Annotated in this window: 109 protein-coding genes and 2 tRNA genes (2 of these 111 only partly in view); 59 read left to right on the forward strand and 52 right to left on the reverse strand. The window is 32.7% G+C overall.

Annotated elements, in window-relative coordinates; all coding sequences use genetic code 11:
* The 4 genes in view from ACVCZW_RS14860 to ACVCZW_RS14875 are tightly spaced (at most 26 nt apart) and all read right to left on the reverse strand, a layout consistent with a single transcriptional unit that may run on beyond the window.
* Positions 1–243, reverse strand: the beginning of a protein-coding gene (locus ACVCZW_RS14860) for an MFS transporter (protein WP_452232774.1). It extends 1,026 nt beyond the left edge of the window; 243 of the gene's 1,269 nt are visible here — the first part of the coding sequence; the start codon lies at positions 241–243; the stop codon falls past the left edge of the window.
* A 3-nt stretch (positions 244–246) separates the two neighbouring features.
* Complete coding sequence (gene recJ / locus ACVCZW_RS14865) at positions 247–1,956, reverse strand: single-stranded-DNA-specific exonuclease RecJ (protein WP_452232775.1); 1,710 nt, start codon at positions 1,954–1,956, stop codon at positions 247–249.
* A gap of 26 nt (positions 1,957–1,982) precedes the next feature.
* Positions 1,983–2,594 (reverse strand): GNAT family N-acetyltransferase, encoded by a 612-nt coding sequence (locus ACVCZW_RS14870; protein WP_452232776.1) that lies wholly within the window; start codon positions 2,592–2,594, stop codon positions 1,983–1,985.
* A complete protein-coding gene (locus ACVCZW_RS14875) occupies positions 2,595–3,017 on the reverse strand; it encodes an OsmC family protein (protein ID WP_452230478.1) in 423 nt (140 codons plus the stop codon). It abuts the gene before it with no gap.
* 142 nt (positions 3,018–3,159) lie between these two features.
* Between ACVCZW_RS14875 and ACVCZW_RS14880 the strand changes: the two genes are divergently transcribed.
* Positions 3,160–3,750: a carboxymuconolactone decarboxylase family protein gene (locus ACVCZW_RS14880; protein WP_452230479.1), complete on the forward strand. Its 591-nt coding sequence runs from the start codon at positions 3,160–3,162 to the stop codon at positions 3,748–3,750.
* Positions 3,751–3,845: 95 nt separating this feature from the next.
* Here ACVCZW_RS14880 and ACVCZW_RS14885 read toward each other — a convergent pair whose 3' ends face one another.
* Genes ACVCZW_RS14885 through ACVCZW_RS14900 form a run of 4 tightly spaced genes read right to left on the reverse strand, consistent with a single transcriptional unit; the run spans position 3,846 to position 6,228 of the window.
* Positions 3,846–4,415, reverse strand: a complete 570-nt coding sequence (locus tag ACVCZW_RS14885; RefSeq protein WP_452230480.1) for a uracil-DNA glycosylase family protein — start codon at positions 4,413–4,415, stop codon at positions 3,846–3,848.
* 19 nt (positions 4,416–4,434) lie between these two features.
* Positions 4,435–4,779: a HopJ type III effector protein gene (locus ACVCZW_RS14890; RefSeq protein WP_452230481.1), complete on the reverse strand. Its 345-nt coding sequence runs from the start codon at positions 4,777–4,779 to the stop codon at positions 4,435–4,437.
* A gap of 43 nt (positions 4,780–4,822) precedes the next feature.
* Positions 4,823–5,500, reverse strand: coding sequence for a 16S rRNA (cytidine(1402)-2'-O)-methyltransferase (gene rsmI, locus ACVCZW_RS14895; protein WP_452230482.1), 678 nt, complete (start codon positions 5,498–5,500; stop codon positions 4,823–4,825).
* Entirely contained in the window at positions 5,500–6,228 is a 729-nt protein-coding gene (locus tag ACVCZW_RS14900; protein WP_452232777.1) for a hypothetical protein, read from the reverse strand. The genes rsmI and ACVCZW_RS14900 overlap by 1 nt, the downstream gene beginning before the upstream one ends.
* Before the next feature lie 117 nt (positions 6,229–6,345).
* On the opposite strand from ACVCZW_RS14900, the gene ACVCZW_RS14905 reads away from it, so the two are divergent.
* The 8 genes from ACVCZW_RS14905 to ACVCZW_RS14940 all read left to right on the forward strand — a co-directional run bounded on the left by ACVCZW_RS14905 (position 6,346) and on the right by ACVCZW_RS14940 (position 16,671).
* Positions 6,346–6,993 (forward strand): thymidine kinase, encoded by a 648-nt coding sequence (locus ACVCZW_RS14905; protein WP_452230484.1) that lies wholly within the window; start codon positions 6,346–6,348, stop codon positions 6,991–6,993.
* Positions 6,986–8,092 (forward strand): alanine racemase, encoded by a 1,107-nt coding sequence (gene alr, locus ACVCZW_RS14910; protein WP_452232778.1) that lies wholly within the window; start codon positions 6,986–6,988, stop codon positions 8,090–8,092. The genes ACVCZW_RS14905 and alr overlap by 8 nt, the downstream gene beginning before the upstream one ends.
* 86 nt (positions 8,093–8,178) lie before the next feature.
* Positions 8,179–8,583 carry a large conductance mechanosensitive channel protein MscL gene (mscL, locus tag ACVCZW_RS14915; protein ID WP_452230486.1) on the forward strand — a complete coding sequence of 135 codons (405 nt, stop codon included), beginning with the start codon at positions 8,179–8,181 and terminating at the stop codon, positions 8,581–8,583.
* Between the two features lie 171 nt (positions 8,584–8,754).
* Positions 8,755–9,744, forward strand: a complete 990-nt coding sequence (locus ACVCZW_RS14920; protein WP_452230487.1) for an aspartate-semialdehyde dehydrogenase — start codon at positions 8,755–8,757, stop codon at positions 9,742–9,744.
* A 98-nt stretch (positions 9,745–9,842) separates the two neighbouring features.
* On the forward strand, positions 9,843–10,934 hold the full coding sequence (locus ACVCZW_RS14925; RefSeq protein ID WP_452232779.1) for a hypothetical protein: 1,092 nt from the start codon (positions 9,843–9,845) through the stop codon (positions 10,932–10,934).
* An 11-nt stretch (positions 10,935–10,945) separates the two neighbouring features.
* The gene (locus tag ACVCZW_RS14930; protein ID WP_452230489.1) at positions 10,946–13,405 is read left to right on the forward strand and encodes an FG-GAP-like repeat-containing protein; all 2,460 of its coding nucleotides are present in this window, start codon (positions 10,946–10,948) and stop codon (positions 13,403–13,405) included.
* Positions 13,406–13,492: 87 nt separating this feature from the next.
* The gene (locus tag ACVCZW_RS14935) at positions 13,493–15,661 is read left to right on the forward strand and encodes a prolyl oligopeptidase family serine peptidase (protein ID WP_452230490.1); all 2,169 of its coding nucleotides are present in this window, start codon (positions 13,493–13,495) and stop codon (positions 15,659–15,661) included.
* Between the two features lie 92 nt (positions 15,662–15,753).
* On the forward strand, positions 15,754–16,671 hold the full coding sequence (locus ACVCZW_RS14940) for an ABC transporter ATP-binding protein (protein WP_452232780.1): 918 nt from the start codon (positions 15,754–15,756) through the stop codon (positions 16,669–16,671).
* On the opposite strand, the gene ACVCZW_RS14945 is transcribed toward ACVCZW_RS14940, so the two are convergent.
* The 13 genes from ACVCZW_RS14945 to ACVCZW_RS15005 all read right to left on the reverse strand — a co-directional run bounded on the left by ACVCZW_RS14945 (position 16,608) and on the right by ACVCZW_RS15005 (position 29,346).
* On the reverse strand, positions 16,608–17,240 hold the full coding sequence (locus ACVCZW_RS14945) for a 4'-phosphopantetheinyl transferase family protein (RefSeq protein WP_452230492.1): 633 nt from the start codon (positions 17,238–17,240) through the stop codon (positions 16,608–16,610). The two genes, ACVCZW_RS14940 and ACVCZW_RS14945, sit on opposite strands and share 64 nt — an antisense overlap.
* Positions 17,237–17,491, reverse strand: a complete 255-nt coding sequence (locus ACVCZW_RS14950) for an acyl carrier protein (protein WP_452231161.1) — start codon at positions 17,489–17,491, stop codon at positions 17,237–17,239. Before ACVCZW_RS14950 ends, ACVCZW_RS14945 begins: the two co-directional genes overlap by 4 nt.
* 156 nt (positions 17,492–17,647) lie before the next feature.
* Positions 17,648–17,953, reverse strand: coding sequence for a GIY-YIG nuclease family protein (locus tag ACVCZW_RS14955; protein WP_452232781.1), 306 nt, complete (start codon positions 17,951–17,953; stop codon positions 17,648–17,650).
* 130 nt (positions 17,954–18,083) lie between these two features.
* Positions 18,084–19,358, reverse strand: a complete 1,275-nt coding sequence (locus ACVCZW_RS14960) for a beta-ketoacyl-[acyl-carrier-protein] synthase family protein (RefSeq protein WP_452230494.1) — start codon at positions 19,356–19,358, stop codon at positions 18,084–18,086.
* A gap of 116 nt (positions 19,359–19,474) precedes the next feature.
* Entirely contained in the window at positions 19,475–19,915 is a 441-nt protein-coding gene (locus tag ACVCZW_RS14965) for a 3-hydroxyacyl-ACP dehydratase FabZ family protein (protein ID WP_452232782.1), read from the reverse strand.
* A gap of 51 nt (positions 19,916–19,966) precedes the next feature.
* On the reverse strand, positions 19,967–20,764 hold the full coding sequence (locus tag ACVCZW_RS14970; protein WP_452232783.1) for an SDR family NAD(P)-dependent oxidoreductase: 798 nt from the start codon (positions 20,762–20,764) through the stop codon (positions 19,967–19,969).
* A 124-nt stretch (positions 20,765–20,888) separates the two neighbouring features.
* Positions 20,889–21,941, reverse strand: coding sequence for a type III polyketide synthase (locus ACVCZW_RS14975; protein ID WP_452232784.1), 1,053 nt, complete (start codon positions 21,939–21,941; stop codon positions 20,889–20,891).
* A complete protein-coding gene (locus tag ACVCZW_RS14980) occupies positions 21,938–22,678 on the reverse strand; it encodes a methyltransferase domain-containing protein (RefSeq protein ID WP_452230498.1) in 741 nt (246 codons plus the stop codon). The genes ACVCZW_RS14975 and ACVCZW_RS14980 overlap by 4 nt, the downstream gene beginning before the upstream one ends.
* Positions 22,675–23,811, reverse strand: coding sequence for an NAD(P)/FAD-dependent oxidoreductase (locus ACVCZW_RS14985; RefSeq protein ID WP_452232785.1), 1,137 nt, complete (start codon positions 23,809–23,811; stop codon positions 22,675–22,677). Before ACVCZW_RS14985 ends, ACVCZW_RS14980 begins: the two co-directional genes overlap by 4 nt.
* Positions 23,812–23,867: 56 nt before the next feature.
* Positions 23,868–24,317 carry a 3-oxoacyl-ACP synthase gene (locus ACVCZW_RS14990; protein WP_452230500.1) on the reverse strand — a complete coding sequence of 150 codons (450 nt, stop codon included), beginning with the start codon at positions 24,315–24,317 and terminating at the stop codon, positions 23,868–23,870.
* A gap of 6 nt (positions 24,318–24,323) precedes the next feature.
* Positions 24,324–25,016 carry a monofunctional biosynthetic peptidoglycan transglycosylase gene (mtgA, locus tag ACVCZW_RS14995; protein WP_452230501.1) on the reverse strand — a complete coding sequence of 231 codons (693 nt, stop codon included), beginning with the start codon at positions 25,014–25,016 and terminating at the stop codon, positions 24,324–24,326.
* A 62-nt stretch (positions 25,017–25,078) separates the two neighbouring features.
* A complete protein-coding gene (locus ACVCZW_RS15000) occupies positions 25,079–26,197 on the reverse strand; it encodes an NAD(P)/FAD-dependent oxidoreductase (protein WP_452232786.1) in 1,119 nt (372 codons plus the stop codon).
* Positions 26,198–26,379: 182 nt separating this feature from the next.
* Positions 26,380–29,346 carry a reprolysin-like metallopeptidase gene (locus tag ACVCZW_RS15005; RefSeq protein WP_452232787.1) on the reverse strand — a complete coding sequence of 989 codons (2,967 nt, stop codon included), beginning with the start codon at positions 29,344–29,346 and terminating at the stop codon, positions 26,380–26,382.
* A 195-nt stretch (positions 29,347–29,541) separates the two neighbouring features.
* Here ACVCZW_RS15005 and ACVCZW_RS15010 point away from each other — a divergent pair, with 195 nt between their 5' ends.
* A complete protein-coding gene (locus ACVCZW_RS15010; RefSeq protein ID WP_452232788.1) occupies positions 29,542–29,976 on the forward strand; it encodes a hypothetical protein in 435 nt (144 codons plus the stop codon).
* Between the two features lie 110 nt (positions 29,977–30,086).
* Here ACVCZW_RS15010 and accC read toward each other — a convergent pair whose 3' ends face one another.
* From accC to pdxA, 6 genes are all read right to left on the reverse strand, one after another.
* Complete coding sequence (accC, locus tag ACVCZW_RS15015) at positions 30,087–31,442, reverse strand: acetyl-CoA carboxylase biotin carboxylase subunit (RefSeq protein WP_452230505.1); 1,356 nt, start codon at positions 31,440–31,442, stop codon at positions 30,087–30,089.
* A gap of 92 nt (positions 31,443–31,534) precedes the next feature.
* The gene (gene accB / locus ACVCZW_RS15020; protein ID WP_452232789.1) at positions 31,535–32,017 is read right to left on the reverse strand and encodes an acetyl-CoA carboxylase biotin carboxyl carrier protein; all 483 of its coding nucleotides are present in this window, start codon (positions 32,015–32,017) and stop codon (positions 31,535–31,537) included.
* Between the two features lie 34 nt (positions 32,018–32,051).
* Entirely contained in the window at positions 32,052–33,047 is a 996-nt protein-coding gene (locus ACVCZW_RS15025) for a beta-ketoacyl-ACP synthase III (protein ID WP_452230507.1), read from the reverse strand.
* A 178-nt stretch (positions 33,048–33,225) separates the two neighbouring features.
* On the reverse strand, positions 33,226–33,429 hold the full coding sequence (gene rpmF / locus ACVCZW_RS15030) for a 50S ribosomal protein L32 (RefSeq protein WP_452230508.1): 204 nt from the start codon (positions 33,427–33,429) through the stop codon (positions 33,226–33,228).
* A gap of 8 nt (positions 33,430–33,437) precedes the next feature.
* A complete protein-coding gene (locus ACVCZW_RS15035) occupies positions 33,438–33,977 on the reverse strand; it encodes a YceD family protein (RefSeq protein ID WP_452230509.1) in 540 nt (179 codons plus the stop codon).
* A gap of 73 nt (positions 33,978–34,050) precedes the next feature.
* Positions 34,051–35,097, reverse strand: coding sequence for a 4-hydroxythreonine-4-phosphate dehydrogenase PdxA (gene pdxA / locus ACVCZW_RS15040; protein ID WP_452232790.1), 1,047 nt, complete (start codon positions 35,095–35,097; stop codon positions 34,051–34,053).
* A gap of 62 nt (positions 35,098–35,159) precedes the next feature.
* On the opposite strand from pdxA, the gene ACVCZW_RS15045 reads away from it, so the two are divergent.
* Positions 35,160–35,753: a riboflavin synthase gene (locus ACVCZW_RS15045; RefSeq protein WP_452230511.1), complete on the forward strand. Its 594-nt coding sequence runs from the start codon at positions 35,160–35,162 to the stop codon at positions 35,751–35,753.
* Here the strand turns inward: ACVCZW_RS15045 and ACVCZW_RS15050 are convergent.
* The 3 genes from ACVCZW_RS15050 to mce all read right to left on the reverse strand — a co-directional run bounded on the left by ACVCZW_RS15050 (position 35,750) and on the right by mce (position 36,611).
* Positions 35,750–35,947: a PID-CTERM protein-sorting domain-containing protein gene (locus ACVCZW_RS15050; RefSeq protein WP_452230512.1), complete on the reverse strand. Its 198-nt coding sequence runs from the start codon at positions 35,945–35,947 to the stop codon at positions 35,750–35,752. The two genes, ACVCZW_RS15045 and ACVCZW_RS15050, sit on opposite strands and share 4 nt — an antisense overlap.
* 136 nt (positions 35,948–36,083) lie before the next feature.
* Positions 36,084–36,157 (reverse strand) — tRNA-Ile (locus ACVCZW_RS15055).
* Between the two features lie 52 nt (positions 36,158–36,209).
* Positions 36,210–36,611 carry a methylmalonyl-CoA epimerase gene (gene mce / locus ACVCZW_RS15060; RefSeq protein WP_452230513.1) on the reverse strand — a complete coding sequence of 134 codons (402 nt, stop codon included), beginning with the start codon at positions 36,609–36,611 and terminating at the stop codon, positions 36,210–36,212.
* Between the two features lie 188 nt (positions 36,612–36,799).
* Between mce and rbfA the strand changes: the two genes are divergently transcribed.
* Both rbfA and ACVCZW_RS15070 read left to right on the forward strand, forming a co-directional pair.
* A complete protein-coding gene (rbfA, locus tag ACVCZW_RS15065) occupies positions 36,800–37,195 on the forward strand; it encodes a 30S ribosome-binding factor RbfA (RefSeq protein ID WP_452230514.1) in 396 nt (131 codons plus the stop codon).
* 66 nt (positions 37,196–37,261) lie between these two features.
* A complete protein-coding gene (locus ACVCZW_RS15070) occupies positions 37,262–38,467 on the forward strand; it encodes an ABC transporter permease (RefSeq protein ID WP_452230515.1) in 1,206 nt (401 codons plus the stop codon).
* Between the two features lie 523 nt (positions 38,468–38,990).
* On the opposite strand, the gene ACVCZW_RS15075 is transcribed toward ACVCZW_RS15070, so the two are convergent.
* Together ACVCZW_RS15075 and dusB are read right to left on the reverse strand one after the other, a co-directional pair.
* On the reverse strand, positions 38,991–39,380 hold the full coding sequence (locus ACVCZW_RS15075) for a hypothetical protein (protein ID WP_452232791.1): 390 nt from the start codon (positions 39,378–39,380) through the stop codon (positions 38,991–38,993).
* Between the two features lie 127 nt (positions 39,381–39,507).
* Positions 39,508–40,503 carry a tRNA dihydrouridine synthase DusB gene (gene dusB / locus ACVCZW_RS15080; RefSeq protein WP_452230517.1) on the reverse strand — a complete coding sequence of 332 codons (996 nt, stop codon included), beginning with the start codon at positions 40,501–40,503 and terminating at the stop codon, positions 39,508–39,510.
* 102 nt (positions 40,504–40,605) lie between these two features.
* On the opposite strand from dusB, the gene ACVCZW_RS15085 reads away from it, so the two are divergent.
* From ACVCZW_RS15085 to ACVCZW_RS15105, 5 genes are all read left to right on the forward strand, one after another.
* Positions 40,606–41,139 (forward strand): hypothetical protein, encoded by a 534-nt coding sequence (locus tag ACVCZW_RS15085; RefSeq protein ID WP_452230518.1) that lies wholly within the window; start codon positions 40,606–40,608, stop codon positions 41,137–41,139.
* Between the two features lie 23 nt (positions 41,140–41,162).
* A complete protein-coding gene (locus tag ACVCZW_RS15090; protein WP_452230519.1) occupies positions 41,163–41,912 on the forward strand; it encodes a prolipoprotein diacylglyceryl transferase in 750 nt (249 codons plus the stop codon).
* 117 nt (positions 41,913–42,029) lie between these two features.
* Positions 42,030–43,421, forward strand: coding sequence for a radical SAM protein (locus ACVCZW_RS15095; protein ID WP_452230520.1), 1,392 nt, complete (start codon positions 42,030–42,032; stop codon positions 43,419–43,421).
* A 1-nt stretch (position 43,422) separates the two neighbouring features.
* A complete protein-coding gene (locus ACVCZW_RS15100) occupies positions 43,423–43,599 on the forward strand; it encodes a hypothetical protein (RefSeq protein WP_452230521.1) in 177 nt (58 codons plus the stop codon).
* Positions 43,600–43,691: 92 nt separating this feature from the next.
* On the forward strand, positions 43,692–43,895 hold the full coding sequence (locus ACVCZW_RS15105) for a hypothetical protein (protein ID WP_452230522.1): 204 nt from the start codon (positions 43,692–43,694) through the stop codon (positions 43,893–43,895).
* Here the strand turns inward: ACVCZW_RS15105 and ACVCZW_RS15110 are convergent.
* The gene (locus ACVCZW_RS15110; RefSeq protein ID WP_452230523.1) at positions 43,866–44,264 is read right to left on the reverse strand and encodes a DUF4345 domain-containing protein; all 399 of its coding nucleotides are present in this window, start codon (positions 44,262–44,264) and stop codon (positions 43,866–43,868) included. The genes ACVCZW_RS15105 and ACVCZW_RS15110 overlap by 30 nt on opposite strands.
* 24 nt (positions 44,265–44,288) lie before the next feature.
* Positions 44,289–45,515, reverse strand: a complete 1,227-nt coding sequence (locus tag ACVCZW_RS15115) for a M28 family peptidase (RefSeq protein WP_452232792.1) — start codon at positions 45,513–45,515, stop codon at positions 44,289–44,291.
* Positions 45,516–45,553: 38 nt separating this feature from the next.
* Here ACVCZW_RS15115 and ACVCZW_RS15120 point away from each other — a divergent pair, with 38 nt between their 5' ends.
* The gene (locus tag ACVCZW_RS15120; RefSeq protein ID WP_452230525.1) at positions 45,554–46,678 is read left to right on the forward strand and encodes a TolB family protein; all 1,125 of its coding nucleotides are present in this window, start codon (positions 45,554–45,556) and stop codon (positions 46,676–46,678) included.
* A gap of 219 nt (positions 46,679–46,897) precedes the next feature.
* Here ACVCZW_RS15120 and ACVCZW_RS15125 read toward each other — a convergent pair whose 3' ends face one another.
* Entirely contained in the window at positions 46,898–49,300 is a 2,403-nt protein-coding gene (locus tag ACVCZW_RS15125) for a TonB-dependent receptor domain-containing protein (protein ID WP_452232793.1), read from the reverse strand.
* 158 nt (positions 49,301–49,458) lie between these two features.
* Here ACVCZW_RS15125 and lepA point away from each other — a divergent pair, with 158 nt between their 5' ends.
* Positions 49,459–51,255: a translation elongation factor 4 gene (lepA, locus tag ACVCZW_RS15130; protein ID WP_452231162.1), complete on the forward strand. Its 1,797-nt coding sequence runs from the start codon at positions 49,459–49,461 to the stop codon at positions 51,253–51,255.
* A 132-nt stretch (positions 51,256–51,387) separates the two neighbouring features.
* Here lepA and ACVCZW_RS15135 read toward each other — a convergent pair whose 3' ends face one another.
* The gene (locus ACVCZW_RS15135; protein WP_452230527.1) at positions 51,388–53,253 is read right to left on the reverse strand and encodes a cation:proton antiporter; all 1,866 of its coding nucleotides are present in this window, start codon (positions 53,251–53,253) and stop codon (positions 51,388–51,390) included.
* Positions 53,254–53,315: 62 nt separating this feature from the next.
* On the opposite strand from ACVCZW_RS15135, the gene ACVCZW_RS15140 reads away from it, so the two are divergent.
* The 9 genes from ACVCZW_RS15140 to ACVCZW_RS15180 all read left to right on the forward strand — a co-directional run bounded on the left by ACVCZW_RS15140 (position 53,316) and on the right by ACVCZW_RS15180 (position 64,848).
* Complete coding sequence (locus ACVCZW_RS15140; RefSeq protein WP_452230528.1) at positions 53,316–54,224, forward strand: universal stress protein; 909 nt, start codon at positions 53,316–53,318, stop codon at positions 54,222–54,224.
* Positions 54,221–56,416, forward strand: coding sequence for a SulP family inorganic anion transporter (locus ACVCZW_RS15145; RefSeq protein WP_452230529.1), 2,196 nt, complete (start codon positions 54,221–54,223; stop codon positions 56,414–56,416). The genes ACVCZW_RS15140 and ACVCZW_RS15145 overlap by 4 nt, the downstream gene beginning before the upstream one ends.
* Positions 56,417–56,559: 143 nt before the next feature.
* Positions 56,560–57,417 (forward strand): MBL fold metallo-hydrolase, encoded by an 858-nt coding sequence (locus ACVCZW_RS15150; RefSeq protein ID WP_452230530.1) that lies wholly within the window; start codon positions 56,560–56,562, stop codon positions 57,415–57,417.
* Positions 57,418–57,433: 16 nt separating this feature from the next.
* Complete coding sequence (locus ACVCZW_RS15155) at positions 57,434–59,044, forward strand: S8 family peptidase (protein ID WP_452232794.1); 1,611 nt, start codon at positions 57,434–57,436, stop codon at positions 59,042–59,044.
* 62 nt (positions 59,045–59,106) lie between these two features.
* The gene (locus tag ACVCZW_RS15160) at positions 59,107–60,912 is read left to right on the forward strand and encodes a M1 family metallopeptidase (RefSeq protein ID WP_452232795.1); all 1,806 of its coding nucleotides are present in this window, start codon (positions 59,107–59,109) and stop codon (positions 60,910–60,912) included.
* Positions 60,913–61,060: 148 nt separating this feature from the next.
* The gene (locus ACVCZW_RS15165) at positions 61,061–61,441 is read left to right on the forward strand and encodes a ribonuclease P protein component (RefSeq protein ID WP_452230533.1); all 381 of its coding nucleotides are present in this window, start codon (positions 61,061–61,063) and stop codon (positions 61,439–61,441) included.
* Between the two features lie 8 nt (positions 61,442–61,449).
* Positions 61,450–62,268 carry a DUF4349 domain-containing protein gene (locus tag ACVCZW_RS15170; RefSeq protein WP_452230534.1) on the forward strand — a complete coding sequence of 273 codons (819 nt, stop codon included), beginning with the start codon at positions 61,450–61,452 and terminating at the stop codon, positions 62,266–62,268.
* 5 nt (positions 62,269–62,273) lie between these two features.
* The gene (locus ACVCZW_RS15175) at positions 62,274–63,908 is read left to right on the forward strand and encodes a S41 family peptidase (protein WP_452232796.1); all 1,635 of its coding nucleotides are present in this window, start codon (positions 62,274–62,276) and stop codon (positions 63,906–63,908) included.
* A 64-nt stretch (positions 63,909–63,972) separates the two neighbouring features.
* Entirely contained in the window at positions 63,973–64,848 is an 876-nt protein-coding gene (locus ACVCZW_RS15180) for an OmpA family protein (protein ID WP_452231163.1), read from the forward strand.
* On the opposite strand, the gene ACVCZW_RS15185 is transcribed toward ACVCZW_RS15180, so the two are convergent.
* The 5 genes from ACVCZW_RS15185 to ACVCZW_RS15205 all read right to left on the reverse strand — a co-directional run bounded on the left by ACVCZW_RS15185 (position 64,845) and on the right by ACVCZW_RS15205 (position 69,613).
* Positions 64,845–65,288 carry a GNAT family N-acetyltransferase gene (locus ACVCZW_RS15185; protein WP_452230536.1) on the reverse strand — a complete coding sequence of 148 codons (444 nt, stop codon included), beginning with the start codon at positions 65,286–65,288 and terminating at the stop codon, positions 64,845–64,847. The two genes, ACVCZW_RS15180 and ACVCZW_RS15185, sit on opposite strands and share 4 nt — an antisense overlap.
* 74 nt (positions 65,289–65,362) lie before the next feature.
* The gene (locus tag ACVCZW_RS15190) at positions 65,363–66,280 is read right to left on the reverse strand and encodes a cation diffusion facilitator family transporter (RefSeq protein WP_452230537.1); all 918 of its coding nucleotides are present in this window, start codon (positions 66,278–66,280) and stop codon (positions 65,363–65,365) included.
* Between the two features lies 1 nt (position 66,281).
* Positions 66,282–66,716: a ribose 5-phosphate isomerase B gene (rpiB, locus tag ACVCZW_RS15195; RefSeq protein WP_452232797.1), complete on the reverse strand. Its 435-nt coding sequence runs from the start codon at positions 66,714–66,716 to the stop codon at positions 66,282–66,284.
* A 110-nt stretch (positions 66,717–66,826) separates the two neighbouring features.
* Entirely contained in the window at positions 66,827–68,128 is a 1,302-nt protein-coding gene (locus ACVCZW_RS15200; RefSeq protein WP_452232798.1) for a T9SS type A sorting domain-containing protein, read from the reverse strand.
* A gap of 165 nt (positions 68,129–68,293) precedes the next feature.
* Positions 68,294–69,613: a T9SS type A sorting domain-containing protein gene (locus ACVCZW_RS15205; protein WP_452232799.1), complete on the reverse strand. Its 1,320-nt coding sequence runs from the start codon at positions 69,611–69,613 to the stop codon at positions 68,294–68,296.
* 801 nt (positions 69,614–70,414) lie between these two features.
* Between ACVCZW_RS15205 and rnr the strand changes: the two genes are divergently transcribed.
* The 4 genes from rnr (at position 70,415) to ACVCZW_RS15225 (ending at position 74,553) form a co-directional block, all read left to right on the forward strand.
* Positions 70,415–72,613: a ribonuclease R gene (gene rnr, locus ACVCZW_RS15210; RefSeq protein WP_452232800.1), complete on the forward strand. Its 2,199-nt coding sequence runs from the start codon at positions 70,415–70,417 to the stop codon at positions 72,611–72,613.
* A gap of 184 nt (positions 72,614–72,797) precedes the next feature.
* A complete protein-coding gene (locus ACVCZW_RS15215; protein WP_452232801.1) occupies positions 72,798–73,097 on the forward strand; it encodes a YbjQ family protein in 300 nt (99 codons plus the stop codon).
* A 61-nt stretch (positions 73,098–73,158) separates the two neighbouring features.
* On the forward strand, positions 73,159–73,836 hold the full coding sequence (locus tag ACVCZW_RS15220; RefSeq protein ID WP_452230543.1) for a head GIN domain-containing protein: 678 nt from the start codon (positions 73,159–73,161) through the stop codon (positions 73,834–73,836).
* Between the two features lie 39 nt (positions 73,837–73,875).
* On the forward strand, positions 73,876–74,553 hold the full coding sequence (locus ACVCZW_RS15225) for a LysE family translocator (RefSeq protein ID WP_452232802.1): 678 nt from the start codon (positions 73,876–73,878) through the stop codon (positions 74,551–74,553).
* Positions 74,554–74,601: 48 nt separating this feature from the next.
* Here the strand turns inward: ACVCZW_RS15225 and ACVCZW_RS15230 are convergent, their stop codons facing one another.
* The 3 genes from ACVCZW_RS15230 to ACVCZW_RS15240 form a co-directional block, all read right to left on the reverse strand.
* On the reverse strand, positions 74,602–74,850 hold the full coding sequence (locus tag ACVCZW_RS15230) for a hypothetical protein (protein WP_452232803.1): 249 nt from the start codon (positions 74,848–74,850) through the stop codon (positions 74,602–74,604).
* Positions 74,851–75,418: 568 nt separating this feature from the next.
* Positions 75,419–76,075: a hypothetical protein gene (locus ACVCZW_RS15235; protein WP_452232804.1), complete on the reverse strand. Its 657-nt coding sequence runs from the start codon at positions 76,073–76,075 to the stop codon at positions 75,419–75,421.
* 252 nt (positions 76,076–76,327) lie between these two features.
* The gene (locus tag ACVCZW_RS15240) at positions 76,328–76,549 is read right to left on the reverse strand and encodes a PLDc N-terminal domain-containing protein (RefSeq protein WP_452230547.1); all 222 of its coding nucleotides are present in this window, start codon (positions 76,547–76,549) and stop codon (positions 76,328–76,330) included.
* Positions 76,550–77,256: 707 nt separating this feature from the next.
* On the opposite strand from ACVCZW_RS15240, the gene ACVCZW_RS15245 reads away from it, so the two are divergent.
* On the forward strand, positions 77,257–78,258 hold the full coding sequence (locus tag ACVCZW_RS15245; protein WP_452232805.1) for a fibronectin type III domain-containing protein: 1,002 nt from the start codon (positions 77,257–77,259) through the stop codon (positions 78,256–78,258).
* A gap of 50 nt (positions 78,259–78,308) precedes the next feature.
* On the opposite strand, the gene ACVCZW_RS15250 is transcribed toward ACVCZW_RS15245, so the two are convergent.
* The 4 genes from ACVCZW_RS15250 to ACVCZW_RS15265 all read right to left on the reverse strand — a co-directional run bounded on the left by ACVCZW_RS15250 (position 78,309) and on the right by ACVCZW_RS15265 (position 79,851).
* A complete protein-coding gene (locus ACVCZW_RS15250; protein WP_452232806.1) occupies positions 78,309–78,542 on the reverse strand; it encodes a hypothetical protein in 234 nt (77 codons plus the stop codon).
* 458 nt (positions 78,543–79,000) lie between these two features.
* Positions 79,001–79,071 (reverse strand) — tRNA-Cys (locus tag ACVCZW_RS15255).
* Between the two features lie 84 nt (positions 79,072–79,155).
* Positions 79,156–79,518: a dihydroneopterin aldolase gene (gene folB / locus ACVCZW_RS15260; RefSeq protein WP_452230550.1), complete on the reverse strand. Its 363-nt coding sequence runs from the start codon at positions 79,516–79,518 to the stop codon at positions 79,156–79,158.
* A 123-nt stretch (positions 79,519–79,641) separates the two neighbouring features.
* Positions 79,642–79,851: a zinc ribbon domain-containing protein gene (locus tag ACVCZW_RS15265; protein ID WP_452230551.1), complete on the reverse strand. Its 210-nt coding sequence runs from the start codon at positions 79,849–79,851 to the stop codon at positions 79,642–79,644.
* 127 nt (positions 79,852–79,978) lie between these two features.
* On the opposite strand from ACVCZW_RS15265, the gene ACVCZW_RS15270 reads away from it, so the two are divergent.
* The 5 genes from ACVCZW_RS15270 (at position 79,979) to ACVCZW_RS15290 (ending at position 87,943) form a co-directional block, all read left to right on the forward strand.
* Positions 79,979–81,988, forward strand: a complete 2,010-nt coding sequence (locus ACVCZW_RS15270) for a glutamine--tRNA ligase/YqeY domain fusion protein (RefSeq protein WP_452232807.1) — start codon at positions 79,979–79,981, stop codon at positions 81,986–81,988.
* Between the two features lie 183 nt (positions 81,989–82,171).
* Entirely contained in the window at positions 82,172–85,798 is a 3,627-nt protein-coding gene (locus ACVCZW_RS15275; protein WP_452232808.1) for a S8 family serine peptidase, read from the forward strand.
* Between the two features lie 147 nt (positions 85,799–85,945).
* Positions 85,946–86,431 (forward strand): DUF1761 domain-containing protein, encoded by a 486-nt coding sequence (locus tag ACVCZW_RS15280; protein ID WP_452230554.1) that lies wholly within the window; start codon positions 85,946–85,948, stop codon positions 86,429–86,431.
* A 70-nt stretch (positions 86,432–86,501) separates the two neighbouring features.
* Complete coding sequence (locus ACVCZW_RS15285) at positions 86,502–87,659, forward strand: GNAT family N-acetyltransferase (RefSeq protein WP_452232809.1); 1,158 nt, start codon at positions 86,502–86,504, stop codon at positions 87,657–87,659.
* An 80-nt stretch (positions 87,660–87,739) separates the two neighbouring features.
* Positions 87,740–87,943: a hypothetical protein gene (locus ACVCZW_RS15290; RefSeq protein WP_452230556.1), complete on the forward strand. Its 204-nt coding sequence runs from the start codon at positions 87,740–87,742 to the stop codon at positions 87,941–87,943.
* Between the two features lie 50 nt (positions 87,944–87,993).
* Here ACVCZW_RS15290 and ACVCZW_RS15295 read toward each other — a convergent pair whose 3' ends face one another.
* The gene (locus tag ACVCZW_RS15295) at positions 87,994–88,920 is read right to left on the reverse strand and encodes an SPFH domain-containing protein (protein WP_452230557.1); all 927 of its coding nucleotides are present in this window, start codon (positions 88,918–88,920) and stop codon (positions 87,994–87,996) included.
* 74 nt (positions 88,921–88,994) lie between these two features.
* Between ACVCZW_RS15295 and ACVCZW_RS15300 the strand changes: the two genes are divergently transcribed.
* Positions 88,995–89,681, forward strand: coding sequence for a hypothetical protein (locus ACVCZW_RS15300; protein WP_452232810.1), 687 nt, complete (start codon positions 88,995–88,997; stop codon positions 89,679–89,681).
* Between the two features lie 116 nt (positions 89,682–89,797).
* Here the strand turns inward: ACVCZW_RS15300 and gltX are convergent, their stop codons facing one another.
* Positions 89,798–91,306, reverse strand: a complete 1,509-nt coding sequence (gene gltX / locus ACVCZW_RS15305; RefSeq protein WP_452232811.1) for a glutamate--tRNA ligase — start codon at positions 91,304–91,306, stop codon at positions 89,798–89,800.
* A 200-nt stretch (positions 91,307–91,506) separates the two neighbouring features.
* On the opposite strand from gltX, the gene ACVCZW_RS15310 reads away from it, so the two are divergent.
* The 6 genes from ACVCZW_RS15310 (at position 91,507) to ACVCZW_RS15335 (ending at position 99,555) form a co-directional block, all read left to right on the forward strand.
* The gene (locus ACVCZW_RS15310) at positions 91,507–94,914 is read left to right on the forward strand and encodes a hypothetical protein (protein ID WP_452232812.1); all 3,408 of its coding nucleotides are present in this window, start codon (positions 91,507–91,509) and stop codon (positions 94,912–94,914) included.
* Positions 94,907–95,323 carry an rRNA maturation RNase YbeY gene (gene ybeY / locus ACVCZW_RS15315; RefSeq protein ID WP_452232813.1) on the forward strand — a complete coding sequence of 139 codons (417 nt, stop codon included), beginning with the start codon at positions 94,907–94,909 and terminating at the stop codon, positions 95,321–95,323. The genes ACVCZW_RS15310 and ybeY overlap by 8 nt, the downstream gene beginning before the upstream one ends.
* A 101-nt stretch (positions 95,324–95,424) precedes the next feature.
* Positions 95,425–97,296, forward strand: coding sequence for a tRNA uridine-5-carboxymethylaminomethyl(34) synthesis enzyme MnmG (mnmG, locus tag ACVCZW_RS15320; RefSeq protein WP_452232814.1), 1,872 nt, complete (start codon positions 95,425–95,427; stop codon positions 97,294–97,296).
* 96 nt (positions 97,297–97,392) lie between these two features.
* Positions 97,393–97,881, forward strand: a complete 489-nt coding sequence (locus tag ACVCZW_RS15325) for a hypothetical protein (protein ID WP_452230563.1) — start codon at positions 97,393–97,395, stop codon at positions 97,879–97,881.
* Positions 97,882–97,958: 77 nt separating this feature from the next.
* Complete coding sequence (locus tag ACVCZW_RS15330) at positions 97,959–98,834, forward strand: class I SAM-dependent methyltransferase (RefSeq protein WP_452232815.1); 876 nt, start codon at positions 97,959–97,961, stop codon at positions 98,832–98,834.
* Positions 98,835–99,045: 211 nt separating this feature from the next.
* Positions 99,046–99,555: an OmpH family outer membrane protein gene (locus tag ACVCZW_RS15335; protein WP_452230565.1), complete on the forward strand. Its 510-nt coding sequence runs from the start codon at positions 99,046–99,048 to the stop codon at positions 99,553–99,555.
* Between the two features lie 32 nt (positions 99,556–99,587).
* Here ACVCZW_RS15335 and ACVCZW_RS15340 read toward each other — a convergent pair whose 3' ends face one another.
* Entirely contained in the window at positions 99,588–100,745 is a 1,158-nt protein-coding gene (locus ACVCZW_RS15340) for a DNA polymerase III subunit (RefSeq protein WP_452233020.1), read from the reverse strand.
* Between the two features lie 181 nt (positions 100,746–100,926).
* Between ACVCZW_RS15340 and ACVCZW_RS15345 the strand changes: the two genes are divergently transcribed.
* The 4 genes from ACVCZW_RS15345 (at position 100,927) to ACVCZW_RS15360 (ending at position 106,112) form a co-directional block, all read left to right on the forward strand.
* Positions 100,927–102,144, forward strand: coding sequence for a hypothetical protein (locus ACVCZW_RS15345; protein ID WP_452232816.1), 1,218 nt, complete (start codon positions 100,927–100,929; stop codon positions 102,142–102,144).
* A gap of 102 nt (positions 102,145–102,246) precedes the next feature.
* The gene (locus ACVCZW_RS15350; RefSeq protein ID WP_452230567.1) at positions 102,247–103,434 is read left to right on the forward strand and encodes a phosphoglycerate kinase; all 1,188 of its coding nucleotides are present in this window, start codon (positions 102,247–102,249) and stop codon (positions 103,432–103,434) included.
* Positions 103,435–103,518: 84 nt separating this feature from the next.
* A complete protein-coding gene (locus ACVCZW_RS15355; protein WP_452232817.1) occupies positions 103,519–105,108 on the forward strand; it encodes a LysM peptidoglycan-binding domain-containing protein in 1,590 nt (529 codons plus the stop codon).
* A 23-nt stretch (positions 105,109–105,131) separates the two neighbouring features.
* Positions 105,132–106,112: a DUF4837 family protein gene (locus ACVCZW_RS15360; RefSeq protein WP_452232818.1), complete on the forward strand. Its 981-nt coding sequence runs from the start codon at positions 105,132–105,134 to the stop codon at positions 106,110–106,112.
* A 78-nt stretch (positions 106,113–106,190) separates the two neighbouring features.
* On the opposite strand, the gene tatA is transcribed toward ACVCZW_RS15360, so the two are convergent.
* The gene (gene tatA / locus ACVCZW_RS15365) at positions 106,191–106,370 is read right to left on the reverse strand and encodes a twin-arginine translocase TatA/TatE family subunit (RefSeq protein WP_452230570.1); all 180 of its coding nucleotides are present in this window, start codon (positions 106,368–106,370) and stop codon (positions 106,191–106,193) included.
* Between the two features lie 115 nt (positions 106,371–106,485).
* On the opposite strand from tatA, the gene ACVCZW_RS15370 reads away from it, so the two are divergent.
* The 9 genes in view from ACVCZW_RS15370 to rfbD are tightly spaced (at most 28 nt apart) and all read left to right on the forward strand, a layout consistent with a single transcriptional unit that may run on beyond the window.
* Positions 106,486–107,355: a M23 family metallopeptidase gene (locus tag ACVCZW_RS15370; protein WP_452232819.1), complete on the forward strand. Its 870-nt coding sequence runs from the start codon at positions 106,486–106,488 to the stop codon at positions 107,353–107,355.
* The gene (locus ACVCZW_RS15375) at positions 107,352–108,245 is read left to right on the forward strand and encodes an alpha/beta hydrolase family protein (RefSeq protein ID WP_452232820.1); all 894 of its coding nucleotides are present in this window, start codon (positions 107,352–107,354) and stop codon (positions 108,243–108,245) included. Before ACVCZW_RS15370 ends, ACVCZW_RS15375 begins: the two co-directional genes overlap by 4 nt.
* Positions 108,245–109,747 (forward strand): GH3 auxin-responsive promoter family protein, encoded by a 1,503-nt coding sequence (locus tag ACVCZW_RS15380; RefSeq protein ID WP_452232821.1) that lies wholly within the window; start codon positions 108,245–108,247, stop codon positions 109,745–109,747. The genes ACVCZW_RS15375 and ACVCZW_RS15380 overlap by 1 nt, the downstream gene beginning before the upstream one ends.
* Before the next feature lie 28 nt (positions 109,748–109,775).
* A complete protein-coding gene (locus tag ACVCZW_RS15385; RefSeq protein WP_452230574.1) occupies positions 109,776–111,464 on the forward strand; it encodes a DUF6909 family protein in 1,689 nt (562 codons plus the stop codon).
* A gap of 9 nt (positions 111,465–111,473) precedes the next feature.
* Positions 111,474–112,583, forward strand: coding sequence for a hypothetical protein (locus ACVCZW_RS15390; protein WP_452232822.1), 1,110 nt, complete (start codon positions 111,474–111,476; stop codon positions 112,581–112,583).
* Between the two features lie 10 nt (positions 112,584–112,593).
* On the forward strand, positions 112,594–113,640 hold the full coding sequence (rfbB, locus tag ACVCZW_RS15395) for a dTDP-glucose 4,6-dehydratase (RefSeq protein ID WP_452230576.1): 1,047 nt from the start codon (positions 112,594–112,596) through the stop codon (positions 113,638–113,640).
* Positions 113,641–113,655: 15 nt separating this feature from the next.
* Positions 113,656–114,519 carry a glucose-1-phosphate thymidylyltransferase RfbA gene (gene rfbA, locus ACVCZW_RS15400; protein ID WP_452230577.1) on the forward strand — a complete coding sequence of 288 codons (864 nt, stop codon included), beginning with the start codon at positions 113,656–113,658 and terminating at the stop codon, positions 114,517–114,519.
* A gap of 1 nt (position 114,520) precedes the next feature.
* Entirely contained in the window at positions 114,521–115,066 is a 546-nt protein-coding gene (gene rfbC / locus ACVCZW_RS15405; protein WP_452230578.1) for a dTDP-4-dehydrorhamnose 3,5-epimerase, read from the forward strand.
* Positions 115,063–115,343, forward strand: partial view of a dTDP-4-dehydrorhamnose reductase gene (rfbD, locus tag ACVCZW_RS15410; RefSeq protein ID WP_452232823.1) — the beginning only. It continues 577 nt past the right edge of the window; 281 of the gene's 858 nt are visible here — the first part of the coding sequence; its start codon is at positions 115,063–115,065; its stop codon lies beyond the right edge, outside the window. The genes rfbC and rfbD overlap by 4 nt, the downstream gene beginning before the upstream one ends.

The following is a 115,343-nucleotide window of genomic DNA, read 5'->3' on the forward strand; positions in this document are numbered from 1 at the left end:
AAGCAGATTTCGTTTTTCTTTTTGGTCTACAATATGACCTGCAAATAGTGCCATGGCTAATGCTGGAATAATTTCCATTAAACCAATAATTCCAAGAGATAAAGGGTCTTTTGTTAACTCATACACTTGCCATTCTATTACTATAAATTGCATAGACCATGCAAAGATTAATGCAAAACGAACTAGTAAAAAAATATTAAACTCTTTAATTCGTAATGCTGCATACGGATCTTTTTTTGCCATAAGTTATGCTTTGATATCTCTTAATTTTAATTGTAGTGAGACATTTCCTTTCCACTCATTTTCATCCACAGAATACACTGCTTTAAATGGTTTTCTGTCTTTAATCAAGGGCAGCTTATCTCCTAAACCAAAACCAATACAAACTAACTTGTTTTGCTGCGCTCTCGACTGCGCTCGAGATGACATCACAGTAATCCGTAAATGTTTATCGTCTTCACCAACGCATTTTCCGTAACCGGTATCTTTTAAATCTTCGGTAACAAAAATAGGTGTCATATTTCCTGGTCCGAAAGGTCCAAACTGACGCATAATACGCATTAATTTATCATTCACTTGATGTAAATCGATCTGTCTGTCGATTTTAATTTCTGGTGTTAATAACGATTTGTCTATGGTTTTAGAAACAACATCTTCAAAAGCTTGCTTAAAAGCTTCGTAGTTTTCTTCTTTCAGTGTTAAACCTGCAGCATATTTATGACCCCCAAATTGTTCGATGTGTTCCGCGCAAGCTTCCAAGGCATTGTACACATCAAAACCAGAAACGGATCGTGCCGAAGCTGCCAATTTATCGCCACTTTTAGTAAAAACTAATGTTGGTCTATAATAGGTTTCAATTAATCGAGAAGCCACAATACCAATAACGCCTTTGTGCCAAGTTTCATGGTAAACAACAGTAGTAAAACCTTCCTGTTCTTTTTGTTCTTCAATTTGCTCCAGAGCTTCTTCTGTAATTCGTCGATCTGCATCTTTTCTGTCGGTATTAAATTCTTCTATTTCGGCGGCATATTTTTCCGCTAAAGGAAAATCCATTTCGGTTAATAAAGTAACCGCATAATTACCATGCTTCATTCTTCCCGCTGCATTTATTCTTGGCGCAACGGTAAAAACTACATCTGTAATGGTGAGGTTTGTTTTTTTAACTTGGTTGATAATGGCTTGAATTCCTGGTCTCGGATTGGCATTAATAACTTGCATTCCAAAATACGCAAGCACTCTGTTTTCTCCTGTAATAGGAACAATATCTGCTCCAATTGCGGTAGCTACCAAATCTAGATATTCGGTGAGATCTTCTACGGTTTTATTTTCTTTGGAAGCTAAAGCCTGAATGAGTTTAAATCCAACACCACAACCACAAAGTTCTTTATACGGATACTTGCAATCTTCTCTTTTAGGATCTAAAATAGCAACCGCATCGGGTAATTTATCTCCTGGTCTGTGGTGATCGCAAATAATAAAATCAACACCTTTTTCTTTTGCGTATGCCACTTTATCGATGGCTTTTACACCACAATCTAAAGCGATAATTAAGGAGAAATCATTGTCATTTGCAAAATCAATTCCGAGGTAAGAAACACCATAACCTTCTTCATAACGATCTGGAATATAAGTTGCAACACTATCGATTCTTGTTTTTAAATAGGAAGACATTAATGCTACAGAAGACGTACCATCTACATCATAATCGCCAAATACCAATATATTTTCACCTGTAGCAAAAGCGGCTTCAATTCTTGCCACCGCTATATCCATATCTTTCATTAAGAATGGATCATGCAAATCATTTAAGCTTGGTCTAAAAAAGGTTTTCGCCTCTTCATAGGTTTCTATTCCTCTTTGTAAAAGTAAAGCAGCAACCACCTCATCTACTTGCAGTGCTTTTTGTAGAGCTTCTAGTTTTTTTGCTTCCGGTTTTGGTTTTAATGTCCAACGCATATACTAATATAGAAAATTTTCGCTATTTATTTTATAGAATGCATCAACTTTAATTGGAGTGCTTCTTTTTTAGAACGTTTCCATTCTTCTTTTAAAATGCTAAATAAAACAGCATCGCTTCTATCTTTACTATTTTCTGCAGGAAACAGACTTCTAAATCTACCTTCTTCCACGCAACCAACACTTTTCATCGCAGCAATACTTCTTACATTATCTGCATAAGCACCTAAACCAATACGTTCAAATCCTATCTTTTCAAAAGCAAATTGAAACAATACATACTTGCAATGTTTATTTAATCCTGTTCCTTGGAATTTTTCACCATACCAAGTAAAACCTAATCTAGTTGCCTTAAAGTCGCTATTTATATCGCAAAATCTTGTACAACCTGCAACTTCATTGGTTCTTTTATCGATAACAATAAAAGGATATTCTTTTTGGTTGTTTCTAGCTTCAATGGTTGAAGTAATATATTTTTTGAGATTTAATTTCCCATTACCTTTGACAAAAGAATATTCCCAAATATTAGGCTCTTCAGAAATGGCAAGTAAAAGATTTACGTCCGAAATTTTTAAAGGACGAAGCAGTACCACTTCATCTTCTAAAATATATTCTTCAGAAAAATTAAATGCAATCATTTACTTATTATGATAATGAATAGATGTTTTTACTGTTGCAAACTGACGAAACATTTCCATAACACCACAGTATTTATCTACAGATAAATCGACTGCTTTTTTAATTTTAGATTCGTTTAAATCTTTACCCGTAAAATGATATTCTACAGTTACAGTATGATAATATTTTGGATGTTCGTCTGTTAGTTCTCCTTCAACGGTCATATAAAAACCTTCCACAGAAGCTTTCATTTTATCTAAAACAGAAACCACATCTAAACCAGAGCATCCTGCTAAAGAAGATAACATCATTGCTTTTGGACGTAAGCCTGAACTATTCCCTCCATTTTCTTTACTAATATCCATTAGCACAGTGTGTCCACTTGGATTATCAGATTCGAAAAGCATGTTTCCATTCCAAATGGTTGTAATTTTATCAGACATATTATAAGATTTTTTTGTTTCTTGTGTAAGATTATTTTAATAAAGTAAGACACAATCTACATCTATCTATTTATTCTAACAAAGTTAGATTCTATGAGAAGATGTTTATTGTACCTTCAAAAATACTACTAAATAAAATATTATGCCATTAGTTACGCCATTATCTGCAGACCACGATTTAGAAACCAAAAAGCTAGCAGAATTCTTTAATGAAACACTTGGGTTTTGCCCGAACTCTGTATTAACCATGCAACGTCGCCCTGCGATTAGCAAGGCTTTTATAAATTTAAATAAAGCCGTTATGGCTAATGAAGGAAGAGTAACCTCCGCCTTAAAACGTATGATTGCTTGGGTTTCCAGTAATGCTACTGGATGTAGATATTGCCAAGCACATGCTATTCGCGCCGCAGAACGTTATGGTGCAGAACAAGAACAACTAGATAATATTTGGGAATACAGAACACATCCTGCTTTTAACGAAGCAGAACGTGCGGCTTTAGATTTTAGTTTAGCCGCTAGTCAAGTTCCAAATGCTGTAGATGCAACGATACAAAAACGTTTACATGAACACTGGGACGAAGGTGAAATTGTAGAAATGCTTGGTGTTGTTTCCTTATTTGGTTATTTAAACCGATGGAATGATTCTATGGGAACCACTTTGGAAGGTGACGCTATTGAAAGCGGAAATCAATTTTTAGGAAAACATGGATTTGAAGTTGGGAAACACGTGTAGTTCCTGCGAAGGCAGGAATCTGCTTAAATAAATATTTAACATTTCATTTTAGAAAAAAAAAGGAAAACCTTGCTAGAGATAGTGAGGTTTTTGTTTTATAAAATCTTCTGAATTACCTTCTGCAACTCAGGAACAACATCTACCTCAAACCAAGGATTCTTACTCTTCCAGAATCGATTATTTGGTGAAGGATGCGGCATAGGAAAATACTTTGGCAAATATCCTTTGTAATTAACAACCGTTTCGGTTAGTGTTCTTTTAGCGTCTTCTTGTAAATAATACTTCTGCGCATACAGACCAATTAATATCACCAACTCTAAATTTGGCATTTCCTTTAAAAGTGCCTCATGCCATTGAGGAGCACATTCTTTTCTTGGTGGTAAATCTCCTGTTTTCCCTTTTCCCGGATAACAAAAACCCATGGGCATTATGGCAAATTTGGTTTCATCATAAAAATCTTCATCGGTAACGCCCAACCATTTTCGTAATTGTCTTCCGCTAGGATCATTCCATGCAATTCCTGTTTTATGCACGCTCGTTCCTGGCGCTTGTCCGATAATTATTATTTTGGCTTTCGGATTTGCTGTTACTATTGGTCTTGGACCAAGTGGTAAATGTGCTTCGCAGATATCACATTGTCTTATTTTATGTAGTAAATCTTCCATGTAATAAAAAATAACCTTTTTACTTTTTCACCAAAGGAGCACCGTCAAAATGCAAACCTTCAAATCCAGTTTTTAGGAAGTTTCTAATATTTTGATGTCCGTCACCATTTGGATTTTTTAATACATCCTCAAAATAAAATTGGCCAAAACAAGCTAAAGTTTCTTCTTTAGATAAACCTTCGGATTTTGCAAAAGCAAACAATTTACAAGATCCAGAATTTTGTCCTTCTTCGTTTTCCAAATCTCCATTTTTAAAGGCTTTTGGTGTAAATATATACTGCGCTTCAATAAGTTCCATCGTTTCCGAAAACGCAATAGATTCTGGTGTTGTTTTTAATTTATTTTTGAATGTATGGATGTCCATATTTAGCTATTCCAATGCTTTTCATAAAAACAAAAAGAGAAATTTATTTTTTTGAATTTCCGGCAACCACAACTACAATTTCGCCTTTTGGTGGTTTATTAGTATAATGCTCTAAAACTTCTTTTGCGGTTCCACGAATCGTTTCTTCATATAGTTTAGTTAATTCTCTAGAAACGGAAACTTGTCTTTCTTCCCCAAAATATTCGCAAAAATGAGCAAGTGTTTTTATTAGCTTGTGCGGACTTTCATAAAAAATCATGGTTCTAGTTTCTTCAGCAAGAATCAAAAAGCGAGTTTGACGTCCTTTTTTAACTGGTAGAAAGCCTTCAAAAACAAACTTATCATTTGGCAAACCACTATTTACTAATGCTGGTACAAATGCTGTTGCTCCTGGTAAACAATCTACCTCAATACCATTTTCGACACACGCTCTGGTTAGTAAAAATCCAGGATCTGAAATCGCCGGAGTTCCTGCATCACTAATTAAAGCAATAGTAATTCCCGATTTTAATTTTTGAATTAATGCTTCGACCGTTTTATGCTCGTTATGCATGTGGTGGCTTTGCATATGCGTGCCAATTTCAAAGTGCTTTAAGAGTTTACCTGAAGTTCTAGTGTCTTCCGCTAAAATAAGATCTACTTCTTTTAAAATTTCGACAGCTCTAAAGGTGATATCTTTAAGGTTACCTATTGGCGTTGGTACAATATATAATTTACTCATTATTCAAACTTGCTTTCAATAAGTTCTAAAAGACGCGCTTCTACATCTTCTTTACCAATCCAATTGTTATAATCTGGTTTTACCATGTTTTGAATAAAATTTTGTGCATCTGCAAAAGATTCAGAGGTATTTATTTGTGAAATTACGCGTTCGTAATCTTCATTTTTACCATCAAAAAGATGCTTTATAAAAGCTATTTTATCGTTTAATCCAATTTGCAAAGCACCCACTTTAAGTTTTTCGTTTAGCGATTTTTTTTCGTTGGTTTTATTTGCTTTTTCAAAAACAGGCATTTCGGTGAAGTCGGCAGTAATTTCTTCAAAATCGTTTTTATGAAATTGTGTTTTTGGAATTACAGTTTCTAAAAAATCATCTATTTGATGTGTCTCGCTAGGCATTTGCGCAACGATATCTTTTATTTTTTCAGTAGCATGCTCCATGATAGGCTCATTTTCATTCTCATCCATGTTAATATAGGTTCTATCTTCGATCTCTATATTATCACTCACTTTATTATTAAAAGCGGTATCTAACATTCCGAAAAAAGAAGAATCGTTTCCAATGGTTGGTAAACTATCTTCAAAGTTTTCTTGTGCAAACTTTAAAACAGTCAGTTTTTCATAAAGCGAAGCAACTTCTTCATGCATTCTATTCACATCTTCTTTTCCTTTTAGTTTTAAAATTCTATGAGCAATACTCATTAATTCAGATTCTAACTTCTTCTTCATGACATATTAATTTTTATTTTTCGAATATAATGCAATTTAGCCTTTTGATTTTTAATAAATTTGCGCCACCTTTATGCAAACGAAAAACAAGTTTCGTTGCAGTGATAAAATTACAAAATGTTTCTTGAAAATACAGTAAATCAAAAAGAACAATTTGGTTGGATTGAAGTAATCTGCGGATCCATGTTCTCTGGTAAAACCGAAGAACTAATTCGAAGACTTAAACGCGCACAATTTGCAAAGCAAAAAGTCGAGATTTTCAAACCAACTATAGATGTGCGTTATGACGAAGAAATGGTAGTATCTCACGATGCTAACGAAATTCGCTCTACTCCAGTTCCAGCAGCTGCTAATATTCCTATTTTAGCAGACGGTTGTGATGTGGTTGGTATTGACGAAGCACAGTTTTTTGATGATGAAATTGTACGTGTTTGTAACGATTTAGCAAACAAAGGTATTCGTGTTATTGTAGCCGGTTTAGATATGGATTTTAAAGGAAATCCTTTTGGACCAATGCCAAACCTTATGGCAACAGCAGAATATGTTACCAAAGTACATGCTGTTTGTACAAGAACCGGTAATTTGGCACAATACAGTTTTAGAAAATCACTGAATGACAAGTTGGTTTTACTTGGTGAAACAGAAGAATATGAACCTTTAAGTCGTGCTGCATACTACAAAGCTACTATGCGTGAAAAAATAAAATCTATGAAAGTGGAAGATGCCGAAGAGGTTTCTACTAAAGAAAACAAACCCAATGTCTAAAGTTCAAGAAACAACCCTTGAAATAGATTTAAAAGCGCTTTCCCATAACCACAAACATCTTAAATCTAAGCTTCAACCTAAAACCAAATTTTTAGCTGTTGTTAAAGCCTTTGCTTATGGTAGCGATGCGGAAGAAGTAGCAAAACATCTTCAAGATCTAGATGTCGATTATTTTGCAGTAGCTTATATTAACGAAGGTGTTGCGCTTCGGGATGCAGGAATTACTAAACCAATTCTGGTATTACATCCACTGTCTGTAAATTTTCAAACCCTTTTGGATCGTTGTTTAGAACCCAGTATTTATAGCCTTAAAATTTTAAAAGAATTTATAGCGGTTGCTGCCGAAGAAAAACAACAAAATTATCCTATTCATATAAAATTCAATACCGGATTAAATAGATTAGGTTTTAATGCCGAAGAAATAGATGAAATCATTCCGCTATTAAAAAGTAATGCTTCGGTAAAAGTAACCTCTATCTTTTCGCATTTAGCTGCTAGCGAAGATTTAAATGAAAAGGAGTTTACTTTAAATCAAATAGAGAAATTTAAAAATATTGCTGCAATTTTCAGTAAAAAAATAGAATATCAGCCTTTACTTCATATGTGCAATACTTCCGGAATATTAAATTATCCAGAAGCACATTTTGATATGGTTAGAAGTGGAATTGGTTTATATGGTTTTGGTAATTCGGAAAAAGAGAACCAAAATTTTAAACCTATTTCTGCCCTTAAATCTGTCATTTCACAAATTCACACTATAAATAAAGGAGAATCTTTGGGTTATAACAGAGCATATACAGCAACTAAAACTACAAAAACGGCAACCATACCAATTGGTCATGCAGATGGTATTGGTAGACAATATGGAAATGGCGTTGGCTTTGTTACTATAAACGACCAAAAAGCGCCTATTGTAGGTAATGTTTGTATGGACATGATCATGGTAGATGTAACCAATTTAAACTGTAATGAAGGAGATGAAGTTATTGTTTTTGGAAAGCACCCAACTGCCGAAATTTTAGCAAATAAAACCAATTCTATTTCTTACGAGTTACTAACTTCTATATCTCAACGTGTAAAAAGAGTATTTCATCGTTAAAAACTGCTTGTAGCGAATTAAATTCTTATATTTTGTTAAAATTTTAACTAATTTTACATTAAATAATTAACTATAAAACACATATCATGTTAAAAGAATTTAAGAATTTCATTATGACAGGAAACGTTATTGATTTCGCAGTTGCGGTAATCATGGCTGGAGCTTTAGGCGCAGTTATTAACGGATTTGTATCTAAAATTGCAATGCCTCTTATTGGTTTAGTAACTGGAGGAAAAAGTTTCTCTGACAACTTTTGGACTCCTGGGGATGAAGTATACAAAACTGTTGCTGCTGCTAAAGAAGCAGGTGTTGCTGCTGTAGAATACGGCGCATGGATTGACACTATTATTAGCTTACTAGTAGTTGGTTTTGTAATGTTCTTACTTGTAAAAGCATACAATAAAACTAAAAAACCAGTAGAAGCTGCTGCTCCTGCAGGACCATCTCAAGAAGATTTACTTGCAGAAATTAGAGATTTATTAAAAAAGTAATCTATTTTAATAAAAACACCATAATTATATAATATTCATATAATTACTAAAAAAGCCTCCTTTTATTTAAAATGGGGCTTTTTTTACTCCCTATTTTTAACAAAAAAAACCTTGTATATTAAGTGTTTGCATTAATAAATGCTATAATTTTGCATACTAAATTGTATTAAAATGAAAGTAGCTGTAGTTGGTGCCACAGGAATGGTTGGCGAAGTGATGAGACAAGTACTAGTAGAACGTAATTTTCCAGTAACAGAATTTATTCCTGTTGCATCGGAAAGATCTGTTGGTAAAGAAATTGAATTCCACGGAAAAAACTATACCATTGTTGGTTTACAAACAGCTGTAGACATGAAACCAGACATTGCAATATTTTCTGCAGGAGGAAGCACCTCTTTAGATTGGGCTCCAAAATTTGCAGAAGTAGGAACGGTAGTTATAGATAATTCTTCTGCTTGGAGAATGGATCCAACAAAAAAATTAGTAGTTCCAGAAATTAATGCAAAAGAACTTACTAAAGAAGATAAAATTATAGCAAACCCTAATTGCTCTACTATTCAATTAGTATTAGCATTAGCGCCATTACACGCTAAATACAAAATGAAACGCGTTGTTATCTCTACCTATCAATCGGTTTCTGGTACAGGAGTTAAAGCGGTACAGCAATTAGAAAATGAAATAAACGGAATTGAAGGAGAAATGGCTTATCCATATCCTATTGGCAGAAATGCATTACCACATTGTGATGTATTTGAAGAAAACGGATACACAAAAGAGGAAATGAAACTCGCTAGAGAACCTCAAAAAATATTTAATGACAGAACTTTTTCTGTAACCGCAACCGCTGTTAGAATACCAACTGCTGGTGGACATTCAGAATCGGTGAATGTAGAGTTTGAAAAAGATTTCGATTTAAAAGACGTTAGACAACTACTAAGTGAATCTTCAGGTATTGTTGTTCAAGATAATCCAGCTACAAACACCTATCCAATGCCAATTTTTGCACACGGAAAAGATGACGTTTTTGTTGGTAGAATTAGAAGAGATGAAACACAACCCAATACATTAAACATGTGGATTGTTGCAGATAATTTACGAAAAGGTGCTGCAACTAATGCGGTTCAGATTGCTGAGTATTTAGTTGAAAATCATTTGGTTTAAGTCGGCAAAGCAACTTTTACAGATAAATTACTGTAATTCAACTTGTTTAATCTTTAGTTTCTAGAAAAAGCACTATCTTAATAGCCATTTTTAAACCTATGGCTAAAAATTTACTTTCTGTTTTTTATTGTTTTTTTCTCTGCACACTTTTTTATTCTTGTGGGGCAGATGATAATTATATTCCAAACGAAGAACCAGAAATTTCACCTGTAGTTTTTGATATTACGCAAGTACCATATGCCACACTTTCTGAGTATCATTTTTTTGAAGGAGATATAAAAAACCTAAATCCAGTATATGGTGTATTACCCTACGATTTAAGTTCCGCTCTTTTTTCAGATTATGCACAAAAAAAACGCTTTATCTGGATGCCTGAAAATGTGAAAGCAGCATACAATGGTGACGATAACATTCTTAAATTTCCTATTGGCACCATCTTAATTAAAAACTTCTATTACAATAACGTGCTACCTAGTAATGAAACAAAGCTAATAGAAACTAGATTACTGATCAATAAAGCAGATGGTTGGAGCTTTTTAAATTACATTTGGAACGACACGCAAACGGAAGCTATTTTCGACTTATCTGGAGGTGTAGTACCCACAGACTGGAATGAAGGGGCAGAAACAAAGCACGTAGAATACAGAATACCAAGCGCATCGCAATGTCATACTTGCCACAAAACAGGAGACACTTCTATACCCATTGGCCCAAAACCCAGAAATTTAAATATCGCTTATAATTATGGAAATGGAGCGATTAATCAATTACAAAAATGGGCAGCATTTGGCTACTTAGCAGAAAACTATCCTTCTAATATAACAACACTTCCTAATTGGGAAGACGAAACACTTTCATCATCTTTGAGAGCAAGAGCCTATCTAGATATTAATTGCGCGCATTGCCATTCAGAAGAATCACATTGTGCTTATAGACCTATTCGATTCAATTTCGATGCTACTTCAAACCCTACAAATTTTGGGGTTTGCGTTGTGCCAGATGACAATATTGATGGTGGATTAACACATATCGTAGAACCACGAGACATAAGAAAATCTGTATTGTTCTATAGATTAAACGAAACAGAAGAATCTATTAGAATGCCACTATTAGGCAGAACACTTAGACATATTGAAGGGCTTCAATTAGTTGAAGCGTGGATAAACTCATTAACTATACAATGTAACTAAAACCAAAAAAAATGAAAAAAATTACACTTGTACTTATACTAATTCTATGTAGCTTTTTTGCTACAGGTCAAGTATTAAACCAAAATGCAAACTGGCCAAACACGAATTGGGATTTAGATGGCACTTATAATCCAGCACCTCTAATATTTACTGGAAACCCAACGGTAGCTGGAGGAGCTTCAAGCTTTTCTTTTGACGACGACGAAGGAGGTGGAAGTTCAGATAATAATATAGGAGTACAATCTCCTACCATTAATTTAACGAACGCATTTAATGCTGGAGAAACAACCTTAATTGTATCCGCTACTTATGTTCTTAACGTTTATGATAATGAATCGTTACAGATGCAATACTGGAATGCAGATGCGAATGCTTGGGTAAATTGGGGAGCAACATATACCAATGACACAGCAAATGCGCCAATTGTAGATTATTGTGCTGGTGTGTCTCAAGCTTTTAACAGCGGTGAATTAGACTTTTCAAGTTTTACGAGTAATCAGCTTCAAAACTTTAGATATAGAATTTATTATGATGACAACGATTCTTTTGGTTATGGAATTTGTTTCGATTCTCCAAATATTTCCTCGGTACCACCTCCTAATTGCCCAAACATTGCGGACTTAAGAGCTTGTAATTTAACAGAAAATACCGCAGATATATATTGGACTCCAGGAAGTGATGAGGTTTCTTATCAAATTGCAATACAAACATTAGGCTCTGGAATACCAACTTCTGGAACAACAACAGCTACTAACAACCCATATGTGGTTACTGCTTTATCCACTAATTCTAATTACGAGGCTTATGTTAGAGGGCAATGTCTTGACGGAAGTGGTTTTAGTTCTTGGGTCAGCATCCCGTTTTCAACAGAAAACACACCGCCAACACCTGGAACTTTTATATTTACACAAGATAATAGTATTTCGATGTCTGGAACAAGTTATGCGGTAGTAGACATGAATAGTGATGGCCTAGATGATTTAATTGCGGCATCATCCTCTACACTAAATATAACCTACCAAAACGATGGTAGTTGTTTTGATGAAGTTGTTTATTCTGCACCTGCTAATTATGGTCCAGGATGGAGCATCGCGGCTGGTGATTTAGACGGTAATGGCTACAACGATTTATTATATGCTGCTGGAAACGGCGTATCCTTTATAACAGCCAATGCCGATGGTACTGCATATTCGCAAACGTTTAATACCTCCGATTATGTTTTCTCGCAACGGTCTAATTTTGTCGATATTAATAATGATGGAAATTTAGATGCATTTGTTTGTCATGATGTCGAGCCAAACGTATACTTTATTAATGATGGAGCTGGCGGACTAGATTATTATCAAGGAGCTTCTGCTGGTGTTTTACCAAATGGATTAGGAGTACATCCCAATGGCGGAAACTATGGAACGGTGTGGGTAGATTATGATAATGATGGGGATTCCGATATGTTTATTGCCAAATGCAGAGGAGGAAACGTTACTCATAAAATTAATGAACTTTGGAGAAATGATGGTAATGGTGTATTTAACAATGTTGCTGGAGATCCTGGAGTAAACCTTGCAGATCCTGTACAAACCTGGTCTTCTGCTTGGGCAGATTATGATAATGATGGCGATATGGATGCCTATATTGGTGCAAGTTCTGGTTCTGATGGAGGACACAAATACATGATAAATAATGGAGATGGTACTTTTTCAGATGCTACTGCTGCTGCAAATGTAGGCGACGCTCCTTACGGAATTGAAAATGCTCCGGCAGATTTTAACAATGATGGTTATGTCGATATTTTATCGAACGGAAGAATTTTACTAAATAATGGAGATAATTCTTTCTCTGTTATGAATAGTGGTATGCCTCCAAGTGGCGCTATTGGAGATCTTAATAATGATGGATTTCTAGATGTATTTAGAGGAAGTTTGTATTTAAATAATCCGAATGATAATAATTGGATTAAAATAAGAACGCAAGGAAATATAAGTAATGCGAATGGTATTGGCGCAAGAATTAAAATACAAACCCCTTCCGGAAATCAAATTAGAGATGTAAGAAGTGGTGAAGGTTTTCAATATATGAGTACTTTAAATGCGCATTTTGGACTTGGAACAGACACAGAAATTACAAACCTAACTATTACTTGGCCTTCTGGAACAGTAGATGTAATTTTCAATCCAAATATTAATGAAACTATCACAGTTATTGAGGGTGAAAACCCGCTTAGTGTAAATAATAATGTGCTAGAAGCCGACCTTAATATCTATCCAAATCCTGCAAAAGATTTGGTTACGATTAATTCTTCCATAGAATTAAACAATGCTGTGTATACGATATATGATATAACAGGAAAACAAATTTTAAACGGAAACTTAAAAGAGAATACTATTCATGTGTCCAAATTAAATTCTGGAATATATATCTTAAAAATTACCGTAGACGGAAAGCACAAAACACAAAAATTAATCAAGGAGTAAAACGATAAATCTTTCTTAAAAGCTCTACTATTCATTTATTAGAGCTTTTTTTATGCTATTTTTATACCGATTTAAATTTTACATATAATGCAAAAAATAACCCTTTGTTTAATTACACTAATTACCATAATGGCTTGTAAAGAAGAAAAGAAACAAGTAGAAAGAAACATTTCTGTTAACTACCCAGAAACAAAAAAAGCAGATACTATTACAAACTATTTTGGTGTAGATGTAAAAGATCCTTACCGCTGGCTTGAAGACGATAAAAGCACAGAAACAGAAAACTGGGTTAAGTCGCAAAACCAAGCAACATTCGGGTATTTAGACCATATTCCATATCGAAACGAACTAAAAGAACGTCTTGAAAAACTTTGGAATTATGAAAAAGTAGGCGCTCCATTTACCGAAGGAGATTACACTTATTTTTACAAAAACAATGGTTTGCAAAACCAATATGTCATTTACAGACATAAAAAAGGAAGTAATCCAGATACTGCTGAAGTATTTCTAGACCCTAATAATTTTTCGGAAGATGGTACCGTTTCCTTAGGAGGTACAAGCTTTTCTAAAGATGGAAAAACGTTGGCATATTCTATTTCTGAAGGAGGAAGCGATTGGAGAAAAGTTTTAATCCTGAATACCGAAACCAAAGAAATTACGGAAGACACTTTAGTCGATATTAAATTTAGCGGTATGTCTTGGTATAAAAACGAAGGGTTCTATTACTCCAGTTATGATAAACCGAAAGGAAGCGAACTTTCTGCAAAAACAGATCAGCATAAAGTATACTATCACAAACTTGGCACTCCTCAAAAAGAAGATGCACTTATTTTTGGTGGTACTCCTTCCGAAAAACACAGATATATTTATGGAAGCGTTACCGAAGATGATAAATACTTATTAATCTCACCAAGAGTTTCTACCTCTGGAAACAAACTTTATATCAAAGACTTATCCAATCCAAAAAATCCATTAGTAACCATTATAGATCATACAGATAGTGACACCTATGTTATAGATAATATTGGAAGCAAGTTATACTTAGTTACCAATTTAAATGCACCCAATCAAAAAATAGTAACTGTGGACGCAACTAATCCAACACCAGATAATTGGGTAGATTTAATTCCAGAAACGGGGTATGTTTTAAGTCCTTCAAAAGGAGGTGGATATTTCTTTACGGAATACATGGTAGATGCTATTTCAAAAATAAAGCAATACGATTACGAAGGAAAATTCATTAGAGACATCCAACTTCCAGGAGTAGGAAATGCTGGTGGTTTTGGTGGAAAAAAGGAAGAGAAAGTAGATTACTATTCCTTTACAAATTACAATACACCTGCTAGTATTTATAAATTCAATATAGATACTGGTGTATCCGAATTATACTGGAAACCAAACATCGATTTCAATCCAGAAAACTATACCAGTGAACAGGTGTTTTACAGTTCTAAAGATGGAACCAAAGTACCTATGATAATCACCTACAAGAAAGGTGTAGAACGCAACGGAAAAAACCCAACCATTCTTTATGGTTATGGCGGATTCAACATTAGCTTAAATCCAGCTTTTAGTATTGCTAATGCCGTTTGGATGGAACAGGGCGGAATTTACGCGGTTCCAAACCTTCGTGGTGGTGGAGAATATGGAAAAGAATGGCACAAAGCAGGAACAAAATTGCAAAAACAAAATGTATTTGATGACTTTATTGCTGCTGCCGAATACCTAATAGAAAATAAATATACTTCTTCCAACTATTTAGCAATACGAGGAGGTTCTAATGGTGGTTTATTAGTTGGAGCAACCATGACGCAACGTCCTGATCTAATGAAAGTGGCGCTACCTGCAGTTGGTGTATTAGACATGTTGCGTTACCATACCTTTACAGCAGGAGCTGGATGGGCTTATGATTACGGAACAGCAGAAGATAACAAAGAAATGTTTGAATATCTTAAAAACTATTCACCTGTACACAACGTAAAAGAAGGCGTACAATATCCAGCAACGATGATAACCACAGGTGATCATGATGATAGAGTGGTGCCAGCACACAGTTTTAAATTTGCTGCCGAATTACAAGACAAGCAAACAGGAAGCAACCCAACTTTAATACGAATCGAAACAGATGCAGGACATGGCGCAGGAACACCTGTTAGTAAAACCATAGAACAATATGCAGATACATTTGGTTTCATACTCTATAATATGGGATTTGATGTATTGCCTAGTAAATCCAACGAAAAAATAAAAGGATAGTTTTATTCTTTTGATAAATTAGACCTGTCCCGTTTTAATAACGGCACAGGTCTTGTAATTAAACAAAACACCCACTTTTGTAAAAAAAAAATATGCTTACCGTAAATAAACTAACTTTTTCCTATAACAGAACGCCCGTTTTAAAGGATATTTCCTTTTCGGTAAAACCAGGAGAACACCTTTCTATTATTGGTGAAAGCGGTTCTGGAAAAAGCACTTTACTAAAAGTTATATACGGCGAATATGATGTTTTAAAAGGAAGCATTTTCTGGAAAGACAAGGAAATTCTTGGCCCTGAATACAACCTAGTTATTGGCTATGATTTCATGAAATACGTAGCGCAAGAATTTGACTTGATGCCTTTTATTTCGGTGGAAGAAAACATTGGTAAGTTTCTTTCTCGTTTTTATCCGGAAGAAAAACAAAAACGTGTTTCCGAATTATTAGAAGTAGTAGCGCTAACCAATGTCGCTAAAACTAAAGTGAAACTACTTAGTGGTGGACAAAAACAACGCGTGGCACTTGCTAGAGCGTTAGCCAAAGAACCGGAAGTCATTTTATTGGATGAACCTTTTAGTCATATCGATAATTTTGCAAAACAATCGCTTCGTAGAAACGTTTTTAAATATTTAAAAGAAAAGAATATTGCGTGTATTGTTGCCACTCATGATAAAGAAGATGTGTTGGGTCATGCTGATAAAATGATCGTTTTAAACAACCATAAAATAGCGGTTAATGATACTCCTGAAAATTTATATAAAAACCCTAAAACCTCTTTAATAGCTTCTTTTTTTGGAGAGTTTAATGTGATAAATGATCAAATTATTTATGCACATCAATTACAAGTAGTTGATAAATCGGATTTAATAGTAACAGTTATTAAAAGCTACTTTAAAGGAAATTATTATTTGGTGGAAGCGGATTTGGATGGGAGCAACGTGTTTTTTCAACACAAAAGTCCATTAGAAACAAACTCCGAATTGTTTTTGAGAATTGAAAATGCGGTATAATTTCCACAATGCGACAACGAAAATGCAATCGGTAATTTTTCAGATTTATTATATACTTTAGGAACACCAACTTCCGTTTTTTGGATGTTTAATGTTTGCATATCCAGTCTTTTCGTTTTAGAAAGGCACTTTAAAAAAAACTGCTTTACCGTTTGACTTTGCGTCTTATAATCTGAGTTTTCAATTTGGAACCACTTACTATCAAAATTAGATGCAGCATCTAAAGTCGCAACGGAGTGAATAAAAGCGTCTGTAATAATAGATTTGGTAAAATATAAATTACCAGCAATAGTAACTTGTCCTTTGTTATCAGTGAGCAACTCACACTCCAAGCGTTTCGGATTAAAAAATCGTTTTCCAAACTGCTGTACATGTACTTTATACGCGGCCTCTTTCATACTCCAAAGCAACCAAAGCATTTGGGGTTTGTCTTCCGTATAAAAAATGAGTTCTTGTTCCTTTTCTGTAAAAATTTTGTCTAAAAAACGTTGGTATCTTTTGCCATCCCGATAACTATCGGGACTATCTTTAGCAGCTTTTTTTAAATCGACAATATCATTGCCTATCATTTTGCTGCTAATTTTTCGTTTACAATAGCCATTGCAGCTTTTACAGAGACCATTTTTTCCATATCGTCATTTTCGATTCTAATATCAAATGCGTCTTCAACATCTAAAATCACGTCTACTAAATTTGCCGAATTAATTTTTAAGTCGTTTATAAAATCGGTGTCTTCAGAAAGGTTATTAAAGGCTTCTTCATTTTGAATATAAGGTTCTACAATGGCTTTTAGTTTCGCGATTAATTCTTCTTTATTCATCATTATTTTTTCATTTAACGTTTTAGTAAATTTAATAAAACACTTCGACAAGCTTAGTGTGACATCTTTTTTTTATTTGGAACATTAACTTGATTTAGTTATAAAGACAAATTGGGAACTAAATGTCAGTCTGAGCTTGTCGAAGACCATAATCAATTAAATACGGTTATTGTTTTGAGTGTAATTTTTAGAGAACTCAATGAGGTCTTGCCAATTCTCTTCAATCAATGCTTTTTTCTTTCTTTGAGACCATCCTTTTATTTGCTTTTGGATTTTAATAGCTTCTTTTGGATTTTCACATTGTAAATACCAAAGTAGCTTAACAGGTAATCTAGATGCTGTATAAGATTCTTTTTTGTGACCAGATTTATGTTGAGATAATCTTCTTTCTAAGTCATTAGTCATTCCTGTATAGTATGTTTTATCGTTACAAAAAAGGATATAAACATAATAGAATTTCATATGGCGTGTTTCTTTTAGTATCGTGAGCACTTCGACAAGCTCAGTCTGACATTCTCGATTCTATTTGGCAATATCTTAAAATGCTAGACTTTCTAAAGTAATCATAATCTTATATTTAGTATAGACTAACTTATTCAGAATACTTTTTAAAGATAACACAACCATTAACATCACCAAAACCAAAACTGGCTTTTACCGCAATTTCTAGTTCTGTTTCTAGTAGTTGTTTCACAATTTTCTCTTCTGAAATTAATGCAGCAATCTCCCGATGTACATCTTCACAATTAATATTAGGGAATACAAACTGCTCTTTTAGCTGAAGCACAGTCGCAACACTTTCTATGCTTCCTGCAGCAGCCAAGCAATGGCCAACCATAGATTTTAAAGAGTTGATATATGGGAAATTTTTTCCGCTTCTATGTAAGGCTTTCGTCCAATTTTCAATTTCCAAACTATCTTTTGAAGTGGCTGTTAAATGACCATTAATCACATCAATTTCTTCGGCAGCAATATTTGCATTTACCAGTGCATCTGTAATACAGCGTTGCACAGCTTCTGGGTTCGGAGCAGTCATTGTTCCGCCATTTCGTTGTCCTCCAGAGTTGACGTTTCCGCCTAAAACCTCGGCGTAAATAGTTGCATTTCGTGCCAAAGCACTTTCTAAAGACTCTAAAACCAAAGCGCCAGCTCCAGCACCAGGAACAAATCCAGAAGCACTAGCGCTCATAGGTCGTGAACCTTCTTCTGGAAACTCGTTATGCTTGTAAGTCATTACTCGCATAGCATCAAATCCTCCCCAAATATAAGGGCCATCATCACTACAACTGCCTACCAACATCCGTTTTGCTTGTCCGTTTTTTATACGCTCGTAGCCCATTAAAATCGCTTCCGTTCCTGTAGTACATGCAGATGAGTTGGTGGTTACTTGATTTCCTAAACCTAAAATCCCTCCTAAAAAAGCGCTTATCCCGCTTGCCATAGTTTGCACAACCACTGTGCTTCCTAATCGTTTTACTTCGCCAGCATCTAATTTATAAATGGCTTCTCTAAATTTTTCAACTCCGGAGGTTCCTGTTCCAAAAATAGTTCCACTATCCAAGTCTAAATCGCTATTCTCATCTATTGTAAATCCTGCATCTTTCCAAGCATCCAATCCTGCAATACAACCATATAAAATGCCAGAACTATTAAAACCTCTAAGTTGTAAAGGCGTGAGGTATTCTAGTTTTTTTTCTTCGGAAATAGATGGAATTCCACCAATGCAACACGAAAAATTCAAGTCGGCCAATTGCGGATGAAACGTGATTCCAGATTCGCCTTTTTTTATTGCTTTTGTAAATGCGTCGAGTCCAACACCATTTGGTGCTACAACGCCTAAACCGGTTATAACTACTCTATTTTTCATGTTCTATTCTTTCGTAGGCAGGAATCTTATTAATTATAAGTTTCATTTTATTTTTATAGAAAATATTAAAGTTTTCTAATTAAACCCACAAGGTTTTAAAAACCTTGCAGGACAACTCAATTCGACGTTATCATTCCTGCAATTTGACCACGACAAACCAATTCTCCTTTCTCATTTAAAAGCTTCACTTTACATTTCAATTTATGAAATCGAAAGACTTCTTTTTCTGAAATTACAGTCACTTTTTCTCCTGGAAATACTGGTAAAAAAAAATCGATCTGACAAGAGGTTAAAGCGATTTGCGGTTTTTTTTCTTCTGAAATAGCATCTTTCCATAAATAAATACCTAAACACACCAGTCCAATTTGTGCCATACATTCGGTTAAAATAACACCTGGTGTAATTGGGTTATTTTTAAAATGTCCTTTATAAAAATATTCCTCTTTTTTGAACGTGTAGTTTCCTGTTATTCCTTCGGAAGAAATAGCAGTTAATTCATCCACAAATAAAAATGGTTTTTGGTATGGTAAAAGGTTTATGATGTCTTTACTATTCATGTTTTAGTTTCAGACCTGTCAGGTTTTGAAAACCTGACAGGTCTCTTTTAATTAAGAAATATGCTCACCTCCATCTACAGGAATTACGCAGCCATTTATCCAACTGGCTTCCTCTTTACTTAGCAAATAGACTGCATTGGCTACATCTTCTGGTTGTGTTAATCGCTTAAATGGATTACGTTGTAAACTGTGTTCTTTAATTTTTTCGCTTCCAGGAATCATGCGTAAAGAGGCAGTGTCTGTAACTCCTGCTTGAATGCAATTGGCTCTAATACCAAAAGGTGCAAATTCTAAAGCTATGTTTCTGCTGATGGCTTCTAGAGTTACTTTAGCAGCAGAAACTGCGGCGTAGTTTTTCCAAGCTTTGGTATTACCTTCACTGGTAAAACTTATAATTCTAGCATCTTCAGCAAATAGTTTAGCATCAAAAATTCCTTTTGTCCAATCGTATAAACTAATAGCCATTGCGTTTATAGTGAGATTAAAATCATCGTTTTTTAAGGTTGGTTTTTCGTCATCTAACATAGGTTTTAAGTTTCCTTTTGCTACGCTGTGCACCAAAGTTCTTATTTTACCTTCTGTTCCTAAAATGGCGACTAATTCAGAAATAATAATATTTCTTTTTTCTTCTTTAAAAGCATCTACATTAAAGGATTTAAATTGAACACCTTCCGCTTTAATCTTGTCGAATTCTATATTAATTGCATCTTCCTGTGCTCTAGCATTTCTATGAAGGATACAAATATGCATGCCGTGTTTTGCTAGCTTTTTTGCTGTAGCTAAACCTAATCCGCTAGAGCCCCCAATTAGGAGCGCCCAATAATTTTTATGTTGAAATTCTTTAATCATTAATTTAAATTTATCTTTTGAAGCCGCTTCGACAGCACTCCGTGTAAATTGATCTTCATCTATTCATTATTAAAATGCTTCGACAAGCTCAGCAGGACATATTCACTACATTTTGTATGTAGTACTACCATTCTAATAATATCCGTTGTGCCGAAAAACCTGGCCCAAAACTAAGCATTAAACCTTTGTCACCTTTTGGTAATTGTTTATCCATAAAGCGTTCTAAAACATACAAAACGGTTGCACTACTCATGTTTCCGTATCGTCTTAAAACCTCCTTTGTGTCGTCAATATTCTTTCCTAAAGCGCCAAATAAATCTTCCACTGTTTGTACTATTTTTTTTCCTCCTGGATGAAAAATAAGGTGGTCAATATCTTCAATAGCCATATTATTGTGCTCTAAAAAAGGATGGACGATTTTAGGAAAATGTTCTGAGATTGTTTCTGGCACTGCCTTGTCTAAAATCATTTGTAAACCTGTATTCACCAATTTAAACCCCATCATGGTTTCGGAATCATAAAAATGATACATGGCTTCGTCAACTATTTTTGGGCCTTCTTCCTTTTCGTAAGACGATAAAATAACTGCTGCTGCGCCATCACCAAAAATAGCAGCACTTACAATATTGACCATAGAAAAATCATCCAACTGAAAAGTGGCGGTCGGCGACTCTACAGCTATTACTACTGCGCGTTTGTTAGGATTAGCTTTTAAAAAATTCTTGGCATAAATAATCCCTGAAACTCCTGCGGCACACCCCATTTCGGTAACAGGTAATCGCACAATATCTTGTTTCATTTTTAGATTATTGATAAGATACGCATCCATGGAAGGAATCATAATTCCTGTACAACTTACGGTTATAATAAAATCAATATCTGTTGGTTTTAGCGCTGCTTTATCTAATGCTTTGCTTAAAGATTGCTCTGCAAGTTGTACCACTTCACGCGAGTAAATATCATTTTTCGCTTCAAAAGAGGTGTCATTAAATACTTCTTCCGCGTCCATAATAGAATAGCGCTTGTCTACTCCTGCGTTTTCAAAAAGCTTGATGACTTTACGCTGAAAACGTTCGTCTTGACCATTCATCCAAAGATTTAAGTAAGGAATAATATCCTTGGTTTCTCTGGCATACTTAGGCAATTGTTTTGCTACTGCTGTTATTTTTACACTCATAGTATTTCCTGCTGCTGTACGGTTTTTTTATTTTTCAAAATCCATTGAAAACGAAAAGCCCATTTCCATTGTATTTGATAATTTACATTTATTTTTTCTGAAATATCTATCAGTTCTTTTCTTTTAAACCCTCTTAAAACAGAGGTTAAGCCGTCTTGTGATATTGTTTCATTATTAATCGTTATACTTAACAATTTGAATAAATAATAGGCTAATCTATTTCTGTGCAAATCATTAACTATTACTCCTAATTTCGCTTTTTCTAATACTGGTTTTAAAAACGAAACTAATTGGTCTTCTTCAAAATGATGCAGAAATAATGTAGTTAACACCAAATCGTATTCTAGCGTTTGAAATTCTTCAGAAAAAACATTCATCGCTTTAAACTCTATATTTTCATATTCTTCCGATAATGCTCTCGCATAATGGATTGTATGCCGATTAGCGTCGACACCTAATAATTTAAAATTGTAATGGTTCTTCTTTCCAAATTTGGCTACTTCTCTTAAAATATCTCCACCACCACAACCTAAATCGATAATGGTTATTGTTGTCTCTTTTGGTTGATTCTTAAGTGCTTTTCTTAATCCGTTTATGTTAACTATATATCCACCTAACCACTGATTAATTTTAGCTAACTTGTCTAATGAATCCTGTAATATTGGACCCTTATAATCCAAATCATCCATAATTTCTTTTTCATTACTTCTGTTTTTTGTACGGACTAATAAGCTCATTCTAATGTCATTATTTTACCATGGGTTCGTTTAATTACAAGTGGTAAAATACTTGGAACCCATTTTACGATTCTAATTAAAACCTCAGCCAATTTATTTTTATTCAATAGGCTTGCAACTAGGTGACCTGTTGCTAAACGCGATTTAAACGCGGTATTCCATTCTCTAAGATACTGCTTTTCTAATGCCTGTCTATCTTTTATTTCGCCATTAAAGAACTTAAGAATAAGTAGCGATGCCATTTGCCCACTGCGAATTGCCATGCTCATACCATTACCGCATAATGGATGAATCATTCCTGCTGTATCCCCACACATAAGTATGTGTTTTTCGATGGGGTTTTTGGTTTCAAAAGAAATTTGACTAATCGTTATTGGTGCATCAAAAACGGATTTAGAGTTTTTAAAAATGCTTTTTAAAGCGGTATTTTTAAAGACTACTTTTTCCTGAAACTCGTTAATATCGCTATATTTTTTAAAGGCTTCGAAATTAGTAATGTAACACAAATTTATACTATTGTCCTCTACTTTGGAAACGCCACAATAACCACCTTTAAAATTATGAAGCGCTACTACATCATCTGGAAAATTTCCTTTTACATGTGTTTTAACTGCTAAAAAAGGAGATTTGTTTTTTATAAAACTACGATTAAGTTTTACATCTAAATTAGCACGTTTACCATAAGCACCAATGACTATTTTTGCCCGATAGTTTGTTAATTTTGTTTCGATGGAAAAAGAATCGTCATGAAACGCTACGTTTTCTACCGTATCTTGAATAATGGTTGTATTATTTTGAATCGCTTTTTTTGCGAGTTCCTGGTCTAAACAAAATCGACTAATCCCAAAGCCACCAAGCGGTAATTCCGCTTTAACCAACTTGTTTTTTACCGTTGATAATTCAAATCGATTAATTTTTTTTGCGCCTAACTTAAAAACATCGATTCCTAAAAAATTAAGGTATGATAGGACTTCATTTGAAATATATTCACCGCAAACCTTATGCTTTGGATAGCTGTTTTTTTCGATAACCAAAACACGAAGATTATTTTTTGATAAATGAATAGCGCTACTTAAACCCGCTAAACCACCACCTATAATAAGGACATCAAAATCTGAAGGAATTGTGTTCAATTTCTTTTTTTAAATCAATTGGACTAAAGATAAGCCGAAAATTGCTTATTAGGAAATTAGTTCACATTTGTTACCGTAAATTGTTGTTCTCTAAAATTAATTAGATCTTCCTTTTTTTTGCCTAGTAATAATTGCGCAATAGGTGTATTTGCAGAAATAGCATAAAAAGAGGTGTCGTCTATTTTTAACTCTCCAGCACTAATAGCAATAAAATAATTATTTTGAGTAGTGTAAACAACAGAGCCCAAGCTTATAATTTTAGATTCTTTTAAAGCATCTACTTTAGAAAGTATTTCTTTTAGTTTTTGCGTTTCGGCCAATTGCTGCCCTATTTTTTCTCGTTCTAGTTGCAACATCGCACGACCCGTTTCATGCTTATCTCCTGCACTACTTTTGGTTTCTGTAGTTAGAGATTCTTGAATTTCTAAAATCGTGTTTCTTATAGTTTGTAGTTTGCTTTCTACAAATTCCTGACATTGCTTATATAGTTGTTGTTTTACTTTCAATCTATTCTATTCTTTTAAATTATAATGTAATATACCAAAATAACGCATTTGATTTACGGTCCAGTTTTTACGGGATTGAATATAATTGGAAGCTGGATTCGCTTTATATCTTCTTGGGTTTGGTAAAATAGAAGCTATCGCTGCTGCTTCTTGCTGTGATAATTTTGCTGCCGTTTTTTTAAACCAATATTGCGAAGCTGCTTCAATACCATAAATACCATTACCCATTTCAATGCTATTTAAATACACTTCCATAATACGCTCTTTAGACCATATTTTCTCGATTAAAAAAGTAAAATAGGTTTCTAAGCCTTTACGTAACCAACTGCGTGCTGGCCAAAGAAAAACATTTTTTGCAGTTTGTTGGCTAATCGTGCTTCCTCCTTTAATGCGTTTTCCTTTTTTGTTATGTTGGAATGCTTTTTCAATCGCTTTAAAATCAAAACCTGCATGGTTTAAAAAGTTTTGATCTTCATTACAAATTACTGCAAGTTGCATGTTTTTAGAGATATTATCTAAAGCAACCCAATCGTGTTTCCACACTATATCTTTACCTTCTTGATATTGCTCTACACTTCTAATAACCATTAATGGCGTAGCAGGAACTGGAACTTTTTTATATAAAAAAACCATAGAAACAGAAGCTACAACCATCCAAAAAATGGTTTTTAAAATAAATCTAAAAAAGCGTTGTATCATATTTATTTCTCGTGAAAACGGGAGTCTTAATAATTAAATATTTCTTTAAATGAGATTCCTTCCTACGTAGAAATTTGATCTGCTAATTCTTTACCAACCAAACTACCAATGGCAACACCCATACCGCCAAGTCTTACGCCGCAAAACACGTTATTACTTATTTGTTTTACAATCGCTTTTTTTTGAGCACCAACGCCCATTATGCCGCTCCATCTATGATCTACCTCAAAAGGTGTGTTTGGTAAAATAGTGGTTTTTAAAAGTGCTTCTAGTTTACTTTGAATGATTTCTGTTTGGTTTAATTCTGTGGTTTCTTCGGTTTTAAAATCTAGATTTCTTCCGCCTCCAAATAAAACTCTGTTATCTATATTTCGAAAATAATAATAGCCTTTATCTAAATGAAAGGTTCCTTTTATGTGTAAGTCTTTAATTGGTTTCGTAATTAAAACTTGTGCTCTTGCCGGTTTTACTTCTGGAATATCTAATTGTGACGCAAAGCCATTAGTCGCTATTAAAAGTTTAGAAGAGGAAAATGTAAAGGAATTGGTTTGTATTTTAACCAAATTTATGTCTTCTGAAAATGCTTCTACCGACACATTATTTAAAATTTTAATGCCTTTGGAAAGTGCTTTTTGAAGCAAAGCATCCATCATTTTACCGGTATCTATTTGTCCTTCAAACTGGTTGAAAATGTAATTTTCTTGTATATTTTTAAAACCGAAAACATTGTCTTTTAAACTAAAAACATCGGCGTTAAAAACAGGTTTTAGAAGTTTGTTTACGACTTCTTTTTTAGAAAGACATTCTTGAAATAAAGGAGCATCTGTTTTGGTAAACAATTCGTAACCTCCTAATTGCTGGTAGTTAATCGTTTTATCTCCTAAAGTGTTTCTTAAAAGCTGTAAGCCATGTACACGTTTTTTTACAAGCTCTATAACTTCTTCTTGGGTATGCGTGTTTAAATCGTCTAGAATTTCGCTCAGACTACCAAAGCATGCAAATCCTGCATTTTTAGTACTTGCTCCTTGCGGTAAAGTTCCTTTTTCTAAGATTAAAATTTTTGCTTTCGGGAATTTTGTTTTTAGCTGTAATGCGCAATTAAGTCCAACGATTCCGCTACCAACGATGGTGTAGTCTATGTTGGCGAGCCATGTTTTTATTTCCCAATACGATAAGTTCATGATGCTAAGTTAGGGTTTTAATTGGAAGTTCTAAACTGTGTTAAGGATAGCAGCGGCATCCTTTTTGTTTTTTTACAAAAAGATATAGTGAATAGCCTGACTTTTGTTTTTTGGAGCAAAAGTAACACCAAAAAAAAAGCTCCGAAAATTACTTTCAGAGCTTTTATAAAAGGGAAAATAAATTATTTAATGATTATTTTCTTAGTGGTTTTGCTTCCGTTACTTTCTATATTTAACAAATATATTCCAGAAGATAAAGCATTAACATCTAGTGTTCTTATTGCTGTTTTACTGTTGTTAACCTGGTTATAAACACGTCTTCCTCTAATGTCGTATATTGAAATATTAAGATCGTCTGTATGGTTTGATTTAATATGAAGTGTTCCTTCTGTTGGGTTAGGATAGACAAGGAATGTGTTTGTTTTAAAATCATCTACGCTTAATTCTGTTAAAACATTTACCGTGTAATCTTCTATTTGTCCCCAAAAACCAGTTTCGCAAGGTCCAAAATCGTTACTAACGCCATCTGTATTTTTCATACCTACTCGCATTCTAGTAGCTCCTAATACTGCATCTACAGGTACGGTTATGGATAATCCAGATTCTGAAGTAGGCTGATCTACAACATTACTTGCTGTTCCTAAATCATATTCCTCTCCTGCGTCACCAAAACTACAATTCTGATTCCAATCGATCCACACTTTATTCACATAGAAAAAATCCCCATTAGAATTCACATTTACGGTAATCTCGTGGCTCGAATTTCTTTGGATATCTGTAGAAATAGAAGTAAAATCTTGATACGGATCATCTGCACTTGCTGCTATAGTAATATTATTAATCGTATTAAAGAATACGCCAGTAATTCTATCCGCGTCCGTACTAGTGGCAGCAGACGCACAAACGCCATCGGACACCGTCAACATTACTGTTACTGTTTTAACAATAGATGGAGCGGTTGCTGCAACCGTTATGGTATAATTTCCAGGTGTTTCGCCAACAAGACCAGTTACATCCATTGTAAATGTAGCATCTGCATTTAAAGATGTAGGTGTAAAAGCGAAACTGGCTCCTGGTAATACTGGTGTTACAGAAGCTGAAAACGTGGTGTTTTCTGAAAAACCATTAGAAGTAACATAGTTAAAACCATAACTTACAGCATCTATATTACATGCAGATTGTCCGCCAGTGGTGCTACTTATACTAAAATCGGAATCATTAGAAAGAGAGAAAACATCTGTAATTGCATAAAAAACATTGTCTGCAGCTTCTATTAAAATTCTCGAATTATTATTCGCTGTAATATTTGGAACGGTAATAGATGCGGCTCCAGTATTTGCTACGCCGGATGCTAATGTGGTATTAAAGTTTGCGCCTCCATCTGAGGAGAATAATATATTTACGGTTTGGCAATTAATGGTTGCATTGTCGGATTGACCTACGACCCAATTTACTGTTTGTGTACTACCTGGTGCCCATGTTGGTGGTGTAGCGACTGTAAATGGTGTTACATTTTCTACAGTTACTGTCATTTCATCTGATTTTGTATTTCCTGCAACTGCGGCATTATCTCTAACGGTAAACAAGAAACCCATCGTTCTAGCAACAGATGGCACGACTTCCCAAGTGGAAGCTAAAGAACCAGATATTACGGTACTAAAATCTGGAAAATATCTAACAGGAACTGTTTTAGGATCTAGTGATCTAAACGTTGGTCCGCCAGTATTAGTTGCTTCTGGTGGCATTGGTGCTGGTGCCGTATCATTTTGTTCCCATGAATAGGTTAGTGTATCACCGTCTCCATCTGTTCCAACTCCAGTAAGTTTGAAAGCGGTAGAAGGAGGAATAGCATAATCTATTCCAGCAGCTGCTGTTGGTGCCGTATTTCCTGTTGAAGTTACAGTACCACAAGTACTACCAGATCCAGCAGAAATGTTTATCCACATTTCTTTAATATTTTCACCGTGAAAATAATCATCACTATTGCTTTGAACATTTGGCGCACAAATACCGGCATATCCCATTATCGAGGAAGCACTTCCTGGTTCTACAGAAACAGAGCTTCTATTACAACTATTATTTTGCGTATGGTTACCACCAAACTGGTGTCCCATTTCGTGTGCTACATAATCAATATCAAAAGCATCTCCTACCGGTGCTCCAGAACCCGTTACACCTCCTGCTTTACTTCCGGTACAAGGAGAGTTTAAATAAGCAACTCCACCGCCTCCAGTACTAAAAACATGTCCGATATCGTAATTGGTAGTTCCTATATTAGCGTCTACAATAGTTTGGTTTTCGCCTAACATAGCACTTCCACTATTGTTTGTATATCCATCTGTAACAGCATCAAAAAAGATAATAGATGTATTATCTACCATAGTCATAGTTAAACCAAGATCTCTAACGTACACGCCATTAACACGGTTCATAGTCGTTGTCATTGCTGCCATAACACTTCCTAATGTTCCTCCATGATATTGCGCATATTCGGCAGTACAAGCTAATGCTAATCTATAGGTTCTTAATTGGCCATCATCTGCATTTCGAAGTGCTATATATTCTTGGTTAGAAATACCACTTTTTTCTAATACAGATTCTGTTTCACAAAGAAATGTATCCGAATTTACATCTCCTTCTGAATTAACAAAGGTGATGTATGTTTTTAAATCGTTAGAATATGGTTCTATAAATATCGTTTTCTTTTCAGATAAAATCATACCACTTAATCCTTTTTGAGGCGTGATTGTTAAACGAAGTTGTGCTGCAGGATTTTCTACACCAACACCAACATACGTCTTAATTTCAGGGAATTTAGCAGCTAAGCTTGGTTCCATAATGGATACTTCACTAATTCTGAAAGATTCAAAACTACCATCGGCATTTGGAAATGGAATAATGATAGTAGACGTTTTATCGTAGGATTCTTTCTTTGAAGCCTTTAGTAGAATACTAGATAACCCGCTTACATCTACATTAAATAAGGTCGATTTTTGCGGAATTTGTTTATAAAATTGAACCTCGTTGACATCCATTTTTGCCGCACTTGTTGGAGACCAGATGGAAGATTTTTTTTGTGCAAATGCACTTATTGAAATCATTGCAACTGCAAAAAGTAAGCAAACATTTCTCAAGTATTTTTTTTTCATAATAAAAAGTCTTATTTTAATCTTTTAAAGTTAGTCTGATTTTTCTAAAACACAAGAAAATTAGAGTTAATTCATAAAATATCTTATCCGTAAATGAAAAAAGTGTATTTATTTAACATATTATTCTTTGTTCTGTTCCTTACAACATCTTGTAAAACTAGTAAAGAAAGCAACTTACAAACTAATTTAAAAACAATGGATTATACTTGTCCAGATGATGGTATTTGTTCTTTGGAAGTGATTAAAAACAAATCTTTAGAGATAAAACAAGATGCTATTGGTGCATTATACCCCGTTTTGCATGCAGGAGAATCTAATGTTTTAAAATTTGAGTATAAAAGGAATGAAATTGCAAATACACAAGATGGCCAGTATAGCGAGTTGATATATGCTGAATTACCTCAAAATATAAAAAACATCGAACGTAACGATGCGGATTTAAGTATGGTAAAATTATTATTTGGAAGACTATGTTTCTGCAGAGGGCAAACAGGTTATTATAAAGTATCTAACGGAAAATTAGAAATTCAGAAAAAGGAAGATGGCACTTTTAATTTTAATCTTCATTTTAAAATAGATGAAGTACCACAAATCATTACCTTAATAGATACGACCTTTTCCCTAAACTAAGGTATAAAAAAACTCCGAAATCGCTTTCGGAGTTTTTTGTTTCCCATTTTTATGGGCATGATAATATATTTTGAAACTTCTAGTCGAATGTCTAGAAACAGACTTTTTAATTAGTCTTCTTCTTCTTTTGGTTTCATTACAAAATCTTCCATAAATTTAGTCGTGTAATTTCCTGCTAAATAATCTGGATGATCCATTAACTGTCTGTGAAAAGGAATGGTTGTTTTTATTCCTTCGATAACAAACTCGTCTAAAGCACGTTTCATTTTATTAATAGCTTCTTCTCTAGTTTGCGCTGTTGTAATTAACTTTGCAATCATAGAATCGTAGTTTGGCGGAATGCTATAACCTGCATACACGTGCGTATCTAAACGTACTCCGTGTCCTCCAGGCGCGTGTAATGTTGTTATTTTTCCTGGCGAAGGTCTAAAGTTATTATATGGATCTTCGGCGTTAATACGACATTCTATAGAGTGTAATTGTGGTAAATAATTTTTACCTGAAATTGGCACTCCTGCAGCGACCATAATTTGTTCGCGTATCAGGTCAAAATCTATTACTTGTTCTGTAATTGGGTGTTCTACTTGGATACGTGTATTCATTTCCATGAAGTAGAAATTTCTATTTTTATCTACTAGAAATTCTACAGTTCCTGCGCCTTCGTATTTAATGTATTCTGCTGCTTTTACTGCTGCATCACCCATTTTTTTACGTAAAGCGTTAGTCATAAAAGGAGAAGGCACCTCTTCTGTTAGTTTTTGATGACGACGTTGAATAGAACAATCTCTTTCCGATAAGTGACATGCACGACCTGTAGAATCTCCTACAATTTGAATTTCGATATGGCGAGGCTCTTCAATAAGCTTTTCCATATACATATCATCATTTCCAAAAGCTGCTTTAGATTCTTGTCTTGCAGAATCCCAAGCTTCTTTAAGGTCTTCGGCTTTCCAAACGGCACGCATTCCTTTTCCACCACCACCAGCAGATGCTTTAAGCATCACTGGATAGCCAGTTTCTTTGGCTACTTTTTCGCAATCTGCAAAATCTTCAATGACTCCTTCGCTTCCTGGTACACATGGTACTCCAGCTTCTATCATGGTTGCTTTAGCGTTTGCCTTGTCTCCCATTCGGTTAATCATTTCTTCGGATGCACCAATGAATTTTATTTGGTGTTCTTCACAAATTTTAGAAAATTTAGCGTTTTCAGATAAGAAACCATATCCTGGGTGTATTGCATCCGCATTCGTAATTTCTGCTGCCGCAATTATATTGGACATTTTTAAGTACGATTCGCTACTTGCAGCTGGACCAATACATACTGCTTCGTCTGCAAATTTAACGTGAAGGCTATCTGCATCTGCTGTAGAATATACAGCAACTGTTTTAATGCCCATTTCTTTACAGGTTCTAATTACACGCAGTGCAATTTCACCTCTATTGGCAATTAGTATTTTTTTGAACATAATTCTATTGAGTTTAGAAGTTTATACGTTTATTCGTTTATCGTTCTAGTGGAAAAACTTGGAACTTTAAATTTTAAACTTTAAACTTTAGATTATGATGGATCTACTAAAAATAATGGTTGATCGAACTCTACTGGCGATGAATCATCTACTAAAACTTTCACGATTTTACCGGATACTTCGGATTCGATTTCGTTAAAAAGTTTCATTGCTTCAATGATACATAAAACATCTCCTTCATTAATAGTTTGTCCTACTTCTACAAAAACAGGTTTGTCTGGAGAAGGTTTTCTATATAAGGTTCCAATGATTGGCGACTTAATGGTAATATATTTTGAATTGTCATCTTCTGCAGCTGCAGCTTTTGCAGGAGCAGCGTCTACTACTACTGGTGCAGCAACTGGAGCTTGTGCCATAGCTCCCATTGGTATTTGTTGTACAAATGTTTGCGTTTCTGCTTTGTCGTCTCCACCAGTTTTTATGGTGATTTTGATATCGTCAGTTTCTAATTTAACCTCACTTGCACCAGATTTGGCTACAAATTTAATTAGGTTTTGAATGTCTTTTATATCCATAATATTCAAGTTTTAATTATGATTGTTAGTTAGTTTAAGAGTTATAGGCCCATTTTAAATAAATAGCGCCCCAAGTAAATCCGCCTCCAAAAGCAACAAGTATTACTTTGTCTCCTTTTTTAAGTTTAGATTCATAATCGTTTAGTAGTAAAGGTATGGTTGCAGAGGTAGTGTTTCCATATTTTTCAATATTCATCATTACCTTATTAGGATCTAAATCCATTCGGCTTGCAGTAGCATCAATAATTCTTTTATTGGCTTGATGTGCTCCTAACCAATCGATATCATCATTGGTAAGGTTGTTTCTTTTTAAGACTTTTACACAGGCATCTGCCATATTAGATACGGCCCATTTAAACACGGTCTTTCCATCTTGAAAAACGAAATGTTTTTTAGCTTGTACTGTTTCTAAGGTTGCTGGTTCTATAGAGCCTCCGGCAGGTACTTGAAGAAATTCTCTTCCGGTGCCATCGCTTCTTAAATATTCATCTTGAATACCTAATCCTTCTGTATTAGGCTCGAAAAGCACAGCTCCAGCGCCATCTCCAAAAATGATACATGTTGCTCTATCGGTATAGTCTATCATAGAAGAGTTCATATCTGCTCCTATAACTAGCACTTTTTTATACTTTCCAGATTCTATAAAACTAGAAGCTGTAGAAGCTGCATATAAGAACCCAGAACATGCTGCATCCAAATCATAAGCAAAAGCATTTGTTGCTCCTATTTGTGAAGCTACAAATACTGCTGTTGCAGATGCTTGCATATCTCTTGTAGCTGTTGCTACAATAACTAAATCTATTTCTTTTGGATCTAGATTTGATTTTTTCATCAAATCTTTGGCTGCTTCCGTTGCTAAAAAAGAGGTGCCTTTGCCTTTTTCTTTTAATATTCTACGTTCCTTGATTCCTGTTCTAGAAGTTATCCATTCATCATTTGTATCTACCAAAGTTTCTAATATTTGGTTAGTCAATACATATTCTGGAACATATTTACCTACAGCTGTTATCGCTGCTGAGATTTTGCTCATAATTTTGGTGTTAATTTGACCTAAAATCGTTGAAAAATAGCAAAAACGAATACAAATTTTATAAATCTGATGTGTTTTGCTTATTCTGATGCAAATTAAGTTGTTTTTAACGTAAAGAAAAATATATAACAAAAAAAACGCTCACAGTGGAGCGTTTTATTGTATGCACGCATAGTACCTATGCTAAATTTTCTTCTACTTTCGAGTTGTCTATTAAAACTTGTCCTCTATGGTATAATTTTCCTTCAAACCAATGTGCTCTATGGTATAGGTGAGCTTCACCAGTTGTTGGGCATGTAGCAACTTGTGGCGCAACTGCTTTATAATGTGTTCTTCTTTTATCTCTTCTTGTTTTCGAGATTTTTCTTTTAGGATGTGCCATTTTTTATATTATTTATCCGTTAATAGTTTCTTAAGTGTATTCCAACGAGGATCTATATCCTCTTTGTTTTCTTTTTCTTCTGCCGTTTTAGGGCTAAGTTCTTCTAATTTATTAAGTATTTCAGAATCTAATGTTCCATCCTCAACTCCTGGATGGATTAATTTATTAGGAACTGCTAAAACAATAAGCTCATAGATATACTGTTGTATATTAATTTCATATTCACCATGCGAAATAATCAATATGTCTATATTGTCGTCATTGTACTCTTCTCCAAACTGAACAACCAAATCAAAATCTGTACTAATATCTTGATCGAAAGGCTCATTAGTTAAATCACAATTAACGTTTAAAGTTCCATAAATTTTAAAATTCAATTCTAGTAAAGTTGCTTTTTTATTTAAAACAAGATCTACTTTAATGTTTGAATCATTAAAATCTTCATACTCAAAATGTTCAAAGAACGATTGTTTAATATCATACTCAAAAAGGTGTTCTCCAACTTTTAAACCTACAAACGGTATTGTAAATGCTTTCAAAGACTTCATTTTTCACATCTATTTTGAGCCTGCAAATATACAATTTTTTATTAACTAAGCACAGTTATAAACATTTTTTTGTTTATATCTTTTTTTGATTGAATTTTAAAGGGTTTTCATTGATTTCCTCATATTCCAATCTATTCTTAAATATTTCAATCGCTTTAAATACAGCTTCCTTAAAAGAACTGTTGTCTGCTAGGTTCTTTCCAGCTATTTCAAAAGCGGTACCATGATCTGGCGATGTTCTAATTTTATTTAAACCTGCAGTATAATTTACACCTTGACCAAAAGAAAGTGTTTTAAAAGGAATTAATCCTTGATCGTGATACGAAGCAATAATAGCATCAAAATTGGTATAATTATTAGAACCAAAAAAGCTGTCTGCAGCATAAGGACCATAAACTAACTTCCCTGTTTTTTTGATTTCTTCTAATGTTGGTCTTAATACGGTATCATCTTCTGTACCAATAACACCATTATCTCCATTATGCGGATTAATACCTAATACCGCTATTTTTGGTTTTCTAATTTTAAAATCTTTTTGAAGCGAATTATAAATAGTTTCAATTTTCTCTTTAATACGCTTGGGTGTAATTTGTGTCGCTATATCCTTAACGGGTACATGGTCTGTTAATAAACCAACACGTAATTTATTTGAAACCATTAACATTAAACTGTTCCCTTCTAACTCCTGCTCTAAATAATTAGTGTGTCCAGGAAACTTAAAGCTGTCCGACTGTATATTGTGTTTGTTTATTGGTGCGGTAACTAATACATCAATAGTTCCTTCTTTTAATGCTTTGGTTGCTACCTCTAAAGATTTTATGGCGTACTCGCCTATTTTAAAGTCCTCTTTCCCAAATTCTATTTTCACATGATCGTTCCAAACATTAAGCACATTGATTTTTTGCGGAATGATTTGATTCATACTATTTATTCCGTTCAAGTTCATATCCATTTTGAAATGATTTTTTAAAAAATTCATTGTTTTCACGGATGCAAAAATCACTGGAGTACAAAATTCTAGGGTTCTAGGATCTTCAAAAGTTTTAAGTACTATCTCTGCTCCTATACCATTTAAGTCCCCTATAGAGATACCTACTATTATATTTTCTTCTTTCTTCATTAGTAATGCTAACTTTTGTTTGTAATTTTACTGCTACAAATTTAACTAAATAATCGACAATAATGTTTACTGGAATCATTGAGGAATTAGGAGTGGTTAAACAACTAGATCAAGAGCTTGATAATTTGCATATTACAGTGGAAAGTAATTTCACACAAGAACTACAAATAGATCAAAGTGTTGCCCATAATGGTGTGTGTTTAACCGTTGTTGCTATTACGAATAATACGTATAAAGTAACAGCGATTAAAGAAACGCTAGAAAAAACAAATTTGAATACTATTAAGGTTAATGATTTAGTAAATCTAGAAAGAGCGATGAAGCTTGGCGAAAGACTAGATGGACATATTGTGCAAGGTCATGTAGATCAAACTGCAATCTGCACCCATATTGAAAATACTTCTGGAAGTTGGGCTTTTACTTTTAAATATGATAGCGCCTTAAATAACATAACCATTGAAAAAGGATCTATCACCATTAATGGTGTAAGTCTAACGGTTGTAAATTCTAAAAAAGACGAATTTAGTGTGGCTATAATTCCGTTTACTTTTGAGCACACAAATTTTAATCACTTTAAAATTGGGACTGAAGTAAATTTAGAATTTGATGTAATTGGTAAATACGTAGCTAGACTAGTAAGCATGAATAAACTTTAAGCTTTAGCGCGAATCGTTTTTACTATTCCATAAATTAAGCCAATAGCTAATAGGATATATATCCCAGCGTCTATAGGAAGACCTGGTGGTGGTGGTGGCGCAGGTGGTGGTGGACCACTCGCTGTTTGCGCTACATTAACAAAACTTATTAATAAAAATAAGATTGAGGCAATTTTTGTTTTGTTTTGTATCATTCAGTTGTAAATGTATAAAAAAAAGCGACTTAACAAAAAATATCTTAATCTTTTTAGTTAAAAAAACTCCTTAAATTGCAAAAAACATCGATGAACTGCTAATTCTTACACTTTTTCTATGCTTGTATAAAAAAAGTGGTCCCACTTGGGCTCGAACCAAGGACCACCTGATTATGAGTCAGGTGCTCTAACCAACTGAGCTATGGGACCAATTAAGCTGCAAATCTAATATTATTTTTAAGACTCTACAAGCAATTTTTTTCTAAATAATTTCTTGACATAATTCTATTAACACTCCGTTGGTACTTTTTGGATGTAAAAAAGCCACTAACTTGTTGTCTGCTCCTTGTTTAGGTATTTCGTTAATTATTTTAAATCCTTCCGATTTTAATCTTAAAATTTCTTTTTCAATATCATCCACATCAAAAGCAATGTGATGAATTCCTTCTCCTTTCTTCTCAATAAACTTCGCAATAGCGCTATTATTGTTCGTAGCTTCCAATAATTCAATTTTATTTTCGCCTACTTTAAAAAAAGAGGTGTTTACGCCTTCACTTGCTACTTCTTCTACTTTATAATGCGGTTTTCCGAAAAGTTGTGCGTATAATTTATTCGCTTTATCTAAGTCTTTTACCGCAATACCTATGTGTTCTATTTTATTCATGCTTACTTTCCGCGAAAGCGGAAATCTCTTTTAGGTTAACTAACTAATTCTTACTTAAAAAAAAATTTAATACCTTCAAAAATACAATAATCTTTAAATATCAACTATTTTTGCATCGTAGAAGATAAAGTGTATCTTTTATGTAAAAATAAGATTTCAGATTAATCTGGATCTAAAATAAAATTAAAGTGGAAGAAACACAAAGACAAAAAAAGATAGGTTCCGTATTACAACGTGATATAGTAGATGTATTACAAAAAGCAGCATCGCAAGGTGGTATGAAAGGAATACTTATATCGGTTAGTAAAGTAAAAGTAACTGTTGATCTTTCTGTTGCTAAAGTGTATTTAAGTATTTTCCCTAATAATAAAGGGAAAGAATTATTAGACGGTATTAAATCGAACACACCATTAATAAGACATGAATTAGCACAACGTACGAGACACCAACTAAGACGTATGCCTAATTTAGAATTTTTTATAGATGATTCTTTAGAGTATATTGATAAGATTGAGCAATCTTTAAAAGGAAAAGAAGACCCTATTAACGATCCTGAACTTTTAGGAAAACGTAAAAAACAGTAATTGTTTTTATAAAACCTTTACATTATTTCTACTACTTAAAACTCATTTTGTTATTGTAAAATAAACATGCATTTCCCTTTATACATAGCGAAACGTTATTTGCATTCTAAAAGCAGTAACAATGCTATAAACTTTATTACCATAATTGCAGCTATCGGGATTGTTCTTGGGGCTGCCTCTTTATTTGTTGTACTATCTGGATTTGCTGGTTTAAAAGACTTTACCTTACAATTCACGTCTATTGTAGACCCCGATTTAAAAGCCGAAACGGCAATAGGAAAATCTTTTTTTATTACGGATGACGAATTAGAAAAACTAGATAATCTAGAAGATATCGTTTCCTATTCTAAAATAATTGAAGACCGTGTTTTTATCGCTTTTGATGAAAAAAACTATCCAAATGCATACATAAAAGGAGTAGATGAAAATTATGAAAAAGTAAACATAATAGATTCTGTAATTCCTTTAGGCAGTTGGCTGACACAAAACACCAACCAAATTGTAGTAGGCTGGGGAATTTCAAGCAATCTCTCTTTTGGTGTTTTAGATTACGGAAAGCGTGTAAGTTTGTATGTGATTAAACCAGGAAAAGGACAAATAACTTCAGAAAAACAAATATACAACACCTTTCAAGCGATAAACGTCGGTATTTTTGATATTAACGAAGAGCTAAACGACAAATACGTGTATGCTCCTTTTGCCTTTGCCAAAGAACTATTAGGGTATCAAGACCATCAAATTTCTGCAATAGAATTCAAGCTAAAAGAAGGTTTTGACGAAGACCAAGCACGAGAAAATATTCAAAACATATTAGGAAATAAAGTCCTATTAAAAAATAGAGCACAATTAAACGATGCGCTTTATAAAATGCTAAACACCGAATATTTAGCAGTCTACCTCATCTTCACCTTAGTTTTAATCATTGCACTATTTAATGTTATTGGTTCCATTATAATGATGATTCTAGACAAAAAGAAAAACCTAAACACCTTATTTAATTTAGGAGCAACACAAAAAGATATTCGTAAAATATTCTTTTATCAAGGCGTTTTAATGACACTTCTAGGCGGCATTATAGGTTTGATTATTGGTATCGCTCTCATTTTACTACAACAAGCATTTTCATTCGTCATGATAACCCCATCGCTACCTTATCCTGTTGCTTTAAAAGCAATTAACGTGCTTATCGTGTTTTTAACTATAACTATTTTAGGTGTATTAGCTTCTATGATTGCATCCACCAGAATTACGAAAAGTTTAGTATCGAATTAGTTTTTTGGCAAGTTGCCTGAAGAAGGCAAACAGGCTTTCTGTTATATCTTTTTTACTTGTTCTCGATACATTTTGCTCATGCTTCGCAAAACACTCGAACCGACGTAAAAAAGGATGTCACTACAATCCTTCTTGCGTGTATTTGCTATCGTTTAGATTTAATAAAAGGAAAGTAAATACTTGAAAAATTCTGTTTTATTGCAGCTTCGCGCAATTTGCAAACGCTCCGTTTTTCACTAAAGTAAAAACCACCTCTCTTTAACTAAAGAGAGGAGCAAGTGCAAATTATAATTTTGGCGGTAATAATGAGGTGTTTTGAATACATACAGCTTTGTTTTATAACGATATACTCGAAAAAAGGGCTCCGCTTAAGTTTAAGAGGAGAATGCATTGCCGTTTTCCAAAAAAATAGGAAGAAGAGGAGTTTTGTTCTTAAAAAAAACTTCGCTTTTTAGTTTAAACGCTCCGATTTTTAATTAAAATTAAAGACCACCTCTCTTTAGCTACAAAGAAGAGCAAGAAATTATCCTGTGGCTTTCTCTTCTATAATCTGTTTTAATTCTTTATACTTTGTATCCATAAAATAATAACGAGGCATTCTTATATTAATAATATTTTCATTTACTTTATATAAAATAACACCATTCTCAACAGCTTTTATCTTTTCAAATTCAATAGGATAAGAGACTTTATCTAGATATAAGAAATTTTCATCAAAAGTGAGATCTGTAGGTTTTGGTACTTTTTTTGCTGAAACATAAGTAGTAAAAAAAACAAACAATAAACTTGCTATTATTCCCCTTATATCTTTCGTAATTAAACTATAAACAAAAAAAATAATTCCGCTAAAAACACCAATCCGCCATACCAAATACTGCAAAAAGTAAAATGTAGAATCTATTCTTTTTTTCATTTTTGTGTAAATAAGTCTTAATTAGAATAGTGTTTAAAAATTAAAAACTACCTCTCTTTAGTTAAAGAGAGGAACAAGTACAAATATGTTTTGGGATTATATTATTGTTTTTTAGAACTTGAATTACTTATTCTGTGAATTCATAACCAGAGAATTTATTTAAAACCTCATCAAAAGCAGCAAATACATCTACAGATGCATCACTAGTAACCATTTTCATTCTATGTTCTTTAAAGTGTGGAATTCCTTTAAAATAATTGGTATAGTGTCTTCTAGTTTCAAAAACACCAAGTGTTTCTCCCTTCCAGTCAATTGCCATTTGTAAATGTCTTCTAGCGGCATCTACGCGTTCTTCTAAACTAATTGGGGCTAAGTGCTCTCCGGTTTCAAAAAAGTGCTTTACTTGCTTAAAAAACCAAGGATTTCCAATAGAAGCTCTACCAATCATGCAACCATCTAAACCGTAAACATCTCGCATTTCCATAGCACGTTCTGGAGTAGTAACATCGCCATTTCCAAAAACAGGAATATGCATTCTTGGGTTATTTTTTACAGCAGCAATTTGTTTCCAATCTGCGTTCCCTTTATACATTTGTGCTCTGGTTCTTCCATGAATAGAAATAGCCGCACAACCCACATCTTGCAAACGTTCTGCAACCTCAACAATTCTAATAGAATCATCATCCCAACCCAATCGTGTTTTTACCGTTACTGGCAAATTGGTGCGTTTTACCATTTCGGCAGTTAGGCTTTCCATTAAGCAGATATCTTTTAAAATTCCTGCTCCAGCCCCTTTACTTACTACTTTTTTTACAGGACAACCAAAATTAATATCAATAATATCAGGCTTCGATTTTTCTACAATATCTATCGTTTGTAGCATGCTATCTAAATTGGCTCCAAAAATCTGAATTCCAACCGGACGTTCTTTTTCGTAGATATCTAATTTCATGACGCTTTTGGCTGCATCTCTAATTAAACCTTCACTAGAAATAAATTCTGTGTACACTACATCTGCTCCTTGTTCTTTGCATAACGCACGAAAAGGTGGATCACTCACATCTTCCATTGGTGCTAACAATAAAGGAAAGTCAGGAAGTTCTATGTTGCCTATTTTTACCAAGTATAAATATTTTGCGCAAAAATAAGTCTTTTATTTTTATAAAATATACACGCAAAAAAGCAGTTCTATGTAAAAATGTACCTTTGCTGCAAAAACATTGAAATGAAAAAGAACCTACTTTTACTTTTTGTCCCTGTTATCCTATTTTTAAATTGTAGCGCTATAGATGATTTAACCAAATTCGATTTGGATTATCAAACCAGTTATTCTATAACACCTACCACTTTAATAAATTCTCCTTTTAATTTTATCACTCCGGATATAACTACAGAGTCGGAGTCTACTTTTGAAAACAACGACACACGCAAAGATTTAATTGAAAGCATTAAACTAAAAACGATTAAGCTTACTATTGACACGCCACAAGATGGGGATTTCAACTTTTTAAAGGAGATACATGTGTATATAAACGCGGAAGATGTTGAAGAATTAGAAATCGCAAATGCTTTTGATTTAGAAGACACAAATTCTAAAACCATTACCTTAGAGGTTACCGATCAAGAGTTAAAAGAGTTTATTAAAAAGGATACTTTTAGTTTACGTGTTAAAACGATTACAGACGAAACCATTAGTGAAACACACGACATTAGCATTGACACAAAATTTAGAGTAGATGCTAAAATTTTAGGTGTCTAATTCTCTTTATTTAATCCCATAATTTGCATATCCCTTTTGAACCCGTTGTATTTGGTTTCCCTATAAATATTCATCTTGTTTTAGAATATTTAGCATTTTTTATTGCCTTTAGGTATTATGTTTTTTTAAGACGAAATAGTACCGATACGATTAACACCAACAACCGATTATCTATCATTCTTGGTGCTGCTCTTGGTGCTTTAATTGGTTCGCGATTGGTTGGTTTTTTAGAAAACCCTTTCATTGCGTTGACGCAAGCAAATATTATTGAGATATTAAACACCAAAACCATCATGGGAGGATTATTTGGAGGTTTACTTGGTGTAGAGTTGGCGAAAAAAATTATTGGAGAAAAAACGTCTTCTGGTGATTTGTTCACCTTTCCTATACTTTTAGGAATATTTATTGGTCGTGTTGGATGCTTTCTTTCTGGCATTAATGAGTTTACTTATGGTAAAGAAACAGCATCGTTTTTAGGCATGGATTTGGGCGATGGCATACTGCGTCATGCGACTTCTCTTTATGAATTGGTATTTTTGGTTTTATTATTCTTCCTATTAAAACAAATTAAAAACAAGACCGTTTTAAAAAATGGCGAATTATTCAAGATTTTCATGCTTAGCTATTTTGGGTTTCGATTTTTTATCGAATTCTTAAAGCCTAATGTTTTTTATGTTTTTGGTTTAAGTAGCATTCAGATTTTATGTGTAATTTGTTGGTTCTATTACTATCCGTTTTTGGCTAGTATATTACTGGATAGGAAAGCGCGTTAAGGATTGCAGTGTAAATCCTTTTTGTGAGGTACGAGCAAAAAGATTGCAACGTAAAGCCTGACTTTTTGTGATCCTTTGAGCAAAAAGTAACGCCAAAAATATAATAAAAACGAAAAAATGCCAGTTAGAAACTATACCTATTACGATTTTACTTTGAGCCTATGCCCCGAATGTTTAAAGCGTGTGGATGCCAAGATTGTGTTTGAAGATGGCAATGTTTATATGTTGAAACGTTGCAAAGAACATGGCAATTCTAAAGTGCTTATTGCAGACGATATTGAATACTATAAAAACATACGTAATTACAACAAGCCAAGCGAAACACCGTATACGTTTAATACGAAAACCGATTATGGTTGTCCGTATGATTGTGGTTTGTGTCCAGACCATGAGCAGCATTCTTGTTTGACGGTTGTAGAAGTTACAGATCGTTGTAATTTGACCTGCCCGACCTGTTATGCTGGTTCGTCGCCAACCTACGGAAGACATCGTACGCTGGACGAAGTAAAAGCGATGTTAGACACCATTGTTAGGAATGAAAAGGAGCCAGATGTGGTACAAATTTCTGGTGGAGAACCCACTATTCATCCGCAGTTTTGGGAAATTATGGATTATGCAAAATCGTTACCAATTAGGCATTTAATGCTAAATACGAATGGGATTAAAATTGCTAAAGATTTCGCTTTCGCGGAAAGGCTAAAAACCTACGCTCCAGATTTTGAGATTTATTTACAATTTGATTCGTTTGAAAATAGCGTGTTACGAGAACTTCGTGGTGCAGATTTAAACGATATTAGAAAACAAGCGATTGAAAACCTCAACAAATTAAATCTTTCCACCACTTTAGTGGTTACCCTTCAAAAAGGGTTAAATGATGGCGAAATAGGAAAAATAATAGAATACGCGCTGCAACAAAAGTGTTGTCGTGGTGTCACGTTACAACCAACACAAATTGCTGGAAGGCTGGAGAATTTTAATCCGGAAACGGATAGAATGACACTTACCGAAGTGCGTAGAAAAATAATGGAGCAAACTACTATTTTTAACCCAGATGATTTGCTTCCGGTGCCTTGTAATCCGGATGCTTTGGTAATGGGTTATGCGCTTAAACTAGGAGACGAAGTGTTTCCGTTAACGCGGTATATTAATCCGAATGACTTATTAGATAATAGTAAAAACACGATTATTTATGAGCAAGATTCACTGCTTCAAGAAAAAATGATAGAGTTGTTTAGTACCGGTAATTCTGTTGAAGTTGCAGAAGAAAACCTGAAATCTATTATGTGTTGTTTGCCTAATATTGATGCACCAGATTTAGGATATGACAATTTGTTTCGTGTGATTATTATGCAATTTATTGATGCCTATAATTTTGATGTACGCGCTATTAAAAAATCTTGTGTACATATTGTGGATAAGGATAATAAAATAATTCCTTTTGAAACCATGAATTTGTTTTATCGGGATGATAAAAAAGCAAGATTAGAAGAACTTAGAAACGAAATGTAATATGGGTTTCTGGTTCCTTCTTATTCTTGTTATGTTTATGCCTGCAGCAGTATTCGCTATTTATGGTAAAGAAGCAGAAAAAGGTAGTGAGAAACAAAAACAATACTACCAATTAGCTATTGTATGTTTGGTTGCTAGTTTTGTTATATATGGCGTTGTTGTATTTAGTACTTTATAAAATATGAAACGAGCATGTAATCTGCTTATTACCCAAATAAAGGGTTTATAACAAACAACATATGACCATTAAAAAACAATAAAATAAGACATATGAAAATAGTATTGCTTGAAGTAGGGAATTTAGACGGCTTAGTAATTATGATTGTTTCTATTATGTTTGGTCCAGCAATTTTACTTACTATTATTGGAGCTGCCGTATTTAAAAAGAATAAAAAAGCAGCAAAAATATTGTTTATTCTTGCTGCTGTTTATGTTATTGTAAGCTTAGGTATTTGTGGAAGTATGATGGCGTAATAACACCCAAAGTCCGTAAAAACCTAAAAATAATTCGGCAATCGTTCCAAATAGGTAACCAAAAGTTGGTTCGCCATCGAGTAGGAAACTTAAAACTCTTCCGAAACCTAAACCAAGCATAAAAATCATGTTGGTTACTAAAGCTAATTTTAGGTATTTGCTTTTAAAAACGCCCAAAACCCAAAGCGTTGAAAAACCTAAATAAAGCCCCATTATAGCCTTAAAAAAATTATACTCGTCTATGGTATTTAAATGAATATCAAACTCAGAACTTGGATTAAAACCATAAACAAAAGCAACAGGAACAACAATACTCACCGAAATGACTAAGTGTATTTTGGTAATGATGGATGTTTTGGTGATTTTCATTTTATTATATCGGATTACTAGAAGTTAAAACTGAATTTCAGCTTCCACCTGTTCTCCTGCTCTTTCTACAATAACCGTAGTTGTATCTCCTTCTTCAAACTTGGATAATCCGATCATATAGGTTGTCATATCTATCACGGCAATTTCGCCAAGTTTTACAACCACATCACCTCTTTGTAATCCTGCTTTTTGTGCTGGTTTATCTTCACTAATACCATCAATTCGCATGCCTTTTCCATCGTATAAATAATCTGGTATTACACCAAGTCCCACTTTAAAACGTGGTACATCTTCGCTTTCGTTTTTAGTTTTTCTAAAAGGAAGTTTCCCGTTATTATCTAAGTCGGTAATAATTTCAAAAATATAATTTGAAATCACTTGCATACCGTTAAAATGTAAACGCTCTGTATCATCAGATGGTTTATGATAATCTTCATGCTGCCCCGTAAAAAAATGCAACACCGGAATATCTGCGTTATAAAACGAAGTATGATCACTTGGTCCTACTCCAGATTCTTTTTGCACCAATTTAAATCGGTTATTATTCGCTTTTAAAGTTTGCTTAAATATTGGCGAAGTACCAACACCGTAAACCGCTAAAGTGCTATCCTTTTTTAATCTACCAACCATATCCATATTAATCATATAGTTTGCTTTTTTGGTATCCATTGTTGGGTTTTTCACAAAATAGTTAGAACCTAATAATCCCATTTCTTCACCAGAAAAAGTAATGAACAGGTAGTTGTTGTTGATATTCCCTTTCATTAATCGTTTTGCCAAGTTTAACAATACTGCTACACCACTTGCATTATCATCTGCACCATTGTGTATAGCTCTTTCGCCTCTATATAAAGAACCTTCTGCGCCATACCCTAAATGATCGTAATGTGCTCCAATAATAACGGTGTTTTCTGCTTTGTTATCTATATACCCAACGACATTGGTTCCTGTAATCGTGCTGTCTCCATCTTTTACGGTATAATTCACTTCTTGATGCGGATCTGTTTTTGGTTTAAAGGAAAACGTTTGGAAAAAACCATCGGTTCCTTTGGCATGTAAACCTAGATCCTGAAAACGCTTTGCAATGTATTCTGCTGCTTTTTGCTCACCTACTGTTCCTGTTTGTCTTCCTTCTAAAGCATCATCTGCTAAAAAGGCTACGTCTTCTTGGATAGACACTTCTGGTGCAACCATTTCTTTTTTACAAGAACTCAATAGAATTAAAAAAATGACGAGAATGCTGTATTTCATTATGATAAATATTAGTTTTACACAAAATTAGGTATTAAATGCAATTTAAGTTAAAAATCATGACTAAAAACTACGTACTTTATATATTACTTGTTTTATCTATTGTTTCCTGTAAACAGAATACCTCTAAAACTGGAGATGCTACAACAGGAGCAACAAAATGGGTAGATTCTTTAATCTATCCGGAAGAAATTCATTTTAAAAATATACGTCAAGTTACTTTTGGTGGAGATAATGCCGAAGCATATTGGAGTTTTGATGACAAGCAATTAATATTTCAATCCAATAACAAAGACTGGAATGTAGAATGCGATCAAATGTTTTTAATGGATGCGGACGAAATCTTTAAAGATAAAATCCCACCAATGATTAGCACAGGAAAAGGAAGAACTACCTGCGCTTATTTTTTACCAGATAACGAGCATATTATTTATGCTTCCACACATTTGGGAGATGCTGCTTGCCCAGAAACTCCTTTGCGTAAAAACGGAAAATATATCTGGCCAATTTATGATACCTATGATATTTTTGTAGCAGATTTAAAAGGAAATATAACCGCACAATTAACGCATGAAGTTGGTTATGACGCAGAACCAACCGTTTCTCCTAAAGGTGATAAAATTGTATTTACTTCGACTAGAAATGGTGATATTGATTTATACACTATGAATTTAGACGGAAGCGATGTAAAGCAAATTACTTTCGAATTAGGTTATGATGGAGGCGCCTTCTTTTCTCCAGATGGGACAAAAATTATCTTCCGTTCTTCTAGACCAAAAACGGAAGAAGAGATTAAAGAATACAAAGATTTGTTAACGGAAGGTTTAGTACAACCAACAGAAATGGAGCTTTATATTTGTAATGCAGATGGGAGTGACTTAAAACAATTAACCGACTTAGGAAACGCAAATTGGAGTCCGTTTTTTCACCCTAGCGGAAAGAAAATTCTATTCTCTTCTAATTTTGAATCCCCTCGCGGATTTCCTTTTAATTTATACCTAATTGATATCGATGGTAAAAACTTAGAACGCGTTACGCATAGTACTACTTTTGATGCTTTTCCGGTGTTTTCTAATGATGGTAAATACTTGGTATTCTCTTCGAATAGAAATAATGGAGGAGGACATGATACAAATTTATTTATTGCAGAATGGAGCGATTAGCGATATTCTGAAATATATTAATTCGGATACGAACTTGTTTGTTGCAGAGTGGCAGGACTAATAAATTCCTGCGTAGGCAGGAATCTTTTTATTGATTAAAATAAACCAAAGGGAAATCAAAGACTTTACAAAAAAGGTTTTCTAAATTGTCTGCAATGGTTTTATACTTTAAAAGGTTCTCTAACTTTACTAATAAGAGATTCCTGCCTTCGCAGGAATTTACTTCTCTAAACGATCTCTTTCTTTACGAGCTTTAGTACGCTCATTAGTTTCCAAAGTCGTGTTTCCAAATTTATAACTAAAGCCAAACTTTATATACCGATTATCTTGATTCGAGTATCTGGAATTATTTTGATCTAAATATTCCGCATTTACAGTAAAATCTTGTGTGTTAAACAAATCTGCTGCAGATAAGGATAAGGTTGCTTTTTTATTTAAAATCGTTTTTTTGATTGCAAAATTTGTTGCAAGTCTACCATCTACTGTTTGAAAACCCTGTTGATTTTTTCCTATATAAACGAAACCTAAGTTAGCAGATAAACTCTTGTCTTTTAAAAAGGAAAAACTATTACTTAATTCAGAATAATTAGACCAAGTATCTGTTTTTAAATGTGTATTGTTTAATGTTGCTTGATCTTGAACATTATAAAATGAGGTTACAAAGTATACAAACCAATTTTTGGTAACATTAAAATAGGTTGAAAAATCAAAACCATATTCTACCGTGCTACCTAGGTTTATTGGTGTGTAAATGATTTGATTTTCTGCATTGTCTTGAATAGGCAATTCTAAAAAATTAGCATCGGTATAGTTATAATATGCTTCAAAGGTATATCTATCTTTTATCGTCGTACCAAGAACCAAGTGATCTACAAATGCGGGTTGTAAATTTGGGTTTCCTGTTACAATCGTATTATCGTTTAAATAATACTTAAAAGGATTTAAATCTTGATAGCTAGGTCGATCTACATACCGTTTATAATTAACATACAAATTTACATTCTCTGTAACTTTATGGCTTAAATTAAAAGTAGGAAATCCTTTAAAATAGTCTTGTTTGTTTTCTTCATTTGTAATTGGAGATTCTCCCCTAATATTGGTTTCCTCGATTCTAAAACCAGTAGATAAGCTCCATTTCTTCCATTTTTTTTCATAACTAAAATAAGCAGCTAGAATATCTTCATTATAATTAAAAGCATCCCAATTATCGGTATTTAACGTTTGGTTTCCTCCTACTATATCAAACTGAGTGATATCGCTTTCTGCTACAACAAAAGAGGATTTAATTCCTGCTGAAAATGAAGATGTTTCATTTATAGTTGCACTGTAGTCTAATTGCGAAGTATAAATATCTGTTCCTTGATTTGCATGCGTGTTAAATGCATTCGATGTGTTATTTGCACTGTCCTCATAAAAATACTTGCTTAAAACACCCTGTTTTCTATTGTAATTATAAAGCGTATAATGAGCGTTTACAGATAGTTTCGCTTCGTTTTTAAAAGTATGAACATAATCTAAATCAAAGCCTAAATTGTGTTTTTGATCTCTAGATAAATTACTAGACTTAAAATTATTAGGCGTCGATGTCTCGTCATCTTCAATTAGCGTTTCGCTATTAATTTTATATTTATAATACGGAAGAAACACTAAATTAGCAGAAAAGCTTAAGGTATTAGAAACATCAAAAAAGTAGTCTAAATTTAAATTAAAATTATGCGTCTTAGACCATGTGTTTCTATCGATATTCGTATTCCATTTTTCAGAAATAGCATCGTTTTCTAAAAAATTAATCTTCTCATTGCTCTCTCTATTTATCTTGTTTTGTGTAAAGCTATAATTGGCAAAAACATTAATTTTTTCTGTTTTATAAAAATTTGTTGTTCCTACATTACTTCTTGGAAAAACACCTTGTGTGTAATTTGTAAAAACAGAACCTCTATAGCCTGTTATTAAATTCTTGTCCATTACAATATTTAAAACAGCACCACTAGAAGCATCATATTTTGAAGGTGGATTTGTAATCACTTCAATAGATTTAATACTATTTGCCGGAGAGCCTTCTAATAATTGCGCTAACTCATCTCCAGAAAGATGTACTTTTTTATCATTAATATAAACCGTTGGAGATGCGCTTTTTATTCGAATATTATTATCGATAACCAAAACGCCAGGAGTGCTTCTTAAAACCTCCATCATATTACCTTCACTTAAAGCTGTATTTGCTACATTAAAAATTAAACGATCGGCTTCTTTTATTACTGTTGGTTTTTTTACAACTACAGCTACTTCGTCTAAATTTTCTTTAGTTTCTATTAAAGCAATAGTAGCAAGATGTACGTTTTTATCTATTTGAATTTCTTTTGTATAGGTATTAAAACCAATAAAAGAAACTTTTAAAAGGTAGTTGTTTGGTTTAATGTTGTTTAAAGAAAAGGCCCCTAAATCATTACTACTAGATCCAGAGACAATAGTAGAGTCTTGTTTATTTAAGAGAACAATATTAGCATAAGAAATAGGTGTATTTTGTGCGTCATAGATTTTTCCTTTTACAGAAAAGTCTTGACTAAATACACTTAATGGAATTATAATCAAAAATAATAAAACACTTTTTTTTAGATTCAAAATAATATTAGAATTTAAAATGCAATATACCAATAGTTTCGCACTTTTTTTTACGGTTTATCCATAAATTTATGGTTATTTTTCCTACAAAACAAAAGTGTGAAAAAGCGTAATAAATGCACTATATTTGCAAATCTTTTACAGCAGAGAATACGATTATGAAGCACATTAGAAATTTTTGCATTATTGCACATATTGATCACGGAAAAAGTACACTTGCCGATCGTTTACTCGATGCAACAGGTTCTGTTACTGCTCGTGAACAACAAGCGCAACTTTTAGATAGTATGGATTTAGAGCGCGAACGTGGAATTACCATCAAGTCGCATGCCATACAAATGGAATATACATACGAAGGACAAGAATACATATTAAACCTTATTGATACTCCTGGTCACGTAGATTTCTCTTACGAGGTTTCTCGATCTATTGCTGCCTGTGAAGGCGCTTTGCTAATTGTAGATGCCGCACAAAGTATTCAAGCACAAACCATTTCAAATTTATATTTAGCACTTGAGAATGATTTAGAAATTATTCCTGTACTGAACAAAGTAGATTTACCTAGTGCAAACCCTGAGGAAGTAACCGATGATATTGTAGATCTTTTAGGTTGTGATCCAGAAGACGTTATTCACGCAAGTGGAAAAACAGGTTTTGGTGTAGAGAATATTTTAAAAGCAATTATAGAGCGTATTCCTGCTCCCAAAGGAGATCCAGACGCACCTTTACAAGCCTTAATTTTTGATTCTGTTTACAATACATTTAGAGGTATTGAAACCTATTTTAGAGTTTTTAATGGCGAAATTAAAAAAGGACAAAAAATAAAATTTGTTGCTACAGATAAAGAATATAATGCCGATGAAGTTGGTACCTTAAAACTAACACAAGTTGCAAAACAAAGTGTAAAAACGGGGGATGTAGGTTATCTAATTACCGGTATTAAAACAGCAAAAGAAGTAAAAGTAGGAGATACAATTACTGATTTTGCAAACCCAACAACCAATATTGTAGAAGGTTTTGAAGATGTAAAACCAATGGTATTTGCAGGAATCTATCCGGTAGACACCGAAGATTACGAAGAGCTTAGAAACTCTATGGAAAAATTACAATTAAACGATGCTTCTTTAGTTTTTGCTCCAGAAAGTTCTGCGGCATTAGGTTTTGGTTTCCGTTGTGGATTCTTAGGAATGCTACACATGGAAATTATTCAAGAACGTTTAGAGCGTGAGTTTGATATGACGGTTATTACAACGGTTCCCAATGTATCTTACAACGCGTTTACAAACAAACATCCAGACAAACCGTTTATAGTAAATAACCCTTCCGATTTACCAGATCCTTCTACCGTAAATCGTGTGGAAGAACCTTTTATTAAAGCAACCATAATTACAAAATCGGACTTTGTTGGTAACGTGATGTCGCTTTGTATCGAAAAGCGTGGTATGATTATAAATCAAACGTATTTAACCTCTGTACGTGTGGAGTTAACTTTTGAAATGCCTTTGGCAGAAATTGTTTTCGATTTTTATGATCGTTTAAAAACAGTATCTAAAGGATATGCTTCTTTTGATTACCATCCAATTGGAATGAAAGTATCGAAACTAGTACGATTAGATGTTTTATTAAACGCACAACCAGTAGATGCACTTTCTGCACTTATACACGCAGATAATGCACATAATATTGGTAAGAAAATGTGTGAAAAACTGAAGGAATTAATTCCGAGACAACAATTTGATATTCCAATTCAAGCAGCAATTGGAGCAAAAATTATTGCTAGAGAAACAGTAAAAGCGTTACGTAAAGATGTAACTGCAAAATGTTATGGTGGAGATATTTCACGTAAACGTAAACTTTTAGAGAAACAAAAGAAAGGTAAAAAGCGTATGCGTCAAGTTGGTAATGTAGAAATACCACAAGAAGCATTTATGGCTGTTTTAAAGCTGAATGATTAAAGCTAAAACACAACCTTTTCTTTTATAAAATAAAAAATCCCTTTTTTCAAAGGGATTTTTTATGTCTAATTGGTAACGGTTAAATACCGCAAAAAGTGTTCAAAGTAGTTCTGTGTTTAGATCGATTTATGTTTAAGAAATGTTAACCTTCTCCGGAACTAATGCAATATTTTCCACATCAAAAGGTTTTCCTAAATACACCAATTGGCAATTTTCACCTATATCTTGTATTTCTGTATTATAAGAAGATATAATATGCAATTCGCCATCATCATCTTTAAAGAATAAAGGAATGATGTTTTTGTTACTATTTGTAATTTCTATTAAGTTTTTATAGTGCTCTTTATTTTCAATATCGATTTCTTGAATAGAAGGAAAGTTCTTTGCAACGGTAACTAAATTGTTATAATCGTCTGTATGACTAAATAAGCCTTCTTTCGGGTTGTTATTACCATCATTCATTTCCTCTTGCGTTACTAATCTAAACGAGCCATTTTCTCCAAATTCTTTGCTAAACTTATCGATAGCATATTTGTTAATCTCTGTGTTTCCTGTTAATGCCATTAAGTATCCAACATCATTCAGTTCTATATTATCCATTAAAGAATCGGAATAAATATTAGTGCTTATCGCTTCTAAACCGAGTTCTTTTGCTTTATTAATATTGTTTTGATTACTATCAATTAACACGACATGTCTTCCGTGAGATTCTAAATAATGTCCTAATAATCTAGAAACTCTAGCAGCACCAACAATTAAAATTCCATCCGATTTTGTTAAAAAAACACCAACTAGTTTTGCAAACAAACGTGCTGTTGTTGCATTTAGTAAAACGGTTCCAAGTACAATCATAAAAACCAAAGGTGTAATATACTCTGCTCCGGGAACACCTTCTTTTGCTAGTTTTAATCCGAATAAAGACGCAATACCAGCAGCTACAATTCCGCGAGGACCAACCCAACTAATAAATAATTTTTCATTCGTTTTTAACGTAGAACCTCTAGTGCTTAAAAACACACCAATAGGTCTTATAATAAATACCACAACAGCAAATAGTACTGCTGTATTCCAATTATAAATTAAATATAAATCGGTCATATTAATATTTGCAGCGAGTAATATGAAAAGAATAGAAATTAGCAAAACGCTTAAAGATTCTTTAAAATAAAGAAGTTCCTTTAAGTACGGCGAATTCGAGTTTCCTAGAACCATTCCCATGACCACAACCGCTAATAAACCTGATTCATGTGCAAAAGTATCGGCTAATACAAAAACCCCTAAAACAGCAGCTAATGCAAATACATTTAACAGGTAATGTGGCACCCATTTTTTATTGATGATAAAATTTAATGCGTGTGCAAAGGTAAATCCGAAGGTAAATCCGAAAAGAACAATTTTTCCAAATTCAATAAATGCTGTTTTGGTGAATTCTCCACCACCTTCTACGGTAATAAATTCAAAAACCAATACCGCAACCAAGGCTCCAATTGGGTCGATAAGAATGCCTTCCCATTTTAAAACTGCCGAAACATCTTTCTTTAATGGTATGTTTCTTAAAATTGGTGTAATTACAGTTGGTCCCGTAACTATTATTAATCCCGAAAACAAGAAACATAATTCCCAACTCAAGTAAAAGATATAATGTGCTGCAACTGCTGCCCCAAAGAAAGTAACTAAAGATCCTATGGTTATCAATTTAGTAATAACAGGTCCGACGTTTTTAATTTCGTTAGTTTTAAGCGTTAAACCTCCTTCAAAAAGGATAATACTAATCGCTAACGACACAAAGTAGAATAAGCTTTCACCAGGAAATAAGCCTTCTTCTCCATTCCAAATAGGTTCAATCCATTTGGTACCATCTTGAGATAAAAATTCTGCAGCAATTGGCCCTACCAATAAACCGATAAGAATTAAAGGTAAAATGGCTGGTATTTTAAATTTCCAAGCAACCCATTGCGCCAATATTCCTAAAATAATAATTCCAGCTAATTCTAACATCTACGTTTTTTTTGCGTGAAAATACTAAATAATTACAATTATAATGGATATCTATTTACAATATGAGTTTAGAGTTTTTAAAAAAATACTATCTTTCAAGTCCTAAAACGAATGAAAATATAGTGTTATTAAAACCTTTTCATACTATTGGAATTGGCGTCACCTTTTCCCCAAATTTAAAAGCTAATGTTTTTGAAGCATCTCGTTTAGCGCTAATTTTTCAAAGTAAACTAACGCTTATTCATGTTGGCGCGGAGTCTTCAGAAAAAATTAAGAAATTTAAAAACCTCTTGGAACCTTTTGTTTCGCAGTCTTTAACGTATGATATTGTTTTTAAAACGGGAGATCCTGTAGATGTTATTTTATCTGTTGCTGAAGAAAAAAAAATAGACCTTCTAATTTTGGGCGCTTTAAAACAAGAAAACTTTTTAAAATATTATGTAGGTTCTATTGCTAGAAAAATAACACGTCAGGCAAAATGTTCTGTATTGTTGCTTATCAAGCCTTCCATAGAAAGAATGCCTTGTAACCACGTCGTTGTAAATGGTTTAAAGGATCCAAAAACGGAAAACACGATTGCTTCCGCTTTTTATGTTGCCAACCGTTTAGGTTCTGAAAAAATTACGATAGTTGAAGAAATTACGCAAGACAAAATAACGGTTAAGGTAGATGATGACAAGTCTTTAAGAAAAGCCAACATTGTAAAAGAACGTTTAAAACTACGTGAAACTGCTAGAGTAAATAGTATTATAAAAAATATACCGGTAGATCATACCAAAGACATTGTTATAAAATCACAACCCATTTTTGGAACCAAAGGATATTCTATTGGTCATTATGCACAAATTGCTAGAGCAGATTTGTTGATTATGAATGCGCCAAGTAAAATGACTTTTTGGGATCGATTATTTCCGCACGATATAGAACATATTTTAACCGAATTACCAACAGACGTACTCATCATTCAATGATAAAAAAAGAAAAGAAAATAATGTCTTTTTTTAAAGCATTACCAAAAAACATTTTTTCTGGTTTTGTGGTAAGTCTTATTGCTTTACCATTAGGTTTAGGTTTAGCAATGGCTAGTGATGCGCCACCAATTTCAGGAATAATCGCAGCCGTTGTAGGTGGGCTGCTTGTTTCTATATTAGGAGGAAGTAATGTTACTATTACTGGTCCTGGCAACGGTTTGGTTGGTGTACTTTTAGTAGCGATTACCACCTTAGGTTTAGAAAGTGCATACGCCGCTATTATATGCTCTGGTGTCTTTTTACTGGTTCTAGGTTTTTTACGTTTAGGTAAACTGGCAGATTTCTTTCCCTCTTCTGCAATTCAAGGGATGCTTGCTGCTATCGGACTCATTATTCTTGGCAAGCAATTTCATATTATGCTAGCGCATAAAATTAAACGTGATGATACTATAGATTACTTATTAGAAATACCGGTTACCATAAATGATGCTATACATTATGATAAAACTGGGCTTATTTTTGCTGCTTTAGCTGGAGTACTAAGCCTTATTATAATGGCCTTTTACGGAAAAATTAGAAATAAATATTTTCAACTCATTCCTGCTCCCATGTGGATCGTTATTTTGTCTATTGGCTTTAGTTATTATTTTGAATTGGTTGCACTTGAAAACAATCCTATTGCTTCAGAATACATGATTTCTGGTATTCCTTCCTTTCAAGAAATCATTTCACAATTACCAACGGTTAACTTTAGTAAAATAGGAAGTCTGCCATTTTGGTCTAGTGTTTTAGCATTAACGCTTATTTCTAGTATCGAATCCCTTTTAAGTATTAAAGCGGTAGATAAATTAGATCCAGAAAAAAGACGATCTAATGTGAATAGAGATTTAAAAGCGCTAGGTTTAGCAACTATTGGTTCTGGTTTTCTTGGTGGTTTAAACGTGGTAACTGTAATAGCAAGAAGCTCTGTAAACGTTAATAACGGTGGTACTAACCGTTCTTCTAACTTTTTTCATGCTACTTTTTTAGTAATATTCATTCTTCTTTTTAGCACACAGTTAACCAGAATACCGCTGCCTGCTTTAATGGCTATTTTAGTATATACCGGTTACAAATTAGCTTCGCCAGAAAACATTAAGAAAATATTTTCTATTGGTAGAGAGCAACTAATCATCTTTTTTGTAACGCTTATTTTAACACTTAAAGTTGGCTTAATAACAGGAATTCTTTCTGGTGTTTTAGTCACCTTTTTAATACATATATTTATCAATAAAAGTTTTTCTTTATTCGCAAGAAACGTATTAAAACCGAATGTTTTAATGTATAAAGAGGAAGATAGCGCAGGTAATTATTACGTAAGTGTAAAGCATTTTTGCAGCTTCTTAAATTATTACCGATTAAAAGAAAAACTAAATGCAGTTCCTGAAAACCAAGATATTATTGTAGACTTTTCACTTTGTGATTTTGTAGATCATACGGTTATGGAAAACTTGAATAACTATCAAGAACTTTTTTCAAAAAGAGGAGGCCATTTTGAAGTTGTAGGTTTAGATCTTCACGATACCGATTCTAAGCACCCATTTGCATTAAGACGTTTACTTCCTGTGCCAAATGTTATTAAAAAAAGTTTAACAAAAAGACAAACGAGTATTGAAACTTTAGCCGAAGATTATGCGCTAAGTTATGTGTCTAAAAAAGAAAAAAATGTTTCCTATTTAGATCATTTTCTGTTTTTTAAAACAAAGCATGTCAATCATATAAACAACCAACTTTGTTCTAAAAACAAAGAATTAACCATGTTTGATATCGAATTTTCTGAAGGAGAATTTATAGCAAAAGAAGTCGTTAGATCGACCATGCTTCATATCCAATTAGATACCAACATTCCGGAGTTTACTTTAGATAGAGAAGGCTTTCTTGAAAAAGTATATGCTTTTGCTGGTTTTAAGGATATTCCTATTCAAGATCATGACGATTTTTCAAAACGATTTTATCTGCTTGGCGAAGACGAACAAGCAATTAAACAGTATTTTAATGATGACATTACCCATTTTTTTGAAAGCAATCCTTATTATCACGTGGAATCTAACGGAAAAGCATTGCTCGTTTTTAGTAAAGAAAGACACGCAAGTATCAAAGAAATTAAAGCCCTTTTCGATTTTGGTAAACGTTTAAAACAAGTTATTTCTTAATAAATTCTTAACGTTTTATAAATAACGATTCCTATTTAGTAATTTGCATACTTATGGAAACATCCATAACTAAAATTGGATACCCAAGAATAATGTTTAATGGATGCTACATGTGACCATTGAAAAACAATAAACATAAACACATGAAACTATATCCTATAAATTCCGGAAATTTTAAGCTAGATGGTGGTGCCATGTTTGGTGTTGTTCCAAAATCTTTATGGACCAGAACCAATCCTGCAGATGCCAACAATATGATTGATATTGCAGCACGCTGTTTATTAATTGAAGACGGAAATCGCCTAATTCTCATTGATACAGGAATGGGAAACAAGCAAAGTGAAAAATTTTACGGTTACTACCACCTTTGGGGAAATGACTCTATTGACAAATCCTTAAAATCTCATGGTTTTCATCGTGATGATATTACAGATGTTTTTATGACGCATTTACACTTTGACCATTGTGGCGGAAGTGTACAATGGAATAAATACAAAACAGGTTATGAGCCTGCTTTTAAAAATGCGCATTTTTGGAGTAATCAAGACCATTGGAAATGGGCAACACAGCCTAATAAAAGAGAGGTCGCTTCCTTTTTAAAAGAAAATATTCTTCCTATGGAAGAAAGTGGTCAACTAAAATTTACTGCACTTCCGCAAAAAGAAATTCTAAAAAATTCTGCTTTAGGTTTTGATATCTTTTTCGCTAACGGTCATACCGACAAACAAATGATTCCTATGATTCAGTATAAAGGAAAAACCATTTGTTTTATGGCAGATTTATTACCTACCGTTGGTCATTTACCAATTCCGTTTGTAATGGGTTATGACACGAGACCTTTATTGACTTTAGACGAAAAAGAAAATTTCCTCAATTTAGCGGCAGATAATAATTATTACCTATTTTTGGAACACGATGCAAACAACGAAATTATTACAGTAAAACATACAGAAAAAGGAGTACGACTAGACAGCCTTTTTACCTGTAATGATATATTTTAAAAACTAAAACCTAATTATGAAAATTATTAAACCTTTTTTACTAGTAGGAAGCTTAGCGCTTGTTTTAACTAGCTGTGGTGGTGGAGCAGAAATTTTATCTACACCTCTTGAAAACATTGATACTGTTTCTTTAAAAGAAGCAGACTTAACCGAAAACGAAAAAAATAACTGGAGTCATTTGGATCTTGTAAAAGATACTATTCCAGGAATGAGCGTAGATAAAGCGTACGCTGAAATTATAAAAGGAAAATCTGGAAAAACAGTAATTGTTGCTGTTATAGATTCTGGAATTGATATTAATCATGAAGATTTAAATGGTGTAATTTGGACGAATACTAAAGAAATTGCTGGAAACGGAATTGATGATGATAAAAACGGTTATATAGATGATATCCATGGTTGGAATTTTCTAGGTGATGGTTATGATGAGCAATTAGAAATGACAAGAATAGTGGCAAAAGGAGATACAAGTGTGCCTCATTTTGCGGATGCTAAAGCTGGTTTAGAAGAAGGAATTGCAGGAATGGTTCCAACAAAAACACGTTATGAACAAATTTATGCGTCATTAGTAGAAGCAGATAAAGATTTTACTGCACATTTTAAAACTGCTGATTACACAAGTGATCAAGTTAAAAATTTAGAAACTACAGACGAAAAGTTAACAGAACACAAAGGTGTTGCTGCACAAATGGTAGGTTTTGGTTTACCAAGTATACAAGTAGCTAAAAAAGAATTAAAAGGTGCCTTAGACGGTTTAGTAGGAAGATTAAACACCAACTATAACGTAGACTTTAAAGGAAGAAAAACTGGTGATAATCCAGATGACTTTAACGATAAACCTGGTTATGGAAATGCAAATGTTTTACCTATTGCAGATGACGAAATTCATGGAACGCACGTTACTGGAATTATAGCAGCAGTACGCAACAATGGTAAAGGAGCAAATGGTGTTGCTAATAATGTTAAAATCATGAGTATTCGTGCCGTACCTAATGGGGATGAGTATGATAAAGATGTAGCAAAAGCAATTCGTTATGCAGTAGATAATGGAGCAAAAGTTATTAACGGAAGTTTTGGTAAAAGCTTTTCTCCACATAGTGACTGGGTAAGAGATGCTATTAAATATGCTAGTGATAATAATGTTGTTTTTGTACACGCTGCAGGAAACGATGGCAAAAATGTAGATACGGAAGCTAATTTTCCAGATGATAACGTAAACTATGTAGAAATTAGTAACACTTACATTCGTGTTGGTTCATTAGCATCTAAATATGGTTCTTCTATGGTTTCTGGTTTTTCTAATTACGGAAATAAAAACGTAGATGTTTTTGCTCCAGGATCTCAAATCTATTCTACATTCCCAAATAATGAATATAAAGCGATAAGCGGAACGTCTATGGCTTCTCCTGCTGTTGCTGGTGTTGCTGCTTTAATTTGGTCTCAATATCCAAAATTAACTGCTGCACAAGTAAAACAAATCATTATGGATTCTGGTTTACCGATTAATCAAAAAGTAGTTGTTGGTGGAGACGCTAGTGACGTAAGAGATTTTGGTACCTTATCCAAATCCGGAAAAATGGTAAATGTATATAACGCCTTAATTATGGCACAGCAATTATCTAAATAATACAAACTAACAAAAAAGGCATCAAGATAATTGATGCCTTTTTTATTTAATAATTTATACAGATGAAAAAATTATTTCTTGTCGCACTTGGTATCTCACTTGTTTCTTGTGGTTCTACTAATTCTGTTTCTTCCATACCAGAAACACCAACGACTCCAACAACTTCTATTACGCAATCCACATATTGGCAACAACATGTAGATTACAAAATGGATATTGATATGGATGTAAACAACTTTCAATACCAAGGGAAACAAAACTTAGTATATACCAACAACTCTCCAGATGTTTTAACCAAAGTATACTATCATTTATTCTTTAATGCATTTCAACCAGGAAGTGAAATGGATGTACGTTCCCGTACCATTACAGATCCAGATCCTCGTGTAGGAGACCGAATTAGTAAATTAAGTCCAAATGAAATTGGATATATTAAGGTTTCTTCCTTAAAACAAAACGGAACATCTTTAAGTTATGAAACCGTTGGTACCGTTTTAGAAGTAGATTTAGCTAAACCAATTCAACCAGGAGAAAAAGTAACTTTCGATATGATTTTTAACGCACAAGTTCCTGCGCAAATCCGTCGTTCTGGAAGAAATAATAAAGAAGGAGTTGCCTTATCCATGACACAATGGTATCCTAAACTTGCAGAATATGATTTTGAAGGTTGGCATGCAGATCCTTATATAGGAAGAGAATTTCACGGTGTTTGGGGAGATTTCAATGTAAATCTAACTATCGATAAAGATTATGTAGTTGGTGGAACAGGTTATTTACAAGGAAATCCAGAAGTAAACGGAAACAAAAAAACACTTCGTTTTAAAGCACCTAATGTGCATGATTTTACTTGGGCAGCAGATCCAGATTACATTCATGACACCATGCAAGTACCTAATGGACCATTGCTAAATTTCTATTACAAAAAAGATTTACCAGCAGAAAACCTTAAATTTTGGAAAGAATTTCAACCTAAAATCGTTGAATTGATGCAATATTTTTCAGAAAACATTGGTAAATACCCTTATGATCAATACTCTATTATTCAAGGTGGAGATGGAGGAATGGAATATGCTATGTCTACTTTAATTACTGGAAAACGTAGCTTTGGTAGCCTTATTGGCGTAACAGCTCACGAAATGGCACATGCATGGTTTCAGTTTTTATTGGCAACAAACGAGTCTAAACACGAATGGATGGATGAAGGTTTTACAAGCTATATTAGCGATCACGCTATGAACACTGTAATGAATAGCAATAAAGAAAACCCAACTTCTGGAGCATATAGAAGTTATTTAGGTTTAGCAACATCTGGTAAAGAACAACCTTTAAGTACACATGCAGATCGCTACAACTATAACAGAGCCTATAGCGCTTCTGCTTATAGTAAAGGAGAGGTTTTTATGGCACAATTAGGTTATGTTATTGGAGAAGAAAATTTAAAAAAGACCATTAAAAAATACTTTAATGATTTTGCTTTCAAACACCCAAGACCAATAGATATTATTCGTTCTGCAGAAAAAATTTCTGGATTAGAACTGGATTGGTATTTAATCGATTTTACGCAAACTACAAATACTATAGATTACGCGGTAAACACTATTGAAGGAAACAAAGTAACCTTAGAAAGAATTGGTGTCATGCCAATGCCTTTAGACGTTACCCTAACGTATGTAGATGGTACCACCGAAGACATTTACATTCCGTTACAAATGATGCGTGGCGAAAAACCAACCACTGCTACTATTAAAGCAGATTGGGCTTGGGCGTATCCAACCTATACTTTTGAAGGTACTAAAGCAATAAGCAGCGTACAAATAGATCCTAAAGAAATGATGGCTGACATTAATAAAGAAAACAACAAGAAATAAAGAATACCTTTACTTCTTTTATAAAACCACTTGATATCGCTTCAGGTGGTTTTTTTATTACGTGTATTTCGTCTTTTTGTTTTTAAACGAAAATGAGATGCATTCATTTTATTCCCTTTTATTACCTTTGACTCATAAAATAGCATACTTGAAATTTACTTATAACAAATCCGAAAAACTGAAAAGCGAAAAGCTGATCACCAAACTTTTTACGGAAGGAGACTCGGTCTCGGCATATCCTTTACGTCTTGTGTATTTAGAAACAACCTTTTTGGAAGCGGTTCCTCTTAAAACAGGAGTTTCGGTTCCTAAACGGAATTTTAAAAAAGCCGTAGATAGAATTAGAATCAAACGTGTAATGCGAGAAGCTTACCGACTTAATAAACACATGGTTTTTAACAACATTACAACATCCTTTGCGTTTATGATTTTGTATGTTGGTAAAGAAAAACCAACCTACGCCATATTAGAAACGGCAACCAAAAAGATGTTTGACAAGTTTTTGATTAAAATCGCCGAAAACAAATAACATATAAAATGAAATTTCTAACTGCTCTATTAATTCTCGCGCTTCCTTTAGCTTGTTCTAATTCTAATAGCAGTAAAGAAACTTCTTATGGTAGTTTTCCTGTGGTTGACGAAATGGTTTTTGAAACATGGGCAAACACACAAGTAGCCGTTTCACTTTCAAAGGAAAACATAGAACAAAAGGTTATCAAAGAATCTTTTCTACGTTTTGAAACCCAAGATTTAGAAAAAACATATCAGGAAATATTTAGCTTCGTAAATCAGAATAAAGGTTTTATTCAAGAGGATAATTCTAGTACATCGTATAACACAATCACACGAAGTTTAATTATTAGAATGCCATCTAATGGTTTTCAAAAAACAATAGATTCGATAAGTAATCAGGTTGCTTATTTTGATTCGAAACGGATTTCTTCCAAAGACGTAACCGAAGATTTTATAGACCTTGAAGCGCGTTTACAAGCCAAAAGAACCCTAGAAACTAGATATCTAGAATTACTTTCCAAAGCAAAAAATGTAAAAGAAATTTTAGAAATAGAACGCGAACTTTCAGTCCTTAGAGAAGAAATAGAATCGAAACAAGGCCGATTAAAATACTTACAAAGCCGCGTATCCTTAAGTACTATAAACATTGACTTCTACAAAGAAACAGCAGAAAGCGGTGTAACCATTTCGTATGGAACAAAAATGGCTAACGCTATTAAATCCGGATTTAATGGTATATCTTTATTTTTTCTAGGCGTATTACATATATGGCCTTTTATACTTATTTTAGGTTTCGCTATATTTTTCTTTAAAAGATGGCTTACTAAGAAAAACAAACAATAATGCAGATGAAAACAAGACTTATAAAGAGAATACTGATTCCAATATTTGCAGCAACGATACTTTTTACAGGATCTGCTTTTAAAAATGATTTTTTTGAAATCGCTAAACAGATTGAAATTTTCACAACCTTGTTTAAAGAGATCAACATGAATTATGTGGATGAAACCAATCCAGGAGATTTAATGGATGCTGCCATAAAAAGCATGCTTTCTAATTTAGATCCGTATACCCGTTTTTACAACGAGCAAGATGTAGAAGCAGAACGTATTAAACGTACAGGAGATTACACAGGAATTGGTGCTAACGTTAGAACTTTAAAAGATAAGTTAATCATTATTGAGCCGTATAAAGATTATCCTGCAGACAAAGCTGGTTTAAAAGCTGGAGACGAAATAATTAAAATTAACAACGTATCTATTGCAGACTATAAAGAGGAAGCTGGAAACTTATTAAAAGGAGCTGCAAATTCATCGGTTTCTGTTACTTATGTACGTCAAGGAAAAGAAAATACAGCGTCTATTATGCGCTCTGAAATAGAAATTAATGCGGTGCCTCACTTTTCTATGATAGATGCTAAAACAGGCTATATTGTGCTGAGTAAGTTTAATACCAAAACAACTACGCAAACCGCTTATGCTTTAAAAGATTTAAAAACGCAAGGAGCAGAACGTATTATTCTAGATTTAAGAAACAATCCTGGAGGATTACTTCGTGAAGCGATAAGTATTGTAAACCTTTTTGTACCTAAAGGACAATTGGTAGTTACTACAAAATCGAAGGTGAAAAAATACAATAAAACGTACTATACAAAATCAGAACCTGTAGATACCGAAATTCCATTAGTGGTTTTAATAAACGGTTCTAGCGCCTCTGCTAGTGAGATTGTTTCTGGTTCTTTACAAGATTTAGACCGAGCGGTAATTGTAGGTTCTAGAAGTTTTGGTAAAGGCTTAGTGCAACGACCTAAAAGCCTAACGTATGGTACACAATTAAAGGTTACTATTTCAAGATATTACACGCCTTCCGGACGTTGTATACAGGCATTAGATTATTGGAATCGCGATGACGAAGGAAATGCTGTGCGTGTAAAACAAGAAAATTATCATGCCTTTAAAACGAAAAACGGTAGAAAGGTTTTTGATGGTGGCGGTGTTTTTCCAGATGAAGATTTAGCGATCACTAAAAGCTCACCAATAACGAAAGCTATTAGTAGTAATTTCTTAATTTTTGATTTTGCTACCGATTATTATTACAAAAATAATATAGAAGATATTAATAGTTTCTTATTGAAAGATGGAGACTTCTCCGACTTTAAAAACTTTTTAAGTTCTAATAATTTTAATTTTGAAACGGAAACAGAAAAATCTTTATCTGAAGTTTTAATACAAGCAGAAAAAGAAGCGTTGGATGATGATATTCAAAAAGATTACAACACGTTGTTAGCTAATTTAAACAAATCTAAAAATAAGGCTATTGACGAAAGTAAAGAGCAGATTCTTGGGTTGATAACCGACGAAATTGTAAAACGTCATAGCTACAGAGAAGGTTTATATGAATACTATAAAACACACAATCTAGAAATTAAAAAAGCTACCGAAATTTTAGCAAACCCTTCTAAATATGCGAGTTATTTAAAATAAATATAAAACGTGTATATTTAAAATCTAGATTTTTTCTGAAAGCGATCAGAAACGTTACACTATGATAAAAAAAATAATTACATATCTATTCCTTTTCATAGGTTCTTTTTGTGTCTTAGCACAAGAAAAATTAACACACGAAGTCTATTTTGAAACCGATGATTACCATGTTTTATCTACCGAAGAAAATAGATTATTATTATTTATTTCTGGTTTAGATGGCATTGATATTGAAAAGATTTCCATCTATGGTTTTTGTGATGATAGAGGAAGTGCCCACTACAATTTAACCTTATCACAAAACAGAGCAAACGCTATTAAAACCGTTTTTTCTAATAATGAATTAGACGAATCTCTAATTAGTAATGTAGATGGAAAAGGCGAAGTTTTACTAAAAATTATAAAGGAAGATCAAGTAGATAAAATACGAGGTTTAAACCGAAAAGTAGAAATTATAGTAACAAAACAAGTACCAAAAGCGAAAGAAGAAATTGTTGTAGAAACCGCTAAAGACAGTATTCCTAGAGCTAAAAATCAAAAAACGACACAAGATATTGCCAATCACAATGTAAAGGAAGGAGATAAGATTAGATTAGAAAATATTTACTTTAAAACAGGTTATGCTACGCTTGCAAAAGACTCTAAAGGTACCTTAGAAGAGATTGCGAATATATTGTTAGCAGAAGATAATATTTACTTTTCTATTGAAGGGCATGTCTGTTGCACACAAAACTCTAGAGATGCAGTAAATAGGAAAACAAATCAGCGTAATTTATCGTTAGCTCGCGCAAAATTTATTTACGATTATCTTATTAAAAAAGGAGTAAGTAAAAGACGCATGCGTTTTATTGGCATGCGTAGAAAATTTCCACTTGGTGGCGATCCTAAATTTGATAGACGCGTAGAAATTTTAATTACACATGTTGCCGAAAAACGCTAGTTTTTCAGCATTGCAATGTGTGGTATTCCATCTTCAAGGTACTCTGCTCCTATTTCATGAAACCCTAAATTATTATAGAATTTTTTTAAGTAGCATTGTGCAGAAATCTTAATAATAGTTTGGTCATAAGTCGTTTTAACAGCAGCTATAGAAGCTTCCATAATAGTATAACCATATTTATGTTTTCTTTCATTTTCTGACACTACTACTCTACCAATACTAGCTTCATCAAAGTATAATCCTGGTTTAAAAATACGCGTATATGCAACTATTTTATCGTCTTTAAAACCTATCACATGTAGTGCATTCTGGTCTTTTCCGTCTATATCTTGATACACACAATCCTGTTCTACTACAAAAACTTGGGATCGTAATTGCAATATTTCGTATAACTCTTGTGTGTTAAGTTCTTTAAAGGTTTTGGTTATAATTTTTAACATGGTTTTATATTATTTTCTGGAGCTGGATTGCTTCTCTAATTAAATGAGATTCTTTTTTTTAAGGAATAGATACATTAATCTTGTACAATTACTTCTTTAGGATCTTCTTTATTAAACTCTGGTTGAATGGTGACATGGTTAATATTAAACTGGTCATGTAATACCTTTTCAATATCTATAAGTAAATCATTAAAAGCAGTTGTAGAAATATCTTCTGTTAAGTCTAAATGTGCTTCTAAATGTAGTTCGTGATCACTTAAATTCCAGATATGTACGTGATGTATTTTATTGACTTTAGGTAGTTTATTAACAGCTCTTACTACCTCTTTTATATTAATATCGTCTGGTGTAAATAGCATTAACATTCGAGTGGATGTTTTTAATAAATCATAGCCCACCCAAATTAAATACAAAGCAATTAATAAAGTTAGTAAACTATCTACCCAAAATAATTGGAAATATTTCATTAACAATCCTCCTATTAATACGGCTACACTAGCCAACATATCTGTAAATAAATGCAGATAAGCAGAACGCATATTTATATTATTTTTAGCCTCTTTTTTAAGTAGTAAAACGCTAAATCCGTTACCTAAAATTGCTATAATAGATAACCATATTACTAAATTTGATTCTATTTCTTGCGGATTATTAAAACGTTTAACCGCTTCTATAATTAATAAAATAGCCACAATAACTAAGGTGGAAGCGTTAATAAAAGCAGCAAGAATTTCGGCACGTTTATAACCAAAAGTTCTATGTATAGATGCTTTTCTTTTAGATAATTTTGCTGCTATATAACTTACTATTAATGATATAACATCACTAAAATTATGTAATGCATCACTTAATAAAGATAGACTTCCAGAAATTAAACCTCCTATAACTTGTGCTACAGTAATTATTATATTTAAAAATATAGTAATTAACAGCTTTTGCCCTTTTAGATCTTTTGTATCCTGCGCATGGTTATGTGAGTGTACATGACTCATTTTAACAATTCACAGGAATTTTATTTACTCTATTTTGGTGACGACCTCCTTCAAATTTAGTTTCTAAAAAAGTATCTACCATTTCAATAGCTTGTTGTAATGCTGTGTACCTTGCAGGAATACTTAAAATATTAGCATCATTATGCTGTCTTGCTAGTGCGGTAATTTCTTTGGTCCAACATAATGCAGAACGAATACCTTGATGTTTATTTGCTGTCATGTTTGCACCATTACCGCTTCCGCAAATAATAATACCAAAATCTGCTTTTTTGTTTTCTACATCATTTGCTACAGGATGCACGAAATCAGGATAATCTACGCTATCATTACTATCTGTTCCGTAGTTTTTTATTGTAATTCCTTTTGCTTCTAAATGCTTAATTATAGCAAATTTATAATCTGTTCCTGCGTGATCGTTTCCGATAGAAATGTTCATTTTTTTAAGTATTAAAGTTGGTTGTTTTTAACACTATAAAGGTACTAAAATAAAAAAGCCTTGTTATAAAATGAAACAAGACTTTTAAAAAATTTATGTCGTTATTATATTTACTTTTTCAATATCTTTTTTACACTTTTTCCTTGATCGGTGTTTATTAAAGCAAAATAATATCCTGAGCTTAAATACGATAAATCTATAGCAGTTTCTGTAGTTGTTAACAACTGCTTTCCTTGTAGGTCTACTATAGTAATTCCCTTTAAAATTTGGTTGTTTTTTAAACCAATATGCAAGTTATTAACCACTGGATTTGGGTACATACTAATAGTATTTAATTGATTTTCATTAGTACTTAAAGTTTGACAATCATTACTAAAAACCACAGAAGAATAATTAATATTTGTCCAATTAGCAGTAGAAAACACTTCATCATCTACATTAGCACAATCTATATTTACATTATATAGACTAAAACTAGTAATATTAGTATTGTTTCCGTTTCTTAAATCTACGCTACCAATAGTAGAATTATTAAAACCAACAGAAGTTAAATTGGTACTATTAGAAAGATCTAGATGGTTAACGGAAACACCTTCTAAATAGAAACTCTCTATGTCTATTAAATTACTTGTGTCTAAATTTGTTAATGTAATCCTACCATCGGAAATAATAGTATTAACTTTAGTACAATTAGTTAAATCTATAGCATTTAAACTACTATTCCACCTAAAACTTAATCTTTCTAAATTGATACAATTGGTTACATTTAATTCTTGCAGATTAGCATCAAATACACCAAAATTTATTAATGCTGGTTTATTACTTAAATCTAAACTACGAATACTGGTTTCGTCAATATTAATACCACTTAAAGAAGTACAACCAGTAACATTTAGAGTACTTAAATAGGATTCATCTGCATTAATAGATCTTAAAGAAGTTAAACCTTGAAGATCTAAGTGGCGTATAGTACATTTATACATGTTTATAGATTCAAGAGAAGTACACGTGCTTAAATCTAAAGTATCTAAAGAAGTAAGTTTAATATTTAGATCTACTAATCCTGTACAACCAGTAACATTTAATGTTTGTAAACCAGTATTTATGGATAGATCTAATTCTTGTAAAGCTGTTAAACCACTTACATCAAGCGCTGTAATATCAGATGTTTTTAAATAGGTTAATGCAGTAAAATCTCGAATCCCTGTAATATCGGATATCGTATATGGAATATCTAAGCTATTAACAATTGCTATATCACTTGTTAATACTTGTCCGTCATGGATTCCTTCGCTGTCCATCCCTTGATCTATTAGATATTGTTCAAAAGCAGAGTTTGGAATTAATGTGTATTGCGCATTTATTTGGTGAATACATACAATACTAAATAAAAGAATGTAAATTTTTTTCATGAGTTAATAGTTTAAATTAGACGTAATTTATTTTCCGCTGTACAGCGAAAACTATTAACAGGTATTATAAAATATAGAGAGAATTGTAAATATATAAAAAATATTTAAAATACTGATATATGGATAGTTATGTTTTATAATAATAAAAGAATGTAGTGACTTGAATTACTTTTTCAATATCTTTTTAACACTTCTTACTTGATCTGTAAGTATCATAGCAAAATAATAGCCAGTACTTAAATGCGATAAATCTATAGTAGTTTCAGTAGTTGTTAACAACTGCTTTCCTTGTAGGTCTACTATAGTAACTTCCTGTAATATTTGATTATTTTTTAAACCAATATGCAAGTTATTAACAACAGGGTTTGGGTAGATACTTATGCTATTTATTTGGTTTTCAATGGTACTTAAAGTTTGACAATCATTACTAAAAACATAAGAAGAATTGATATCAATATCCCAATTTGCGGTAGCATAATTTTCATCATCTACACTAATACAGCTTAAATTGGTACTATACACATAAAAATTAGTGATATTGGTATTGTTTCCATTTCTTAAATCTAAACTACTTACTGCCGAATTACTAATACCTATATAACTTAAGTTTACATTAGAAGTAAGATCTAGATCTGTAAAAGAAACTCCTTCTAAATCTATTCTTTCTAAATCAGGAAAATTACTTGTATCAAAACTTGTAATCTGATTACTAAAGGAATCTAAAAAAGTAATATTTTTAATACTAGTACAATTTGTTAAATCTAGATTACTTAAACTACCGCTTTGGTTTACAAATAAACTTTCTAAATTATTACAATTAGACAAGTTTAAATTTTGAATACCAGAATCATAAAAACCTAAACCTATTAATGCTTGATTATTACTTAAATCTAAAGTAGAAACTAAAGTTTCATCAATATTAATACTACTTAAAGAAGTACAACCAGCTACATTTAAGGTTTGTAAATACGATTCATTCGCTCTAATAGATGTTAAAGTCGTTAAACCATGAACATCTAAATCTGTTAAATAACTTTTATACATATCTATAGTAGCTAACGAAGAACAAGTACTTAAATCTAAACTATGCAATCCAGATATTTTAATATCTAGATCTACTAATCCGCTACAACCAGTAACATTTAAGCTTACCAAAGTATAATTTAAAGCGAGATCTAAATCTTGTAAAGCAGTTAAACCACTGACATCTAAAGATATTAAATTGGTATTATTTACCGATTTTAAAGATGTTAATGCGGTAAAATCTTGAATACCAGTCAAATTAGATATATTAGAATAAGAAATATCTAAGTTATTAACAACTGCTATATCTATTGTTAATACTTGTCCGTCATGGATTCCCTCGCTGTCCATCCCTTGATCTATTAGATGTTGTTCAAACGCAGGGTCAGGAATTAATGTGTATTGTGCATGTATTTGGTGAATAAATAGCAAACAAAATAAAAGTTGGTACATTTTTTTCATGCGTTAATAGTTTAAATTAGACGTAATTTATATTCCGTTTTGAAACGGAAACTATTAACTGATATTCTAAAAACTGGGAGAGAACTGTAAATATACAAAATAATATTTAAACTACTGATTTAATGATAGTTATATTTCTTTTGTTAATAAAAAAAAGTAGTAGCGAAGCATCTTAATAACTTCCAAAATAATAAGGATAACTTGTTCATATCTTCTTATTGTTTTTTAAAACTTTAATTAGGATTATCCAGTTAATTTTCCAAACCAAAACGTAAAGTGAACCACCAAAAAAGTTAGCCCTTTTTTACAGAGAAGTTTTCAGACCAAAAAGTGTACATACCAACATTAAAAAATGAAATACTTATTAAAGTTTATATGTGAATAGCAGTTATTAACAACTGTTAATAGCGAAATTAAATCCTTTAAAAATGAAGCTTTTAAGTAACTAACAACTTGTTAATAGAGTTACTTATTAAAGCAATCAAACTAAAACCTGAAAAAGTTATACCGTTATTAACAAGCTATAATAACCATTATTATTTTTTTAAATTTTTAAAAGAAAAAGATGAATATGTATATATATGTTTATAACTACTATTTTTCCTTTTTTAAACTCATTTATCCCTTTTCCCTTTTATAAAATTTACTTTCCTTTTTTAGTTATTAATATTCTCTTAATATCCATTTAATATTAAAATTGTAACTTTGTGAAAATAATTAGCGAAATTTCTCCACTTAAAACGCTAGATAATAACAGAATTTCGCATAACTTAGAAATTCAAAAGATTACAATTAAATTAAATGACAAAAAAGAAACACAGGAAACCTTCACATAACAAGATTTCCAACCTTACAGATACTATATTAAGTATTTTAAAAAAAGACAGAAACAAAACATTCAACTATAAACAAATTGGTGCTATAATTGGTGTTAATGACGCTAGTAGCAGAAATCAGATTATAAAAAAACTACAACAACTTAAAGCGAAAGAAGAAATTAAAGAAATCGATCGTGGTAAGTTTCAAATAAATAGTAATACAGAATATCATACCGGAATTTTTGATGCCGCACAACGTGGTAATGGCTATGTAATTTGTGATGATTTTGATGAGGATATCTACATTGCTTCCAATAATGTTAACAAAGCATTAAATGGAGATGAAGTAGAACTTTATGTGTATAAACGTAGAAAAAATGGTAAACATGAAGGTGAAATAACTAAAATTATTAAGCGTGCAAAAACCGAATATGTAGGAATTATACAAATTCACGCAAAAAAGAACTTTGCATTTGTAGTAGTGGATGGTAACAAAATGAAAACAGACATTTTTGTGCCAATCAATAAAACCATGAATGCCAACGATGGTGATAAGGTATTAGTAACGATGGAAGAATGGCCGGAAAAAGCCGATTCTCCTAACGGACGAGTAATTAAAGTACTTGGTAAAGCCGGAGAACATAATACCGAAATCCATGCTATTCTAGCAGATTATGGTTTACCATATGAATTTCCACCAGAAGTAGAAGACTACGCAAACAAAATAGACTTACAAATTAAGCCAGAAGAAATTGCAAAACGTCGAGACATGCGTAAAGATTTAACCTTTACCATTGATCCAAAAGATGCAAAAGATTTTGATGATGCCTTATCATTTACCGTTTTAGAAAATGGTAATTATGAAATAGGAATTCATATTGCAGATGTTTCCCATTATTTACAAGAAGGAACTATTTTAGATGATGAAGCGTATGAGCGTGCAACCTCTGTGTATTTAGTAGATAGAGTAGTACCAATGCTTCCTGAAGTATTAAGTAATGGCGCATGTTCTCTTAGACCACATGAAGAAAAATATACCTTTTCTGCAGTTTTTGAAATAAATAATAAAGCCGAAATTAAAAACGAATGGTTTGGAAGAACGGTGACCTATTCCGATGCGCGTTTTGCATACGAAGAAGCGCAAGCTATTATTGAAAGTAAAACAAATTTAATTCCTGCTGAAGTTTCTTTAACTGGTGAAGCATATCAAACAGATCAAGCAATTGCAGACGCTGTTTTAAAAATGGATGAACTTGCAAAAATTATGCGTGGACAACGCATGCGATCTGGAGCAATTAGCTTTGATAAAGTAGAAGTAAAATTCGAATTAGATAAGGATTCAAATCCAGTTGGCGTATTCTTTAAAACGAGTAAAGATGCGAATAAACTAATTGAAGAATTCATGTTATTAGCTAACCGAAAGGTTTCGGAATTTGTAGGAAAACAAAAACCAGAAAAAACTTTTATATATAGAGTGCATGATGAGCCAAATGAAGAAAAATTAATGGCTTTACAAGGCATTGTATCTAAATTTGGACACAAGCTTAACTTCAACAGTAAAGAAGGTATAGCATCTTCTTTAAATAAGTTATTAAGTGATGTACAAGGTAAAAAAGAACAAAACTTAGTAGATACTTTAGCAATACGTACCATGTCTAAAGCAGAATATACCACTAAGAATATTGGGCATTATGGTTTAGCATTCGACTATTATAGTCACTTTACATCACCAATTCGTAGGTATCCAGATGTCATGGCACACCGATTATTACAACGCTATTTAGATGGCGAAAAATCTGCAAATGCAGAAGTGTACGAAGAACGTTGTAAACATTCTAGTAATATGGAATATTTAGCTACAAAAGCCGAAAGAGATTCTATTAAATACATGCAAATTCGTTTTATGCAAGATCATTTAGATGAACCATTTAAAGGGGTTATTTCTGGGGTTACCGATTGGGGAATTTATGTAGAAATTATCGATAATAAATGTGAAGGTATGATTAGAACTCGCGATATTAAAGGCGATTACTATGAGTTTGATCAAGAACAATTTGCACTGGTTGGTCGCGATACAAAAACCATGTACCAACTTGGTGATGAGATTATTGTAAAAGTAAAACAAGCAGATTTAATTAAACGTCACTTAGATTTCGAGTTACTAGGTAAAGCGGAAGCATAAAATTAATACCAAAATAATTTAACGAATGCTATTCTTGTTTTGTTACGAGAATAGCATTTTTTATTTTTAAAAAGTAACATGTTAACCAAACCAACAACTAATAAAAAGTGTTGGTAGTGGAAGGGATTTCATAGAATAGCACGATATTACAAATACATTATTAACCACATAAAAAAGGGAAACCATGATTCTAACCACAACAAACACTATCGAAGGACATAAAATTCATGACTATTTAGGTATTATTACTGGAGTTGCAGTAAATAGAAAGCAAACCGGGATGTCTTTTAGTATGACAAAATATTATGATGCTTTAGAAAGTAATATTGAAATCGTAAAAGAAGAAGCTTTTCAAAACCTTAAAAAAAATGCTATTGCTGTGCATGCAAATGCCGTTGTAGGTATTACTGTAGATGTAGAAACTTTTGCAACTAGTGGAATACTTATGATTTCTATTACTGGAACAGCTGTTAAAGTTGCCTAAAAATCAAGATATTGAATTCTTAATTGTATAAATTTACATCTTATTTAAGAAAATATATATCATGAAAAATATTCTGTCCGTACTATTTATACTTACTACCATTACGAGTTTTGCACAAGAATCTCAAAATACTACTATTGGAGAATTTAGCGAAATAAAAGTCTATGATCGAATAGAAGTAGAACTTATTAAAGCAGATGAAAACAAAGTTGTGGTTTCTGGAAAGAACACAAATGATGTGGTCATTGTGCATAAAAAAGACATTCTAAAAATTAGAATGACACTTTCTGAAGCATTTAACGGTGAAGATACCACAGTGCAGGTATATTATACTTCTTTAGATGTTATAGATGCCAATGAAGGCACTTTTATAGGTTCTAATGATGTTATTGAACAGTTTGACCTAAAGGTGAAGGCACAAGAAGGAGGATCCGTTAGACTAGAAGTAAAAGCACTTCAATTTTTAGATATAAAATCGGTTTCTGGAGGAACTATTAATATTTCAGGTAACACTGCGAATCAAACCGTAGATATTAATACAGGAGGTGCTTATAAAGGAAAAGATTTAATTAGTGAAAATACGACAGTTACTATAAATGCTGCAGGAGTTGCACATGTAAATGCAACCAAAAAAGTAGAAGCTAAAGTGCGAGCAGGAGGAACGGTTTACATTTATGGCAACCCAGAAACAGTAGATGAAAATACTATTTTAGGAGGAAAAATTATTATTAAAGATTAATCCTAGCATTTTTCTTAAATTTGTAAGAAAGATTCACTTATGCTTGATACAATTTTAACAGCAATTCCTTTTGGAATAATTCTATCGTTTACGATTGGGCCTGTTTTTTTTGTACTATTAGAAACCAGTGCCACAAAAGGAGTTAGAAGTGCATTAATATTTGATTCCGGAGTTATTCTAGCAGATATTTTTTTCATTGTTGTTGCTTTTTATAGTACTAGTAAACTTTTAGAAAAAGTAAAAGACGATCCTAGTTTTCTAATTTTTGGAGGTGTTTTCCTAACAGCTTACGGATTAATTTCGTTTATTAAAACCTCAAAATCTTTCCGAGAAATCGTTAGAGAATACCATACGGTAGAATTTAAAAAAAATTATGGAAAACTCTTTATCAAAGGTTTTTTACTAAACTTTATAAACATTGGTGTTTTATTGGGTTGGCTTGGTTTTATTGTTATTGGTAACTCCTTAACCGAAACTACACACGAACTTCAATTATTTTTAGGAACCATTTTATTGGTTTACTTTCTAGTAGATTTATTAAAGATTGCCGCAGCAAAAACACTTAAAAATAAACTAACACCAAGACGAATTTTTAAAACAAAAAAAATAGTAGCACTTGTTATTTTGGGCTTTGGCGTTTTACTTTTAGTACAGGCGTTTTTTCCAAAAGAAAAAGAACTAATTAAAGATAAGTTGGAGCAAATTAGTCCGCTTTAAGGATTTATTTTAATGTATTATTTTTTCAATCACTTTGTAATTATCAGATTAAAAACTGTCTAATAATAAATAACCAGCATCCTGGGAGAACGCTTTGTAAATCAAGTAAAAATCCTCTTTCTCACCAAGCAAACCAAATAGTATTTTCTTCTTAATTTTCTGATTATAAAAAATATAAAAAGTGAAATTATCAGATTCTGTACCAGCAGCAGATAAACAAAAACTATAATTGTTATTTAAATTAGTAAAATCTAAAGACTTACAATAGTAAACTTCATTAGAATGGAATGCATGCATTTTCTTTAATGCTTCCTAAGGATAACTATGAACCATTTCTGTAACAGCATCGGCTGTTAAAATGGTTTTTGGGTACTCTATATTGCGTTTGTCTGGATGACAAATGGAATATTTAAAAGACATGGTTTATTTTTTAGAAGGATACAAGTTAGTGCTGTGTGATGCGTTAAACAGGGAATAAGATAAAACAGATAACAACACAAAACAAAAAAATAATTAGCGTGTAAACAGACCAAAGGTACATTCTTAAATAATCCTTTTTCTTTTCTTGTTTTTTCTCGTAAGTTATTAATGCTCTGAATTCCATCAAATCTGGTAAAATCCAAATAAAAAAAGGAGATAATTTAATTCCCTTTTTTTCCAATTCCATTCGTATAGCTGCATAATGTGCACCAAAGATTATGAGGGATATAAAACAAATTAGTAAAAAAAATCCAAGGAGTATTTCCATTTTATTTTTTGTGATAAAAAAGAGATGACTTTCGCATGTAGTCTAGAATCAAATAATTAAATATACACGGTTTAAGTTTGTCTTTTAACGCTATTCTTTGTTACAAACCGTATTTTATTAGATGTTGTTCTTATTATTGAAAAACGCAATTGCTTTCGGTTCCGTTTTCAAATTTTCAATAAATTTTTCTCGCTCCTCTGCATTCATAGTTGGTGCTTCCGTTTGATAAAATCTAATTGAACCGTCTTTTTGAGGCGCAACCAAAATCAAACGTCCAATTCTTAAATCAAAAATGCGAGTATTAACTATTCCGTATGCGTTTTTGTCTGCAAATTGCGTAGCAACCCAATCCACTCTATTTTTGCTGGATGTATTTAAACTTCCTTGTGCTAAATAATGTGGGTGATTTCTAGAAGTTGCTAAAACAGGGTTTTCCGTATCCATGCCGTCTGATATTGTCAAAATCGTAAAATAGGTTATATATTCATCGTTTAAATTTTTGAATAGATATTCGCTGTGTTCTCCTCTACCAATTATTATCGTTTGTCCAATAATTTTTTTGCCACCAATTTCTGTTTCAATGGAACCATTTCCATTACCTGGTGATTCATAGTTTGGCGTTGGAAAAGGGGATGTATAAAGAGGAAAATTAGATGGTGGATATTTTTTCAAATTCTCAATTTCCATTTTGAGAGTTGTGGTATCCCATTTTTCAGGTGAATTGAATTCAGATGCTAATTTTTTTGATTTTTCTAAAGTCCAAAAAGCTTCCATAACAGAATCGTTAATTTCTACTTTTTCCGATTTGGTACTACAAGAAAATACGGTTCCTAGTAAAAATATCAATGTTATAAAAAAGTTCGTTTTCATATTGTTTGTAGCGTTTATGTACAGAAATTTACGTTTTGAGCGCAAGGATTTTCGAAAGGAAAATCAGACGAAACAAATGAGTAACCGACTTTATTTAAGCACTAATGTAGCTATTTTTCATACACGTTGTTGGCTTTTAGTGCTTCTTGACAGTTATTAGTTGATTTTTATTTTTTTACTCTTTCCAATAAATAGATATAGAATGGATCCCAAAATAGGTAGGAATATAACAACTAAAGTCCAAGTAATTTTGTCATTTTTCTGAAACTGATTTCTTAATATATCTCTTATGCAAAAAAGCCAAAGGCCAATAGAAATAAATAGTAGCGCTTGCCAAATAAATAAACCTAAAGAAAAATCTGTTACTGTTTTATCCATAATATTATTTTTAAATATTTATATAATTGATTTTTAATTCCGAAACTTGGTAAATATAGATTGCGTGAGGTTTAGCGTATTCAATTTAGTTAAAAATTCTGAAAACGAGCTAAAAAAATCCGGAAAGTATTTCATTCAGCTTTGGAGTGAGCAGTCAAAATAATTATTAAAAACCTGCACCGTAGTTGTTCGTTTTAAAACTCAAACTAAAATAAAACAAGGTTTTTTTATAGTTGTAAAATGGCATTAAAGCTAACGAATTCATACAGATGTAAAACAAATCATTACTAAACCAATAAAGGTTTATACTAGGGTATTTGTTAATCTTTCAATTTCCCTAAAATTAGATTACAATTTTTATTAAACAAAACGGATAACATAAGATAAAGGTTTCTTTAGTTGTCGATTTATAGTATCGAACCGCTAGATCTATCTTACTTCAAATTTTTTAAAATTTAAATCAAAAACAAATGTCCTTGGTTATTTTAGGCTTTGGTATTTTACTTTTAGTACAAGTATTCTTTCCAAAAGAAAAGGAATTAATTAAATACAAGTTGCATAAAAATAGGCCATTATAATACTATTTTACTGTGTAATTACTAAATAAAACTAAAGCAATGCTTTAATTCACTTTTATAGTATTTCTTCTTTTGAAGCGTTAGCCTATAAAAATTACTATTTTTACATCCAATTAAAATGACTTTCAAATGAAAAAAGGATGCTTAATTGTTTTTATTCTTGTGTTTTTTAGTACTTGTTCTTCAAGTAATGAAGAAGAGGAAACCCAATCTTCATCATGTTCTAAAATATTAAGTTTAACAGCATTTGACGTAGGAAATACTACTGCAAATTTGTTTTGGACAACTAATGAAAACGCTTCTAATTTTGAAGTAGAATATGGTCTTGAAGGTTTTGCATTAGGTAGTGGTACCACAATAAATGCTACTACAACCTCTTTATTTATAGAAGGTTTAATTAAATCTAGCGATTATTCCTATTCTGTTAGAGCGTTTTGTGAAGATACTACTTCGTATAGCGAATGGTCTAATGTACATAGTTTTAGAACAAAAGAGGAAAACCCTTTTTGTAATGATCCATTAGTAATGCAAGTCAAAAGGAAACCTTGGTTGCATCCAACTGAAACGCATAACACTGTTCACGTGGAATGGTCAGGTGGAAGTGTGGATGGATTGGAAGTTCAATATGGTCCTGCAAATTTCAACATAGATGAAGGCACCATAATTACAGTACAAAACACAAGTAGTATTGGAAGTGGATCTGCAGCAATTTCTGGATTAGAGCCGGATACTTCCTATCACTTTTATATTAGAAATATTTGCTCTAGCGCTGGTTACAGTGGTTGGTTAGGGCCGGAATGGATTTATACAGATGAAACCCCGTTTAATGTAAATTGTAAGGATCCTACTGATTTTGATATAGGTCCAGGAACAGGAAATGGGTGGGCAAGTTTTTATTGGAGTGATAATTCGGAATCAAGTTGGGACATTCATATTATTCCTGAAGGTAGTCCGATTAATCTAAACGACACAAATACATTTAATGTCACAGACAATACTTTCGGATTATATTTCACGAACCAAAATGGTTACATTCATGGTCAAGGCTATGATTTTTATATTAGAGCCAATTGTGGAATGGATGGAAATAGTGATTGGTATGGCCCAACAACTTTTACCGCGGGATTCTAGCTTGATTATTCATAAAGTAGCAGGGAAATTTGTTTTGTTAGCTTCTTTTTTTATTGTTTACGTAACCACATCCTAATTTCTTTTCGCAAAGAAACTTCAGGTTTTGGTAACGGAATTGTTTGTCCGAATTGTTTACTTCTATTAAATTTTGAAAACGTACTCTTATGTTTTTTCCATGCTTCTGGATACAATTCTAAGAACTTGCTAAAAATACTTTGTTCATTTATTTTTCCTTCTATTTTAGAAAGTACTTCCTTAAATTTTTGCTCTTGGTCTATAATCATTTCGTTGTTATTCAGTAGTAAATAAAACTAGTATTTGTTTCAAATATTATGGTTAGTAAAGGTTTTTGGGTGAGGGTTTCTGTTTTGTCACTATTGTGCACAACAAGTTTTATATTAATTATACCCTTTAAATAGAACAGGTTATAATAACTTTTTTAGTACTGTTATTTCGTAAATATAATTCTTTTAAAGTAATATTCAAACAGCTACTTTTTTCTAATTTTTGTAATAATTTCAATTCTAATTTTTAAATACTCTTAAGTTAAGTTTTAGGTTTCTGGAAGTCTTAAACCTATTCTAAATTTTCTTAAAATTTAAAACAAAAAAAGAGCTACTAGATTAAGAGACTATTTTTTGAGGTGCCGATTCCTACTATCGAACCGCTGTATCTATCTTACTCAAAATTTTATTAAAATTTAAAACAAAAAAAACCGACAACATATGTTGACGGTTTCTTGAGGTGTCGAGCGGATTCGAACCGCTGTAGTTGGTGTTGCAGACCAAAGCCTAGCCACTCGGCCACGACACCGTAAATTCCTAGTTTATTAGGAATCTCATTAATTCTAACGAGAAGGCAAATATAAAAATATTTCCCTTTTAACACTAGTTAGTTTTACTTTTTTCTTTTTTCGGTAATTTCAATGGTTACCATTTCCACATCTCCACCAATTGGAGGATTAATTTTACTTACTGCAACTGTAGCAATACTAATTAGTCTAACTTCTTTAAGTACACGTCTTAAAATACGTTTTGCAACGCTTTCTAATAAGTGCGAAGGTATCGCCATTTCTTCACGAACCACCTTGTTTAAAAATACGTAATCTACAGTATCTTTTAAATCATCGGTACTTGCGCTTTTTTGTAAATCGGCTTTTACTTTAATATCTACACGGTAATCACTACCTATTTTAGTCTCTTCGGTTAAGCAACCATGATGTGCAAAAACACGAATATTTTCTACTTTTATTATTCCCATGGCGCAAAAGTAGTATAATCCATGGCACTTTTCATAAAAATTCTAATGTATTTCCATTAGTTATTAATCTATCTTGATTCTTGGCGCTAAAAGCAAAGCGGTCTTCCTTTTTTTATAGTCAGATTAGTTAGTAAACAAATCGAAAATATTACTAAGTGCGCTTGTTTTCGATTTATAAAACTCGGTATATGTACAATTATCGCAAGTTACCGAAGTATATTTTTGGGATTGTACATCAAATATTTTAGACCAAGTGCCGCCAGTAGCTCGCATTTGTCCTGTGATATACTTGTTATTGTTACATTTTGGGCATTCGTAGTTTTTGTGTTCCATAATTATTGTTGTTTTATATATACGTCTTAATACTTCAAAAAAGTTACGAAATTTATACGCTTTTGCAAATATGTATTTACTATAAATTTGTCTAGTTTTGTATTTCAGTTTAGAAAGTAATATAATTATGTCTGAAGAAACCAAAGCGCTCCATTTTATCGAGCATATTGTAGAAGAAGATTTACAAAACGGAATGGCAAAAGAAGATTTACGTTTTCGTTTTCCACCAGAACCAAACGGCTATTTGCATATTGGCCATACTAAAGCAATTGGTATTAGTTTTGGTTTAGGGGAAAGATATAATGCACCTGTAAATTTAAGGTTTGATGATACCAACCCTTCCAAAGAAGAACAAGAATATGTAGATGCCATTAAGCGCGATATTACTTGGTTAGGTTATACTTGGGCAAAGGAAGTATATTCATCAGACTATTTTCAACAACTATACGATTGGGCGGTACAGTTAATAAAAGACGATAAAGCGTATGTAGATTCGCAGTCTTCGGAAGAGATGCGTATACAAAAAGGAACGCCTACACAAGTAGGAACCAATAGTCCATATAGAAATAGAAGTGTAGCAGAAAATCTAGATTTATTTCAACGTATGAAAGATGGAGAATTCCCAAACGGATCTCACATTTTACGTGCAAAAATAGATATGGAAGATCCTAACATGCTCATGCGGGATCCCATTATGTATCGTGTCATGCATGCACATCACCATAGAACAGGAAACGATTGGTGTATTTATCCAATGTACGACTGGACGCATGGAGAAAGTGATTATATAGAACAAGTATCGCATTCTTTATGTTCTTTAGAATTTAAACCGCATCGTAAATTATACGATTGGTTTAAAGAGCAAGTATATCCTATAAGTGCTAAAGAATATCCTTTAATTCCGAAGCAAAGAGAATTTGCACGTTTAAATTTAAGCTACACCATTATGAGTAAGCGAAAGCTGCTTAAATTGGTAGAAGAAAATATGGTTTCTGGTTGGGACGACCCAAGAATGCCAACTATTTCTGGTTTACGAAGAAGAGGATATACGCCAAATTCTATTAAACAATTTATAGAAAAAGTAGGGGTAGCAAAACGTGAAAATGTAATTGATGTTTCGCTTTTAGAATTTTGTATTCGTGAAGATCTTAATAAAATAGCACCAAGAGTGATGGCTGTTTTAGATCCTATAAAAGTAATTATTACTAATTATCCGGAAGATAAAGAAGAGTGGTTTGAAGCAGAAAATAATCCGGAAGATGCTGCTGCAGGAAGTCGAAAAGTACCTTTTTCTAGAGAAATTTATATTGAAAAAGACGATTTTAAAGAAGAAGCTAGCGATAAGTTTTTTAGATTAAAACTAGGAGGTGAGGTACGACTGAAAAATGCATATATCATTAAAGCGGAAGATGTTGTAAAAGATACCAACGGAAACATCACAGAAATACATGCTACCTATTCGGAAGATACCACCAAAAAAGTAAAAGGAACCTTGCATTGGGTTTCTGTAAAACATGCGGTTCAAGCAGAAGTTAGAGAGTATGATAGATTATTTGTAGACGAAGCTCCAGATAGCCATGAAGGCAAAGATTTTATGGAATTTGTTAATCCGAAGTCATTAAAAAAGATACACGCATTTGTAGAACCAAGTTTAGCAGAAGCTAAAATAGGAGCGCAGTTTCAGTTTCAACGTTTGGGGTATTTTAATGTAGACAACGATTCAACTTCTAATAAATTAGTATTTAATAAAACCGTTGGTTTACGGGATTCTTGGGCAAAAGTAAAACCTAAAGAAAATGCAAATCAAAACCAACAAAAACCACAACAACAAAGTCAGCGTAAAGCAATTAGTGTGATTCAACAATTCGGAAAGAAATACACCAATCTTCCGGAAGAAAAGCAACTAAAAGTTAGAGCAGAAATACTGGAACTCGCTAAAGAAGTTTCGTATGAAGAATTAGAACCTCTTTTTGCTACCGCAGTTAAAAAAGCGGGAACTAGAATAGGAGCCATGTTAACTTTGCGTGTTTTATTAGAAAATGGTTTAGAGAAAAATGAAGCGATTATAGATTTTATTGAAAAAGCATTAGAAGATAAAAATGAATTGCTGGTTGCAGAAGCAAAAAATATAAACTAGTTATTTCTTGCCATAAAGCTTTTTTAAAACATGGAATTCAATTTAATAGATCCACTTTTTTATTTTATAAAGAAGTGGATTTTTGTTGTGTATAAATTCTTTCTAAAATATTAGAAATAAAGAATAATCACTATATTCGAGTGCTATTATTCTAATTTTAAACATTTTACAACTAAACTAACCATGAAAAAAACCAAAAAATCTACAAGCTTAATAGGCTTGTTTACTACTTTATGGACTGCAATACTTTTACTCCATTGTAGTTTTTTAACCGCTCAAAATTCTAATATCGTTTACTTTCAAGACGAAGTAATTAGCATGCCAAATAACATAGAAACCTTCACTTGGGATGCGATGCCAGAAACCGCAAAATTTAGAGAAGGTTATTTTGGATGGCTTCAATTTAATGAAACACCTTCCCAAAGTATTCAAGATGCATTTAAAGCTAAAAAACTAAAGCTTATTGCGTATTATCCAGATAGAACCTACCTTTTTTACTTTCCGAAGCGTACCAATATAAACTACTTAAAACAATCTGGAGTACGTTCTATTATTCCTTTAGAAAACAGACTTAAAAAATCTTTAGAAATCAAATCTAACACGATTGAGGACTACGCAATGGAAGGAAATAATGTGCTTATCACGTTATTGCATCATGATTTTGTTAATACCGATTATGTAGTTTCAGAATTACTAAAAATAGAATCTGTAACCATCCAAGAAAATTTTAAAGGACACAGCATGTTACAAATTGCCGTTCCTTTAGAACAAATAGATCAAGTAGTATCTAAACCTTTTGTAAAATGGATAGAATTAATTCCAGCACCTGCAGTAAAAGAAGATATACAAGGACGAAATTTGCACAGAGCTTCTAATTTAGATACACAAACCACTGCTGGTAGAAATTATACAGGAGCAGGAATAGGTGTACTTGTAAGAGATGATGGCGTTGTAGGACCTCATATTGATTTTGAAGGAAGAATAGATAATAGTGCAACAACAACTACCGGACAAACGCATGGGGATGGTGTTGCTGGAATATTAACAGGAGCCGGAAACCTAGACCCAAGAAAAAGAGGAATGGCGGCAGGGGCAAACCTGTTTGTAACCGATTATATTTCTACATTTTTAGATCCGGAAACAACGAATTTAATTAGCAACGGATTTGTACAAATTACAAACTCATCGTATGGTGATGGTTGTAATGATGGCTACACTACCAATTCTATTACTGTAGATTCTCAAACAAATGCAAACCCTACGTTATTGCACGTATTCTCGGCAGGTAATTCTGGGGCTTTGGATTGCGGTTATGGAGCAGGAGCAGGTTGGGGAAATATTACTGGAGGACATAAACAAGGTAAAAATGTAATTGCAACAGCAAATACATTTTTTGATGGATCATTATCCAGTACCAGTAGTCGTGGTCCTGCTCTAGATGGTAGAATTAAGCCAGATATCACAGCGCACGGACAAAACCAAGAATCTACAGCAGAAAACAACACCTATCAAACATTTGGTGGTACTTCTGGGGCAGCTCCAGGAATTGCAGGTGTTTCTGCACAATTATATGAAGCTTATACTACTTTAAATGGAGGTGCTTTACCAGAGTCTGCTTTAATAAAAGCAACGCTACTAAATACAGCAAATGATTATGGAAATGTAGGCCCAGATTTTAGTTTTGGTTGGGGAATGGTAAACGGACTTAGAGCAGCAAAGTTAATAGAACAAGGACGTTATTTAAATAGTACCGTTACACAAGGAACAAATAATAATCATTTAATGTATGTACCAGGAAATACTGCTCAAGTGCGTTTTATGGTGTATTGGAGTGATGAAGCAGGAGCGCCAGCAGCTTCACCTGCATTAGTAAATGATTTAGATTTAGTAGTAACAGACCCAGGAACTGGAACACACCTACCATGGGTTTTAGATTCAACTCCAAATGCTGCAAACTTAAATACACCTGCAACTACAGGTGCAGATCATCTAAATAACATGGAGCAGGTTTTAATTAATAACCCTGCTGAAGGAGCATATACTATAAATATTTCAGGATTTAATGTTCCCGTAGGACCACAAAAATATTATGTGGTTTATGAAATTATTACCAACGGTTTAACACTTACTTATCCGTTAGGAGGAGAAAAATTAGAGGTAGGAACTCAGGAAGTAATACATTGGGATGCCGTAAATGTTAGCGGTTCTACGGATCTAGAATACTCTATAGATAATGGTGCTAGTTGGACGGCAATGGCTACTGTAGCAGCTACAGTTACTAATTATACGTGGACCGTTCCAAATAGTATTTCTGGAACGTGTTTAGTAAGAGTTTCTAATGGCACATTGGTCGATCAAAGTACTGCTAATTTTTCTATCGCAGAACGCGTAACGGGTGTGAATATTACACAAATTTGCCCAACAGAAGTAAGCCTAACCTGGAATGCAGTAACAGACGCGACGTCATATGATGTTTACCTTTTAGGAGAAAAATTTATGGAGGTTGTAGGTAACACTACAACAACATCTTTAGCAATTCCTATTACAGATCCTAATAATCCAATTTGGGTTGCGGTTAGTGCCAAAGGAGGAAATGGTTGGGAAAGTTTACGAACAAACGCTGTAAATTATTCAGGTAACGGATTGTTTAATTGTCCGTTAAGTAAAGATATAGCAGTAACCGTATTGAATAATTCAGCTTCCGATTTTGTTAAAGTATGTAACCAAGATCCTATAATTATTACGGCAGATATTTCAAATTTAGGTACAGACCACCAATCTAATTTTATGATTTCCTACCAAATAGGAACAGAAACTCCGGTAGATGAAATGTATGCAAGTATTCTTTCGCCTGGTATAACAGATACTTTTATTTTTAGCACACCAGTAAATGTAACAGCCAATGGTGCTTCTACCTTAAAAGTTTGGACCTCGCTTTCGGGAGATGAATTTACAAATAATAATGAAAAAGCATTAGATTATTTTGCACAAGTATCTGGTACAGAACCAGGTGTTGTTGAAACGTTTGAGGTAAATGGAGTACCTCCAAGTGGTTGGGCATTAAGTAATCCAGATAATGCTAGAACTTGGCAAGAACGAGCAGGTATAGTTGGAATAGACGGCAATACAACAACAACAGCTTATGTAGATGGGGCAAATTATAGCGCAAGAGGACAAGAAGATGTTATTATTACCGCGTATTATGATTTAGATTTTAATGGTACCGCAGAATTAAAATTTGATATTGCAAAAGCACAATGGTCTGCAGCTTACAATGATGGTTTTCGTGTAGAAGTTTCTATAGATTGTGGCACAAATTACACACAAATTTATTTTAAAGAAGGTTTAGATTTAGCAACAGTTGGTTATATTAATGCTTCTTGGTCTCCAAATAGTGGAAGTGATTGGAGAACCGAAATCGTAGATATTACGCCTTATATTGGAGAACAAATATTGCTTCGTTTTATAAATATTAATGATTATAGTAATAGTACTTTTTTAGATAATATTAATCTAACAAAGGAGGTCAATCCTTTATCTATTGCAGAAAATGAATTAGAAAATGCAATTTCTGTATATCCAAATCCATCGGAAGCAGATGTATTTATTCATATTAATACTACTATTGGCAATACGTATCAAATAGAGTTATTAAATAACCTCGGACAAAATATTACTTCCATTTCTAAAACGCGTTTTAGTCAAAGCGCCCAACAGCGTTTGGATGTTTCAAAATATGCGGCAGGATTATATTTCGTGAAAATTAAAGTAGATAACCAGGAAGTAGTGAAAAAATTAATTATAAAATAAGGAAGAAATAGGTAAGTGTAAAATCCCATAATTATAATATTTATGGGATTTTTTTTATTTTTGGTCCTACTGGGCTTCTAGGGAACTAATTTTATAAACAGCCATTATTTTTTGTACATTGAAAACAACTAACTAATACTATTAAAAATGGAACAACTTATCAACCCTTGGGCAATCCCAGTAGCGGCTGTTGCAGCCTTACTAATTGGGGCAATTTGGTACAATCCAAAAGTCTTTGGAAGCGTTTGGATGCGAGAATCTGGTATGACAGAAGAGAAAATGAGAGGAACTAATATGTTCAAAATCTTTGGCTTGTCTTTAGTTTTTGCAGCAATGTTGGCTGGGTTATTAATGAATTATACAAACCATCAATGGGGAGCAATAGGAATGATAGGAGGAAGCCCAGAAACAGCTTTACCATCCTATGAAGCTTTTATGGCAGACTACGGAAATGCTTTTAGAACCTTTAAACATGGCGCATTACACGGAACTATGTTTGGTGTGCTTGGCGCATTACCAATACTTGGAACTATCGCATTATTTGAACGTAAAAGCGCAAAATATATTTTTATAAATGCTGGATATTGGATGGTTACACTTGGTGTAATGGGCGCATTACTTTGTGGCTTATAAAATTTTGTAATTATTTATCACATGTAAAGACTGAAAGCTTTTATTTTCAGTCTTTTTTATTTTTATTTATTTGATACACTTTAAACTTTTTAATACTACTGAAGACCTTCCAGAATCCTGGAACTACCTACCAACACAAGATATTTTCTTAAAAACTCCTTTTCTAAAAGCATTAGAACAATCTTCACCAAGTAATATAACATCTTATTATTTAGCTATTTTTAAAGCTGAAAAGTTAATAGGAATTGCCATTTTACAACGTCTAGAAATGTATGCAGAAGATATCTTTAGAAAAACATCTTCTAATATTTTTAAAGTAATCGGAAAAAAAGTAATTGCCAAAATAGTAAGAGGAAATGCTTTAATTGTTGGAAACGTAATGCATACAGGACAACATGGTTTGTTTTTTTTAAAGGAAGAAATTTCGGAAGAAGCATATCTGAATCAGATAAGTGCGGCAATTAAAGAATTGCGAAAAACGATAAAAAAGCAATTCCGAAAAAAGATACGAATCATCGCTTTTAAAGATTATTTTGAAACCGATAGCATTCACGAAAATCATGCTTTTTTCCAAAAAGAAAACCTGTATAAAGTACAAGTACAACCCAATATGTTATTTTCTATTCCGAAAGAATGGCATACCAAAGAAGATTACATCGCTGCTTTCACTAAAAAATATAGAGATCGTTTTAAGAGAGCAAGAAAGAAAGGAGCTGCTCTAGAACTTATAGAACTAGATTTAGAAGGTATAAATAAAAATGCTAATGCACTTTTTGATTTATATGAGTGTGTATCAGATAATGCAGGAATAAACTCCTTTAAACTAGCTAAAAATAATTTTTACAGCCTAAAAGAACATTTAAAAGAAGACTTTAAAATCTTTGGATATTTTTTAAATAACGAACTCGTTGGTTTTTATACCTTAATTCTAAATGATAAGAAGTTGGAAACGTATTTTTTAGGATACAACCCAGAAGTGCAGCAGGAATACCAAATGTATTTAAACATGTTATATAATATGGCTAATTTTGGGATAGAAAATAAAATGGAAACCATTGTTTTTGCTAGAACAGCAATGGAAATTAAAAGCTCTATTGGTGCAAAACCATATACTATGTATTTGTATTTAAAACATACCAATAATATTATTGCCAACACCGTTTTAAAATTCATTGTGAAGTATATGAACCCCATTAGAGAATGGCAAGAGCGACATCCTTTTAAATAAGGCTAGCTTTTAACTATTATATTTTTGATTATTGTCTAAATATCAGTAACTTATGTTGTGTAATTTAGAGTATAAGGATCATGAAAAACACTCAGAAAATATTAGTTAGAATTTCTAAAATTTTATTAGACATAGAAACGAATCATCATGAATTGTATGTGCATTTAGATGAAAATCCGATGCCAATTCCTGCTTTGCAACAGTCTAAAGTAGATTCTAATTCACTAGAAGATTATTTTATAAGCCTGAAAGAGATTCTAAAAAAATATAAAAAGAACCACTAAAAAAACCTCAAAGATTAACTTTGAGGTTTTTATAAGAATAGTAAATATGTTTATTTAATTTCCTTCTTTTTAGCATTCTTCATTGCTTCTCCAATTTGATTACTCGCAGTAAAACTAGCAACCATATCATTTAACATTTGACTTCCTGCTTGTGGCGAATTAGGCATTAATATTAAATTACTATTAGTATGTTGTCCAATAGCCTGTAACGTATCATAATGTTGGGTAACTACAATTAAAGCAGATGCTTCTTGACTGTTAATACCAACTTTATTTAAAACCTCTACAGATTCTTCTAAACCTCTTGCAATTTCACGACGTTGATCTGCAATACCTTGTCCTTGTAAACGCTTGCTTTCTGCTTCCGCTTTTGCTTTTTCAACAATTAAAATACGTTGTGCATCTCCTTCATATTGTGCAGCAGTTTTTTCTCTATCTGCAGCATTAATTCTATTCATTGCTATTTTTACTTGCGGATCTGGATCAATATCAGTTACTAAAGTTCTAATAATATCGAAACCATAATCTATCATAGCATCATTTAATTCTGCTTTTACAGCTAAAGCAATATTATCTTTTTTAACAAAAACGTCGTCTAACTTCATTTTTGGAACTTCGGCACGCACTACATCAAAAACATAACTTGTAATTTGATCATGCGGATAATCTAATTTATAAAAAGCATCATACACTTTTTCAGTAACTACTTTATATTGTACAGACACTTTTAATTTAACAAAAACATCATCTAAAGTTTTGGTTTCAATAATGACATCTAATTGCTGAATTTTTAAACTTAAACGACCAGCAATCTTATCTATTATTGGAATTTTAAAACGTAAACCAGATTGGCGAATAGCATGAAATTTACCAAAGCGCTCTACAATAGCAGCTGTTTGTTGTTTAACAGTAAATATTCCAGAAATTAAAATGAGTAATCCGAAAAAAATAATAGGTATAAAAAGAAAATTTCCCATAATATGTTTTTTAAATGGTTAAAATAATAATACTTTAAAATTAAGCTATATTTGTCCAAACCACACATACAATTATGAAATTTAAACAGTATATCTTATTAGTAGCCTTTTCGATGGGTTTCGTTACAATAAATTTCGCGCAACACAGAACGGTGCCTATAAAAAATGGAGTAGGAATTCAGGGAGGACTTACGCAGTTTGATATTATTACCGATAATTTTGATACCCAAAAAGGAAATGGTTGGATTGCTGGAGGATCTGCAACGGTAGATATACCGCATAAGTTTTACAATATGAGTTATAGTATTCAGCTTTCTGAAAATACCGTTGGTATTGCTGCACGACCTATACCTTTAATTACTTCTGAAGAATATATCGATTATAAATTATTTACGGCACAGATTTCTTTACAAGCACATATTAAAATTGTAGATAGTTATTTAACGCTGGACGTTGGACCAATGTTGCAATATAATAGCGAATTAGAGCTGAAAGATGATAAATACGAAAACTATTTTATTAGTAATTACAACAATCTTCTAGCAAAAGAAATCAGTGATATTTCAAAGTTTAATGTGGATGGTGCTATTGGTTTATCTGCTGGAGTGAGCCATTTTAGATTGAAAGCACAATATATCTACGGATTTACAAATATGTTTGGAAAGTTAAATAAGAATAATTTAGATACTAGCGGAAGCAGTGAAAGTAAGTTTAAAGGAAATCAATCGATGTTAGCTTTTACACTAATGATTACATTATAAAGAATATTGTTTTTTAAAGGATAGATTACCCTGTAGTAGTGTCTTTTAAAATCGTATAAAAAATAAAAAAGCGAGCTTAACGGCTCGCTTTTTTTGTTTTATATATAAGTAAATATTTAAATAGTATTTGCTAAATTTTCTATTCTTTCTACCGTTTGGTTTTTACCAATCATATACATAATATCAAAAACTTCTGGACCTTGTAATGCACCAACTAACGCTAAACGCAATGGCATCATTACTTTTCCAAAACCAATTTCTTTGTTGGTAATCCAGGTTTTAATAGTAGTGGTAAGGTTTTCTACTTCAAAGTCTTCTATCGTATTTATTAACATAGAAAGTTCGCTCATCAATTCACGAGTATCTTCTTTCATTGCCTTTTTATACGCTTTATCATCATAGCTTTTTGGCGCTTGAAAAAAGAAAGCACTTAAATCCCAAAAGTCACTTATAAATGTTGCTCGTTCTTTTATTAAACCAACAACCATGGCAATGTAATTAACGTCGATATCTTTTAATGCTTCGTGTTTTTGTTGAAAAGCTAAAGCTAAATCATCATTGTCTTGCTCTTGCATATAATGATGATTAAACCATTTTATTTTATCTGGATCAAAACGTGCTCCAGATTTATTTACGCGATCTAAATCGAAAGCAGCAATCAATTCTTCTAAGTTAAAAATCTCTTGTTCTGTACCTGGATTCCATCCTAAAAAGGCAAGAAAGTTTACCGTACCATCGGCAAAATAACCATCTTCTTTATACCCTCTAGAAACTTCACCATCTGGAGATTTCCATTCTAAAGGAAACACAGGAAACCCTAATTTATCGCCATCACGTTTACTTAATTTTCCTTTTCCTGTTGGTTTTAAGATAAGCGGTAAATGTGCAAATTCTGGAGATTCCCAGCCAAAAGCTTTATATAATTGATAGTGTAATGCTAAACTTGGTAACCATTCTTCACCACGAATTACATGTGTGATTTCCATTAAATGATCATCCACAATATTCGCTAAATGATAGGTTGGCATACCATCACTTTTAAACAAAACCTTATCGTCTAATACGTTCGTGTCTATTGTTACATTTCCTCTTATAATATCGGTAAGATGTAACGTTTCATCTTGTGGTGATTTAAAACGAATTACATAATCAGCACCAGCATCTAACTTTGCTTGTGTTTCTTCGGCAGTTAAGGATAGTGAATTAGATAAGAAATTTCTATTATGCCAATTATAAATAAATGTTTTTCCTTTTGATTCATGATCTTTTCGGTAGTAATCTAATTCTTCAGAAGTATCAAAAGCATAATATGCATTGCCAGAAGCAATTAATTGTTCTGCATATTCTTTGTATAAATGTTTACGCTCACTTTGTCTGTATGGTCCAAATTTTTCATTTTTTCCTGGTCCTTCATCAAACGGAATATTACACCAGTTTAAGGCATCTATAATATATTTTTCTGCGCCTTCTACATAACGATTTTGGTCTGTATCTTCAATACGTAACACAAAAGTACCCTTGTGTTTTTTGGCAAATAAATAGTTGAATAAAGCAGTACGAACTCCTCCAATATGTAAAGGTCCTGTCGGACTTGGTGCAAAACGCACTCTAACGTTTTTGGTCATTGTGAATATAAAAATCAATTAAAACTGTAATCCTGAAGTTATTTCAGGAACTTAAGTGCAAAGATACAATTAACACATAATTATAAATACTCTTTAAAATAAAATTGTAGTTTAGTAGATTAAGCTAGACTATCTTTGCTTTTACAAAGATAAATGTATAAAAATGGCTTCTGGCAAAGGCGGAAATCTATATTAATATATTGAGCAACTTTAAAAACATACAAGCAAAACTTGAATCGTTTATTAGAAAATATTACACTAATGAGCTAATTAAAGGCACAATTCTATTTTTTAGTATTGGGTTATTATACTTTTTAGTCACCTTACTTATAGAGCATTTTTTATGGTTAAGTTCTACAGGAAGAACCGTTTTGTTTTGGCTCTTTGTAGTTGTGGAGTTGTTGTTGTTTGCTAAATTTATAGCTATTCCGTTAGCTAAGCTATTAAAGCTTCAAAAAGGAATAGATTATTTAGATGCTTCCAAAATTATTGGTACACATTTTCCAGAAGTTAGTGATAAACTTCTTAATGTTTTACAGCTAAAGCAATCTGAATCTTCATCGGAATTACTTCTTGCAAGTATCGAGCAAAAATCAGCAACACTGCAACCAATACCATTTAAGCTTGCGGTTAATTTTAAAAAGAACACCAAGTATTTAAAGTACGCGGCAATTCCTCTTTTGATATTGCTTTTGGCATCCATTTCGGGACATTTAGATTGGTTTAGCGATAGCTATAAAAGAGTTGTAGATTACAAAACAGCATATGAACCACCAGCGCCTTTTCAGTTTTTTGTGGTTAATGAAAATCTACAAGCAACAGAAAATAAGGATTTTACACTTTTTGTAAAAACGGCTGGAGAAGTGCAACCAGAAAATGTACAAATCACCTATAATAACGAAACCTATTTTTTACAACAAAAAGCTATTGGTAATTTTGAGTATGTTTTACCAAAACCAAAGGAGAATATTACGTTTCAACTTTCGGCAAATACCGTAACGTCAAAAGCCTATACTTTAGAGGTCATTGAGGCACCAACTTTATTGAGTTTTGATATGGTTTTACACTATCCGAGTCATACTAAAAAACGAGATGAAACGCTTAAGAGCACAGGAAACGCTGTAGTTCCACAAGGAACTAATGTTACTTGGAAATTAAATACCAAAGCAACAGAGCAAGTCCGTTTATATGCAAAAGATACCTTAGATTTTAATTCTAATGCCTTAGGTGTTTTTGAGGCTTCTAAACGTATTTATGATCATTTAAAATACAATCTCACCACGAGTAATGCGAATCTAAAAGACTACGAAAATTTGGCCTTTAGCATCGATGTGATAAAAGACGAATATCCAGAACTAAATATCCAAATGCAAGTAGATAGTTTAGATCAGCAAAGTCTTTATTTCTACGGACAAGTAAGCGATGATTACGGATTGAATAAATTGCAATTGGTATATTATCCTTCGGAAAAAGAGAGGGAAAAGACAACGGTAAATATTCCAATTTCTAAGTCTAACGTAGCCGATTTTATCAGTGCTTTTCCAAATGATTTAGAAATTACGGAAGGTATAAGTTATGAATTATATTTTCAGGTTTTTGATAATGATGCGATTCATAATTATAAACGAACTAAAAGTGAAGTTTTCTCCTATAGAAAATTAACCAAGGACGAAGAAGAGCAGAAGCAGTTACAAGAACAAAAGGAAACCATTCAAGATTTAGATAAATCGATAAAGAAATTTGAAGAACGTGAAAAAGAATTACAAGAACTTTCTAAAACCCAAAAAGAAAAGACAGAATTAAATTTTAACGATAAACGCAAATTAGATAACTTCTTGAAACGTCAAAAGGAGCAAGAAGAGATGATGAAGAGTTTTAATAAAAAGTTGAAGGATAATTTAGAGGAATTTCAGCAAGAAAAGGAAGATGACCCATTTAAAGAGGATTTAAAGGAGCGTTTAAAAGAAAATGAACAGCAGCTTAAAAAAGATGAGAAACTGCTAGACGAGTTACAGAAATTGCAAGAAAAAATCGACAAATTAGATAAAGAAGAGTTAAGTGATAAATTAGAAAAGCTTGCCAAACAAAACAAAAATCAAAAGCGCAGTTTAGAACAATTATTAGAACTTACTAAAAAATACTATATCGGTAAAAAGCTAGAAGAGTTACAACAAGAATTAGCAAAGTTAGCTGAGAAGCAAGAAAAGCTATCGGAGGAAACACCAGAAAATAATACGAAAGAAAAGCAAGACGAAATTAATAAAGAGTTTGAAGACTTTCAAAAAGAAATGGATGCTCTGGAAAAAGAAAATAAAGAATTAAAACAACCAGAGGATATTGATAGAGATAAAAATGAAGAAGAAAATGTTAAGGATGATCAACAAGAAGCTTCCGATAAATTAGAGGAAAAAGAAGAAAGTCAAGAAGAACAACAAAAACAAGATAGCCAGAAACAAGCCAAACAAAAACAAAAGCAAGCAGCTCAAAAAATGAAAAAAATGAGTGAAGAAATGCAGGCGAGTATGGCTTCTTCAAGCGGAGAACAAATGGCAGAAGATGTGGAAATGCTTCGTCAAATTCTGGATAACCTATTATTGTTTTCTTTCGACCAAGAATCGCTAATGTATCAGTTTGAAAGTATAGAGATCAACCATAATAAATATGCTTCGTATTTGCGTAAACAACATGATTTAAGAGAACATTTTTCACATATCGATGATAGTTTGTTTGCGTTATCGCTTCGGCAACCAAAAATTTCAGAAAAAGTGAATAAAGAAATCGGTGAGGTCTTTTATAACATCGACAAATCTTTAACCGTATTCTCTGAAAACCAGATAGGTAAAGGTGTTTCTAGTCAGCAGTACACGATAACATCGGCTAATAATTTAGCAGATTTTTTAAGCAATGCATTAGATAATATGCAAATGCAAATGAGTGGTGAAGGAGAAGGAGGAAAAGGAAAACCAAAACCAGGAGAAGGAAAAGGAGGTGAAGGTGGACTTCCAGATATTATTAAAAGTCAAGAACAACTTGCTAAAGAAATGCAAGGTAAAATGAAGGAAGGTGAAAAGGGTAAATCTGGAGAAGGAGAGAAAGGGAAAGAAGGTGAAAAGGGCAAAGAAAAAGGAGAAGGTAAAGAAGGAGAAGGTGGAGAAGGAGGTGATAAGCAAGGGGAAGGAGAAGGTAGTAATGAAGAGTTGAACGGAGAGTTATATAGAATTTATCAGCAACAACAACAAATTCGTCAGGCGTTGCAAGATCGATTGGCTAAAGAGGGAAAGAGTGGTGTACGAAGTAATTTGGTAAAACAAATGGAGCAGATTGAAATGGATCTTTTGAATAAGGGTTTTACCAATCAGACGATGGAAAAAATGATGAATTTAAAACATCAATTGCTTAAATTAGAACAAGCAACTTTTCAACAAGGTCAGGAAGAAAAAAGAGAATCGGAAGCTAACCAAAGACAATTTGATAATAAAACCAATAATCAAATTCCTACTGCAAAACAATATTTTAACACTACAGAAATATTAAACAGACAAAGCTTACCTTTGCAACCAATTTATAAAAAGAAAGTGCAAGAGTACTTTAAACAAAACAATGATTAGTTTTAATTACGAGAACGATTTTAAATTAAACAACGAAGAACAATTAGCTAAATGGATATCTAGTGTAATTGTTTCGGAAGGTTGTACAGAGGATGAGATTAATTATGTCTTTTGTGACGATGCATATCTGCATAAATTAAATGTAGAATTTTTAAAGCATGATACTTTGACAGATATTATTAGCTTCGATTATTCGATGGGAAAAACCTTACAGGGTGATATTTTCATATCTATAGAAAGGGTAGAAGATAATGCGAAAGATTTTAAAGTAGAATTCGCAGAAGAAGTGCAACGTGTGCTTGTTCATGGTATTTTGCATTACTGCGGATATAAGGATAAGAGCGAAGAGGAAGCTAAGTTGATGCGAAGCAAAGAGAATTTTTACTTGAAGCAATTAGCATCCATCTAATTTTTTAGCACTCATTTTTTAGTTAAGAAGCAAAGTGTTCCACGTGGAACAATCTCTTTTTTTTAAAGAAACAAACAAAAACATTTTAAAGTTATAATTACATGTTTAACGAAGTATATGATGTTATAGTTGTAGGTGCTGGTCACGCAGGAAGTGAAGCAGCAGCGGCAGCAGCAAACATGGGAAGCAAAACATTGCTTATTACCATGAACCTACAAAACATTGCGCAAATGTCTTGTAATCCTGCAATGGGAGGAATTGCTAAAGGACAAATTGTGCGCGAAATAGATGCGCTTGGTGGGTATAGTGGTATTGTTAGTGATACTTCTGCTATTCAGTTTAAAATGCTTAATAAATCGAAAGGACCTGCTATGTGGAGTCCGAGAGTGCAAAGCGATAGAATGCGTTTTGCGGAAGACTGGAGATTACTTTTAGAGCAAACGAAGAACTTAGATTTTTATCAAGAAATGGTTTCTAGTTTAATTGTAGAAAATCATAAAGTGGTTGGTGTAAAAACTTCACTTGGCGTAGAAGTAAGAGGGAAGTCTGTAGTGTTAACTAATGGAACTTTTTTAAATGGATTAATCCATATTGGAGATAAGAATTTTGGAGGAGGAAGAGCTGGGGAAAGAGCTGCTACAGGAATTACGGAACAACTTATAACTTTAGGGTTTGAATCTGGTAGAATGAAAACAGGAACACCACCAAGAGTAGATGGTCGTTCTTTAGATTTTTCTAAAATGGAAGAACAACCTGGGGATGCTGTTCCTGAAAAATTCTCGTATTTAGATAGTACCAAACCGTTGACAAAACAACGTTCTTGTCACATGACGTATACGAGTTTGGAAGTGCATGATTTACTTCGTGAAGGATTTGATCGTTCACCAATGTTTAATGGTAGAATTAAAAGTCTCGGACCAAGATATTGTCCGTCGATTGAAGATAAAATAAATCGATTTGCAGATAAAGATAGACACCAACTTTTTGTAGAACCGGAAGGATGGAATACCGTTGAATATTATATTAATGGATTCTCCACTTCGCTTCCAGAAGATGTTCAATTTAAAGCATTGCGTTCTGTGGTTGGTTTTGAAAACGTGAAGTTTTTTAGACCTGGTTATGCTATCGAATATGACTATTTTCCACCAACACAATTAAAGCATACTTTAGAAACTAAGTTGGTTTCTGGTTTATATTTCGCTGGTCAAATTAACGGAACAACTGGATATGAAGAAGCGGCTTCTCAAGGTTTGATGGCAGGAATAAATGCGAGTTTAAAGGTGGCGGAAAAGGATCCTTTTATGTTACAAAGAGATGAAGCGTATATTGGAGTATTGATAGATGACTTGATAACCAAAGGAACAGAAGAGCCGTATCGAATGTTTACTTCTCGTGCAGAATATAGAACGTTATTACGTCAGGATAATGCAGATATTCGTTTAACACCAAAAGGGCATGCCTTAGGTTTAGCGAGTGAAAAACGTTTGATTAGAATGGAAGAAAAGTTTAGTGCTTCAGATAAATTTGTTCAGTTTTTTAAAGATACTAGTATTACTACTAAGGAAGCAAATCCTGTTCTAGAAGCGAAAGATTCTGCGCCAATTAAACAGCAAGGGAAGATGCATAAGTTGTTTGCAAGACCTAATATTTCGATTGAAGATATGCGAAAACTGGAGGTTGTAGAAGGTTATATTCAAGCGCATGATTTAGATAATGAAGTAATTCAGCAAACAGAAATACAAGTAAAGTATGCTGGTTATATCGCTAAAGAAAAACTAAATGCAGATAAGTTAAATAGGTTAGAGAATATTAAAATACCAGAAGGTTTTGATTATTCTAAATTGCAATCGATGAGTTTAGAAGCACGTGAAAAATTAAATAAAATTCAACCAGTAACCATTTCTCAAGCCTCTAGAATTAGTGGTGTTTCACCAAGTGATATTTCGGTATTGTTGGTGTATATGGGAAGGTAATTTTTGTATATAAACTAATATTTATTTTTGTGTTCCACGTGGAACATGTTGTTTTTTTAGATTGTATTTGGAAGTAAAACCATTGAGAATTATACTATGAAACCACACTTGTTATTTGTTCTATTTCTTGTTTTATTAGGCTCTTGTATTCCTGTGAAATCGGTTCCAGATATTAATGGATATCATATTATAGAAGGGACTAAAAAAGGAGGTGCAGATTTTAAAAATCAAAATGTTTTTAGTTTTCAAATCTATAAAGGAAAGCGTGCGTTTGATAAATATTTAGAAGAACGTTTTGGAGATACTCCTGGTTTTTCTTCTACTAATTTTATTGTAGAAATTGAAGATGTACCATTTGTAATTCGTGTTTTAAGTAAAGAAGAATCTAATCAATATTTAGATTTTACGGATTATATTTTTGAAAAGGAAGATCCAGAATTGGTGAAGAAAGGTAAAAAGAAGCAATTCATTTATATCGTTGCGAATGACGAAAATGGAGAAGATGCTTTGAGTACAAATTCGTTTTACAGATATATTGTTGCAAAATATTTAGACGATATCCGAATGCGTTTTAAAGCGTATTAGAACATTTTACAATTAAAAGAACGAAACTAAAATATATTTATTTCTCCGTCTGAATCTGTTTTCAGAATTTATTCCAAATGAAAGAAAATTACATACCTCTAAAAGTGAAAGATCATTCTGTTTCTGGTGAAGCATTTGAATTGGTAGAAAATAAAACCTATGGTTTTTTAGAAACAATGCCGCAGCCTAAAGAAGAAAAACTTTCTGAATATTATAAAACCGAAGACTATATTTCGCACACAGATTCTAAAAGAAATATACTTGAAAAAGTATATCATATCATTCGAGGTATTTCTTTAAAACGAAAATTAAAACTTATTAATTCTTTTTCCATTAGTAATGCGGACTTTAAAAATTCGGAAGAAAAAAACCTTTTGGATGTTGGTTGTGGTACCGGAGATTTTTTGCAGGTAGCTAAAAATAGCAATTGGAATGTTTCTGGAATAGAACCAAACCAAGAAGCAAGAGCTATCTCAAATAGTAAAACTGGTAATGCGGTTTATAGCACCAAACAGTTATCAGCTTTTAACAAACATAGTTTTGATGTGATTACTTTATGGCATGTATTAGAACATTTGCCAAATCTAGAAGATCAAGTTGCTGTTTTTAAAAGTTTATTAAAGGAAAACGGAACTTTAATTATTGCGGTACCCAACTATAAAAGTTATGATTCAAAACATTATAAACACTTTTGGGCAGCTTTAGATGTGCCAAGACACCTTTGGCATTTTAATCAAGAATCTATTGCAAAACTTTTTGCTAAAGAAAATATGAAGATTGTAAAAACACTTCCTATGCAATTTGATGCGTATTACGTGAGTCTACTTTCTGAAAAATATAAATCTGGATTTATGAATCCTTTTAAAGCTTTTTGGTTCGGATTTCTTTCTAATCAAAAAGGAAAACGTTCTGGAGAGTACTCTTCGTTAATTTATGTGCTAAAAAACAGCTAATTCTTGTTTTAACTATTGTAAATCGGTTTTTAGGACCAAAAACAATAGAATACATCTTGTTTTTTTAAAAACGCCTTAAAAGGCGTTATACGAGGTGGTTTTTAATAAATTTCACTTATAGATTGTGTTTTAAGTATAAGTATATTTTATACAAGTAATTTCCTTTCCTTTTTTTACATTTGCGCAGATTAAAAAATAAAAATCACAAACCATGAAAAAAATAATTTTAGCACTTGTAACCGTTTTCGTTTTTACTTCTTGTGAGCAACAAAAAATTGCTTTTATAGATAATGGAGAATTAATAAATGAATATCAAGGGAAAAAAGACATTGAAGCAAAATTTAAAATTAAAGATGAAGCTTTTAAAAAGAACACTGATAGTTTAGCTAACGGTTTTCAAATAGAAGCAAAAGCTTTTGAACTTGCAGCAGCAAAAATGTCTCAAAGCAAGCAGCAAGAAAAATACCAAGAGTTAATGCAAAAGCAACAAGGTTTACAAAGACAAGTGCAAATGCAGCAACAAGCAATGCAACAAGAATTTCAAGTGGAAATTGATTCTGCTCTTGTTAAGGTAAGAGACTTTGTAGCAGATTATGGAAAGAACAACGGTTACACATATATCTTAGGAAAGAATGAAGCTGGTAGCGTGATGTACGGAACCGAAGCTAATGATATTACAAAAACAGTTGCTGAAGCGTTAAATGCTTCGTACACTAAGTAATATAAAATGTAGTATTGTTTTAAAAGTCAAGCTTATGCTTGGCTTTTTTTATGCAGTAATCTGGTTAGTTTTATAGATAAATCAGTTAGGATTATTTTAGAATTTCCGTTACGTTCTATGTGGTAAATAGCATCTTGTAACTCATTCGATATTTCCAAAATATTGTTACCATGTATAAAAGGAGCAAAGTTTTCTAGTTTAAATTTTTCCGTTTTAGGTTCAAAATAGACTAGTTCATTTGCGTTATAATTCATTAATAATGCTTGTCTAAAAAAGTCGATACAAAATTGAAGAAATTGCTTTTGAGTTTCTCTTCCTGTTTTAGCAATGTCTTCACTCCAGGTTATTAAATCATGAATAGCTGCTTTGTTTCCTTTCGCTTTAAATGCGCTTCTAATCCAAAAAATAAACCACGTTTCAAACTGTATATCTTCACTATCTTGATATACTAAATCACAAGCTTTGTTGTAGTTTCCGTTGGCCTGATGTGCAATTTTGGTTGCTACAGAATTGTCTAAATTATATTGTTTTACTAAGCCTTCTTTTACATCATTTTCTGCCAAAGGAGGAAAATGTAAAATTTGACAGCGGGATTTAATCGTATTAATTATTTGCTCTTCGTCTTCCGCAATTAGAAGAAAAATAGTTTTGTTTGGTGGTTCTTCAATTAGTTTTAAAAGCTTGTTCGAAGCGGCAGTGTTCATTTTTTCTGCCATCCAAATGATCATTATTTTATAACCACCTTCATAAGATTTTAAGGCAAGAGATTTTACAACCTGTAGCGCTTCATCAACACCAATTTGTCCTTGTTTGTTATCTACACCAAGTAATTTATACCAATCAAACAGATTGCCATACGGTTGCTCTTTTAGTAGTTGTCTCCATTCTTCTAAATAATAACTAGAAACAGGTTTGCTTTTTACTTTATCACTGGTAGTAACAGGAAAAGCAAAATGGAGATCCGGATGTGAAAGGTTATTAAATTTAAGGTTGCAAGCAGGGTTTCCACTGTTGTTCTCTTTGTTTGTATTGCCACATAAAACGTATTGTGCATACGCAATAGCCATTGGTAGCGTACCAGAACCTTCTGGGCCTACAAATAATTGTGCATGTGCAATTCTACCATTATCAACACTTTGTGTTAAATGGTTTTTTATATGTTCTTGTCCTAAAATATCACTAAAAAGCATAGCGCAAATATAGTTTTTATCCTTAAAAGGAAATACAAAACCAAACTTCAATTTTAAAGAAAACAGGAAGTATTTATACTTCATAAGTACTATAAAAGCCTGTTAAATCACGATTAAATACTAATAATATAGATAAAGTGTATTAATTACGTATCTTGACAATCCCAAATCCCTACCTAAAATGAAAAATCTACTTAAATATAGCTTTGCTGTACTTATTGTGTTTTCTACAAGTGCACAAAATCTAGAAACATTAGAACCCATTCAAGAACGTCCGTTAAGCACGCAAAAAGAATTTTATATTCAAGGCGATGCTGTTGCTATTGGTAATAATATTTTAAGCGAACATGGTAATCAAAACTATAATCAAATAGGCTTGATGAATGACAAAGTCGAAATGAAATATGTAGATATTGACAATGAAAAGGATACCTTTAGTTCTAGTGCGGCAGCATTGGAATTACCACAAAATGTTAATAAGATAAAGTTTGCTGCTTTATATTGGAGTGCAACGTATGGTTTTAAAAAAGGGCAATACAAAGTAGTAAATAACAAAATGATAGTGAAAGGAAAAGGAGAAAGAGACACTACAATTAATTACATAAAATTTAAAACGCCTAATCAAGAATATAAAAACATAAAAGGAGAAGTCCTTTTTGATGGTCATGATAAAAAATTCTTTGCCTCAAATTCACCTTATGTTTGTTATGCAGATGTAACTTCAATCTTGCAAAGTAGTAATACAAATGGATACTTTACCGTTGCAAATATAAGAGCGACCGAGGGCGTTATAACGGGCGGGAGTTCTGCTGGTTGGGTATTATATGTTGTTTATGAACAAGAAGACGCTACACTTAAATACATTAGTACATATCACGGTTTGTCGCTGGTAAATAAAAAGCCATTAGCTATTCAATTTAATAATTTTAAGACCACAGCGTTTGGTGAAATTGACGCTAGTATTACCATGGCAGCAATTGAAGGAGATGCAAAACTAAAAACAGATAAATGTGCTATTTTTAGTAATAAAGACAACCGGTTTATTACTATGAGTTCTAAGTTAAGACCGGCATCTAATTTCTTTAATAGTAAGATCACAAAAAACGAAGAATATGTAACAGAAAGACTTCCTAAAAGCGAAAACACCTTAGGGTTCGATCTTGTAACATTCGATATTCCTAACGCCAATAATGCTTTATTGGCTAACAATCAAAAGGAATTAGATTTTAAAATCTATACCAAAGCAGATCGATTTTATATGTTTTTCACCGCTTTTAAAACAGATATTAGCGAAAGCTGTTATATTGAAAATAACCTAGAGAACAACGATTTATTGGTTACAAGAGATGTTTTAAAAGAAGCAAAGCCTGTGGTTGGTAATATAGAAGACGAAGAGTAAAACACGATAAATTCGTACAACAATAATAATATTGCGCATATTATTTATTTTGAAGACCTTTAGCGTTCAAAATAATATGCGCAATTTTTATATACCACAAAAATGAAAACACTAAACGACTTTAACTTTAAAAACAAAAAAGCATTAATAAGAGTAGATTTTAATGTACCATTAAATGAAAACTTTCAAGTAACAGATGCTACCAGAATACGTTCTGCAAAGCCAACCATTATTAAAGTTTTAGAAGATGGAGGAAGCTGTATTTTAATGTCGCATTTAGGAAGACCAAAAGGAGTTCAAGACGAATTTTCTTTACGTCACATTGCAAATAAAATTGAAGAAATCATTGGAGTAGAAACAAAGTTTGTTTCCGATTGTGTTGGTAAGGAAGCTGAAGAAGCAGCAAAAAACTTAAAACCAGGCGAAATTTTATTATTAGAAAATTTACGTTTTCATGAAGAAGAAACAGCAGGAGACAAAGACTTCGCTGAAGGACTTTCAAAATTAGGAGACATTTATGTAAATGATGCTTTTGGTACAGCACATCGTGCACATGCTTCTACAACTGTTGTTGCTCAATTTTTTCCAGAAAGAAAATGTTTTGGTTATTTATTAGCACAAGAAATAGAAAGCATTAAAAAAGTAATGGAAACAGGAGAAAAACCGGTTCTTGCTATTTTAGGAGGAGCTAAAGTATCTTCAAAAATTACAATAATTGAAAATATTCTAGATAAAGTAGATCACCTAATAATTGGAGGAGGAATGAGTTTCACCTTTGTTAAAGCGCAAGGCGGGAAAGTAGGAGATTCTATTTGTGAAGATGATAAAATGCCACTAGCTTTAGAAATTTTAAAACAAGCAAAAGAAAAAGGAGTTCAAATTCATATTCCTGTAGATGTTTTAGCTGCTAATGCTTTTAGTAACGATGCAGAAACACAAGTTTGCGATATAAATAAAATTCCAGATGGTTGGCAAGGTTTAGATTGCGGACCAAAATCGAAGCAAATTTTTAATGATGTCGTATTACAATGTAAAACGATTCTTTGGAATGGTCCTTTAGGTGTTTTTGAAATGGAAAACTTTGCAAGCGGAACCATTGCTTTAGGAAACTCTATTGCAGAAGCAACAAAAAAAGGAGCATTTTCATTAGTTGGAGGTGGCGATTCTGTTGCAGCAGTAAAACAATTTGGCTTTGAAAATAAAGTTAGTTATGTAAGTACTGGTGGAGGAGCTATGTTAGAAAGCTTAGAAGGTAAAACGCTTCCAGGAATTGCTGCTATTTTAGAATAGTACAAAGCCGCACAAACTTTTTTATTTTAATAAAACACGAATTTAGTATCTTATACGTTAAAAGAAGACGCTAATTATACAATCATGCAATTACAAAAACTCTTTTTCTTTGTTTATTTTTTAGGTCTTGCTATGCTTCAAGCACAAGATTCTTTACAAGTGGCAACAGAGAATTTACGCCTTACAGAGCAGCAATTGGAAGCTGGTGAAAATTACATTATAGATACTATAGTGGATGGTCAAGCTTACTATAAAAAGGAAATAAAGATTATTGAAGAACTAGATCTGGATAGTGCACTTTTAGATAATGACTACGCAGCAAAAATTGACGAAAAATGGTTAGAAGAATTATATAGTAATTCTTTGTTTGATACTATTTACAAAGCTGTTGGTGACTTAGATTATAAAGATGTTTATTATCCCGAATTATCTACTGAATTATTAAAATCTAGACTTGCAGAATTAAATGCAAGAACCCCTTTTAATGTAGAATATAATCCTTCGTTAGAAAGTGTCATTAAATCTTTTTTAAAACATAGAAGAAGGTCCTTTGAGAAATTAATGGGATTAGGCCATTATTATTTTCCAATGTTTGAGCGTGAATTAGACAATTATAACATTCCGTTAGAAATGAAATATCTAGCCATTGTAGAATCTGCTTTAAAACCAAGAGCACGATCTAGAGTTGGCGCTACAGGTTTGTGGCAATTTATGTTTGCAACAGGAAAGCAATACGGCTTAAATGTAAGCTCTTATGTAGATGAACGTAGTGACCCAATAAAATCTACAGAAGCCGCATCAAAATATTTAGCGAGGCTTTATGAAATTTTTGGCGATTGGGATCTTGCGCTTGCAGCATATAATTCTGGTCCAGGAAATGTAAGTAAAGCCATAAGACGTTCTGGTGGCTATGAGAATTATTGGAATATTCGTCATAATCTTCCACGGGAAACAGCAGGTTATGTACCCGCTTTTTTGGCAACCATGTATATTTTTGAATTTGCGGAAGAACACGGTTTTAAACCTGTGAAACCAGAGTTTCAATATATAGAAACAGATACGGTTCAAGTAAAACATATGATTACCTTAGATCAAGTTAGCGAAGCAACAGGAGTGCAGATCGAAACGCTTCAGTTTTTAAACCCTTCGTATAAACTAGATATTATTCCTGTGGTAAAAGACGAGAATTATACGTTAAGATTGCCAAGAGATGTAGTAGGGAAGTTTGTAAATAACGAAGAAGCATTCTATGCTTTGGCTAAAGCGGAATTGGATAAACGTGAAAAACAATTACCCCAATTCTTTAATTCGGAAAGTAAAACCAGATATAAAGTGCAAAATGGGGATTACCTCGGAAAAATTGCAAGAAAATTTGGTGTTCGCGTTAGTCAATTAAAACAATGGAATGGTTTACGAAGCAATAATCTTAAAATAGGACAGCGCTTAACTATTTATCCAAGAAACACCGCTGCAACAACAAAAAACACACCCAAAAAACAAGTAAAAACTGCGTTTCCAGCCAATGCCAAAACATATATGGTTAAAAGTGGAGACTCCCTTTGGAGTATTTCTCAAAAATTCCCAGGAACTTCTATTCAAAATATTAGAGATTGGAACGATATTAGTGGTAACAATTTAAAACCAGGAATGAAGCTTGTAGTTTCTAAAAGCTAATACTTCTATAAAAACTAACAATTATGCGTAATTTTCTTTGTATTGCAATGGTAATACTACTGTTTACATCTTGTGAGGATAGTAAATCTTCTAACAAAAGAATCGTTTCAGCATCTTCAGGGACACTTAATAATATTTCTGTAGTTGTAGACAACGAACTTTGGGATGGTGAAGTAGGAGAGTCGATTAGAGGCGTGCTTGCTGCTCCAATTTATGGTTTGCCACAAGACGAGCCCTTTTTTACAATGGCACAAATACCACCACAAGTATTTTCTGGCTTTGTAACCAAAAATAGAACGGTTTTAAAAATCGAAAAAGGAACGGCAGAAGCTGCAGTGAAAATTGCAAGTGATGTGTATGCAAGACCACAAAAACTGGTTTTAATCACAGGTAAAACGAATGCAGAGATTATCAAGCAAATTAAAGATAATGCAGTTAAAATAGTAGCGGCTTTTAAAAACGAAGAGCTAAAAGAAAAGCAACGAAGAATAAATTTATCTTTAAATAAAAACAATAGCATTAAAGAAAAACTAGGATTTACTATAAATTTTCCTACTGCATATCGAATAGCAAAAGAAGAAAACAATGTGTTCTGGATTAGAAAAGATATTAATACAGGTACAACTAATTTAATGTTATATGCGCTTCCATCTAATGCTATTAAGAAAAACGATAGTTTAATAAATCAGATTATTAAAATTAGAGATTCTGTTAACAAAATTTATATTCCTGGAGCAACAGAAGATGCATATATGGTTACCGAGGATGCGTACGCACCTTTTCTTTCGGAAACCATTATAGATAACAAGCCAACTATAGAAACAAAAGGTATTTGGGATATGGAAAATGCATTTATGTCTGGACCTTTTGTAAATTATATGATAGAAGATAAAGTAAACGATCGCTATGTGGTTATAGAAGGTTTTGCTTTTGCTCCTTCTGTTTCAAAACGAGATTATATGTTTGAGTTAGAAGCTATTATTAAATCTATAAAATTGGAATAGACATATTTAAAAATATAAAACAAAAAAAAACCAACGCAATACGTTGGTTTTTTTTGTTTTGTATAAAAAAGAAGGTAATTATTCTTTTTTGTTTTCTTCTTCCTCTTCTTTAGTAGCGTCTTTAAATTCTTTAATCCCACTACCAAGACCACGCATAAGTTCTGGTATTTTTTTACCACCAAAAATTAGTAAAACAACTACAGCAATTAATACTACTTGAGGCCAACCTATAAAAAGAGGTATCATATTTAAAATCATAATCTTTAAATTTAGAGCAAAGTTAATAATTAAAGTTTAATATTATCGTTTAAACCACAACTTTAGTATAATATTAAAGTAAGACTTTATAATTTTATATACTTTTGTTTTAAGCATGAAAAGAAAAAATAACAAAGAAAAAAAAATAGCAAAAAAGTTACTACATAAGTATAGACTAGTTATACTTAATGAAGATACTTTTGAAGAGCGCTTATCCTTTAAGCTTACCAGGCTTAACGTATTTGTCTTGCTTGCCATATCCTCCATCCTATTAATTACGGCTACAACATTTTTTATAGCGTTTACGCCGTTAAAAGAATATATTCCAGGTTACTCTTCTACAGCTTTAAAAAAGAAAGCTACTATATTAAACCATAAAACGGATTCTTTAGAAAAAGTAATAACCATAAATGAACGTTATTTTTCTTCGATAAAAAAAGTATTACATGGGGAATTAAGTAGTGAAAACTTTAATAGAGACTCTATTGTGGAAGCTGCTAAATTAGATGTAAGCGAAATAGATCTTGCACCAAATAAAGAAGATTCTTTATTACGCGAAAAAGTGGATAAAGAAGATAAGTATAATCTTTTTGAGTCGGCAACCTCTAATGCTAGTTTTGTATTGTTTCCTCCAGTAAACGGAACCATTACAGAAAGCTATAATGCCAAAGAAAAACACTATGCTGTAGATGTTGCAGTTGCTAAAAATACGCCTATTAAAACAACTGCAGATGGTATTGTTATTTTTGCAGATTGGACAACCAAAACAGGGCACGTAATTATTGTAGAGCATAGCCACGGATTAATTTCTGTATATAAACACAACGCGTCTTTAAACAAAGAGCAAGGGGATTTAGTAAAAGCGGGTGAAGTGATTGCTATGTCTGGAAATTCAGGAGAATTTACAACAGGACCGCATTTACACTTTGAACTTTGGAGTGATGGATACCCTATTAACCCAACCAATTTTATAGACTTTGAATGAGAAAAATTTGCGGTATAATCTTGTTCGTTTTTATGATAATCTGTTTTTCATGTAAAGAAAATCAGGAAACTACATTTCATGCGCAAATAGTTTCTCAAATACTTTTAAACGAAACAGAAATGTTTCATTCTGATGGCGTAGATACCTATAAAATTAATTATAAATCGGATGGTTTAAATATTGAAGGATTTATTGCAAGACCAACACAATATAAACCAACAACAAAATTACCAGCGATAATTTATTGCCGCGGAGGAAATCAAAGTTTTGGTGCGATTAGTGATTATCAACTTCAAATAATGAACCGTTTAGCAACGAAAGGTTTTGTTGTTTTGGCCTCCCAACTACGAGGTAATATGTATAGTGAAGGCGTAGATGAATTTGGAGGGAAAGATGTAAACGATATTTTAAATCTAATGGATATAGCGCAAGATTTAGAATTTGTAGATGCAAAAAATATGCACGTATTTGGTATATCTAGAGGCGGAATGAATACCTATCAAGTTTCTAAATTATCGGATGCTATAAATAGTATAGCAATTGTTGGATCGCCAACAAACCTTTTTCGCTTATCTAAATCTAGACCAAGAATGTATACCAAAGTGATGCAACCATTAATTGGAGATTCTTTAACTAAAAGAAAGGAATATGAAGAAAGATCGGCTGTTTTTTGGCACAATAAATTAAATGAACCAACGCTAATTCTTCATGGAAGCGAGGATTCTAAGGTGGAAGTAGAAGAGGCGCAAATATTAAGAGACTCTTTTGCAAGTTCTAATAAAAAAGATTTTCAGTTTAAAATTTTTGAAGGCGGAAATCATAGTGTATCCAATTTTGAAGAAGAACGAAACGAATTAATTTCCAACTGGTTTAAAAAACACCATAAATAATGTTCTCATTAAAAGCTGCTTTAGCAAAACCATTTGCAAAACGAGTATATAAATCTGTTCAAAAATGGGCGAATAACCCTGTGGAAACACAGCACAAAGTATTTCAAAAATTAATTAGCGATGCTGCGACTACACAATTTGGTAAAGACCATGATTTTATAAGCATTAATAATCATGAAGACTTTATTAAGCGCGTTCCGGTTAGAGATTACGAAGACTTAAAACCGTATGTAGAAAGAGTGGTTGCAGGAGAAGAAGATATACTCTGGAAAGGGAAACCTGTTTACTTTGCAAAAACATCCGGTACAACCTCTGGCGCTAAATACATTCCGATTACCAAAGAAAGCATGCCAACGCATGTAGAAGCCGCTAGAAACGCTATTTTACTGTATATTCATGAAACTGGAAATGCGAAGTTTGTGGATGGTAAAATGATTTTCCTTCAAGGCTCTCCAATTCTAGAAACACAAAACGGCATACAATTAGGAAGGCTTTCGGGTATTGTAGCACATTACGTACCAAAATACCTTCAAAAAAATAGAATGCCTTCTCTAGAAACCAATTGTATTGAAGATTGGGAAACAAAAGTAAATGCTATTGTAGAAGAAACCCTGCCAGAAAATATGACCATCATTTCTGGAATACCATCTTGGGTACAAATGTATTTTGAAAGGCTTCAGGAAAAAACAGGGAAAAAGGTTGGTGATATTTTTAAAAACTTCAATTTGTTTATTTTTGGAGGTGTAAACTATGAGCCTTATAGAGCAAAATTCGAGAGTTTAATAGGACGAAAAGTAGATAGCATAGAACTCTATCCTGCAAGTGAAGGCTTTTTTGCATACCAAGACAAACAGAACGAAAAAGGAATGTTGCTGCAATTAAAATCGGGGATTTTTTATGAGTTTATAAAAGCAGACGAATTTTTTAATGAAAACCCAAAACGACTTACTATTAAAGATGTAGAGGTAGATGTAAATTACGTGATGCTCATTTCTACAAATGCAGGACTTTGGGCATATAATATTGGGGATACGGTGCAGTTTACTTCTACAAAACCATACCGAGTTATTGTTTCTGGTAGAATAAAACATTTTATTTCTGCTTTTGGGGAACATGTTATTGGTAAAGAAGTAGAGCAAGCATTGCAAGAAGCTTTAGAAGATGGTAATGGGGAGGTTTCTGAGTTTTCAGTAGCACCTCAAATTAATCCAACAGAAGGACTGCCATATCATGAATGGTTTATAGAATTTGAAAAAGAACCTGAAAGTATTTCCGCTTTAGCGCAAAAAATGGACGCTTCATTACAGAAACAGAATAGTTATTATTTAGATTTAATAGTAGGCAAAGTATTGCAACCTTTAAAGATTACTTTAGTTAAAAAAGGTGGTTTTCAGGATTATATGAAATCTATTGGGAAACTTGGCGGACAAAACAAATTACCGCGTTTATCTAACGACAGAAAATTAGTTGATAATTTAGAAACATTAAATCTCACGAAATAATACTATATTTGCGGGTTAAATAAAGTATATGAGTAACAAAAAACATCATGCAAGAACGAGAGCCCAAGAGAGCTCAAATGCTATTGAGCGTATGTATATTACTATGCGACACCTTTTTAATCGTGGTTTTTATAAACCAATGGGTGTTTCAGGGGAAACATTACGTGAGGCATTGTTATTGTTAAGACCAGAAATTTATGGTTCTATTGGCGAAGAAAAAGCAGAACTAGAAGGACTACTTTATGTAGTAGATAGATTACCAGAAGGAATAGAAGAATGCACCTTTATAAACTTAACTAGTGATGAAGGCTATGCTAATTCCCATTTTAAGACTATAATTCCACCAAAAAGAAGACGTAATTGCTATCGAATAGATGAAGAGCAAATGAACATCGAGATTACTCGTGGTCGCTCAGAAATTTATGATATACTGACACATCTTACTTTTCTTTTTGTAGAATCTCATAAAATTAGCAAACGCGTTTTAATAGATGAAAATGGCTCTACTACTCGAGATTGGATTAAGCTTGAAAAAGCAGTAACTACCAAAAAGAAACTTACACAACAAGAACGCGAAATAGCAATAACACATACCGCTAATATTTTAGGAAGAACCTTTAATGAGCTAAATGAAGTGTATGAAGATTTTGCCATACCAACACAACCAGAACGTTTATTACACATTGTGTATTGGCTAGGTAAATTAGCCATTGAAGAAGTTGTAAACAACAATAAAAGAACGGTTACTTTTAGTCCTGTTTTAAGAGAACGATTAGGACATCATATTCATGGAGAGATTTGGGCAAATAATATAAAAGCAATTTTACATAAAAACGAATTGCTAGAAAGACCAATTCATGTCATTAGTGCAAACATGCATAGTGTAATGAATACGCTTTTTGCTCCAAATGCCTTAAAGTCTTTAGCTTCTAAAAATGATATTTTTGAAGTTTATGAAGCTATAAGTCATAAGGATAATAAAGATTTACGTGATAAGGTAACTAAAGAAGCATTGCAAAAAGGAATGCTTTATATTCAAGATGAGTCTGGTACCAATATTAATGTCCAGGTTTTTGATACTGCAAAAATAGATTTTTCTAAAGTAGACATAGACGTTAACCAAGAAAAACTAGAAGCAGAAAAACCAATTATTATTGTAATGGATTATGCTTTTGGTGAGCAAGCTTACGAAACTATAGATGAACTTTTAAAGCCATATAAACCTAACGGAAAGAAAACACATTTATATGTAGATTCTATTTCTATTATGGGAAAAGCAGGTATTTTAGAAGGAGGAAAAGGAGATATTATGATACCTTCTGCACATATTTTTGAAGGTACAGCAGACAATTATCCTTTTAAAAATGAATTGTGTACAGCAGATTTAGAAGGACAAGGATTACAAATATTTGAAGGTTCTATGATTACTGTTTTAGGTACTTCTTTACAAAATAAAGATATTTTAAAGTTCTTTCATAGCTCTACTTGGAATGTAATTGGTCTAGAAATGGAAGGTGCACATTACCAAAAAGCAATTCAAGCAGCCTCTAAAGTAAGAGGAAGTATAAACGAAGACGTTAAAGTGCGTTATGCATATTACGCAAGTGATAATCCATTAGAAACAGGAGGTACATTAGCATCTGGAGGTTTAGGAACTTCTGGTGTAAAACCAACATACTTAATAACAAGAAAAATTTTACAACAAATATTTAACTAACAAACGATTATGAGTGATAAATTACCAGATACAAATAATTCTGAAGAAATCGATTTAGGGCAATTGTTTTCTTTTATTGAAAGGATTTTTAAAAGGATAGGCAATTTTATTTATAAAATATTTTCTGCTATTGTTTGGGTTTTAGAAAAAATAGGAATATTAATTCTTGTTATTATAAGTATATTAAAAAAGCACTTCCTAAAAGTTTTAGGAGGTTGTATATTAGTTTATGTCTCTTTTTATCTATTGGATAAATATTCTAGTAAAAAATACCAATCTACTATCGTTATAACTCAAAATTTTCAAACAGGAAATTTATTATATAATACGATTTCAAGACTAAATACATTAGCTAAAGAAAAGGATTCTGTAGGATTAAGTAATGAACTAGGTGTTTCTCTAGAAAAAGCTTCTAAAATTGTTGAGCTGGGTGTTAAGGATTATATGAGTAAAACAGAATTCATAGAGGCTTTTAATGAATACAATGCCGAGAAAGACTCTACAGCAATGGTTACGCAAGAAGCCTTTAATGACATACAAGACTTAGAAAATTTTGAAACACAAATTATTTTCGTGTATTCAAAAGATCCAACTATATACAGTGGGATGTCTGATGCGTTTTTAAAACTAATTGAATCCAATAAATATTTTATTGAGGAGCAACAAAAAGTAACTACCAAAATTAAATTGGAAATTAAAACATATAAAGATAATTTAGTTAAATCGGAAGATTTACAAAAAGATTATGTTAGTATTTTAAAAAGCTATTATAGTGCTACCGATGGAGAAACTAGCCAAGCAAATGTTAGTTTGAATCTATCTAATAATAAAGAAAAAATTAATACAAAAGAATTTGAATTGCTAGGTAAGCAAAATGAAGCGAGGCTAAATATTATTGATTTAGAAAACCAGCTTATAGAAAAGGAAACAATTGTAAGACTTCAAAAAGATTTTACAAGAGCAATTACTGTAGATAGTTTTTATAGGAAGAATGGAAAAACAGCTACAATGTTAATAGCAATTTTAATAGTGCTGTTCTATTTAGTTAAAGAGTTTAAGTTAATATCTTTTATTGATTATTACGGAAAAAAAGAAAATCTAACAGACAAATTAGTATAAAAACAGATTCATGAAAAATTTATTAATTACAGGAGGAGCAGGATTTATAGGATCTCATGTTGTTAGACTGTTTGTTGAAAAATATCCAGATTACAATATTGTTAATTTAGATGCTTTAACCTATGCCGGTAATTTAGAAAATCTAACAGACATTGAAAATGCTTCTAATTATACTTTTGTAAAAGGAGATATTACTAATGAAGCTTTTATTAATTCTCTTTTTGAAGAATATAAATTTGATAGCGTTATTCATTTAGCAGCAGAATCTCATGTAGATAGATCTATTAAAGATCCGTTAGCATTTGTTAGAACCAATGTTATTGGTACCATGATTTTATTAAACGCCTTTAAGGCACTATGGAAAGATAATTTTACAGACAAGTTATTTTACCACATCAGTACAGATGAGGTTTATGGTTCCTTAGGCGAAACAGGTTTGTTTGAAGAAACAACATCTTATGATCCAAATTCACCATATTCGGCTTCCAAAGCAAGTTCCGATCACTTTGTAAGAGCATATGGCGAAACGTATGGGATGCCTTATGTTATAACAAACTGTTCTAACAATTATGGTCAAAATCAATTCCCTGAAAAATTAATTCCGTTATTCATTAATAACATAATAAATAACAAAGCACTACCTGTTTATGGGGATGGTAATTATACAAGAGATTGGTTGTATGTAGTAGATCATGCAATTGCCATAGATTTAGTATTCCATGAAGGAAAACAGGGAGAAACCTATAATATTGGTGGTTTTAATGAGTGGAAGAATATAGATCTAGTAAAACTACTTTGCCAACAAATGGATGTTGCATTAGGTAGAAAAGAAGGTTCTTCAGAACAATTAATAGCATACGTTAAAGACCGTCCAGGACATGATTTAAGATATGCTATTGACGCATCTAAAATAAATAAGGAATTAGGTTGGAAACCATCGGTAACCTTCGAGCAAGGCTTAAAAATAACTATAGATTGGTATTTAAACAATGAAGATTGGTTAAATAGTGTTACAAGTGGTAATTATCAAGCATATTACCAAAAGCAATACAGCTAATATAAAAACAAAAACATGAAAGGAATAATACTAGCAGGAGGTTCAGGTACAAGACTTCACCCTTTAACACTTGCCGTAAGTAAGCAATTAATGCCTATCTATGACAAGCCAATGATATATTATCCATTAGCTACTTTAATGTGGTCCGGAATTAAAGATATTCTTATTATATCTACACCGCACGATTTGCCTTTATTCGAACAACTTTTGGGAGATGGAAAAAAGTTTGGTTGTAATTTTGAGTACGCAGTACAAGAAGAACCAAATGGTTTAGCAGAAGCTTTTGTTATAGGTGCAGATTTTATTGGTGAGGATAAAGTAGCCCTTATTTTAGGAGATAATATCTTTTATGGTTCGGGTCTTGCAGAATTATTGCAAGCCAATAACGACCCGGATGGTGGTATTATTTACGCATATCATGTGCATGATCCAGAACGTTATGGTGTAGCCGAATTTAATGAAGAAGGTAAGGTTATTTCTATAGAAGAAAAACCAATAAAACCAAAATCAAACTATGCAGTTCCAGGAATCTATTTTTATGATAATTCTGTAGTAGAAATTGCTAAAAACATTAAACCTAGTCATAGAGGTGAGTTAGAAATAACCGATGTGAATAAAGAGTATTTAAAACAAGGTAAACTTCAGGTGAGTGTATTAGATAAAGGTACCGCTTGGTTAGATACGGGAACCTTCAATTCACTTATGCAGGCATCGCAGTTTGTTCAAGTGATTGAAGAAAGACAAGGTCTTAAAATTGGAGCTATAGAAGAAGTAGCTTATAGAATGGGGTATATAAACAAAGAGCAATTAAAGAACTTAGTACAACCACTAATAAAAAGTGGTTATGGTAAACACTTGTTAAGCATTTTAGAAAATTAATATGAAGGCAATAGAAACCAAGCTAGAAGGGTGCTTTATTTTAGAACCAACAATTTTTGAAGATAAAAGAGGCTATTTTTTCGAGAGCTTTAACCAAGAAAAATTTAATACTCTAATTAATAAGAAAGTGGACTTTGTTCAAGATAACGAGTCTTTTTCTTCTAAAGGAGTTTTAAGAGGATTACATTATCAAGTTGGCGAACATGCACAAGCAAAACTTGTTCGTGTTGTTAAAGGAAAAGTCTTAGATGTAGCAGTAGATGTTAGGGTAAACTCAAAAACTTTCGGGCAACATGTAGCTGTGGAATTATCTGAGGATAATAAGAAACAACTTTTTGTGCCTAGAGGATTTGCACATGGATTTATTGTGTTGAGTGATACCGCGATCTTTTCGTATAAATGTGATAATCTTTATAATAAAGAAGCAGAAGGAGGTGTCATTTTTAATGACCCAAAATTAAAGATAGATTGGCAATTGCCTGAAAATGAATTGCTTGTTTCAGAAAAAGATGTAATTTTGCCAACTTTAGAGAACGCTAGACTATGATAAATATCTTGGTGACAGGAGGAAATGGACAATTAGCAAACTGTATTAAAGATGTAGAATCTAAACATTCTAATTTAAACTTTATATACACAAATTCTTCAGAATTAAATATTACCGATTTTGAAGCTGTGCAACAGTTTTTTAATACTCAAAATATTGATTATTGTATTAATTGTGCGGCTTACACAGCTGTAGATAAGGCAGAAAGTGAACAACAAAAAGCAGAGGAAGTTAATGTTGTTGGTGCAAAAAAATTAGCTATCGCTTGCGCGGAAAA

Source organism: Lacinutrix sp. MEBiC02595, assembly GCF_053601555.1.

Coding starts and splice junctions, on each gene's coding strand:
- recJ (WP_452232775.1), bottom strand. CDS start 1,956: ATGCGTTGGACATTAAAACCAAAACCGGAAGCAAAAAAACTAGAAGCT.
- ACVCZW_RS14870 (WP_452232776.1), bottom strand. CDS start 2,594: ATGATTGCATTTAATTTTTCTGAAGAATATATTTTAGAAGATGAAGTG.
- ACVCZW_RS14875 (WP_452230478.1), bottom strand. CDS start 3,017: ATGTCTGATAAAATTACAACCATTTGGAATGGAAACATGCTTTTCGAA.
- ACVCZW_RS14880 (WP_452230479.1), top strand. CDS start 3,160: ATGCCATTAGTTACGCCATTATCTGCAGACCACGATTTAGAAACCAAA.
- ACVCZW_RS14885 (WP_452230480.1), bottom strand. CDS start 4,415: ATGGAAGATTTACTACATAAAATAAGACAATGTGATATCTGCGAAGCA.
- ACVCZW_RS14890 (WP_452230481.1), bottom strand. CDS start 4,779: ATGGACATCCATACATTCAAAAATAAATTAAAAACAACACCAGAATCT.
- rsmI (WP_452230482.1), bottom strand. CDS start 5,500: ATGAGTAAATTATATATTGTACCAACGCCAATAGGTAACCTTAAAGAT.
- ACVCZW_RS14900 (WP_452232777.1), bottom strand. CDS start 6,228: ATGAAGAAGAAGTTAGAATCTGAATTAATGAGTATTGCTCATAGAATT.
- ACVCZW_RS14905 (WP_452230484.1), top strand. CDS start 6,346: ATGTTTCTTGAAAATACAGTAAATCAAAAAGAACAATTTGGTTGGATT.
- alr (WP_452232778.1), top strand. CDS start 6,986: ATGTCTAAAGTTCAAGAAACAACCCTTGAAATAGATTTAAAAGCGCTT.
- mscL (WP_452230486.1), top strand. CDS start 8,179: ATGTTAAAAGAATTTAAGAATTTCATTATGACAGGAAACGTTATTGAT.
- ACVCZW_RS14920 (WP_452230487.1), top strand. CDS start 8,755: ATGAAAGTAGCTGTAGTTGGTGCCACAGGAATGGTTGGCGAAGTGATG.
- ACVCZW_RS14925 (WP_452232779.1), top strand. CDS start 9,843: ATGGCTAAAAATTTACTTTCTGTTTTTTATTGTTTTTTTCTCTGCACA.
- ACVCZW_RS14930 (WP_452230489.1), top strand. CDS start 10,946: ATGAAAAAAATTACACTTGTACTTATACTAATTCTATGTAGCTTTTTT.
- ACVCZW_RS14935 (WP_452230490.1), top strand. CDS start 13,493: ATGCAAAAAATAACCCTTTGTTTAATTACACTAATTACCATAATGGCT.
- ACVCZW_RS14940 (WP_452232780.1), top strand. CDS start 15,754: ATGCTTACCGTAAATAAACTAACTTTTTCCTATAACAGAACGCCCGTT.
- ACVCZW_RS14945 (WP_452230492.1), bottom strand. CDS start 17,240: ATGATAGGCAATGATATTGTCGATTTAAAAAAAGCTGCTAAAGATAGT.
- ACVCZW_RS14950 (WP_452231161.1), bottom strand. CDS start 17,491: ATGAATAAAGAAGAATTAATCGCGAAACTAAAAGCCATTGTAGAACCT.
- ACVCZW_RS14955 (WP_452232781.1), bottom strand. CDS start 17,953: ATGAAATTCTATTATGTTTATATCCTTTTTTGTAACGATAAAACATAC.
- ACVCZW_RS14960 (WP_452230494.1), bottom strand. CDS start 19,358: ATGAAAAATAGAGTAGTTATAACCGGTTTAGGCGTTGTAGCACCAAAT.
- ACVCZW_RS14965 (WP_452232782.1), bottom strand. CDS start 19,915: ATGAATAGTAAAGACATCATAAACCTTTTACCATACCAAAAACCATTT.
- ACVCZW_RS14970 (WP_452232783.1), bottom strand. CDS start 20,764: ATGATTAAAGAATTTCAACATAAAAATTATTGGGCGCTCCTAATTGGG.
- ACVCZW_RS14975 (WP_452232784.1), bottom strand. CDS start 21,941: ATGAGTGTAAAAATAACAGCAGTAGCAAAACAATTGCCTAAGTATGCC.
- ACVCZW_RS14980 (WP_452230498.1), bottom strand. CDS start 22,678: ATGAGCTTATTAGTCCGTACAAAAAACAGAAGTAATGAAAAAGAAATT.
- mtgA (WP_452230501.1), bottom strand. CDS start 25,016: ATGATACAACGCTTTTTTAGATTTATTTTAAAAACCATTTTTTGGATG.
- ACVCZW_RS15000 (WP_452232786.1), bottom strand. CDS start 26,197: ATGAACTTATCGTATTGGGAAATAAAAACATGGCTCGCCAACATAGAC.
- ACVCZW_RS15005 (WP_452232787.1), bottom strand. CDS start 29,346: ATGAAAAAAAAATACTTGAGAAATGTTTGCTTACTTTTTGCAGTTGCA.
- ACVCZW_RS15010 (WP_452232788.1), top strand. CDS start 29,542: ATGGATTATACTTGTCCAGATGATGGTATTTGTTCTTTGGAAGTGATT.
- accC (WP_452230505.1), bottom strand. CDS start 31,442: ATGTTCAAAAAAATACTAATTGCCAATAGAGGTGAAATTGCACTGCGT.
- accB (WP_452232789.1), bottom strand. CDS start 32,017: ATGGATATAAAAGACATTCAAAACCTAATTAAATTTGTAGCCAAATCT.
- ACVCZW_RS15025 (WP_452230507.1), bottom strand. CDS start 33,047: ATGAGCAAAATCTCAGCAGCGATAACAGCTGTAGGTAAATATGTTCCA.
- rpmF (WP_452230508.1), bottom strand. CDS start 33,429: ATGGCACATCCTAAAAGAAAAATCTCGAAAACAAGAAGAGATAAAAGA.
- ACVCZW_RS15035 (WP_452230509.1), bottom strand. CDS start 33,977: ATGAAGTCTTTGAAAGCATTTACAATACCGTTTGTAGGTTTAAAAGTT.
- pdxA (WP_452232790.1), bottom strand. CDS start 35,097: ATGAAGAAAGAAGAAAATATAATAGTAGGTATCTCTATAGGGGACTTA.
- ACVCZW_RS15045 (WP_452230511.1), top strand. CDS start 35,160: ATGTTTACTGGAATCATTGAGGAATTAGGAGTGGTTAAACAACTAGAT.
- ACVCZW_RS15050 (WP_452230512.1), bottom strand. CDS start 35,947: ATGATACAAAACAAAACAAAAATTGCCTCAATCTTATTTTTATTAATA.
- mce (WP_452230513.1), bottom strand. CDS start 36,611: ATGAATAAAATAGAACACATAGGTATTGCGGTAAAAGACTTAGATAAA.
- ACVCZW_RS15070 (WP_452230515.1), top strand. CDS start 37,262: ATGCATTTCCCTTTATACATAGCGAAACGTTATTTGCATTCTAAAAGC.
- ACVCZW_RS15075 (WP_452232791.1), bottom strand. CDS start 39,380: ATGAAAAAAAGAATAGATTCTACATTTTACTTTTTGCAGTATTTGGTA.
- ACVCZW_RS15085 (WP_452230518.1), top strand. CDS start 40,606: ATGAAAAAGAACCTACTTTTACTTTTTGTCCCTGTTATCCTATTTTTA.
- ACVCZW_RS15095 (WP_452230520.1), top strand. CDS start 42,030: ATGCCAGTTAGAAACTATACCTATTACGATTTTACTTTGAGCCTATGC.
- ACVCZW_RS15100 (WP_452230521.1), top strand. CDS start 43,423: ATGGGTTTCTGGTTCCTTCTTATTCTTGTTATGTTTATGCCTGCAGCA.
- ACVCZW_RS15105 (WP_452230522.1), top strand. CDS start 43,692: ATGAAAATAGTATTGCTTGAAGTAGGGAATTTAGACGGCTTAGTAATT.
- ACVCZW_RS15110 (WP_452230523.1), bottom strand. CDS start 44,264: ATGAAAATCACCAAAACATCCATCATTACCAAAATACACTTAGTCATT.
- ACVCZW_RS15115 (WP_452232792.1), bottom strand. CDS start 45,515: ATGAAATACAGCATTCTCGTCATTTTTTTAATTCTATTGAGTTCTTGT.
- ACVCZW_RS15120 (WP_452230525.1), top strand. CDS start 45,554: ATGCAATTTAAGTTAAAAATCATGACTAAAAACTACGTACTTTATATA.
- lepA (WP_452231162.1), top strand. CDS start 49,459: ATGAAGCACATTAGAAATTTTTGCATTATTGCACATATTGATCACGGA.
- ACVCZW_RS15135 (WP_452230527.1), bottom strand. CDS start 53,253: ATGTTAGAATTAGCTGGAATTATTATTTTAGGAATATTGGCGCAATGG.
- ACVCZW_RS15140 (WP_452230528.1), top strand. CDS start 53,316: ATGAGTTTAGAGTTTTTAAAAAAATACTATCTTTCAAGTCCTAAAACG.
- ACVCZW_RS15145 (WP_452230529.1), top strand. CDS start 54,221: ATGATAAAAAAAGAAAAGAAAATAATGTCTTTTTTTAAAGCATTACCA.
- ACVCZW_RS15150 (WP_452230530.1), top strand. CDS start 56,560: ATGAAACTATATCCTATAAATTCCGGAAATTTTAAGCTAGATGGTGGT.
- ACVCZW_RS15155 (WP_452232794.1), top strand. CDS start 57,434: ATGAAAATTATTAAACCTTTTTTACTAGTAGGAAGCTTAGCGCTTGTT.
- ACVCZW_RS15160 (WP_452232795.1), top strand. CDS start 59,107: ATGAAAAAATTATTTCTTGTCGCACTTGGTATCTCACTTGTTTCTTGT.
- ACVCZW_RS15170 (WP_452230534.1), top strand. CDS start 61,450: ATGAAATTTCTAACTGCTCTATTAATTCTCGCGCTTCCTTTAGCTTGT.
- ACVCZW_RS15175 (WP_452232796.1), top strand. CDS start 62,274: ATGAAAACAAGACTTATAAAGAGAATACTGATTCCAATATTTGCAGCA.
- ACVCZW_RS15185 (WP_452230536.1), bottom strand. CDS start 65,288: ATGTTAAAAATTATAACCAAAACCTTTAAAGAACTTAACACACAAGAG.
- ACVCZW_RS15190 (WP_452230537.1), bottom strand. CDS start 66,280: ATGAGTCATGTACACTCACATAACCATGCGCAGGATACAAAAGATCTA.
- rpiB (WP_452232797.1), bottom strand. CDS start 66,716: ATGAACATTTCTATCGGAAACGATCACGCAGGAACAGATTATAAATTT.
- ACVCZW_RS15200 (WP_452232798.1), bottom strand. CDS start 68,128: ATGAAAAAAATTTACATTCTTTTATTTAGTATTGTATGTATTCACCAA.
- ACVCZW_RS15205 (WP_452232799.1), bottom strand. CDS start 69,613: ATGAAAAAAATGTACCAACTTTTATTTTGTTTGCTATTTATTCACCAA.
- rnr (WP_452232800.1), top strand. CDS start 70,415: ATGACAAAAAAGAAACACAGGAAACCTTCACATAACAAGATTTCCAAC.
- ACVCZW_RS15215 (WP_452232801.1), top strand. CDS start 72,798: ATGATTCTAACCACAACAAACACTATCGAAGGACATAAAATTCATGAC.
- ACVCZW_RS15220 (WP_452230543.1), top strand. CDS start 73,159: ATGAAAAATATTCTGTCCGTACTATTTATACTTACTACCATTACGAGT.
- ACVCZW_RS15225 (WP_452232802.1), top strand. CDS start 73,876: ATGCTTGATACAATTTTAACAGCAATTCCTTTTGGAATAATTCTATCG.
- ACVCZW_RS15230 (WP_452232803.1), bottom strand. CDS start 74,850: ATGCATGCATTCCATTCTAATGAAGTTTACTATTGTAAGTCTTTAGAT.
- ACVCZW_RS15235 (WP_452232804.1), bottom strand. CDS start 76,075: ATGGAAGCTTTTTGGACTTTAGAAAAATCAAAAAAATTAGCATCTGAA.
- ACVCZW_RS15240 (WP_452230547.1), bottom strand. CDS start 76,549: ATGGATAAAACAGTAACAGATTTTTCTTTAGGTTTATTTATTTGGCAA.
- ACVCZW_RS15245 (WP_452232805.1), top strand. CDS start 77,257: ATGAAAAAAGGATGCTTAATTGTTTTTATTCTTGTGTTTTTTAGTACT.
- ACVCZW_RS15250 (WP_452232806.1), bottom strand. CDS start 78,542: ATGATTATAGACCAAGAGCAAAAATTTAAGGAAGTACTTTCTAAAATA.
- folB (WP_452230550.1), bottom strand. CDS start 79,518: ATGGGAATAATAAAAGTAGAAAATATTCGTGTTTTTGCACATCATGGT.
- ACVCZW_RS15265 (WP_452230551.1), bottom strand. CDS start 79,851: ATGGAACACAAAAACTACGAATGCCCAAAATGTAACAATAACAAGTAT.
- ACVCZW_RS15270 (WP_452232807.1), top strand. CDS start 79,979: ATGTCTGAAGAAACCAAAGCGCTCCATTTTATCGAGCATATTGTAGAA.
- ACVCZW_RS15275 (WP_452232808.1), top strand. CDS start 82,172: ATGAAAAAAACCAAAAAATCTACAAGCTTAATAGGCTTGTTTACTACT.
- ACVCZW_RS15280 (WP_452230554.1), top strand. CDS start 85,946: ATGGAACAACTTATCAACCCTTGGGCAATCCCAGTAGCGGCTGTTGCA.
- ACVCZW_RS15290 (WP_452230556.1), top strand. CDS start 87,740: ATGAAAAACACTCAGAAAATATTAGTTAGAATTTCTAAAATTTTATTA.
- ACVCZW_RS15295 (WP_452230557.1), bottom strand. CDS start 88,920: ATGGGAAATTTTCTTTTTATACCTATTATTTTTTTCGGATTACTCATT.
- ACVCZW_RS15300 (WP_452232810.1), top strand. CDS start 88,995: ATGAAATTTAAACAGTATATCTTATTAGTAGCCTTTTCGATGGGTTTC.
- gltX (WP_452232811.1), bottom strand. CDS start 91,306: ATGACCAAAAACGTTAGAGTGCGTTTTGCACCAAGTCCGACAGGACCT.
- ybeY (WP_452232813.1), top strand. CDS start 94,907: ATGATTAGTTTTAATTACGAGAACGATTTTAAATTAAACAACGAAGAA.
- mnmG (WP_452232814.1), top strand. CDS start 95,425: ATGTTTAACGAAGTATATGATGTTATAGTTGTAGGTGCTGGTCACGCA.
- ACVCZW_RS15325 (WP_452230563.1), top strand. CDS start 97,393: ATGAAACCACACTTGTTATTTGTTCTATTTCTTGTTTTATTAGGCTCT.
- ACVCZW_RS15330 (WP_452232815.1), top strand. CDS start 97,959: ATGAAAGAAAATTACATACCTCTAAAAGTGAAAGATCATTCTGTTTCT.
- ACVCZW_RS15335 (WP_452230565.1), top strand. CDS start 99,046: ATGAAAAAAATAATTTTAGCACTTGTAACCGTTTTCGTTTTTACTTCT.
- ACVCZW_RS15340 (WP_452233020.1), bottom strand. CDS start 100,745: ATGCTTTTTAGTGATATTTTAGGACAAGAACATATAAAAAACCATTTA.
- ACVCZW_RS15345 (WP_452232816.1), top strand. CDS start 100,927: ATGAAAAATCTACTTAAATATAGCTTTGCTGTACTTATTGTGTTTTCT.
- ACVCZW_RS15350 (WP_452230567.1), top strand. CDS start 102,247: ATGAAAACACTAAACGACTTTAACTTTAAAAACAAAAAAGCATTAATA.
- ACVCZW_RS15355 (WP_452232817.1), top strand. CDS start 103,519: ATGCAATTACAAAAACTCTTTTTCTTTGTTTATTTTTTAGGTCTTGCT.
- ACVCZW_RS15360 (WP_452232818.1), top strand. CDS start 105,132: ATGCGTAATTTTCTTTGTATTGCAATGGTAATACTACTGTTTACATCT.
- tatA (WP_452230570.1), bottom strand. CDS start 106,370: ATGATTTTAAATATGATACCTCTTTTTATAGGTTGGCCTCAAGTAGTA.
- ACVCZW_RS15370 (WP_452232819.1), top strand. CDS start 106,486: ATGAAAAGAAAAAATAACAAAGAAAAAAAAATAGCAAAAAAGTTACTA.
- ACVCZW_RS15375 (WP_452232820.1), top strand. CDS start 107,352: ATGAGAAAAATTTGCGGTATAATCTTGTTCGTTTTTATGATAATCTGT.
- ACVCZW_RS15380 (WP_452232821.1), top strand. CDS start 108,245: ATGTTCTCATTAAAAGCTGCTTTAGCAAAACCATTTGCAAAACGAGTA.
- ACVCZW_RS15385 (WP_452230574.1), top strand. CDS start 109,776: ATGAGTAACAAAAAACATCATGCAAGAACGAGAGCCCAAGAGAGCTCA.
- ACVCZW_RS15390 (WP_452232822.1), top strand. CDS start 111,474: ATGAGTGATAAATTACCAGATACAAATAATTCTGAAGAAATCGATTTA.
- rfbB (WP_452230576.1), top strand. CDS start 112,594: ATGAAAAATTTATTAATTACAGGAGGAGCAGGATTTATAGGATCTCAT.
- rfbA (WP_452230577.1), top strand. CDS start 113,656: ATGAAAGGAATAATACTAGCAGGAGGTTCAGGTACAAGACTTCACCCT.
- rfbC (WP_452230578.1), top strand. CDS start 114,521: ATGAAGGCAATAGAAACCAAGCTAGAAGGGTGCTTTATTTTAGAACCA.